Here is a 113418-nt window from a genome sequence, read left to right as displayed (position 1 = left end):
GCCGACTCACCGAACTCCTGGCGACCCTCGGCCGCCGCTACGTCCGTGACTTCCCGGGCCCCTGGGGCAAGACCCTCGCGGCCCGCGCGCTCAACCCCTACCTGCGCGACCACCCCCGGCGGCGCGTCGTGGAGACGCTCTTTGGCGACCGGTTCGCGGTCGACACCCAGGACCTCATCCAGCGCTACCTGTACCTCTTCGGGGTGTGGGAACCGCACATGACCCGCTGGCTGCGCGGCCGGCTGGCCCCGGGGGACTGCTTCGTGGACGTCGGCGCCAACATCGGCGTCTTCAGCGTCCTCGCCTCGCGGCTGGTCGGTGAGCGGGGCCGGGTGGTGGCCGTCGAGGCCTCCCCCGCCTTCCACCGCCGCCTCGAGCAGCAGAGCGCGCTCAACGGCTGCCGGAACATCCGCGCGGTCAACGCCGCCGTCTCGGACGCCCACCGCACCCTGACCTTCGTGCTCGCCAGCTCCCGCAACATGGGCGCCAACAGCATCGTCCCGTGGGACGGCCCGGCCGAGTCCAGTTTCGACATCGAGGCCGTGCCGCTGCCGGAACTGCTGCGGCCGGAGGAGATCGAGACCGCGCGGGTCGTCAAGATCGACGTGGAGGGCGCCGAGGGCGCGGTGGTGCGCGGGCTCGCCCCGCTGCTGGACAAGCTTCGCCCGGACGCCGAGATCACCGTCGAGGTCACCCCCGACCGGATGGCCCAGCTGGGCGACTCCGCGGACGACCTGCTGCGCACCATGACCGACGCCGGCTACCACGTCTACCGGCTGGCCAACAGCTACGCGGCCGACAGCTACCCCCGCGCCCTGTACGGCGAACCGGTGGTCCCGGTCCGCTGGGACCGCCCGGTGACGGAGGAGAGCGACCTGGTGTTCTCGCGCGTGGACGCGGCGACCCTGTGAGCGGTGCGGCGGGGCGGTCGCGCCGCGTACGCCGGCCGTACCGTCTCACCCGTACCGCCACCCGAGCTGCGCCAGTGCCCGGGCCCGTGCCGCCACGACCGTCATGCGGGCCTCCCGTTCCACCGGGTCGGTGTGGGCGGGACGGCCGGTGACCTGGCCCTCCCACTTGCGGTAGAGCAGCCCGACCTCCGCCGAGAACCAGCCCCGGCTGACCGCGTCCAGGGCGAGCAGCAGCCCGGTGTCCTCGGAGGCGGGCAGCGCCATCCAGCCGCCGAGGGCCAGCAGCAGCTCGCGGCGGACGAAGAGGGTGGCCGGATGGACCTGGGCGAGGAAGCCGTTCGCCGTCCAGTGGCCGAGCACCGTCCCGCGCTCGATCGGCCCCTCCTCCGGATCGCCCGGGAAACCGGCCGTGGAGCCGTCCGGCAGCAGGTCCAGAGCCCGTGAGGTGGCCCAGCCGAGGTCCGGGCGGGCCTCCAGCGCGGTCAGGTCACGGCCCAGCGCACCCGGCGGCAGCTGGTCGTCGGCGTCGAGGACCTTGACGTACGCGCCCTGTGCCCGGGCCAGCGCCATGGTGCGCGCGACCCCGGGACCGCCGGCACGGCCCTGCCGGAACGACACCCGCGCGTCGTCGGGGACGTAGCCGTGGACCTCTTCGCCGTGTCCGTCCTCCTGGATCAGCCACTCCCACTCCCAGCCGTCCGGCAGCCGCTGCTCGCACAGCGACTGGTAGGCCTCGGGCAGAAAGCGGGCCGACGGCGCGTGGACCGCGGTGACGACGGTGATGCGCCGGGGCACGGCAGCACTCACCACCTTTCCAGACGTGTGGTGAAGAGCAGCTCGGTGCGGTCGCCGGGGAGTGTGACGGCGGTGATGTCGACGATGCGGTCATGGATGTCGTACGACGTCTTGCGCAGCAGGATGACCGAGGTGCCGGCCGCCAGGTCCAGCTCCCGGGCCTCCTCGGGCGTCGGCGGCCGGGCGGTGAAGCGTTCCTCCACGCGGTCGACCTCGATGCCGACGGTGTGCAACTGGTTCCAGGTGCCGCCGGGCCAGGGTTCGTTGGTCTCGTCCAGGAGGTCCGGATTGGCCGCGATCAGATCCCGGACGAGGTAGGAGGTCACCAGGCTGAACGGGGCGGTCTCGGCGGCGTGCCTGGTCCGGTAGGTGCGCTCCAGGAGCACGGTGCCCTCCGGCACCCCGAACGCGCCGGCGAGGTCGCCGGGCGCGATCAGCTCGCGGTAGCGGGCGTAGAAGACCAGGTCGTCGATGACCAGGCCGGTCTCGCGCTCGGTTGCACCGGTCTGGGCCCGGGCGGCCTCCGGCATCAGGGCGCGGTCCTTCTCCCACTGGTGCCGTTCGTTGTCGCGGACCGCGCGGGTGCGTGGGCGGCGTACGAAGGTGCCGCTGCCGTGCCGCTTGTCGATCAGTCCCTCCGCGCTGAGCAGCCGCAGCGCGTTCTGGATCGTCGGGACGCTGCGCCGGTAGTACCGGGCCAGCTCCGCCTCGGAGGGCAGCCGGGCGCCGGGCTCGCGCTCGCCCTGCCTGATGGAGCGGCGGAGGTCGTCGGCGATCTCCTCGTACGCCTTGGGCACATGATCAGGCTACGACTCCTCAAGAGGAGTTGATGAGTCGAGTCCGGGCGTGCGGAGACCCGCGGCCGGGTCGATCCCGTCGCGGGTCTGTGTCGCAGTAGGCGCTGGTACGTACGCAAGTCGCCCTGCGCCGTTGCGTCCGAGCCGTCTGTTACTTCTGCTACTTCCAGTACTTCTGTTACTGCTGTTATTTCTGTTACGTCTGTTACTTCCGCGGCTTCTGTGCCTGCGAGATCAGCAGTCGAGCGGTGCCGCGGGGGGTTCGGCCGTGGTCTCCGACTCGGTGGTGTCCAGGGGGCGGTGCCGGCAGCTGGGGGTCTTGCCGTGGGCCTCGGCCCGGATCCGCTGCTTCATCGTGGGCGGGAGGGACCTTGCCTGGGACCAGAGCCAGTGGGTCTGTGCCGGGATCGTCACCCGGGACGTGCCGTGGTCCTCGCCGGTGCTGTTGCGCGGGGTCTCGGTCTGGGGTACCGCGGTGGCGGTGGTGGCGGAGACGAATCCGAGCGCCGTGCACAGCGCGAGGAAGGCGGTGACGATGGCGGTCCACAGCGTCATGACCTTGGAGTTCCGGGCCATGGCCCCTCACTTTCGGGTTGGGCGATTTGCGTACTTTCCTCATGATGTGTATGGGGCTTGCGAAGTGGGGGACGTCGGCCTGTGGCGCGTCGATGTTCTGATGAACACCACACGGATGGGTGCACGGCGTGGGAAAAATCGCAAGAAACGCCCCTGAAGGCAGTCGAGAGGGCGCAAAGTAACCGTCCGTGGAGGTGTGATCACCCTCCGATCGGAGTGGCCCGACCTCGTACAACGCCTTGCGGCGGACCGGAGTTGAGGGTCGGATGCCAGGTCACCGATCGATATCGGTCGGTGTGTATAGTCGGGCGCCAGAGGTCCCCTACGTCAAGGAAGAGACGAGGTCGCGCGGTGAAGAAGCTTCTCCTGGTCGCACTGGCCGCCATCGGCGGGCTCCTCGTGTACCGCCAGATCCAGGCGGATCGCGCCGAGCAGGATCTGTGGACGGAGGCGACTGACTCCGTGCCCACGGGTTCGTGAGTACCGACAACAGACGACACTGAGACCCCGGCCGCCGGTGCGGTCGGGGTTTTGCGTTTCCGGGACGGCCGGACGGGTGCGGGGGTTGCGGGCGTGCCGGTGGGGCGTTTCGAGCACGGTGTTTCGGACGGTCGCGCGGATCGCCGGGTGGCGCGGGGGCGCGCGGGGCAGTATGGGGCCCGGCCGGGCCGTGACTTCCGCGGTCGGCGGACGACGACTGGGGGCGCGCGTGATACGGCGGTGGCGTACGGCGGCACGGCGGGGCATCTGCGTGGCGGCCGCCCTCGCACTGACGGCGCTGCTCCCGGCCCTTTCCGCCGAAGCCGACGGCGGCAGCGGCAGCGGGAGCGGATACGCCTTCGCCCCCGGCGCCCGCACCGTCACCGGAGCGGCGACCACCACGGACGCCGTACCACTGGAGCCCGGCACGACCTACCGCAGCACCCTCCCCGACAAGGGCGAGCTGTACTTCCGCCTCGAACTCACCGCCGGCACCTCGGCCTACGTCCCCGTCACCGCCGTGCCGCCCGCCACCGCCACCGTCTCCGCCAGCGACGGCATCGAGGTCTCGATCGAGGACGCCAACGGCTCCGCCTGCGACTACGACAGCGCCCGCTTCGGCGCCGGGCTCAGTCCGCGGCCGGTCACCGCGGTGGGGCGGCGGGACGCGGGCAAGGCGTTGTGCCGGGACGCGGGCACCTACTACGTGGTCGTCGAGCGGGCCGTCTCCGGCTCGCGGACCACCACCCCGGGCAGCTGGGACCTGGAGATCGCCCCCGTCACCGAACCGGCCCTGGCCAAGACCGGCGCCACCACCGCCCCCGGGACCTGGAACTCCGCGTCACCCGAGCCGCTCACCTCGGACCCCCACCAGCGCACCGGGGGCGCCGGCTTCACCACGGCCCGCACCCTGGACCAAGGCGTCTGGCAGACCGGCATCACGCCCGGCCAGACCCTCTACTACGCCGTCCCGGTCGACTGGGGCCAGCAGCTCCACGTCACCGTCGACCTCGGCAGCACCGGCGGAGACGCCCACGGCTATGTCAGCGCCGCGCTCAACCTCTCCCTCTACAACCCGGTCCGCGGCTACGTCGACGACGTCTCCCTCGGCTACGACGGCACCCAGAAGTCGTCCTCCCTCGAACCCCTGCCACCGGTCGCCTACGCCAACCGGTACGCCGCCTCCGGCACGCAGAACGCCGTCCGGTTCGCCGGCGCCTACTACCTCGTCGTCCACCTCACCGGGCAGACCGCGGACACCTTCGGGAAGGGGCCGTACGGCGTCACCCTCCGGGTCCGCGTCGGCGGCACCCCGAACTCCGGACCCGCGTACGCCGGTTCGCCGGTCCCGAAGGGCGTCTTCGGCGTGTCCTGGAACCGAGGGGGCCTCCTGACCCCGGCCGACGGCGACGACGACACGGCGCTGCGGGCGCTCGCGGCCGGCGGCATCGGCACGGGCACGGCCCTGCTGCTCGTCCTGGGCCTGTGGACCCTGACCGCCCGGCGCGCTCAGAGCCGGGCCAGCGCCCAGAAACCGACGGCGTAACAGGCCAGCGCGAGCAGCAGGATGGGCACGGCCGCCCTGGCCGGCGGACCGGGCCTGGGCGCCCGCCGCCGACGCCGGCCATGGGTGCGGACCGACGGCGGCGAGGGCTGCGGATCACGCGTGGTGTACGTGGCCGTGGGGGTGGCTGTGGGGGTGGGGGTGGGAGTGTCGGCGTGCGGCTGGGCCGGGGGGAGCGGCTGGGCGGGGGACCAGGGCGTGTGGGCCTGCGGGGTCTGGTCGGCCGGTGGCCGGGCGTAGGGCGGGTACGGCGGGGTCGGCTCGGGCCGCACGGCGGCGGGGGCCGGGGTGACCGGTGTCCGGGGCGGGGGGAGCCGGAAGCTGCCGGTGTCGGACATGGCGGCGGGGACGGCAGCGGTTCCACCGCCGAGGGTGCCGTCGGCGCCGCCCGCCGGGGGTTCTGCGGCGGTCCCGGTCCCGGTCCCGGTCCCGGTCCCGGTTCCGGTCTCGGTACGGGGGTCGGCCCCGGCACCGGGCGTCGCGGGAGCCGGCCTCGCAGCCGCCGGGTCCGGGCCCGCCTGCGTCCCCGTCCACGCCGCACCGGCCGGTTCCGTGCCCTTCGCCCGGCCCGGGGCGTCCACGGTCGCCCGTTGCCCCGTCGCGGTCGCCGCGTCGGGATGCGGCCCGGCCGCTCCCGGCGCACGGGGCCCCGTCGAAGTACTGGACACCACCCGGGCCGGGTCGACCCCCGAGGCCGGCCGCACCGGCCCGGTCGGCCCGAACCCCGGCGGAAGCGGCCCCAGTTGGTCGAAGATCTCGATCGACTCCTCGTCGGCGTCCGTCTCCGGGAGGAGCTCGCGGGCGTCGGCGAGGGCCCTGCGGGCTCCGGTCGCCGTACGGAAGCGGGCCCGTGGGTCCGGCTGGAGAAGACTGGCGACGACCTGCCAGAGCGGGTCCGGGATGCCCTTGGGCGCTCCCGGGGTGCCGTGTTCGGCGAAGTACTGGACGAGCGCCTTGGCGTCGGGTTTGGCGCCCTCCAGGAGGTACAGGGCGACCAGGCCGACGGCGAACAGGTCGGCCGTGAAGTCGGGTTCGGCGCCGAGGAGTTGCTCCGGGGCGATGTAACCCGGCGTCCCGACGACGAGGTTGGTCTCGGTCAGCCGTGCCTCGCCGAACCGCATGGCGATGCCGAAGTCCGACAGACGCAGCCGGGGACGGGCGGTCCCCGTCGCTTCCAGCAGGATGTTCGCGGGCTTGACGTCCCGGTGGACCACACCCTCGGCGTGCACCGCGGCGAGGCCGGCGAGGAGCTGGTCGAGGAGGGTGCAGACGAACAGCGGGGGCAGGGGACCGTAGTCCCCGACGAGGTGGACCAGCGAGCCGCCGGCGACCAGGTCCATCGTGAACAGGACCTTGTCGTCGTCGGCGGCCCAGCTGGCCGGAGCCAGGACATGGGGGTGGTCGATGCGCAGCGCCTGCTCCCGCACGAAGCGCAGGAGCGCGTGGGCGTCGCTCTGCTGGAGCACCTTGGCCGCCACATAACGCTTGCGCCGGTGGTCCCAGGCACGCCAGACGGCGCCCACTCCGCCATGACCGATCGGGTCGGCCAGCTCGTACCGGCCCGCGAAGACCTCACCCATGACTGCCCGTACCCCTCCCCCTCGGGTTCCCCTGCCACCCCCTTGCCTGTTACCCCCCTTGCTTCCCCCGGATGAGCGATACGACCCCTCTCGCGTGCCCCCGCCGTCAGGGACTGACCCCGCCCGGTTCACCGGACCCCCTCCGGTGCGCCGGGCCGGGACTCAGCTCTGGTGCGACTGGTAGTGCGTGACCGCGTCCGACGTGCGGCCGGCCCCGTACACCCGGAGGAACTCCGCGAGCTCCGGGTGGGACGGAGCGAGAGTGTCGGCCGCGTCGATGATGTCACCGGCGGCGGCGACCGAACGCAGCAACGACTGGATCTCGCGAACCACCCGCTTGACCGTCGGCGCCCCCGAACCACTGGTCGTCTGCGTGGTGTTGCTGAGCACCGAGCCCCCCTGGGACTTCTTGATCTCGTCCATGCGCTCGGTCGCCTCGGCGGCGCTCACGCTGCCGTCCGCGACCTGAGCCGAGAGGTCCTGGAGCAGCTGCACCCGCTGGACCACGGCCGGGTTGCCGATCTTCGCCCGCTGCCCGCTCATCAGCTGCGACAGCATGGGCGCGGACAGTCCGAGGACCGCCGCGAGACGTGCCTGGTTGAGCCCCAGGTCGTCGATGAGCTTACGGAAGAGCGCCCCCAGCGGCTCTCCGTACCAGTTCCGCTGCAGCTCCCGCGCTCTGGCGGTGGCTTCCTGCTGTGCGGCGTCCATTGCGTCTCCCCATCGCTTCCCCAAAAAAACCACGGTTCGCTACAGCGAACCCCGCCGAGCATCTTACGGAGAGTGGTCATCTGCGGGGACCCCCAATCTTTTTGCGAGGTACGGGGGGTGACCCGGTACTCTGGTCTGCGGCACCGACCTCGCGGACCTTCCGCCGGCCGGTCGCTTCCCGTACGGGGCCTTAGCTCAGTTGGTAGAGCGCCGTCTTTGCATGGCGGATGTCAGGGGTTCGACTCCCCTAGGCTCCACAACAGACCCCCCTGACCTGCGCAAATGCAGTCAGGGGGTCTTTTTGCCTCCGTTCCGGTCGACGGCTCTCGGCCCGGGATCAGTCGGTGTCCGTGGCGGTGAGGACCGCGATCTCCTGCCCGCCCGCACGCAAGACGGCCACGGCGAGGTCCCAGGCCACCAGGCAGAACCAGCCCGACGACGGGTCGGCCACGAACCACTGCGCCTGTTCCACCAGCCTGGCGGTGTACCCGATCGGCGCGTCCGGAGCGGCGCCGACCAGGCCGCCGAGGGAGCGCCAGGCAGCGAGCCGCCCGTACGCACCGAACCCGCCATTGCCGTAGGCGGGACTGCGCACCGCCGCGGTGAGCAGTACCCGCAGCACCCTGCCGGAACTGGCCTGGTGCAGCCGGGCCCTCGTCTCTCCCGCGGGCCACGCGGTGAGCGGAAGCCGCTCGAAGACGGCTGCGAAGTCATCCGGTGAGACGGCGGAGGCGGACCAGAACTCCTGCGCGGCGACCCTGCCGTTGGACTCCTCCACCCAGTGCCGCACCACGGCGCTCATGGCCTCGGCCGACTCCGCAACGGTGATCTCCGCCGGATCCGCCGCGCCGCCGCGCCGCCGCATCTCCGGCGAGACACGGAGTCCTGGCTGGTCGCTCTGCTTCTCCACCGCTGCAGGGGACAAGGCCCACGTCCAGCCGGGCGGGGCGTGCGGCGGCCTGAGCAGCGCACGCTCCGCCGGCAGCAGGTGCAGCGGCAGCGGCGCGAGCGGATGCCCCTCCGTCACGAGCGCGTCACCGAAGGACCGCAGAACGGGGTACTCCGGGACTGCGACGCCCCGGAGCACCAGCTCCTGCAGCAGGCAGGCCTTGAACTCGTCCGACGCCGCGATGCCGAGCTGCTCGCCGTAGACGGCCGGGACGATGTCCGCGGGCCGGTGCCCCAGGGCCACCAGGTGCGCCAGGCACCGCTCGGCACGGGTCTGCGCCGGCCCTCCGGCCTGCACGCTGACCGGCAGGCACAACAACGCGCGCAGGCTCTGCTGTCCCTCCGTCATGGCAAGGGCTGTCTGCAACCGGTCGAGCAGGAAGACGTGTTCGGGCGCATCCTCGCCTCCACGGGCGGCCCGCCGGGCGAGCTCCGCGCCGAGCAGCGTCGTCCACTCGAAGTCCCCGGACGAAACCCGATGCCGGATCTCCTCACCGAGTGCGCTCGCGGCCGGGAAGCCGCCGTCCAGGAGTTCCTTGATCCGTCGAGTCGTGTCGCCGTACATGGTGGAGTCACTGTGCCGCACGATCGTCCCGGCGGACATCGATTTCCGGTTCGGCCCCTCCGGGATCGCTGGCAAACCCCCCTGACCTGCGTCAACGCGGTCAGGGGGGTTGCGGGTCCCGTCCGTGCGGTCAGCCGTCCGGTTTCACGTGAAACGGCGTGCGGCCCCAGCACGGCCGACCGGGCTCAGCGGTTCTTGTCGTCCCGGGACCGGGACCCGTGCTCCTCGGCCTCCTTCGCCTGGACCTCGGGGTCGAGCGGGGAACTGCCGTCCACCGAGCCGAGACGGCCCGCGTCCGGGACCTCCGTGGCGGCCGGGGGCTCGACCAGCCAGTCTGGGTTGGCCTGCTTGTCCCACCACTTCCAGGCAGCGAAGGCCGCACCGGCCAGCACGCCGAACACCGCGAACGCCTTGAACGCACGGCCGTACGACGAGCGCCGCTGGTTCCGGCGGGCCAGCTTCTCGATGTCCTCGGCCGAAACATTGCCGCGCAGCGCGGCCAGCGCGGCGGCACCCCGCGCGGTCGCCTCCTCACGGACCGGAGCGGCCGCCGCCACCGCCTGCTCGATCCTCGGGCGCGAGTAGTCGGCGGCCTGCCGGGCGGCCTTGCGTGTCAGGTCGGCGGCGTCGTGCGCCGCCTGGTCCATCTTCGGTGGCACATGGGTACGGGCCTGCTCCAGGCGCGGTACGAGATGGGCGTCGTACTGGACGCGGGCCTGCTCGGCGGCCTGCGACACCACGGGCGCGAGCCGTACGCGTGCCTCTTGTGCGTAGTACGCGGCACGCTCCTTGGCCGTGTCGGCGTAGGGCGCCACCGCTTCCGCGGCGTGCCGCACGCTGTCCTTCGCCGAACTGGTCGCGGCGCGCACGCTGTCTTTGCGGGTCACGGGTTTCCTCCTCCTCGGTGGCGTACGGTATTTCGACTTTCCACCCTTTTACGGATCATGCCTGTCCGCGCGCCGAGCGGCGCGCGAGGACGGGCATACGGGTGCAACCAGAGCTAAGAGGGGCTTGTCGACGACAATGCCACGGATCGACGCCGCGCGCCCCCGCATGACAGAAGGGGTTCCGCAAGTGATTCGTGAGGATCCACGCCCGGAAGCTCCGGGCAGGCATCGAAGGCGCCGTACCGTGCGAGGATCGGGGGCACTGAATCCGAGCACAACGGAAGGCGGACCGTGGCCGAGCAGCTCTACGCCACCCTGAAGACCAGCCTCGGCGACATCGAGGTCCGGCTCTTCCCGAACCACGCGCCCAAGACGGTCAGGAACTTCGTCGAACTGGCGCAGGGTGAGCGTGAGTGGACCCACCCGGCCACCGGCGCCGTCTCCACCGACCCGCTCTACGACGGCACCGTCTTCCACCGGGTCATCAGCGGCTTCATGATCCAGGGCGGCGACCCCCTCGGCACCGGCATCGGCGGCCCCGGCTACAAGTTCGAGGACGAGTTCCACCCCGACCTGCGCTTCGACCGCCCCTACCTGCTCGCCATGGCCAACGCCGGCCCCCGCACCAACGGCTCCCAGTTCTTCATCACGGTCAACCCCGCTCCCCACCTCAACCGCAAGCACACCATCTTCGGCGAGGTCGTGGACCCGGCCGGCCAGAAGGTCGTGGACAGCATCGCCGCCGTCCCCGTCAGCGGACCCAACAAGCGGCCGGTGAACGACGTCGTCATCGAGACGGTCGTCGTCACGAAGCGCGCCGGCTGACCGGGGACGAAAGGAAAGCACCCGAAGGGAACCAAACGCCCCGCTCGTCCGTAAGGATGGGCGGGGCGGAACACTGCCCACGACGAGCGAGGGGACCCCATGGAGGACCAGGCGGCAGGCAGCGCGCGCGACGCCCACAGCCTGCCCAAGTGCTACCGGCACCCGGACCGGGAGACCGGCGTGCGCTGCACCCGCTGCGAGCGCCCCATCTGCCCCGAGTGCATGGTCAGCGCCTCCGTGGGCTTCCAGTGCCCCGACTGCGTCCGCGGCACCACCGAGGGCCACAGCGGCCCGCCCCCCGCCGCCTCCCGGCCCCGCACCCTCGCCGGCGGCACGATGACCGCCGACCCACGGCTCCTCACCAAGATCCTGATCGGCATCAACATCGCCGTCTTCCTGGTGCAGAAGTCCGTCGGAGACAGCTTCACCCACCACTTCGAGATGATCGGCGAGGCTCAGTACTCCCAGTTCAGCCCACTGGAGGGAGTGGCACAGGGCCAGTACTACCGCATGCTGACCGCGATGTTCCTGCATGACCCGACGAACCCCATGCACATCGTGTTCAACATGCTCAGCCTCTGGTGGATCGGCGGCCCCCTGGAAGCCGCCCTCGGCCGCGCCCGCTACATCACGCTCTACTTCGTCTCCGGACTGGCCGGCAGCGCCCTCACCTATCTGCTCGCCGCCCAGAACCAGCCCTCCCTCGGCGCCTCCGGCGCGATCTTCGGCCTCTTCGGTGCCACCGCGGTGCTCATCCGCCGGCTCAACTACGACATGCGGCCGATCATCGCCCTGCTGGTGATCAACCTCATCTTCACGTTCAGCGGCGGCATCGCCTGGCAGGCCCACATAGGAGGCCTGGTCGCGGGTGTCGTCACCGGCTACGCGATGGTGCACGCCCCGCGCGAGCGGCGGAACCTCATCCAGTACGGCACATGCGCCCTGGTGCTGGTGGTGGCGGTCGTCCTGACCCTCGTCAGAACCGCTCAGCTCACCTGATCACGGCGGCTCACCGCACCGATACCGAACCGTTGTCCACAGTCGGTCGCGGATCTTGTGCACAACGTGCACGCACAACTGTGCCCCCTGCCCCTCACTTGCGTTTCCGCAGGTCAGGCAGGGGGCGAACAGTCAGGCGAAGGGTGTTGTGGTAGTCGTACCGGCGTCAACACCCGACGGGTTATCCACAGATCGTCGTCTTTTCCCCAGGAGGGTGTGGACAGCAAAGCAGGCCTGTGGATAACTCAGCGGATAGCCCTGGGCAGAGCTACCGCGGAGCTACTTCCACTGCGTGGAGACGCCGAAGCCGGCCGCGATGAAGCCGAAGCCCACGACGATGTTCCAGTTGTCGAGGCTGTCGATCGGCAGTGAACCGTCGGTCACGTAGAAGACGACGATCCAGGCCAGCCCGATGAGGAACATGGCCAGCATCACCGGCGCGACCCAGGCGCGATTGTTGAGCTTGATGGCGGTCGCCTGCTTCGCCGGGGGCGGCGTGTAGTCGGCCTTCTTGCGGATACGTGACTTCGGCACGAGGGTCTCTCCTGTCGATGCGCTGCGTGGCCGCGCAGGTAACTGGGTCGGGCTCGGGGCAGCGTACAAGGGGACAGTAAGGGCAGACTGAGCGCTCCCCCGGGCGTCCGTTAGCGTAGTGCTTCCGTGGCGCTGAAGGAGATAAGGGTACGTTGAGCAATTCTGCCGACTCCAACGCGACCGGATCAACGGGTTCCGGCCCCGCCGGCGAGGGCGGTTCCCGGCCTGGCCTCCGCCCACGCTTCCGGCCGGGCTTCCGTCCGGCGCGGATCCTCACCGTGGGCGTCTTCGCCCTGGCCGGTCTGCTCTTCTTCACCAGCTTCAACACGGCCAAGGGCACCGACATCCGCTCGGACGACAACCTGCTCAAGCTCTCCGACCTGATCCAGCAGCACAGCCGCAAGAACAAGGAGCTGGACGAGTCCAACGCGAGCACCCGCGACCAGAACGAGAAGCTCGCCAAACGCGACGACGGCTCCACCAAGGCCCAGGACGACCAGCTGGCCGGCCTGGAGAAGGACGCGGGCACCCAGAAGCTGACCGGCAAGGCGATCACCGTCACGCTGAACGACGCCCCGCCGAACGCCACCGCCAAGCTTCCGGGCTACCCCGAGCCGCAGCCCGACTACCTGGTCATCCACCAGCAGGACCTGCAGGCGGTGGTGAACGCCCTGTGGCAGGGCGGCGCCCGGGGCGTCAAGGTCATGGACCAGCGGCTGATCTCCACCAGCGCGGTGCGCTGCGTGGGCAACACGCTGATCCTCCAGGGCCGGGTCTACTCCCCGCCGTACAAGATCCAGGCGATCGGCGACCCGGCGAAGATGCAGAAGTCGCTCGCGGACTCCGAGGCGATCCAGAACTACATGGTGTACGTGAACGTGTACGGCCTCGGCTGGAAAGTGACCGAGGACGGGACGGTGACTCTTCCGGGCTACTCGGGCACAGTGGATCTGCACTACGCGAAGCCCGTGGAGTAAGCAGCTCGTCACTTTCTGGAGCCGCCGGTGCGCGTGATCGTCAGGACCGTCAGCGAGCTCTGCATCACCGTCGGCACCCTCATCGTGCTCTTCGTCGCGTACGTGCTGTTCTGGACCGGTGTGAAGGCCGACAGTGTGATGCACGACCAGATCGACCAGTTACAGCGGCAGTGGTCGGCGGAGGCGTCGGTGCACCCCACGGCGAAGGCGAGCCCCGCACCCGTGACCGCCGCCGCGTACCACTACGGCAAGCCCTTCGCGATCATGTACATCCCCCGGTTCGGTTTCACGTGGAACAAGCCGGTCCTGGAGGGCACCGGCACCGACGTGCTGAAGAAGGGCCTCGCCCACTACGCCCGGACCGCCCGGCTGGGCCAGGTGGGCAACTTCGCGGTCGCCGGACACCGGCGCACCTACGGCGACCCGTTCCTCGACTTCCCGGAGCTGCGCAAGGGCGATGCGATCGTCCTGACGGACGGGACGACCTGGTTCACGTATCGGATCGACAAAGGCCCTTACAAAACAGTTCCGACGGACGTTGAAGTGATCGACCCTGTGCCACGTAAGTCGGGGTATACGCGTCCGGGGCGCTATCTCACGCTGACCACGTGCGATCCGGAATGGGGGCACAGCCATCGGCTGATCGTCTGGGCGCATTTGGACTCCACACAGCCCGTGGAGTCAGGCAGACCCAAGGCGCTGCGCCGGTAGCCTGGTGCAGTACGGCGGGATTCTGGTGCCGTGGTGGAACGGAAGGGACGGCATGTACGGCTGGATCTGGCGGCATCTGCCGGGCAACGCGTGGGTGAAGGCGCTGATCTCACTCCTGCTGGTCCTGGCCGTGGTCTACGTCCTCTTCCAGTACGTCTTCCCCTGGGCCGAACCGCTGCTGCCCTTCAACGATGTGACGGTGGACAACCAGTGAGCGCGCGGATTCTCGTCGTCGACAACTACGACAGCTTCGTCTTCAACCTGGTCCAGTACCTGTACCAGCTGGGCGCCGAGTGCGAGGTGCTGCGCAACGACGAGGTGTCGACGGCGCACGCCCAGGACGGGTTCGACGGGGTGCTGCTCTCGCCCGGTCCTGGGACGCCGGAGGAGGCGGGCGTCTGCGTGGACATGGTCCGGCACTGCGCCGCGACCGGCGTCCCGGTCTTCGGCGTCTGCCTCGGCATGCAGTCGATGCAGGTGGCGTACGGCGGTGTGGTGGACCGGGCGCCGGAGCTGCTGCACGGCAAGACCTCGCTGGTCGAGCACGGTGGCAAGGGCGTCTTCGCGGGCCTGCCCTCACCGTTCACCGCGACCCGCTACCACTCGCTGGCCGCGGAGCCGGCGACGGTGCCGGCCGAGCTGGAGGTGACCGCCCGTACCCACGACGGGATCATCATGGGCCTCAGGCACCGTGAACTCCCGGTGGAGGGTGTGCAGTTCCATCCAGAGTCGGTACTGACCGAGCACGGGCACCGGATGCTGGCCAACTGGCTGGTGGAGTGCGGTGACCAGGGGGCCGTGGCCAGGTCGGTGGGGCTCGCCCCGGTGGTGGGCAGGGCCTCGGCGTGACCGCGCTGCGCCCCGAGCGCGAGTCCGGTGCCTCGTACGGGGGTCAGCCGTACGAGGGGTCAGACGCGCTCGGGGAGACGGCGTTTCTGCCGCCCCTTCCGCAGATCGACGAGGAGACGGTCGCGCTGCGGATCCCCGATCCGCCGCCCATATCGGCCTCTGCGGCCACAGCAGTCCCTTCAGGCACTGGAACCCCAGGAGGCGGCCGAGCGGCCCGCAGAAAGGCTGCCAAGCGGCGTGGCGGGCGCCATGGCGGCGCCCCGGAGACCGCGCTGCCGGAGGACACCGCACCGGGCATCGCGCCGGGCGCCACGCCGGGCCGGCCGCTCTCCCGGGTCGAGGCCCGTCGGCAGCAGCGGCTGCGCAAGCCCAGTCCGGCCGTCATGGCGAGCCGGGCGATAGGCGAGGTGTTCATCACCACGGGCGTGCTGATGCTGCTGTTCGTCACGTACCAGCTGTGGTGGACGAACGTCCGCGCCCACGCCCAGGCCGGCAGCGAGGCCAGCAGCCTGCAGAAGGACTGGGCGAGCGGCAAGCGCGCCCCCGGTGTCTTCGCGCCCGGGCAGGGCTTCGCCATCCTGCACATCCCCAAGCTGGACGTGGTGGCGCCGATCGCCGAGGGCGTCAGCAACAAGAAGGTCCTCGACAAGGGGATGGTCGGGCACTACGGCGAGGGCGCGCTGAAGACCGCGATGCCGCAGGACAAGACCGGCAACTTCGGTCTGGCCGCGCACCGCAACACGCACGGTGAGCCGTTCCGGTACATCAACAAGCTGGTGGCCGGGGACGCGGTCGTCGTCGAGACGCAGGACGAGTACTACGTGTACAAGGTGACGTCGATGCTGCCGGTGACGTCCCCGAGCAACGTGAGCGTGCTGGACCCGGTGCCGAAGGGTTCGGGATTCACCCAGCCGGGCCGGTACATCACACTCACCACCTGCACACCGGAGTTCACCAGCAAGTACCGGTTGATCGTCTGGGGCAAGATGGTCGAGGAACGCCCGCGCAGCAAGGGCAAGCCGGACGCGCTCGTCGAGTAAGGGCAGAGGCAGAGGAACTGTGGCAGCGACCACCGACGACACCGAAGAGCAGACCGACGCGCCCGGCGCGGCACCCGGCGCGCGCCGCCGGCCGACCGGCCGGATCGCCATGGCGGTCAGCGTCTTCGGTGAACTCCTCATCACGGCGGGCCTGGTGCTCGGCCTGTTCGTCGTCTACTCGCTGTGGTGGACGAACGTGATAGCGGACCGCAAGGCCGACCGGGCGGGTGACAAGGTCCGGCAGAGCTGGGCCCAGCCGGACCCCGGTCCCGGCGCGCTGGACACGAAGAACGGCATCGGCTTCCTGCACGTGCCGTCGATGAAGAACGGCGAGGTCCTCGTCGAGAAGGGCACGTCCACGGACGTCCTGAACAACGGTGTGGCCGGCTACTACACGGACCCGGCCAAGGCCGTGCTCCCCACCACCGGCAAGACCGGCAACTTCACCCTCGCCGCCCACCGCGACGGCCACGGCGCGAAGTTCCACAACATCGACAAGGTGAAGGTCGGCGACCCGGTCGTCTTCGAGACCCGTGACAACTGGTACGTCTACAAGGTCTACGACATCCTCCCCGAGACCTCGAAGTACAACGTCAAGGTCCTCTCCCAGATCCCCAAGGAGTCCGGCAAGACCAAGCCGGGCCACTACATCACCCTGACGACGTGCACGCCGGTGTACACGAGCCGGTACCGGTACGTGGTGTGGGGGGAGCTGGTGCGGGTGCAGAAGGTGGACAGCGAGCGGACGCTGCCGAAGGAACTGCGTTAGCGTGACGTACTGTCACGTTTGACACGAGCTGGGCCCGAAGCCGCAACTACTCCTTGCGGCTTCGGGCCCTTTCCTGTCACGTCGTGCTCACTCCAGGATCTTCAGCGGCTCCCCGGCACTCCAGTCCTCCAGTGCCCCACGATGTACGGCGGTGATCCCGGCGGCGGCGGCGATGTTCAAGGCCTCCGGTGTGAAGGGGCACGTGGCCACGTAGAGCGCCACGTCCGCGCTGTACAGCACCTTCGCCGCTCCGACGAACTTCTGGACCTCCGGGCTGGTGATGTTGAGGTAGGGCGCGAACCTCTTGCACTGGACGACGAGACGTCGCCCGTCGGCCGTGAGCCCGATGATGTCGACGCCCCGGTCGCCGTGACCGCCCTGTACGACGACGTTGGTGCACCCGTCGCGGATCAGCAGTTTGGCGATGTGGCGCTCGAAGGTACGGCCGTTCATGGCGTCCATGGCGGCCATGACTCCGACGGCGGGGCGGTCGTCCCGGATTCCTTCGAGCCGCTTCAGCCGTGTGTGGTGCTGGTGGAGCCGCCGCTCGATGCGCTGGACGCCGGTCCGTAGGGCGATCAGCTCCGCACGGTGTTCCCCCGATGTCTCGATCAGGGCGTTGAACATTGGAACGACGGTCTTGCCGAGGATGTGGGTGATGCGTTGGTCGATGCGGTCGTCGAGAGACGCGAGGTGGGTCGGGACCGGGTTTTCCACAGGCTGTGTGCGGGCCAGGTACTCCGTGTCCAGGAGATACACACGCACCTGACGTGCGACTTCGCTGTCGCGGAGCAGCATGGCGACGTTGAGGACGGCTCGGCGGGAGAAGAGCGCGAGGGATGCGGTGCGCGACTGGATCCCACTGAGCGCCTTGAAGGCGCTCAGTTCTGAACCTGTCAAAACGTGGTAGCCGTTGGCTTCCAGCTCCGCCCTGTGGTCGATCACCAGAGAGCGGATGGCTTTGACGCGCACTTGAAAGTACGTCGCCACCATCGCCGTGGTCACATGCATCCCGTCCGGCAGCAGTGACAGCGCCTTCACCCTGTCGAGGACGTCGGTGCGGTCCTGCACGCTGTTGCGCAGGCTCTGCGATTCCAGTAGAGCCGATTCGTTGATCACGCTCTGCCCCTTCGATCGTGCTGCGGCCAGACGGCCAGGGCAGAGCTGCGAGTCCCCACCCGATCTGATCAACGACTTGTCGAGTGGGAAGGCACGATCGATACCAGAGCGGATGTTCAAGGGCAGCGTGTCCTGCGCGGCTGCATGAAGCGCTCGGCCCCGCCGAGCCGAAGCTCTGCGGGGCCGAGAAGTGCCTGCCGTGGGCTGACCAGGAGCTTCGCCCCGGCAGGCTCTTTTGTCGCTTCGTGTGGAACGTCAGCCGAAGGTACCGCCGAAGAAGTTGGTACCGCCGTTGTTCCCGCCGTTGTTGCCGTTGCCGACGCTCACCGTGGTGAGGGTGATCGTCGTGCTGCCGGGGTCGTTGACGCCGGTGTTGGCCTGCGGGTCCTGGTTGGTGACGAGGGCGTTGTCGCTGGAGTCACCGTTGAACTGGATGTTGGTGAAGCCTTGCGCCTGCAGGGTCTGCTTGGCCTGCTTCACGGTCTGGCCCAGGACGCTCGGCACGGCCGTCTGCTGCTGCGTCTTGCCGATCTGGATGTTCACCGTGGAGTTCTTCTTGACCTGCGTGCCCGCCTGCGGGTCGGTGGAGATGACCTTGCCGACCTGGTTGGGGTCGGTGGTGTCCACCTCGGTGCAGTTGCCGGTCAGGTTGTTGGCCGTCATCTGTGCCTTGGCCGCGTCGCAGGTCTGCCCGGCGACGTCCGGGACCGTGGACTTCTCCTCGGCCTTGGCGACCTCCAGGGTGATGACCGAGCCCTTTTCCTTCTCGGTGCCCGGGTCGGGGTTCTGGCTCAGGACCGTGCCCTCGTCCTGGGTGGACACCGTCTTGGTGACCTTGACCTTGAAGCCCTTGTTCTCCAGTTGCGTGGTCGCGTCGTCGACGTTCTTGCCGATCACGTTGTCCACCGCGACCTTCGGCGCGCCCGTCGAGACCACCAGGTTGACCGTGGAGTCCTTCTTGACCTCGGTCTTGTAGGTCGGGTCCTGGCTGCAGATGTTGCCCTTGGGCTGGTCGGCGCAGGTCTTCTGGGTGAAGGCCAGCTTCAGCCCGGTGTTGTCGGCCATCTGCGTGGCCGTCGCCTTGGTCTGCCCGACGAAGTTCGGCGTGCTGACCGTGTCGTTCCCGCCCCCGCCCCCGCTGACCACCCATTTCCCGATCAGGATCGAGCCGACCAGCACGAGGATGCCCGCGACCACGAGCAGGATCGTGGACGTGTTGTTCTTCTTTTTCTGCTGGCGGCGGCGGTCCGGGCGTTCGTCGTAGCCGTAGCCGCCGTCGTCCGGGTTCATCGGGGGGAGCATGGTGGTGGCGCCGGCGTCGGAGCGCATGGCCGTGGTCGGCATGTCGTCCGGGTAGCCGCCGTAGCCGACGGAGCCCATGGCCGCGGTGGCCGCGACCGGCTGGCCGTCCAGGCACGCCTCGATGTCGGCGCGCATCTCGTCGGCCGACTGATACCGGTAGTTCGGGTCCTTGACCAGGGCCTTCAGGACGATGGCGTCCATCTCGGGCGTGATCTCGGGATCGAAGACCGACGGGGGCTGGGGCTCCTCGCGGACGTGCTGGTAGGCGACCGCGACCGGGCTGTCGCCGACGAAGGGCGGCCGTACCGTCAGCAGCTCGTAGAGGAGGCAACCCGTCGAGTAGAGGTCCGAGCGGGCGTCGACCTGCTCGCCCTTGGCCTGCTCCGGGGAGAGGTACTGGGCGGTGCCGATGACGGCCGCCGTCTGGGTCATGGTCATGCCGGCGTCGCCCATGGCGCGGGCGATGCCGAAGTCCATGACCTTGACCTGGCCGTTGCGCGTCAGCATGACGTTCGCCGGCTTGATGTCACGGTGGACGATGCCGCTGCGGTGCGCGTACTCCAGGCCCTGGAGGATGCCGATGGTCATCTCCATGGCGCGCTCGGGCAGCAGCTTGCGGCCCGAGTGCAGGAGCTCGCGCAGCGTCGAGCCGTCCACGTACTCCATGACGATGTACGGGATCGAGACCCCGTCGATGTAGTCCTCGCCCGTGTCGTAGACCGCGACGATCGCGGGATGGTTGAGCGAGGCGGCCGACTGGGCCTCCCGGCGGAACCGGGCCTGGAAGGACGGGTCGCGCGCGAGGTCCGCGCGCAGCGTCTTCACCGCCACCGTGCGGCCGAGCCGCGTGTCATGGGCGAGGTAGACCTCCGCCATGCCACCACGGCCGAGCACGTGGCCCAGCTCGTACCGGCCGCCGAGGCGACGCGGCTCTTCCATAGTTCCCTACCAGCCCTCTCCGTCGGTCCCGACCGGCACGGGTGTGCGGTCGGAGGCTGCCGTCCGGGCCTACCGTACCCGGCTGTGTTTGTGTGACCTGGCCAAGCCCGTAACCCGATACAGGACCGGTATGTCAACGTGCACCGATGTGAAGGGGACGTGAGCGGGGTCACTTCTTGGAGTTGATGACCGCCTCCATCACGCTCTTCGCGATCGGGGCCGCCAGGCCGCCGCCGGAGATGTCGTCACGGTTGGCCTGGTCGTCCTCGATCACCACGGCGACGGCGACCGGCTTGCTGCCGTCGGGGAGCTTGGCGTAGGAGATGAACCAGGCGTAGGGGTTCTCGCTGTTCTCGACGCCGTGCTGGGCGGTACCGGTCTTGCCGCCCACGGTGACGCCGTTGATCTGTGCGTTCTTGCCGGTGCCGTCCTTGACGACCGTCTCCATCATGGACTGCAGGATCTGGGCGTTCGAGGAGCTCAGCGGCTGGCTCATCTCCTCGGGGTCGGTCTGGGAGACGGTGTCGAGGTTCGACGACTGCAGCTTGTCGACCATGTACGGCTTCATCAGCTTGCCGTCGTTGGCGACCGCCGAGGCGACCATGGCCATCTGCAGCGGGGTCGCGGCGGTGTTGTACTGGCCGATCGAGGAGAGCGCGGTCTGCGACTGGTTCATGTTGTCGGAGAAGACCGAGGCGCTGGAGCGGACCGGGGTGAACTGCTCGGAGTCGAAGCCGAACTTCTTCGCCTCGGCGAGCATCTTGTCGTTGCCCAGGTCGGCGCCGATCTTGCCGAAGACGGTGTTGCAGGAGAACTTGAGCGCGTTGCGCATGGTCGCGTTCTTGCAGGGGATGTTGCCCTCGTTCTTCAGCTCGGTGGTGGTGCCGGGCATGACGTAGGGCAGCGGGGAGTCGGTGTTCTCGTCGGCCGACTTGTAGAGCCCGTTCTCCAGGGCGGCGGCGGCGGTGACGACCTTGAAGGTGGAGCCCGGCGGGTAGGTCTCGCGCAGCGCCCGGTTCAGCATCGGGTCGTTCGGGTCGTATTTCTTCTGCAGCTTCTTCCAGGCCTCGGCGTCGGTGTCCGAGGTGCCGGCGAAGCTGGAGGGGTCGTACGACGGGTAGGAGGCGAGGGCCAGGATCTTGCCCGTGGAGGGCTCGAGGGCGACCACCGCGCCCTTGCCGCCCTGCGCCTTCAGACCGTTGTACGCGGCCTTCTGCGCGGCCGCGCTGAGGGTGGTGACGACGTTGCCGCCCTGCTTCTGCTTGCCCGTGATCATGTCGAGGGTGTTGCGGAAGAAGAGCCGGTCGTCGTTGCCGGTGAGGATGCCGTCCTCGAGGCTCTCCAGCTGGTTGGCGCCGAAGGCCTGGGAGGCGTAGCCGGTGACCGGCGACCACATGGGGCCGTTCTTGTAGGTGCGCTTGTACTTCAGGTCGTTGAGGCCGGAGGAGCTGGACGCGGTGGAGCCGGTGATCGGGTTGCCGTCGACGATGATGTCGCCGCGCGGGGTGGAGTAGCGGGCGATCGTGACCCGGCGGTTGGCGGGGTCCTCGCGGAGGGTGTCGGCCTTGACGTACTGGAGCCAGTTGTCGCGCAGCAGCAGGGTGAGGACGAGGAGGCCGCAGAAGATCGCGATTCGGCGCAGGGGCTTGTTCATGACGGGCGGACCACCTGGGTCATCTCGGCGTCGGGGTTGCTGACGGGGGCGGGCGCCGGGCGCCGTGCGGTGTCGCTGATTCTGATGAGGATGCCGATGAGCGCCCAGTTGGCGATCACGGACGATCCGCCGTACGCCAGGAACGGCATCGTCATACCGGTCAGCGGGATCAGGCCCATCACACCGCCCGCGACGACGAAGACCTGGAGGGCCATCGCGCCGGAGAGGCCGATCGCGAGGAGCTTGCCGAACGGGTCGCGGGCGGCGAGGGCGGTGCGGACACCGCGTTCCACGATCAGGCCGTAGATGATCAGGATCGCCATGATGCCGGCCAGGCCCAGTTCCTCGCCGAAGGTGGCGAGGACGAAGTCGGAGTTGGCGGCGAACCGGATGAGGTCGGAGTGGCCCTGGCCGAGACCCGTGCCGAGGGTGCCGCCGGAGCCGAAGGCCCACAGGGCCTCCATCGACTGGGCGGAGTGGCCGGGGACGGTCTTGCTGAGCGTGTACTCCTTCATCGGGTTGAGCCAGGCCTGGACGCGCTGCTGGACGTGCGGTTCGAAGCTCGCGACACCGACGGCGCCGGCCGCGGACATCAGCAGACCGAAGACGATCCAGCTGGTCCGCTCGGTGGCGACGTACAGCATGATCACGAACATGCCGAAGAACAGCAGGGAGGTACCGAGGTCGGTCTCGAAGACCAGGATCAGGATCGAGATGAACCAGACGACCAGGATGGGGCCGAGGTCGCGGCCGCGGGGCAGGTACAGGCCCATGAAGCGGCGGCTGGCGAGGGCGAGCGCGTCGCGCTTCACCATCAGGTAGCCGGCGAAGAAGATGGCCAGGACGATCTTCGCGAATTCACCGGGCTGGATGGAGAACCCGGCGACCGAGATCCAGATCTTCGCGCCGTAGATGTTGGCGCCGAGGCCCGGCACGAGCGGCAGCAGCAGCAGGGCCAGCGCGCCGACCATGGAGATGTACGTGTAGCGCTGCAGGACGCGGTGGTCCTTGAGGAAGATCAGCACCACGATGAACAGTGCGATGCCCATCGCGGTGTACATCAGCTGGCGGGGTGCGGCCGTGCCCGCCTGCTTGATGGACTGCAGCAGCTTGGACTGGTCGAGCCGCCAGATGACGACGAGTCCGAGGCCGTTGAGGAGCGTGGCCAGCGGGAGCAGCAGCGGGTCCGCGTACGGCGCGAACCGGCGGACGGCGAGGTGGGCGACGCCGGCGAGCAGCCCGAGGCCGAGGCCGTAGCTGAGCAGGCCGGCCGGTACCTTGTCGTTGATGGCCAGGCCCACGTTGGCGTAGGCGAACACCGGGATGACGACGGCGAACACCAGGAGCGCCAGCTCGGTGTTGCGTCGGCTGGGTGCGCCGATGGCACCGATCGTGGACGTGTGATGGGTCGAGCTGTTGGTGGAACTACTCATCGTGTGACGGGGCCTCTCACGGCTTGCCTACTGCTTACCGCACAGCGAGACGACCTTCTGCTCATCCTCCGAGAGGGTGGGGCCGGGGCTGGGGGTCGCTGAGGGGGACGGGGACGGTGACGCCGTGGAGGACGCCGAGTGCGAAGGGCTTGGCGAGGCCTTGGACGTGAGAGAGGTCTTGGTGGTTCCCGTGGTGCCGCCGGCCTCGCCCTGGCCGGTCTTGGAGCTCGTCCTGGACTCGGCGGCGGTGCGCTCCGACTCCTTCTTGCAGGCGGAGGCCTGCACGGCCAGCTCCTGGACTTTCGACCGGGCGTCCTTGAGGCCGCCCTCGGCGATGGTCGCCTTGACCTGCTTCTGCTGGTAGGGCGGCAGGTACTTGAGTTCGATCTCGGGGTGGTCCGTCTCCACCTTCGACAGCGAGACCCAGGCCAGGTCCTGGCTGATGCCCTGGTAGAGCGCGACGTGCTCGCCGTTGGCGCCGACGTAGTACTGCGTCTGCGTCCAGCGGTAGCCGCCGTACAGGCCCCCGCCGATCACGGCGAGGGCGAGCACGCTGAAGAAGGATCTCTTCAGCCACTTGCGGCCCTTGCGGGGTTTCACGAAGTCGTCGTCGGTGTAGTCGCCGAAGCTGCCCGCCGGGACGTATCCGGTGGTGTCGCCGCCGGAGCCGGGCGGCCCGAACTCGCCGCCCCCGCCGTGCCCGTGGCCCTGCCGGCCGAGGTTGGCGGCGCGGCCCGCCGGGGTCTGCATGTAGCCGTTGTCGTGCAGGTGGTGCTGGTTCTCGGCGACCGCGCCGACCACGACCGGGGTGTCGGAGAGCTGGCCCGCGAGGGTGTCGCCGGTGTCCAGGTCGAGGACGTCCGCGATGATGACCGTGATGTTGTCGGGGCCGCCGCCGCGCAGCGCGAGCTGGATCAGCTCCTGCACGGTCTCCTGCGGGCCCTGGTAGCTGGCGAGGGTCTCCTCCAGGGTCTGGTGGGAGACGACCCCGGAGAGCCCGTCGGAGCAGATGAGATACCGGTCACCCGCGCGCACCTCGCGGATCGAGAGGTCCGGCTCGACGTGGTCGCCGCTGCCGAGCGCGCGCATCAGCAGCGAGCGCTGCGGGTGGGTGGTGGCCTCTTCCTCGGTGATCCGGCCCTCGTCGACGAGGCGCTGCACCCAGGTGTGGTCCTGGGTGATCTGCGTGAGCACGCCGTCACGGAGCAGGTACGCGCGGGAGTCGCCGACGTGCACGAGGCCGAGCCGCTGTCCGGTCCACAGCAGGGCGGTGAGGGTGGTCCCCATGCCCTCCAGCTGCGGGTCCTCCTCGACCATGGCGCGCAGCTGGTCGTTGGCGCGCTGCACGGCGTGGCCGAGGGAGGTGAGGATGTCGGAGCCGGGCACGTCGTCGTCGAGCGTGACCAGGGTGGAGATCACCTCGGAGGAGGCGACCTCGCCCGCGGCCTGGCCGCCCATGCCGTCGGCGATGGCGAGCAGGCGCGGACCGGCGTAACCGGAGTCCTCGTTGCCCTCCCGGATCATGCCTTTGTGCGATCCGGCGGCGAAGCGCAGTGACAGACTCATGCGCACCTCGCCCGTCGGCTCCGGGTACATCCGCACGGTGCCCACCCTCCGGTCGGGAGCGCGCCGGGGACCGGCGTCCGGTCCGCCGCTGCGTGCTCGCTCCGCTCGCGCCTATCCATGATGTAGCACTACTTCCGCAGCTCGATGACGGTTTTGCCGATGCGGATCGGCGCGCCCAGCGGGATCGGCGTGGGAGTCGTCAGCCGGGACCGGTCCAGGTAGGTGCCGTTGGTCGAGCCGAGGTCCTCGACGATCCACTGGCCGTCGCGGTCCGGGTAGATCCTGGCATGACGGCTGGAGGCGTAGTCGTCGTCCAGCACGATCGTCGAGTCGTGGGCGCGGCCGAGGGTGATGGTCTGGCCCTGGAGGGCGACCGTCGTACCGGTGAGGGTGCCCTCGGAGACGACCAGCTTGGTGGGGGCGTTGCGGCGCTGCCGGCCGCCGGCCGCGGGCTGCTGGCCACGCTGCTGCGGGGGCGCGGCCTGCTGCCGGGCGGCGGGCTGCTGCCGCCGTCCTTCTTCCCTACGCGATCCGCGCTGGGTGACGCGCGTACCGAACAGGTCGCTGCGGATGACCTGCACGGCCACGATCACGAACAGCCACAGTACGGCCAGGAAACCCAGCCGCATGACCGTGAGGGTCAGCTCTGACATTGCCCCCGCTTCACCCTTCGGCTTGCCGGTAAATGATGGTGGTGCTGCCCACGACGATCCGCGAGCCGTCGCGGAGCGTAGCGCGGGTGGTGTGCTGCCCGTCCACCACGATGCCGTTGGTGGACCCGAGATCCTGGATCGTCGAGGGCGAACCGGTCCGGATCTCGCAGTGCCGGCGGGAGACGCCGGGGTCGTCGATCCGCACGTCGGCCTCGGTGCTGCGGCCCAGCACGAGCGTCGCGCGGGAGATCTGATGGCGGGTGCCGTTGATCTCGATCCAGTAGCGAGTGCGGGCTCCGGGCGCCGGGGCGCCGACGGGACCCGAGGGCGGCCGCTGGGCGGCCGGCTGGGTCGGCTGCGGGTACCCGTAGCCGCCGGGGCGGGCGCCGGGCGGCGGGGCGCTCGGCATGGGCGGGGCGGCGGCGCTCTGCTGCGGGTAGCCGTAGCCGCCGGGGCGCTGCGGGGCGCCGCCCGCGGGGGCGCGCTCGGGGGCCTGCTGGTTGCTGGAGGAGGCCAGCGTGCGGCTGCGCACCCGGTACAGGCCGGTGTCGAGGTCGTCGGCCTTCTCCAGATTGACCTTGATCGGCCCCATGAAGGTGTAGCGCTGCTGCTTGGCGTAGTCGCGGACCATCCCGGCGAGCTCGTCGCCGAGCTGCCCGGAGTAGGGGCTGAGCCGCTCGAAGTCCGGCGCGCTCAGCTCCACGATGAAGTCATTGGGTACGACGGTCCGGTCCCGGTTCCAGATGGTCGCGTTGTTGTCGCACTCGCGCTGCAGCGCGCCGGCGATCTCCACGGGCTGGACCTCGGACTTGAACACCTTCGCGAAGGTGCCGTTGACCAGACCTTCGAGACGCTGCTCGAACTTCTTCAGGACTCCCACAGGGCACCTCCTCTGTCGCCTTGCCCGTACTGCCTGCCGTTGCCGTTACCGCTCACTGATCGTATCTACGCGCCCGGCAATCAGCCGGTTCCCCCAGCGACCCCTCTTCGAACTCCTCGGCGTGCTTCCCCTGGCTTCTCCTGCCCGGGATCGGCGCTCGTTCTGCCATGGATCGTAGAGGTGGCCCACGACCAGTGTCCCGCACCTGACTGTGGACCCGGTCCGTCTCCTGGACAGATGGGCTGGACCGGTACGAGGTTGATACGTGGCCGCAGACCGCTCGGTACGTGATCACCAGGTGAGCGCTGCCCCCCGATAAGGGATGTGAACCCACCCTGCCCCACGTGCTAGTGTTCTCGATGTCGGAAGGGGCCAGCCCGAAGGAAACAACGGGGCTGAAGCCGGAAGACACACCCAATGCGCGGGTGGCGGAATAGGCAGACGCGCTGGATTCAGGTTCCAGTGCCCGCAAGGGCGTGGGGGTTCAACTCCCCCCTCGCGCACAGAGAGAAACCGACGGAACGGGTCTCTGCTGGTGACGGAAGTCGCCGCAGGGGCCCGTTTCTCGTTGTCGGGTGATCGTCCGCCGACTGTGAGGCATCGCACGGCCTTGGCTTTGGCGGGGCATGGGGAAGGCCCCCGAGTCGTGAGCTATCTCACGGGTGGGGCCTGTCTTCGGTGTGGTGCGTCTGGTCTGCGGCGGTGGCGGGGTTTCGGGGTCTGTGGCGATGGCGAGGTCTGCGGCGGTGGCGGGGTCTGGTGGCGATAGCGGGCCTGCTGGCGGTGGCAGTGCGGCGCCGTGGGCGTGGGCCGGTGGGAAGGCGAGCAGGATCGTTCGCGCGGCGATGCCGCGGATGCGGCGGGAGCCTGCGATTCGATGCCTTCGGAGCGGGGCGCGGAACGTGGGCGGCGCGGCACCAGCGTTCATCCGACGCCCGGTGGATGAGGAACGGCGCTCTCAGAGTTCCTTGAGCGCGGCGGCCGTCTCGGCGAGGATCTCCGCGGACAGTTCCCGGTCGTCGACAGCTCGGGCCATGGCAACCGCCCCGACCAGAGCGCTGAGTACCAGACATGCCTGCCGGCGCTCGGCTGCGGGATCGTCGCCCGGCGCGAGGTCCGCCAGGATGTTCAGGTAATTCTCGACCTGCCGGCCGTACGCTCCCCGCGTTCTGTCATCGGCCCGTGAGACGTCCTGCGGCAGAGCGGCGACCGCGCACCCGTCCTCCGGTGTGTCTCGGTGGGCGGTGCTGAGGTAGCCGTCGACGATCGCCGTGAACGCCTGCTGTCCGCCACGGGCGGCGGCGGCCAGGAACCGCTTGTTTCCCTGCTCCAGCGCCTGTTCGACCGCCTCGGCGACGAGAGCGTCCCGCGAGGCGAAATGGCGGTAGAAGCCGCCGTGGGTAAGACCGGCCTCCTTCATCAGTTCGGCCACGCCGACCCCGTTCACGCCATCGCGACGGAAACGTGCGGCGGCCGTGTTGACGATCCGGGTGTGGCTCGCCGCCTTGTCCGCCTGCGAACTGACCATGATCGAACCTCCCACCCACGGGGCCGCCGTCAGCCCGCGCCACTTGAAGATTGTAGGCATCATCTTGGGGCGTCTGCCGTCGCGTGTCGCACACGCTTCTTCCCGGGCGGCACGGTGCTCCTGCACGGAACAGACGTCGGGTCGAACCGCGTCGAGCAGCGAGACCCCTTCTTCGGTCTCTACGGTCCCTCCGTGGTCACGAGCGTAGGCAGGCGTGGGCGGCTTGGATCCCACCCCGGTTGCGACCTGATCGGGCCCGCCGCAGGCTGCCCCCATGGACTACAGCGCGGAAGCAGGCGTGCGGCCGGTCCTGGTCACCGGTGCGGCGGGCAGCGTCGGAGCCGTCGGCAGAACGGTCGTCCAGGGGCTGCGGCGCCGCGGCCTTGAGGTCCGTGCTCTGGTGCACCGCGACGACGACCGCGCCCAGGCGCTGCGCGCGACGGGCGCCGAAGTCGTGGTCGGGGATCTGACGCGTCCCCGTGACGTCGCCGACGCCCTCGACGGCTGCGGGCGGATGTACTTCGGCATGGCCGTCTCGGCGGAGTATCTGCTGGCCGCGGTGACCACGGCCACGGTCGCGCGCGCCTACGGAGGGCTGGAGGTGTTCGTGAACATGTCGCAGCTGACCGTCTCCGAGATGGACGCCACCAGCGGCTCGGAATCGCATCAGCATCGTCAGCAGTGGCTGGTCGAGCAGGTTCTCGACTGGTCAGGGCTGCCCGTGGTCGAGGTCAGGCCCACCGTCTTCATGGAGAACCCGGTCTTCCGGGCGCTGTTTTCGGCGGTCGCCGCGGGCGGCACCCTTCGGTGGCCCTTCGGCAAGGCGAAGACCTCCCCGATCGCCGCCGGTGACGTCGCCGCGGTCGTCGAGGAGATCCTGGCCGATCCGGCCCGGCACATCGGCCGGACCTACGAGTTGACCGGTCCCCGGTCCCAGGGCGCCGCCGCTCTGGCCGCGGAGATCTCCGATGCCCTCCACCGCACGGTCGGCTACACCGAGGTCCCGCTGCAGGAATGGCTCGACGGCGATCTCAAAGAGCTCGGCCTGCCGGACCATGTCTTCCAGCACATCTCCGCCATGGCCCACATGCACGCGGCCGGCCGCTACGACCGCCAGGCGGACGGCATGACCGAGGTCACCGGACGGCCCGCCGCGGGAGTGGGTGATTTCGTCCGCAAGAACTCTGAGGTGTTCGGCCACAGCCACTGAAGCGGCTTGCCGTCCGGACTGCCGAGGAGGCCGAGAGGCCGAGAGGCCGAGGGCTGCCGGGGGCGGGTGGTCCGCCGGATCGACGGGGCCCGGCAGGCGTCGCGCTGAGGTCGGTCGCGGCCCGGCAGGCGTCGCGGCGGCGGGCGGCTCACTCAAGTGCCCCCGTGAGCTTCGCCGTTCCCCACCGCAGGGCGGGCCAGGCGGTGGTGACGGCGGCGGTCGCGGCGAGCGGCGCGCAGGCGCCGGGATCCGCTGGGGAGATCGCGTACGCGTGTGGGCGCTGACTTGGCAGGACGGTGACCTGTGCGGTTGTGGGGCACCCCGGCGCCGTTCCCGGTGTTTCCCCAGTGCTTCCCGATCGAAGGGGCGCGCTGGTTACGCCTCAGATCCTTGCCACCAGTTCAGTGGCTCTCCATCCGGTCCGAAGACGTTGCTGAATCCCCATTCGAGCAGCCCGCTCACACCTGCTGCCCACGCTTCCATGACAGCCTCGACCGCGGGGAACCCGGCAACGGCGGGCACCGTCACCACGATGAACCGCCGGTCGGCGGGTGCCTCCACCAGGCCGTCCAGGGGGTCGAAGGCGCCGATCAGGGACTCCAAGGACTCAGCAGCGAAGGCGGGCTCGCCGAAGGCCTGGATGCAGAGGTTCGGGCCTCGCTGCTCGACCTGGAACAGACCATCGGCATCGATCTTCAGCAAGTCCCCGGCCGCGCAGCCCTCGACCATGCCGGGGCTACCCAACAGTTCGTAGCTGCCAGGATCGACGGCTCTGGCAGGAAGCGTCTCGAACACTGGCTTGCCGGAACTGGCGAAGCCGGCCCGGAGCGCCACATGGCAGCGATGGGAGTGCGTGGGGCTCTCGGTGCTCATTCCAGCATGCTCGCAGAGGCTGTCCGGGGCCGCTGGAGGCTCATGGATCATCCCCGGGGTCGGCTCGTCCCGTAATGCGCGAACAGCCCCCGCCGGATGCCGGATATACGACGACGGTGCCCCACCCGCCCCAAACCGTCCCGAAGTTGTCCACAGGGTCTGACGGCTCTCGGCCCCCGCCTGTACCGTCTCCACGAGTTGATGTTCGTGCGTGTGCGTGCGGGGAGTACGGGGGAGGCGGTCGACGTGACCGGAGTGGAAGAGCCGACGGCGGCCGGCGGGCGCAAGCTGCCCGCGCCGAAGGGGTTTGCGCAGTGGCCTTCGCAGGGCTCCCCCAAGGAGGAGGGCAAGGCGCTGCGTTCGGCGGTGCCGCGCCGCAGCCACGACGCCCTGGACCTGGACGGCTCCCGCCCCGACGCGGTCCGCGCGGTCGAGGAGTCCAACCGGGACCGCATCCCCGAGCTGGTCCCGATAAGGGTCGGCAGGATGGCGGCGAGCCCCTTCGCGTTCCTGCGCGGCTCGGCCGGCCTGATGGCGCACGACCTGGCCCGCACCCCCATGACCAGGATCGCCACCCAGATCTGCGGCGACGCCCACGCGGCCAACTTCGGCCTGTACGGCGACCCGCGCGGCGACCTCGTCATCGACCTGAACGACTTCGACGAGACGGTGACCGGCCCCTGGGAGTGGGACCTCAAGCGGCTTGCCGCGTCCCTGGTGCTGGCCGGCCGGGAGGCGGGCGCCGACGAGGACACGTGCCGCAAGGCGGCCGGCGACGCGACCGGCGCCTACCGCCGCACCATGCGCCTGCTGGCCAAGCTCCCGGTCCTGGACGCGTGGAACGCGATCGCGGACGAGGAGCTGGTCTCCCACTCCGACGCCCACGACATGATCGGCACCCTGCGCCGGGTCTCGGAGAAGGCCCGCGCCAACACCAGCGGCCGGTTCGCGGCCCGCGCCACCGAGCCCACCGAGGACGGCGGCCGCCGCTTCGTGGACGCCGCGCCGGTGCTGCGCCGGGTCCCGGACGCGGAGGCGGAGGCGGTCACCGCCGCCCTGGAGCACTACGTGACCACGCTCTCCGAGGACCGCCACCCGCTGCTCGCCCGGCACACCCCGCACGACGTCGCCTTCCGGATCGTCGGTACCGGCAGCGTCGGCACCCGCTCCTATGTCGTCCTCCTCCTCGACCACCGCGGCGAGCCGCTGATACTCCAGGTCAAGGAGGCCCGCCCGTCCGCGCTCGTCCCCCATCTCGCCACGGCCGGCTTCGAGACGCCCGCCGTCGACCACGAGGGCCGCCGGGTGGTCCTCGGCCAGAAACGGATGCAGGTGGTCAGCGACATCCTGCTCGGCTGGACCACGGTGGACGGCCGCCCGTTCCAGGTCCGTCAGTTCCGCAACCGCAAGGGCAGCGTCGACCCCGCCGCCCTGTCCCCCGACCAGATCGACGACTACGGCAGGATGACCGGCGCCCTGCTGGCCCGCGCCCACTCGCACAGTGCCGACCCGCGCCTGATCGCCGGCTACTGCGGCAAGAACGAGGAGCTGGACGAGGCGATCGCCGCCTTCGCGGTGGCCTACGCCGACCGTACGGAGGCGGACCACGAGGAGCTGGTGACCGCGGTGCGGGCGGGCCGGATAGCGGCGGAGCCCGGGGTGTGATCGGCGTGATCCACGGCTCGCGGCCTCCGGTGTCCCGAGAGGTGCTGATGTGAAGTACGTCGACATAAGCGAGGGCGCCACGGGCGAGGGCGCTGCCGTGGTCTCCATCGACCCCGGCCCCTACCTGGCGCGGCTGCCGGAACTCGCCGACGGCCTGCCGCCCGGCGCCCGCGCCTTCGCCACCGACCCGCGCCACTACGAGTTCGGCGGCCGCCGCTGCGTGAAGGACCTGCGCCCCCTGGAGATGCGCCGCACGGCCACCGCCGGCATGGAGCTCCGCTTCCGTCACGACGGCCACAAGCACGACGAGGACCTGATCGTCCGCTACACGGGCGTCTCCCGCTTCCAGACGGACATCCTGGGCGCCTGCGACCTCACCTCGCTCGGCGAGGTGATCCTCGACGAGATCCTTCCGCACCCCGGCGGCTGCACCCACGAGCTGGCCTGCCGCCCCGGCACCCTCGTCGTGGCCTGCACCGATCTGGTCGCCGAGTGGGTCCCGGCCACCGACGGCGACGACAGGCCCTAGGCTGGTCGGGTGACGACCCCGGAAGCTGAGCAGTCCCAGGCACCGCGGCCCGAGGAACGGCTGGAGCAGGCCGTACGGGCCGCCGAGCAGGCGTTGATCGAGTACGAGATCGCGGTCGAGACCTTCCGCGTCGAGGTGGAGAATTTCTCCCGCCTGCACGAACAGAAGCTCGGCCCCCTCTACCTCCGCATCGAGGAGCTGGACGCGCGGATCGCCGAGGCCAAGGCCGCCCGCACCGGCGACCCCGAGGACATCCGCGCCGCCGAGGAGGCCCGCGCCCGGGTCCTGCCCATCCCCGGTGTCGAGGAGCTGCTGCACGGCTGGATGGACGGCGACGGCCTGTTCCCGGAGGCCGTCGCGATGCTCACCGAGCAGGAGGTCCGGCCGCCGCAGCGGGTCCGCCCCAGCGAGGAGGCCCGCCGGCTCTACCGCGAGCTGGCCCGCAAGGCCCACCCCGACCTGGTACAGGACGAGGCCGAGCAGGAGCGGCGCGAGGAGTTCCTCAGCCGGGTCAACGCGGCCTACGCCCGCGGCGACGAGGCCCTGCTGCGCGAGCTGGCCGAGGAGTGGGAGGCCGGCCCGGTCCCGCCGGAGCGCAGGCCGAGCCGGGCCGAGGAGCTGTACGCCCGCCTGGAATGGCTCTCCCAGCGCAAGGAACTGCTCGGCCTGGTCGCCAAGGAGCTGGAGAACGGCCCCATCGCCGGCCTGCTCCGGCTGGCCCCCGACGACCCCGACGCCCTCCTCGACGAGATCGCCGAGCGGCTCCGCAAGGACGTGACCGAACGCGAGGCGGAACTGGCGGCCCTGCTGACCCAGGAGTAGCCCTCCGCTCCGGTCGGGTAGCGTCGGAGACATGAACTTCGCAGCGCGTGTGCCCACGGTCGAGGTCGCGGACCTCAAGGACGGCGACTTCCTGCTGGACGTCCGCGAGGACGACGAGTGGCAGGCGGGCCATGCCGCCGGTGCCCTGCACATCCCGATCAGCGAGTTCGTGGCCCGCTACGGCGAGCTCACCGAGGCCGCCCCCCAGGACGCCCGCGTGCACGTCATCTGCCGCTCCGGCGGTCGCTCGGCCCAGGTCACGATGTACCTGGTCCAGCAGGGCATCGACGCCGTGAACGTCGACGGCGGCATGCAGGTGTGGCAGGCGGCGGGCCGCGAGGTCGTCACGGACGGGGGAGAACCGGGCTTCGTCGTCTGAGACACCGGGCGGGAAGCCCCGTCTGGGGCGCCCCGCACCGGAGCGCCCCGAAAGGGGCGCGGGGAACTGCGCGACCAGCCCCCACCGACCCGCAGATCACCCACGACCGAGCGCCCCCCTCTCTTTCTCTCCACTACCCCAGTGGATGCGCGGCCAGCAGATCCCCCAGCGCCTCCTCGTGAACCCCGGCCCCCCCGAGCGCCAGCTCGATCTGCTTCGCCCACGCGTGGTACCGGTGCAGCACGTACTCCGTGTCGGCCCCGAACCCCCCGTGCAGATGCTGCGCGGTCTGCACCACCCGCCGCACCCCGTCGGCCGCCCAGATCTTCGCCACCGCCACGTCCCCGGCCGCCGGCAGCGCCCCGGACGCCCCCGAGGCGATCCGCCACGCCGCCTGCCACAGCGTCGCCTCCATGGCCCGCAGGTCGATGTACCGGTCCGCGGCCTGCACGGCCACCGCCTGGAACGTGGCGATGGGATGCCCGAACTGCTCCCGCTTGCCGGCGTACTCACCGGTCATCCTCAGCACCCGCTCACCCACCCCGAGCGCCAGCGCGCACGTCCCGGTCACCAGCAGCTCTCGCAGCCACTCCCAGGCCCCGTCCGCCGCCACCACGTCCCGCGCCGCGACCCGCGCCGACTCCAGCCGCAGTTCCCCGAGCCGTTCCCCACTGGTCGACACCTGCTCGGCGACCGTCACCCCGGCCGAGCCCGAGCCCGAGCCCGAACTCTCGGCCCTGGCCCCCTCGCCACCCGGCGCCACCAGCGCCAGCACGCTCCGGTCCGCCTCGGTGCGCGCCGGTACGACGACGAGGGCGGCGTCGTACGCCCACGGCACCGCCGTCTGCACGCCGTCCAGCACCCACGCGTCGCCGTCCCGCCGCGCGGTCACCGCCAGCTCGGCCGGGTCGTGCCCGGTGCGTCCGCTCGCGGCGACCGTCAGCACCGGCTCGCCCCGCCCCGCCCGCGCCGCCAGCCGGTCCCGCAACTCCGCCGACCCGTACCTCTGCACGGTCGCCAGGGCCGCGCTGTGCTCCAGCAACGGCACCCTGGCCAGCACCTTCGCCGACTCCCGCAGTACCAGGCACAGCGCGATGGCGTCCAGGCCGGCGCCGCCGTACTCCTCGGCCAGCAGCAGACTCAGCAGATCCGCTTGCGCCAGCCGGTCCCACAGTTCCCGGTCGAAGTGCTCGGAGACGGCGCCGGTGGTCAGCGCCGGGCTCGGCACCGCGTCCGGCGCCACCCCGGCGAACACCCCGCGTGCCGTCTCGGCCGCCGCCAACTGCTCCTCGGTGAAGGTGAAGTCCACGGTCCTGTCCTCCCGGCGGGTCCCCGCTGATCTGACGGTCCGTCAAGATAGAACAGGTTCTAGAAGAAGGGAACCCAAAATCCCTGCGATCACCAGCTGCTCCCGTCGTAGGCTGACGGCCGCTCTCCGCCGACGGGGGACGGACACACGAGGGAGGACACATGGGGATCCGAAGCCTGACCCGCACCGAGGCCGAGCACCGGGCCGCACTGGTCACGGTCGAGCGGTACGACATCGACATCGACCTCACCGCCCTGCCCGACGGGCCGGAGGTCCGCTGCGTCTCCACGGTCACCTTCAGCTGCTCCGAGCCGGGCGCGGAGACCTTCGTCGACTGTGCGGCCGAGGTGCGCGCCGCCACCCTCAACGGCAGCCCCCTCACCCCCTCCGGCGACGGGCGGATCCCGCTGCCCGGGCTGGCCGCGCACAACGTGCTGCGCGTCGAGAGCGTCCAGGCCGACACCGCCACCGGCGCGGGCGTGCACAAGGCCACCGACCCCGCCGACGGCGAGGTGTACGTGTGGACGAGCTTCGAGCCCGACGAGGCCCGGTTCGTCTGGGCCTGCTTCGACCAGCCCGACCTCAAGGCCCCGCACGCCTTCACCGTCACGGCTCCGGCCGCCTGGACCGTTCTCAGCAACTCCGGGGACCCGCGGATCGAAGAGCAGGGTGCGGCCCGCCGCTGGAGCTTCCCGGACACCCCGCCGCTGTCCGTGTACAACACCGTCGTCAACGCCGGCCCCTTCCACGGGATCCGCCGTGAGGCCGACGGACACGACCTCGGCATCTACGCGCGCCGCTCGCTCGCCGAGGTCCTGGAACGCGACGCCGACGACATCCTCACCCTCACCCGGCAGGGCCTCGCCTTCTACGCGGAGGCCTTCGCCATGCCGTTCCCGCAGCGCAAGTACGACCAGGTGTTCATGCCCGAGTTCGGCGGTGCGATGGAGAACTACGGTTGCGTGACCTGGTCGGACGCCTTCCTGCGGCGGGCCGAGCCGACACCCGCCGAGCGCGAGGTGCTCGCGGTGGTGCTGCTGCACGAGATGGCGCACATGTGGTTCGGCAACATCGTCACCATGCGCTGGTGGGACGACCTCTGGCTGAACGAGGCCTTCGCCGAGTTCGCCTGCCACTGGGCCGCCGAGGGCGCCACCCGCCACACCGACGCCTGGGCGGGCCACCTCCTCAACGGCAAGGTCAGGGCGTACCTCTCCGACCAGGGCCCGGTCTCGCACCCGATCCACCAGCCCATCCACGACGTCGCCCAGGCCGCGTCGATCTTCGACAACATCACCTATCCCAAGGGCGCCTCCGTCCTCCTCCAGCTGATGACCTACGTCGGTGAGGACCGCTTCCGCACCGGCATGGCCGCCTACTTCGCCCGTCACGCCTGGGGCACCACCACCCTCCAGGACCTGATCGACGCCCTCGCCGAGGCCAGCGGCCGCGACCTGACCGGCTGGCGCAAGGCCTGGCTGGAGACCGCGGGCACCGACCGCTTCACCCTGGAGCGCGACGGCGGCACCGTCACCCTGCTCGCCGACGGCAGCCCCCGCCCCCAGGTCCTCGCGGTCGGCGCGTACGACCGCGCCGGCGACGCCCTGGAACGCACCGCGCTGGTCCGCGTCGAGGTCACCGAGGCCCGCACCCCGGTCACCGGCCTTCCCGCCACGTCCGACCTCCTCCTGGTCAACGACGACGACCTCACCTTCGCCACCACCCGCCCGGACCCCACCGCCCGGGACACCCTCTTCCGCGCGGCGGGCCTGCTGCCCACCGCCATCTCGCGGGGCGTCGCCGCCGCCACCGTCTGGGACATGCTCACGGCAGGCGAGGCCACGGCGGCCGAGGCCGGCCGCTGCCTCACCGCGGTCCTCGCGGCCGAGACGTCCGACGCGGTGATCGAGCCCTACCTCACGCTCGTCACCAACATCGCCGAACTCTGGGCAACGCCCGCCGAACGCCCCGCGCTGACCGAGGCCGTGGCCGCGGCCTGCCGACGGCTCGCCGCCGACCCGGGCCGCCGCCAGGTCGCCCTGCGCGGCCTCGCCCGCACCGCGACCGGCGCCGATGACCTGACGTGGCTCCGCGAGCAGGCCGGCGACGACGTCGACCTGCGCTGGCGCGCCCTCGTCCGCGAGGCCGAGCTCGGCGGCGACGTCACCGCCGAGTCCGCCGCCCTGCTCGAACGCGACACCGACCCCGACGCCTGGATCCGCGCCCTCACCGTCCGGGCGGCCCTCCCCGATCCGGCCGCGAAGGCCGAGGTCTGGCAGCGGCTGGCCGTGGACCGCGAGGTCCCGGTCGCAGCGATCTCCGCGGTGGCGGCCGCCTTCTGGCGTCCCGGCCAGGACACCTGGCTCGCCCCCTACGCCGAGCGCTACCTGGCGGTGATCCCCGACCTGCAGCAGGGCGGCATGATCCCGGCGATGACCTACACCTCCCATCTCTTCCCGCCGCATGCCATCGACGCCGTGTACATCGAGAGGGTCCGTCAGGCGGCCCGGGACGCCTCCCCTGTCGTCCGCAACACCCTTCTGGAACGCGCGGACGCCGTCCGCCGCATGCTCCGTGCCCGGGCCGCGAACGCCTGACCCCGGGCTGGGCACTCCTGCCGGGTCCCGTCCGATCGCTCGGCTCCGGCCGATCCCATGGTCGCGGGGCCCGTGCCGACGATCAACCGCTGTGGACAACCTCGGCGGCGGCCTGTGGACAACTCGTGGCAGCGCGATCGACGGACGCGAGCGGACGGCGTATGACCTGCGCCGATCCCGGGCCGGGGGCTCCGGTGCCTGGACCGGAAGGGCCGACGGCCGTGCCCGGAGTGGTGATGGCCACGCCGTCGGCCTCCTCCCCGGGGCTGCGCCCGGTGGCCGGTGCTGAGTACCGTTCCGTGCGAGTGCCGGGCAGCGGCACACCGCGCGGCGCCGGATCGGTGCCGCCCGGACGGCGCGGCGGAATCGGGGAACGGGGCGGTATGGACGACGCGTACGACGAGGGCGTGGACGCCCGGCACGGGCCGGACGCCCCGAGCGGGACGCGTGCCGAGCCCGAGGCCGCCCCACCGGACCGTCCGGCCCCTCCGGAGCAGCCGTCCTCCGGCCCACCCCTTGCGCCGGAGTCCGCGGCCGTCCCCCGTACCGGCGTCGCCGCCCTGTCCCCCCGCTACCAGATCGGCGCGGCCCTCGCCCTCGCCCTGGTCGCGGTCACCGCCTGCGTGCACCTCGGAATGGTGTTCCTGAGCGTGGCACCGGCGAACACGGTGACCAAGCAGCACGGCAAGGCGATCGAGGACTGGGTGTACCCGGAGTTCGAGCAGAACTGGAAACTCTTCGCGCCGAACCCGTTGCAGCAGAACATCTCCGTGCAGGTGCGCGCCGACGTGCTGATGCCGGACGGCACCAGGACCACCACCGGCTGGAACGACCTGTCCGCGCAGGACGGCCGGGCCATCGACGGCAGCCTGGTGCCCAGCCACACCGTGCAGAACGAACTGCGCCGGGCCTGGGACTTCTTCACCTCCACGCACGGCAACGACAACCGCCCGATCGGCCTGCGCGGCTCCCTGTCCGAGCAGTACCTGCGCCGGATCGTCGTGATGCGCATGTACAAGGGGGACGCCACGAGCGAGAAGGGCACCATCCAGCGCGTGCAGGTACGGTCGAGCACCACCAACGTGACCCCGCCGGACTGGAGCGGTGAGAAGGTCTCCGACACACCCGTCTACCGGATACTGCCCTGGTGGACGGTCACGGCGGACGAAGCGAACGGCGGTGTGCGGTGAACCGTCTCGCCCTGTGCCTGTCCCGTGCCATCGCCCGGGTCACCGAGGCTGCGCTCGGCCCGTACCAGACGGCCGTCGTCCGCATCGGCTTCGCCGCCACCTGGCTGCTGTTCCTGCTGCGCGAGTACCCGCACCGCCAGGAGCTGTACGGCCCGCACGCCACCTGGAGCTTCGACCTCGCCCAGCAGCTGACCGCCGACAACCACGCCTTCACGGCGCTGCTGGCCTCCGACGGCAACGCCTACTTCGAGGTCTGCTACTTCCTCGCCGTCCTCGCCGGCGCGCTGCTGCTGGTGGGCTGGCGGACCCGGGCCACGTCCCTGTTCTTCATGATCGGCGTGCTCTCCCTGCAGAACCGCAGCGTGTTCGTGGGCGACGGCGGCGACAACGTGCTGCACCTGATGTCCTTCTACCTGGTGTTCACGCGCTGCGGACAGGTGTGGTCCCTGGACGCGCGCCGGGCGGCCCGCGCGGGCGCCGCACGCGCGCGTGGCGAGCGCGTGGCCCCCGACCTGGCGGGCCCCACCCTGTGGGCGGTCTCGGGACTCGTCCTGCTCGTGGCGGCCCTCACCGGCCGTACCGGAGGCGGCTGGCTGGTCCCGGCCGTGCTGTGGGCGACCTGGGCCGGCACCGCCCTGTGGTGGGCTGCCGACCGCTGGGGGCGCACGTCCGAGCCCCGCATCCTGCTCGACGTCATCGCCAACATCCTGCACAACGGCGCCCTGTTCGTGATCATGGCCGAGGCCTGCCTGATCTACGCCACCGCCGGCTGGTACAAGATCCAGGGCTCCCGCTGGCAGGACGGCACCGCCGTCTACTACCCGCTCCACCTGGACTACTTCTCGCCCTGGCCGGCCCTCGCCGACCTGCTGTCCGGCAACGGCACGATGGTGATGCTGGTGACCTACGGGACGGTCATCGTGCAGGTCGCCTTCCCGTTCACGCTGTTCAACCGGCGGGTCAAGAACGTACTGCTGGCCGCGATGATGACCGAGCACGCGGTGATCGCGGTCGTGCTCGGCCTGCCCTTCTTCTCACTGGCCATGATCACGGCGGACTCCGTCTTCCTGCCGACGTCCTTCCTGCACCGGGTCGGCGGCTGGGCGGCACGCGCGCGTGAACGCGTCCTGAGCCGGACCGTCCCGGAGCTGCCCGTGCAGCGCTCGCCGGAGCCCGACGAACAGCCCCGCGTAGGCTTCGGGGCATGACCGACCCCCTGGACCACTGGGCGCGGCTGGCCGGCTCGGCCGTCCTGCTCGACGGCTTCCACGCCCTCAAGCACGCGCTGCGCTTCGGTGCGGAGGTGCCGGTGGCGGTCACGGCGGACCGGGCGGCGACGCTGGCCCTGGCGGGCGAGTTGGCGCCGGACGTACGGGAGGCGATGGCCGCGCTGCTGACGGAGGTGCCCGCGCAGACGTACGCGTCCCTCGTGCCGCGCCCGCACCCCACGGCCGTGGCCGCGCTGGCGGTACGGCCGTCCCGCGCGGCCAACCTGCGCGAGCTGGCCCGCGTCCCGCGCACGGCCCCCGTCGTGGTCCTCGACGAGCCGCGCAACCTCGGCAACGCGGGCGCGGTGATCCGCCTCGCGGCGGGTTTCGGGGCGACCGGCGTCATCATGACCGGCACCCTCGACCCCTGGCATCCGACGGTGGTCCGCGGCGGCGCGGGCCTGCACTTCGCCACGGCGGTGGAACGGCTGACGGTGCCCGAGCTGCCGGAGGGCCCGCTGTACGCGCTCGATCCGGAGGGCGAGGACATCAGGGGGCTGAAACTCCCTGACGACGCGATCCTCGCTTTCGGCTCCGAGCGGACGGGACTCTCAGCCGGCCTCCGCGCGCGGGCCGACCACTTGCTGCGGCTGCCGATGCGCCCACAGGTGAGCAGCTACAACCTGGCGACGAGCGTGGCGATGACCTTGTACCACTGGAGCGCCCTGTAAAGGGCCTGGCCGAGACGCCCCGTCAGGGGCGCGGGGAACTGCGCGACCAGCCCCGACGGCGCTGCACCGGCCACGCAACCGCACCACAACGGCGGCACCGCCCGGCTCGGCACCGCCGGTCACCGCCGTCGTGGCCGAGCACGTTGCGGCGGCCGAAGGGACGGCGGCGACCGACGAATCGGCGACGGCCAGGACAGGAACCGATACCGCACGGAGGCGTAGCCCGGTCGCACGCCCTGTGCCCGTAGCTGAGGTCGGACGGTGGCGCGCCTTGTGCCTGTCGCCGGCGTCGGCTGGTGGCGCGCTCCGTGCCTGTCGCCGGCGTCGGCTGGTGGCGCGTTCTGTGCCTGCTGGTGAGGTCGGCTGCCCGCGCGCCCCGTGCGCTACGCCTCCCTGCGCACCTCGATCACCCGGAACCGGTTCGCCACGAACGCCCCGTCGCACAGCGCGGCGTTCGCCGCCGGGTTGCCGCCCGAGCCGTGGAGGTCGGAGAAGGCGGCGGTCTGGTTGACGTACACCCCGCCCACCAGGTTCAGCGACAGCTGGGCCGCCTCCTCAAGGCAGACCTCCTCCACCGCGCGCTCCACGTCGGCGTCGACCGTGTACGCACCGACGGTCATCGCGCCCTTGTCCCGGATCGTCCGCCGCAGCAGCTCGACCCCGTCGGCGGTCGAGTCGACGGCGACGGCGAAGGACACCGGGCCGAAGCACTCGCTCATGTAGGCGGCCTCGTCGTCCGGCTTGGCACCGTCCAGCTTCACGATCACCGGCGTGCGCACGACTGCGCCCGGGAACTCGGGGTTGGCGATCTCGCGGGAGGCGAGGGCGACCTCGCCGAGCCCGGCGGCGGCCTCCAGGCGGGCCTTCACGTCGGGGTTGACGATGGCGCCGAGCAGTGCGTTGGCCCGGGCGTCGTCACCGAGCAGGCCGTCGACCGCGCGGGCGATGTCGGCGACCACCTCGTCGTACGTCCGTGGGCCCTCGTCGGTGCGGATGCCGTCGCGGGGGATCAGCAGGTTCTGCGGGGTGGTGCACATCTGGCCGCTGTAGAGGGAGAGCGAGAAGGCCAGGTTGGAGAGCATGCCCTTGTAGTTGCCGGTGGACTCGACCAGGACCGTGTTGACGCCGGCCTTCTCGGTGTACACCTGCGCCTGCCGGGCGTTGGCCTCCAGCCAGTCGCCGAAGGCGGTCGAGCCGGTGTAGTCGATGATCTTGATTTCGGGGCGGGTCGCGAGCGTCTTGGCGATGCCCTCGCCGGGGTGCTCCGTCGTGAGCGCCACCAGGTTCGGGTCGAAGCCGGCCTCGGCGAGGACCTGGCGGGCGACCTGGACGGTGAGGGCGAGCGGCAGCACCGCGCGCGGGTGCGGCTTCACGAGGACCGCGTTGCCGGTGGCGAGGGAGGCGAACAGGCCCGGGTAGCCGTTCCATGTCGGGAACGTGTTGCAGCCGATGACCAGCGCGATGCCGCGCGGGACCGGCTTGAAGGTCTTCGTGAGCGCGAGCGGGTCGCGCTTGCCCTGCGGCTTGGCCCACTCGGCCGTGTCGGGGGTGCGGATCTGCTCGGCGTAGGCGTAGGCCACCGCCTCCAGGCCGCGGTCCTGGGCGTGCGGGCCGCCCGCCTGGAACGCCATCATGAAGGCCTGGCCGCTGGTGTGCATGACCGCGTGCGCGAACTCGTGCGTCCGGTCGCTGATCCGCTTGAGGATCTCCAGGCACACCACCGCGCGCGCCTCCGCGCCCGCGTCGCGCCACGCGCGCTGCCCTGCCCGCATCGCCGGCAGCAGTGTGTCGACGTCGGCATGCGGGTAGGTCACGCCCAGCTCGATGCCGTACGGGGAGACCTCGCCGCCGGTCCAGTCGTCGGTGCCGGGCTGGCCGAGGTCGATACGGGTGCCGAGGAGGGTGTCGAAGGCGGCCTTGCCCGCCGCCGCGTCCAGGCTGCCGTGCTCGCCGTAGGCCTTGGGGTGCTCGGGGTGGGGGGACCAGTACGCGCGCGTGCGGATCGCCTCCAGCGCCTGGTCAAGCGTGGGCCGGTGCTTGGCGATGAGCTCGTGCACGGTGAGTTCGGCGGTCATGCGGGACCAACTCCTCGTCTGATGAGCTTCCCCTTGAAGCTCATGACCTGGGCGGAAACGGCCGGACAGAGTTAGAGTAACCGAACGATCGGTCGGGACAAGGGGGCCTGCCGCATCTGTGGAAAACCCCGTGCGGGAGGATCGCGCACATGACAGCACTCGACCTCAGCAGCACCGTGGGAGTCGTCGGCACCGGCACCATGGGCCAGGGCATTGCCCAGGTCGCACTCGTCGCGGGCCATCCCGTCCGGCTGTACGACGCGGTCCCCGGGCGGGCCGAGGAGGCGGCCGCGGCGATCGTCGCCCGCCTCGACCGGCTCGTCGAGAAGGACCGGATGACGGCCGCCGCCCGGGACGCCGCCCGCGCCCGGCTGCTGCCCGCCGGCGAGCTGACCGGGTTCGCCGACTGCACGCTGGTCGTGGAGGCCGTCCTGGAGCGGCTGGAGGCCAAGCAGGAGCTGTTCCGGTCCCTGGAGGACATCGTCGGCGAGGACTGTCTGCTCGCCACCAACACCTCCTCCCTGTCGGTGACGGCCATCGGCGGCGCCCTGCGCAACGCCTCCCGCCTGGTCGGCCTGCACTTCTTCAACCCGGCCCCGCTGCTGCCGCTGGTCGAGGTCGTCTCCGGGTTCGCCACCGACGTCACGTCGGCCACGCGCGCGTACGAGACCGCCCGCTCCTGGGGCAAGACGCCGGTGGCCTGCGCGGACACCCCCGGCTTCATCGTGAACCGCATCGCCCGGCCCTTCTACGCCGAGGCCTTCGCGGTCTACGAGGCGCAGGCGGCGGACCCGGCCACCATCGACGCGGTGCTGCGCGAGAGCGGCGGCTTCCGGATGGGCGCCTTCGAACTGACCGACCTGATCGGCCAGGACGTCAACGAATCCGTCACGCACTCCGTGTGGCAGGCGTTCTTCCAGGACGTCCGCTTCGCGCCCTCGCTGGCCCAGCGCCGGCTGGTCGAGTCCGGCAGGCTCGGCCGCAAGACCGGCCACGGCTGGTACGACTACGCGGACGGCGCCGAGCCCGCCGAGCCGCACACCGCCGAGCCCGCCGACCGGCCCGCCTACGTCGTCACCGAGGGCAGCCTGGGCCCGGCGGCCGAACTGCTCGCGATGATCCGCGAGGCCGGCATCCAGGTCCGCGAGGAGGACGAGGACCACGGCACCCGCCTGGTCCTGCCCAGCGGCGGCCAGCTGGTCCTCGCCGACGGCCAGACCTCGGTGGAGTTCCGGGACGTCGTCTACTTCGACCTCGCCCTCGACTACCGCCGTGCCACCCGCATCGCCCTGTCCGCCGGCCACGACACCCTGCCCCAGACGCTCCGTGAGGCGATCGGCCTCTTCCAGGCGCTCGGCAAGCAGGTCAGCGTCATCGGCGACGTGCCCGGCATGATCGTCGCCCGCACGGTCGCCAGGATCGTCGACCTCGCGCACGACGCCGTCGCCAAGGGCGTCGCCACCGAGGAGGACATCGACACCGCGATGCGCCTGGGCGTCAACTACCCGCTCGGCCCCTTCGAGTGGAGCCGCCGGCTCGGCCGCGACTTCGCCTACGACCTCCTCGACGACCTCCACCTGCGCGATCCGAGCGGCCGTTACGCGCCCTCCCTCGCGCTCTACCGGCACGCCTACGCCACCGAGAAGCGGGAGGGCGCCTCATGACCACCGCCAAGCGCGACACCTACACCCCCGAGAGCCTGCTCTCGGTGGCCGTCCAGGTCTTCAACGAGCGCGGCTACGACGGCACCTCCATGGAGCACCTCTCCAAGGCGGCCGGCATCTCCAAGTCGTCGATCTACCACCATGTCGCCGGCAAGGAGGAGCTGCTGCGCCGCGCGGTCAGCCGGGCCCTGGACGGCCTGTTCGCGATCCTCGACGAGGAGCACGCGCGCGTGGGCCCCGCCGCCGACCGCCTGGAGCACGTCGTACGGCGCATGGTCGAGGTGCTGATCACCGAACTGCCGTACGTGACGCTGCTGCTGCGGGTGCGCGGCAACACCGGCACCGAGCGGTGGGCGCTGGAGCGGCGGCGGGACTTCGACCACCGGGTGGCCGACCTGCTGAAGGCGGCCGCCGCCGAGGGCGACATACGCGGTGACGTCGAGGTGCGCCTGGCGACCCGGCTGGTGTTCGGCATGGTCAACTCGATCGTGGAGTGGTACCGCCCTGACAGCCGCGGCGCGAGCGAGCGGGAGGTCTCCGAGGCGGTCGTCCGGCTGGTCTTCTCCGGCCTGCGCGCGCACTGACGTCAGCCGTCCTCAGCCGTCCTCAGCCGTCCTCGGGCTCCAGGTCCTCCTCCTCGAACACCAGCAGGGTGCGGGTGCTGAGCACCTCGGGGATGGCCTGGAGACGGGTCAGCACCAGCTCGCGCAGCGCCCGGTTGTCGGGCGTGTGCACCAGGAGCAGGACGTCGAAGTCACCGCCCACCAGGGCGATGTGGGAGGCGCCGGGCAGCTGCCGCAGCTGCTCGCGCACGGTCCGCCAGCTGTTCTGGACGATCTTCAGCGTGATGTACGCCGAGGTGCCCTGGCCGGCCCGTTCATGGTCCACCCGGGCGCCGAAACCGCGGATCACCCCGTCCTCGACGAGCCGGTTGATACGCGCGTAGGCGTTGGCGCGCGAGACATGGACGCGTTCGGCGACCGACCGTATCGACGCCCGGCCGTCCGCCTGCAGGATCTGCAGGATGTCCTGATCGATGGCGTCCAGCGGGCGCGCGGGCGGCGGCGCCGCCTGGTCCTGCGGGCCCTCGGCCATTTGTTCAGGTGCCATGTCCCCCCACCTCCCTACCATGGACGTACTGCGTTCATTCCAGGCTGTGGAGAACCGTTTGTCCACAGCCTGGCGCCGCCTGTAGCCAAAATGTGCCGACGACCGAACAATCGGTAGGTGGGACGGGTCACAGGCGATCCGTCTCCCGTAGCCACCCCCACAAGGAGGTGCCGTCATGACGGTCATGGAGCAGCGCGGCGCGTACCGCCCGTCGCCGCCGCCCGCCTGGCAGCCCCGGACGGACCCCGCGCCGCTGCTGCCCGACGAGCGCCCGTACCGCGTCCTCGGAACGGAGGCGGCCGCCAAGGCCGACCCGGAGCTGCTGCGCCGGCTGTACACCCAGCTCGTCCGCGGCCGCAGGTACAACGCCCAGGCGACCGCCCTCACCAAGCAGGGCCGCCTCGCCGTCTACCCCTCCAGCACCGGCCAGGAGGCCTGCGAGGTCGCCGCCGCCCTCGCCCTCGAAGACCGCGACTGGCTCTTCCCCAGCTACCGCGACACCCTCGCGGTGGTCGCCCGCGGCGTTGACCCCGTCGAGGCGCTCACCCTGCTGCGCGGCGACTGGCACACCGGTTACGACCCCTACGCCCACCGCGTCGCCCCCCTCTCCACCCCCCTCGCCACCCAGCTCCCGCACGCCGTCGGCCTCGCCCACGCGGCCCGCCTCAAGGGCGACGACGTGGTCGCGCTCGCCATGGTCGGCGACGGCGGCACCAGCGAGGGCGACTTCCACGAGGCGCTGAACTTCGCCGCCGTCTGGCAGGCCCCGGTCGTCTTCCTGGTCCAGAACAACGGCTTCGCCATCTCCGTCCCGCTCGCCAAGCAGACCGCCGCGCCCTCCCTGGCCCACAAGGCCGTCGGATACGGCATGCCGGGCCGCCTGGTCGACGGCAACGACGCGGCCGCCGTGCACGAGGTCCTCGCCGACGCCGTACGGCACGCGCGCGAGGGCGGCGGCCCGACCCTGGTCGAGGCGATCACCTACCGGATCGACGCCCACACCAACGCCGACGACGCCACCCGCTACCGCGGCGCCACCGAGGTCGACACCTGGCGCGACCACGACCCGATCCTGCTCCTGGAGCGCGAGCTGACCGAGCGCGGACTGCTCGACGACGACTTCGCCGGCCGCACCCGCGAGGACGCCGAGACCATGGCCGCCGACCTGCGCGAGCGCATGAACCGCGACCCCGAGCTCGACCCCATGCACCTCTTCGACCAGGTCTACGCGGAGACCACCGCCCAACTGCGCGAACAGCGCGCCCTGCTCCGCGCCGAGCTGGACGCCGAGCAGCAGGACCAGGAAGGCGGGCCGCGATGACGACCGTCGCCGTCAAGCCCGCCACCATGGCGCAGGCGCTCACCCGCGCACTGCGGGACGCCATGGCCGCCGACCCCGCCGTGCACGTCATGGGCGAGGACGTCGGCACCCTCGGCGGGGTCTTCCGGGTCACCGACGGCCTCGCCAAGGAGTTCGGCGAGACCCGCTGCACCGACACACCCCTCGCGGAGGCCGGCATCCTCGGCACCGCCGTCGGCATGGCCATGTACGGACTGCGCCCGGTCGTCGAGATGCAGTTCGACGCCTTCGCCTACCCCGCCTTCGAACAGCTCATCAGCCACGTCTCCCGGATGCGCAACCGCACCCGCGGCCGGATGCCCCTCCCGATCACCGTCCGCATCCCCTACGGCGGCGGCATCGGCGGCGTCGAGCACCACAGCGACTCCTCCGAGGCCTACTACATGGCCACCCCCGGCCTGCACGTCGTCACCCCGGCCACCGTCGCCGACGCCTACGGCCTGCTGCGCCGGTCCATCGCCTCCGACGACCCCGTCGTCTTCCTCGAACCCAAGCGCCTGTACTGGTCCAAGGACACCTGGAACCCGGAGCACCCGACGGACGTTGAACCCATCGGCCGCGCGGTGGTGCGCCGAACCGGGCGCAGCGCCACGCTCATCACCTACGGCCCGTCCGTACCGGTCTGCCTCGAAGCCGCCGAGGCCGCCCAGGCGGAGGGCTGGGACCTGGAAGTCGTCGACCTGCGCTCCCTGGTGCCGTTCGACGACGAGACGGTCTGCGCCTCCGTACGGCGCACCGGGCGAGCGGTCGTCGTACACGAGTCGGGCGGGTTCGGCGGCCCGGGAGGGGAGATCGCGGCACGCGTGACCGAGCGCTGCTTCCACCACCTGGAGGCGCCGGTGCTGCGCGTGGCCGGGTTCGACATCCCCTACCCGCCGCCGATGCTGGAGCGCCACCACCTGCCCGGCGTGGACCGCATCCTGGACGCGGTGGCGCGTCTGCAGTGGGAGGCCGAGGGCTGATGGCACAGGTGCTGGAGTTCAAACTGCCCGACCTCGGGGAGGGGCTCACCGAGGCGGTGATCGTGACCTGGCTGGTCCAGGTCGGCGACGTCGTCGCGATCGACCAGCCGGTCGTCGAGGTCGAGACGGCCAAGGCGATGGTCGAGGTCCCCTGCCCCTACGGCGGTGTGGTCACCGCCCGCTTCGGCGAGGAGGGCACCGAACTGCCCGTCGGCGCCCCGCTCCTGACGGTCGCCGTCGGCGAGGCGACCACCGTCCCCGAGTCGGAGGGCTCGGGCAACGTGCTGGTGGGATACGGCACGGGAACGCCTCCGGCGCGCCGCCGAAGGGTCCGCAACACGGCCCCGGAGCGGGCGAACGGCACGGCCGACCCGGGCGGTTCCCGGGAGCCGGCGCCCCACACCGCCCTCGCCGAAGCGGAGACGGCCCCCCGCGCCCAGGTTCCCGCGCCGCCCGCCCAGCTTCCCGAGGGCCCCGTCCCGGTGATCTCCCCCCTGGTCCGCCGCCTCGCCCGGGACAACGACCTGGACCTGCGCAGGCTGTCCGGCTCGGGCCCCGACGGCCTGATCCTGCGCGCCGACGTCGAGGACGCCCTGCGGGTCAGCGCGGCCCGCGCCGCCGCCCCCGCCCCCAGGACCCCGGCCACCACCTCGAGCGCCCCCTCCGGCATCCGTATCCCCCTCAAGGGCATCCGGGGCGCGGTCGCCGACAAGCTCTCCCGCAGCCGCCGGGAGATCCCCGACGCGACCTGCTGGGTGGACGCCGACGCGACCGAGCTGATGCGCGCCCGCACCGCGATGAACGCGGCGGCGGGCCCGAGGATCTCCCTCCTCGCGCTCCTCGCCCGGATCTGCACCGCCGCGCTGGCCCGCCACCCCGAACTGAACTCCTACGTCGACGTCGAGGCCCGTGAGATCGTCCAACTCGACCACGTTCACCTGGGCTTCGCCGCCCAGACCGACCGCGGCCTCGTCGTCCCCGTCGTCCGCGACGCCCACGCCCGCGACGCCGAGTCCCTGACCGCGGAGTTCGCCCGCCTGACCGAGTCGGCCCACGCCGGCACGCTCACCCCCTCGGACCTCACCGGCGGCACCTTCACCCTCAACAACTACGGAGTCTTCGGCGTCGACGGCTCCACCCCGATCCTCAACCACCCCGAGGCAGCCATGCTCGGCGTGGGCCGCATCACCCCGAAGCCCTGGGTCCACGAAGGCGAACTGGCGGTCCGCCAGGTCGTCCAGCTCTCCCTCACCTTCGACCACCGGGTCTGCGACGGCGGCACGGCAGGAGGGTTCCTGCGCTACGTGGCCGACTGCATAGAACAGCCGGCGGTCCTTCTCAGGACACTTTGAGCGCCCCTGCCCGAAGGGGCGCTGGGGCCTGAAGGGGCGCTGGGGTTACCCCCGGCCGAAGGCTGGCGGAGGAACTGCGCGACCAGCCACACACGACCCGCACTCGCGCACGGCCGTCACACCCTCGTCCCTCGGGCGCACGACCACACCCTGCAGATCCCACGTCTCCCATCGGTTCCCCGTGATCAGAACGCCCCCCATACTCGAAAGGTGACCGCCACCGACCCCCCGCCCTACGACGCGATCGTGCTGGCCGGCGGCGCCGCAAGGCGCCTCGGCGGAACCGACAAACCCTCCGTCCGGGTGGGCGGCCGCCCCCTCCTCGACCGTGTCCTCGCCGCCTGCGCCGGCGCGCGACAGACCGTCGTCGTGGCGGCCCCCCGCCCCACCTCCCGCCCGGTTGGCTGGACCCGCGAGGACCCCCCGGGCGGCGGCCCGGTCGCCGCCCTCGACGCCGGCCTGCGTCACATCACCGCCGACCGCGCGGTCGTACTCTCCGCAGACCTCCCGTTCCTCGAAGAGGCGACCGTGGAACGCCTGCTGGCGGCGCTGCACACGACCGACGCGGACGGCGCCCTGCTCACCGACGCCGACGGCCGGGACCAGCCGCTCGTCGCGGCCTACCGCACCACCGCGCTCCGCCACACCCTCGCGGCCCTGGCCGGAGACGGCGGCAACGGCCTCACCGGCCTCCCCCTGCGGCGCCTGACCGCCGCGCTGAACCTCACCCGTGTCCCGGACCCGCTCGCGTCCTTCGACTGCGACACCTGGGACGACATCGCCGACGCCAGGGCACGCATCAGGGAGCATGGGCACGTGTTGGATGAATGGATCTCCGCAGTCAAGGACGAACTGGGCATCGACCTGGACGTCGACATCCGCCTTCTGCTCGATCTGGCCAGGGACGCCGCGCACGGCGTGGACCGCCCTGCCGCCCCGCTGACCACCTTCCTCGTCGGCTACGCGGCCGCACAGGCCAAGGGGGGCCCCGAGGCGGTCGCCGAGGCGGCTCACAAGGCCGCCGCGCTGGCCCTGCGCTGGGCGGAAGAGGCCGATGCCGCCACCGACGGGCCGGGCCCCGGCGGCAACCCGGCCCCCGGGCCCGGCCGGTGACCGCCCCCGGCACCCGGTCCGGCACCCCCGCCGCCGCGGACACCGACGACGATCTCGACGTCGAGGAGGCACTCGCCCTCGTGAGAGAGCCCCGAGACCCCAGGGAGCCCGGCGCGGACGCGACCGCGGCGCCCACCGCGCACGGCGAGCACGGGCACGGCGGTCACTCGGCCCACCGGCACCGCGCCACCCCCTGGCCCCAGGCCCGCGAGACCGCCGCGCGCGCCGCCCGGGCCGCCGTCCGGGCCGGAGCCCGGCGCGCCCCCGCCTCGGTACCGCTGGCCGATGCCCTCGGCCTGACCCTCGCCGCCCCGCTGGACGCGCTCACCGACCTGCCCTCCTTCGACACCTCCGCGATGGACGGCTGGGCGGTCGCCGGCCCCGGACCCTGGGACGTCCGCGAGGAAGGCGTGCTGGCCGGGCACGCGCAGCCCGAGCCGCTCACCGACGGCGAGGCGGTCCGCATCGCCACCGGCGCCCGGATCCCGGCGGACACCACCGCGGTGCTGCGCAGCGAGCACGGCCGTCTCGACGCCCAGGGCCGGCTGCACCCCACCCGCGAGGTGGTGCACGGCCAGGACATCCGCCCGCGCGGCCAGGAATGCCGCAGTGGCGACCAGTTGCTGCCCGTCGGCACCCTGGTCACCCCGGCCGTCCTCGGCCTGGCCGCGGCCGCCGGATACGACACCGTCACCGTCGTCCCCCGCCCCCGCGCCGAAGTCCTGATCCTGGGCGACGAGTTGCTCACCGAAGGACTCCCGCACGACGGGCTCATCCGCGATGCGCTCGGCCCGATGCTTCCGCCCTGGCTGCGCGCGCTCGGCGCCGAGGTCACCGCCGTCCGCCGGCTCGGCGACGACGCCAAGGCCCTGTACAAGGCGATCACCTCGTCGACGGCCGATCTCGTGGTCACCACGGGCGGCACCGCATCCGGCCCGGTCGACCACATCCACCCCACCCTGGAACGCATCGGCGCCGAACTCCTCGTCGACGGCGTCAAGGTGCGCCCGGGCCACCCCATGCTGCTGGCCCGCACCAAGGAGAACCAGCACCTCGTCGGACTCCCCGGCAACCCCCTGGCGGCCGTCTCCGGCCTGCTCACCCTCGCCGAACCCCTGCTGCGCACCCTCGCCGCCCACCCGGCCCCGGAGCCGTACACCGTGCCGCTGGCGGAGGCGGCGCACGGGCACCCGTACGACACCCGGCTCATCCCGGTCGTCCTGCGGGGCGACACCGCGGTCCCGCTGCACTACAACGGCCCGGCCATGCTCCGTGGCATCGCCGCCGCCGACGCGCTCGCGGTCGTGGCACCGGGCGGAGCACAGCAGGGCGCGGAGACGGAACTCCTCGACCTGCCGTGGGCGGCCGCGGGCATCGGGGTCTGTTTCACGTGAAACTTCCCGGCCATGACGTCATCGCCCGCCAGGCGGACGAACACCTGGTGACCCATCGGGTGAAACTCCCGACGAAGGTGGTGGAGCGCCCGATCCGCCAGGTCGCCAAGCGGGTCTTTATGGCCCTGCTGGTGCTGGTCGCCACCGCGTTGATCGTCTATGCCGACCGCGACGGCTACACCGACAACTCCGACCGCTCGGTCGATCTCCTCGACGCCTTCTACTACGCGACCGTCACCCTCTCCACGACGGGCTACGGCGACATCACCCCGGTCAGCGACAGTGCGCGGCTCACCAACATCTTCGTCATCACGCCCCTGCGTGTGCTGTTCCTGATCATCCTGGTCGGCACCACGCTCGAAGTCCTCACCGAACGCACCCGGGAGGAATGGCGCCTCAACCGCTGGAGGTCGGCCTTGCGGGACCACACCGTCGTCGTCGGGTTCGGGACGAAGGGACGGTCGGCGATCCAGACCGTCTGTGCGACCGGGCTGAACAAGGAGCAGGTGGTGGTGGTCGACCCGAGTTCCAAGGTGATCGAGGCGGCCACCGCCGACGGATACGCGGGGGTCATGGGCGACGCGACCCGCAGCGAGGTGCTGAAGCGGGCCGAGGTGCAGCGGGCACGGCAGATCATCATCGCGACCCAGCGTGACGACACTGCTGTACTGGTGACCCTGACGGCCCGCCAGCTCAACAAGTCCGCGAAGATCGTGGCCGCGGTCCGCGAGGAGGAGAACGCGCCGCTGCTCAAACAGTCCGGCGCCGACGCCGTGATCACCAGCGCCAGCGCGGCCGGCAGGCTGCTCGGACTGTCCGTGCTCAGTCCGGCCGCCGGCATGGTCATGGAGGACCTCATCCAGCAGGGCAGCGGCCTCGACCTCGTGGAACGACCCGCGGTCAAGGCCGAGGTCGGCAGAAGGCCACGGGAGACGGCCGACCTGGTGGTGAGCGTCGTACGCGGCCACCGGGTGCTCGGGTACGACGATCCGGCCGTCGGCACCATCGAGGCGACGGACCGGCTGATCACGATCGTGCGGGCCTCGCCGGGCAGCCGCGTCGCCCCGGACGTACGGCCGCTGCCCCGCGCCTGACCGGAGGAGCCGCCGGTGACGTCACCCGCGGGGGCCGGACGGGCGGGGAGTAGCGTCGGCCGCATGTATGCGATCACGATTCCCGAACCTGGTGGGCCCGAGGCGCTGGTGTGGAACGAGGTCCCCGATCCGGTGCCCGGCGAGGGCGAGGTGCTGGTCGAGGTGGTGGCGAGCGCCGTCAACCGCGCCGACATCATGCAGCGACAGGGCTACTACGACCCGCCGCCGGGCGCATCCCCGTACCCCGGTCTCGAGTGCTCCGGGCGGATCGCCGCGCTCGGCCCCGGGGTCTCCGGCTGGTCGGTCGGCGACGAGGTGTGCGCACTGCTCGCGGGCGGCGGCTACGCCGAGAAGGTCGCCGTGCCGGCCGGACAGCTCATGCCGGTGCCCGAGGGCGTGGACCTGAAGCAGGCCGCGGCGCTGCCCGAGGTGGCCTGCACCGTCTGGTCGAACGTCTTCATGATCGCCCACCTGCGCCCCGGCGAGACGCTGCTCGTGCACGGCGGCTCCAGCGGTATCGGCACCATGGCGATCCAGCTGGGCAAGGCGGTCGGCGCCAGGGTCGCGGTCACCGCGGGCACGAAGGAGAAGCTGGACTTCTGCGCCGAGCTCGGCGCGGACATCCTCGTCAACTACCGCGAGCAGGACTTCGTCGCCGAGGTGAAGCAGGCCACCGACGGGGCGGGGGCCGACGTCATCCTGGACAACATGGGCGCCAAGTACCTGGACCGCAACGTCCAGGCGCTCGCGGTCAACGGGCGGCTCGCGATCATCGGCATGCAGGGCGGTGTGAAGGGCGAGCTGAACATCGGCGCGCTGCTCGGCAAGCGGGCCGCGATCAGCGCGACCTCGCTGCGCGCCCGCCCGCTCGCCGAGAAGGCGGCCATCGCCGCGGCGGTGCGGGAGCACGTGTGGCCGTTGATCACCCAGGGCCATGTCCGCCCGGTCGTCGACCGGGAGCTGCCGATGGCGGAGGCGGCGCAGGCCCATCGGGTGGTCGAGGCCAGCGAGCACATCGGCAAGGTCCTGCTGGTCGCCCCGTAGCGCCGTAGCGCCTCAGCCCCGCCGTACCCGCAGGCCCACGAAGGCGAGTCCGAGCCCGAGGCCGATCAGGACCAGGCCGCTGCCGAGCGGAAGGATCTGCAGCACGGGCTCGGTGTCGTCCTCCTGACCCGGGCCCATCGCCTGGCCCGACGTCGGGTGCGGCTGGGGCGAGGAGGCGGGCGCCAGGACGGCCTCCCGGGGCGGCTGGGCAGCGGTGGCCGCCGGGCTTCCGACGCCGCTCCCCGCGGACTCCGTCGCCGTCCCTTCGCCGGGACGATCCTGGTCGTCCATACCGCCCTGGTCGTCCGGCCTGCCGGAGTCCTCCGGGTCGTCGGGGCTGTCGGGGTCGTCCGGGTCCTGGTCCTCGACCTTCGTCCCCGGTCCCTCGGGCCGCCCCGGTCGCATCCGGCCCGCGCCCGCCACGGTGCCGGCCAGCGACGGCTCGGGGCTGGCCGAGGCGTGGGCGGAGTCCGAGGGCACCGGCCGGGGGCCGTACCCGACCGCCGTACCGCACGGCAGCAGGACCGCCGCGAGGGCGAGCAGCAGCCGGACGAGCGCGGGCCGTACCTGACCGAGCGGCCGGTCGCCGGCGCGGCGGAGTCGCAGCCTTGGAGTCACGTCGGTGACCTCCCGGAGCACAGTCGTCGTCAGGGCCGACGGTCATCAGACTCACATGTGATGACAACTCCGGCATTTCTGATGCGGCCGAAGGGACTACGGGCGGTCCGGGGCCGTTCCGAGGGGTGGATCAGTCCTCATGGGGGGCACCACGGTGGTGAGGTGCAGGGGTGCGAGAGAATGGCGGCATGGAGATGCCGAGGAACGAACGGTCGCCCGAGAATCCGCAGATCCTGGTCGTGGGCCAGGACGGGATGGCACTCGGCGGCGGCAACGGGGACGAGGACTCCCGCGAGGTCCCGGTGACGGAGATGGTGGAGCAGCCCGCCAAGGTCATGCGGATCGGCAGCATGATCAAGCAGCTCCTCGAGGAGGTGCGCGCCGCTCCCCTCGACGAGGCCAGCCGGGCCCGGCTCAAGGAGATCCACGCCAGCTCGGTGAAGGAGCTGGAGGACGGCCTGGCGCCGGAGCTGGTGGAGGAGCTGGAACGCCTCTCGCTGCCGTTCAACGAGAACGCGACCCCTTCGGACGCCGAACTGCGCATCGCGCAGGCCCAGCTGGTGGGCTGGCTGGAGGGGCTGTTCCACGGGATCCAGACCACCCTGTTCGCCCAGCAGATGGCCGCCCGCGCCCAGCTGGAGTCGATGCGGCGCGCGCTGCCCCCGGGCGTCGGCCACGAGGGCGAGGAGCACGGGCCGGCCGGCCGCTCCGGCGGGCCGTACCTCTAGAGCCCCCGGACACCCCCGAGACGACGGCGAAGGGCCCGGCGGACAGCCGCCGGGCCCTTTCTCTTGCGCCTTGCGTCAGCACGCCCCGCGTCAGCACGCCCCGCGTCAGCACGCCCGCGTCGATGCGCCCGGCACCAGAGCGCCCCGCATCGGCGCGCCCGGCATCAGCCCGTCGCCGGGTTGCCCGTCGACACCCTGAGTTCGATGGTCGGCATGTCCTCCGGGGAGACGTCGGTGCCGGCGGACGGGAACTGCTCCATGACCGCGCCGTCGCCGTAGGTGTTCTCGTCCACGGACACGATCTTCATCCGCCAGCCGGCGGCCTGGAAGCACTCCTTGACCGACTTGATGTACTTGAACTTGAAGTCCGGGACCTGGATCTTGTCCGGGTCGTCGTAGGACTCCTGCGGTTCGGTGCACTCGGTCGACTCGACGGTCTTGGAGGTGTCGGGCCCGCGGTAGCCCGAGGCGTGCGAGGCCGCGGCACTCGCGCTGCTGCCCCCACCGCCACCGCTGCCGCCGGACTTGTCATCGCCGCCGGTGTTCAGCGCCAGCGCGACGACCAGGCCGATCACCGCGACGAGCGACACCGCGATCGACCCGATGACCACCGGCCGGTTGCTTTTCCCGCCGCCCGTGCCACTCCCACCCCCGCCGGACGGCCCCTGGGGCGTGATGCTGTACGGCGGCGGGGTGGACGGCGCCGGGTGGGCGTATCCGGCCGGGGTCTGGTAGCCCGCCTGCTGCGGATGGCCGTAGGCGGGTGCGGGACCCCCGGTCCCATAGGGATGCGGGGCCGGAGCCGGCTGGTACGGCGTCTGCACCGGACCGGGAGGTGCCGGCGTCGCCTGGCCGACCGGCGGGAACACCGCGGAGCCGACCCCGGCGCCGCTCTGCGTCGGCGGGATGCCCGGGACGATGCTGGGCGCGGCCGGCTGCAGCGAGGCGGCGACCCGCAGGCACTCGTCGCGCATGGACTCGGCGGTCGGGAAGCGCTCGTTCGGGTTCTTCTTCAGCGCGCGGGCGACCAGCGCGTCCACGGCCGGCGGCAGGGCGCGGTTGACCGAGGAGGGAGCGACCGGCTCCTCCTGGACGTGCGCGTAGGCGATCGCCAGCGGCGAGTCCGCGTCGAACGGCAGCCGCCCCGTGACCAGCTGGAACAGCATGATGCCGACCGAGTAGAGATCGGAGCGCGCGTCAACGCCCCGGCCGAGCGCCTGCTCCGGGGAGAGGTACTGCGGGGTGCCGACGACCATGCCGGTCTGCGTCATCGAGGTGACGCCGGACTGCATGGCCCGGGCGATGCCGAAGTCCATCACCTTGACGACGCCGCGCTTGGTCATCATCACGTTGCCGGGTTTGATGTCGCGGTGGACCAGCCCCATCTCGTGGCTGATCTCCAGCGCGGCCAGCACGTCGGCGGTGATCTTCAGTGCCTTGTCGGCGGGCATCGCGCCGTGCTGCCGTACGTCCTCCTCCAGCACCGAGCCGAGCGGGCGGCCCTCGACGTACTCCATGACGATGTAGGGCATCGTCGAGCCGTCGAGCGCGTCCTCGCCGGTGTCGAAGACGGAGACGATGTTGGTGTGCGTGAGCTTGGCCACTGCCTGGGCCTCGCGGCGGAAGCGCTCGCGAAAGGCCTGTTCCCGGCCGAGTTCGGTGTGCAGGGTCTTGATCGCGACCTGCCGGTCCAGCACCGAGTCGTAGGCCAGGTGCACGGAGGCCATGCCGCCCTCGCCGAGCAGGTCGCGCAGCTGGTATCGGCCACCGGCCAGAGCCCGCCCCGCGTAACGGCCGTACGCGCCGTCCTGGCTCATCTTCCCCGTCCCCCGCCCGGCACTCGGGCACCCTTGTTGATCGAATGTCCCGTTCCCGGCCAAGTCTGCCGGAGGGCACCGGCACGTCAAGCGCGGTGCCCGTTCCGTGACCGTACGCGAAAGAACGGCCGCGGAAGCGTTACAGGGGGCCTACGTCCGGTACACAGAATTTGCACGACGACGAGTGGTACGGGTTTGATGGCCGGTCCGTCCACGGGCCGGATCCCGGACCGACGGGTTGCGCGGAGGCTGTAGCGTGGCCGACGGAGACCGTGACAACACCGCGCGCACCGCGGGCAGAAACGACGGCGAGGACCGATGGCACAGACGCACAGCGCCCAGGGCCCGTCCGACCCCGAGGCGACTGGCGGCGGCATGTCAGACGCGCCGGAGATGTGGGGCAACCAGGGCCTGGTCGGCGACGGCCGGTACCGGCTGACCCACCGGCTCGGGCGGGGCGGCATGGCCGAGGTGTTCGCGGCCGAGGACGTACGGCTCGGCCGTACCGTGGCCGTGAAGCTGCTCCGGGCCGACCTCGCCGAGGACCCGGTCTCCAAGGCCCGCTTCACGCGCGAGGCACAGTCGGTCGCGGGGCTCAACCACCACGCGATCGTGGCGGTGTACGACTCCGGCGAGGACGTGGTCGGCGGCCAGTCCGTGCCGTACATCGTGATGGAGCTGGTCGAGGGCCGCACCATCCGCGACCTGCTGATCAACGCCGAGGCCCCGGGCCCCGAGCAGGCCCTGATCATCGTCTCCGGTGTCCTCGACGCGCTGGCCTACTCGCACCAGCACGGCATCGTGCACCGTGACATCAAGCCCGCCAACGTGATCATCACGCACAACGGCGCCGTCAAGGTGATGGACTTCGGCATCGCCCGCGCGCTGCACGGCGCGTCCACGACGATGACGCAGACCGGCATGGTCATGGGCACGCCCCAGTACCTCTCCCCGGAGCAGGCGCTCGGCAAGGCCGTCGACCACCGCTCCGACCTGTACGCCACCGGCTGCCTGCTCTACGAACTCCTCGCCCTGCGGCCCCCGTTCATCGGCGAGACCCCGCTGGCGGTGGTCTACCAGCACGTCCAGGACATCCCGGTGCCGCCCTCCCAGGCCTCCGAGGGGGCGGCCCCTCCGGAGCTGGACGGCCTGGTCATGCGCTCGCTCGCCAAGGAGCCCGACGACCGCTTCCAGACCGCAGAGGAGATGCGCGGCCTGGTCCAGTACGGCCTGCAGATGCTGTACGACCAGGGCGGCCACACCGGCACCTGGAACACCGGCCCGGTCACGGTGCACGACGGCCGGCAGACCCCGGCAGCCGGTTTCGCCGGTACGACCGCGATGCCGCACCCGGCGGCCGGCGCGGGGACCACGCAGATCCCGCAGCCGATCCTGCCGGGCGGCTACGGGGCCGGGGACGACGGCGGTTTCGAGGGGCACGGCAACAGGGGCAGCGGCCGCGGCAAGCTGTGGATCCTGGCCGTCCTCGCGGTGATCGCCATCGCGGCGGGCGTCGCCCTGGCACTCAACAAGGGCGGTGGCGGCGACGGCGGCGGCAGCGGTGCGTCGCAGTCCCCGACCGTCTCGCAGACCACCAAGGACGCGACGCCCAGCTCCAGCCCGTCGGACGAGGCCAGCGACACGGCCACGGACACGGCGACCGACGACAGCGGCTCGGGCAACAACGACAACTCCGGCTACACGCCCTCGCAGACCCCGTCGTACACCCAGTCCCAGACCCAGAGCAGCGAGCCGAGCGACGAGCCGAGCGACACGGCGAGCGCCTCGCAGCCGACCGACACCGAGAGCTCGCCGGACACGCAGCCTTCCGACACGACAGGCGCGGGCAGCGACGGCGGCACCGACGCCGGCTCGATCGCCGGCACCGGTGTCGGCGGCGGTTGAAGGACACCGACACCCTTCGGCTGACCGGCGGCCATCGGCCCCCGGCGACGGCTACCGCACGAACGCGTCGCACACCGCGTCGTACTCCCCGGTCCACCACACGGCGAGCGCCGAGGCGGCCGGGAACTGGGGGTCCGCGCGGGTGTCGCCGCGCTCGTAGTGCCAGCGCAGCATCCAGAAGTCGTTGAGCCGCTCCCACCACACGCGGTGCACGGCCGCCGCGAGCTCCGAGGGCGTGGCTCCGGCCGCGCGCCGGTACGCCCGCGCGTACGCCCGCACCTTCCGCAGGTCGAGCGCCCCCGCCGGGCGCACGAAGAAGATCGCGGCGGCGCGGACGGCCTCCTCCGCGCGGGGCTGGACGCCCAGCCGGTCCCAGTCGACGATCGCGGCGGGCGCGTCGTCCTTGTAGAGCAGGTTGAACGGGTGGAAGTCGCCGTGCACCCAGCCCACCGAGGCGCCGCGCGGGGGCCGGCGGGCGGCGTGCTGCTCCAGGAGGGCGCGGCGTTCGAGCAGCCGGTGGCGGGCGAGTTCGTCGAAGGCGTCGGCGGGGCGGTGCCGACTGACGTGGGCGAGCAGGTGGTCGATGAGCGCGAAGGTGTCGGCGGGGTCGGCGCTCTCGACGGGATGCGGGCTGGTGGCCGGGCGGGTGCGCCCCTTGGGCGGCATCACGCGCTCCAGACAGGCGTGCACGGCGCCGAGGAGCGCGCCGAGCCGCACGCACTCCCCGCGCGTGAGCTGTCCGCCGTGCCGGTGCCGGCCGTCGATCCAGGGGTGCAGCGCGTAGGCGTGGCCGCCGACGACGGCGACCGTGCGCCCGTCGCGGTCGGCGAGGGGCGGGGCGACCGGGACGCCGAGGGCGGCCAGCCGCAGGGTGGCCAGGTGGCGCCGCTCGATGGCGGCCGGGTCGGCGGTGTCGGGGTCGAAGTGGTGCTTCAGGAAGTAGCGGCCGCGGGTGGTGCAGAGGCGGTAGCCGCGGTTGAGCAGCCCCTGTTCGACCGGTTCGCAGGCGAGCGCGGAACCGGCGGCGTACCGCCGGAGCAGGGCGCCCAAAGGGGGCGCGTGAGGCACGAGGGGTGGTACACATGAGCGCGGCACGCGCCAGATGCTAGGGCAAGCGTCACTGCGGTGAGCTGGGCGTTGTCGCAGGCAGTCGCCGATGGTCACTTTCGGTCATGTGAGGGACCGCAGCGAATACAAGTGCGAAAGACGGCCTCCGGCGGCGTGGCGTGGGGCGTAGGGTCGCGGCGCCGCACTCGGCGCGCGCCCGGCCATTGGTGAGCGGACCGGACACCTCGATGTCTTCCCGTGGCCCCGGCCGGCGGGATAACGTGCCGTAGCTCCGGCCTCCTGCAAGGCTCTGACCAGCGTCCTTCCGGCCCTCGACGATTTACTAGGAATCCCAAGCAAAAAGTACTTGGATTTCCAAGCAAAATCGCAGGTCAGGAGGGGTTTCACAGAAATGTGGAGCACTGGGTAACGTGCATGCTGCAGGGCGCTCGCCGGGGCACCTGTCACGCCTGTTCCCGGCCGAGTGGCACACACCCCGTGCCACGGGTGTCGGAAGCAGGTGAGCCGCACTGGTTCACCCGGCAACCCCGGGGGCCGGACCGACGGAGGAGCACACGTGAGCGTGGACAGCAGTGCCGCGGGCACACCGCGACGCAGCGCCGCAGGCAAGGCCGGTACCACCGGCAGCAAGACCGGCACCAAGCGCACCACCAGCCGCACCACCACGAAGAAGAGCACCGAACCCGAGCTCGTGCAGCTGCTGACCCCCGAGGGCAAGCGGGTCGAGAACGCCGAGTACGACGCGTACGTCGCCGGGATCACCCCCGAGGAGCTGCGCGGTCTGTACCGCGACATGGTGCTCACCCGCCGCTTCGACGCCGAGGCCACCGCCCTGCAGCGGCAGGGCGAACTGGGCCTGTGGGCGTCCCTGCTCGGCCAGGAGGCCGCCCAGATCGGCTCCGGGCGGGCCACCCGCGAGGACGACTACGTCTTCCCGACCTACCGCGAGCACGGTGTCGCCTGGTGCCGCGGGGTCGATCCGACCAACCTGCTGGGCATGTTCCGCGGCGTCAACCACGGCGGCTGGGACCCCAACAGCAACAACTTCCACCTCTACACGATCGTCATCGGCTCCCAGACGCTGCACGCCACCGGCTACGCGATGGGCGTCGCCAAGGACGGCGCGGACTCGGCGGTCATCGCCTACTTCGGCGACGGCGCCTCCAGCCAGGGCGACGTCGCCGAATCGTTCACCTTCGCCGCGGTCTACAACGCCCCGGTGGTGTTCTTCTGCCAGAACAACCAGTGGGCGATCTCCGAACCCACCGAGAAGCAGACCCGCGTCCCGCTCTACCAGCGCGCCCAGGGCTTCGGCTTCCCCGGCGTCCGGGTCGACGGCAACGACGTGCTGGCCTGCCTCGCGGTCACCAAGTGGGCACTGGAGCGCGCCCGCAGCGGCGAGGGCCCGACGCTCGTCGAGGCCTTCACCTACCGGATGGGCGCCCACACCACCTCCGACGACCCGACCAAGTACCGGGCCGACGAGGAGCGCGAGGCCTGGGAGGCCAAGGACCCGATCCTGCGTCTTCGCCGCTACCTGGAGACCGCAAACCACGCGGACGAGGGATTCTTCGCGGAACTCGAGGCCGAGTCCGAGGCGTTGGGCAGGCGAGTGCGCGAAGCGGTACGGGCCATGCCGGACCCGGACAACTTCGCCATCTTCGAGAACGTGTACGCCGACGGGCATGCGCTCGTCGACGAGGAGCGAGCCCAGTTCGCCGCCTACCAGGCGTCGTTCGCGGACGTAGAGGGGGTCTGACCATGGCAGCGGAAAAGATGGCTCTGGCCAAGGCGATCAACGAGTCGCTGCGCCGCGCCCTGGAGTCGGACCCCAAGGTCCTCGTCATGGGTGAGGACGTCGGCAAGCTCGGCGGCGTCTTCCGGGTCACCGACGGCCTGCAGAAGGACTTCGGCGACAGCCGCGTCATCGACACCCCCCTCGCCGAGTCCGGCATCGTCGGCACGGCGATCGGCCTCGCCCTGCGCGGCTACCGCCCGGTGGTGGAGATCCAGTTCGACGGCTTCGTCTTCCCGGCGTACGACCAGATCGTCACCCAGCTCGCCAAGATGCACGCCCGCTCGCTGGGCAAGGTCAGGATGCCGGTCGTCGTCCGCATCCCCTACGGCGGCGGCATCGGCGCGGTCGAGCACCACTCCGAGTCCCCCGAGGCGCTCTTCGCACACGTGGCCGGACTCAAGATCGTCTCCCCGTCCAACTCCTCGGACGCCTACTGGATGATGCAGCAGGCCATCCAGAGCGACGACCCGGTGATCTTCTTCGAGCCCAAGCGCCGCTACTGGGACAAGGGCGAGGTCAACACCGAGGCCATCCCGGGCCCGCTGCACAAGGCCCGCGTGGTCCGCGAGGGCACCGACCTCACCCTCGCCGCCTACGGCCCGATGGTGAAGCTCTGCCAGGAGGCCGCCGACGCGGCCGCCGAGGAGGGCAAGTCCCTGGAGGTCCTGGACCTGCGGTCCGTCTCCCCGCTGGACTTCGACTCGGTCCAGGCCTCGGTCGAGAAGACCCGCCGGCTGGTCGTGGTCCACGAGGCACCGGTGTTCTTCGGTTCGGGCGCGGAGATCGCCGCCCGCATCACCGAGCGCTGCTTCTACCACCTGGAGGCCCCGGTCCTCAGGGTCGGCGGCTACCACGCCCCCTACCCGCCGGCCCGCCTGGAGGAGGAGTACCTTCCGGGCCTTGACCGGGTGCTCGACGCCGTCGACCGTGCCCTGGCGTACTGAGGAGAGGGTCGTGACGACGATGACGGAAGCGTCCGTACGCGAGTTCAGGATGCCGGACGTGGGCGAGGGGCTCACCGAGGCCGAGATCCTCAAGTGGTACGTCCAGCCCGGCGACACGGTCAGCGACGGCCAGGTGGTGTGCGAGGTCGAGACGGCGAAGGCGGCCGTCGAACTCCCCATCCCCTACGACGGCGTGGTCCGCGAACTGCGCTTCGCCGAGGGCACCACGGTGGACGTGGGCACCGCGATCATCGCGGTGGACGTGTCGGGCGGAGCGCCGGCCGAGGAGCCCGCCGCGGCTCCGGCCCCGGCCACGGCCACGGCGCCGGAGCCCGAGAAGAAGCCGGAGGGCCGCCAGCCGGTCCTCGTCGGCTACGGCGTGGCGGCCTCCTCCACCAAGCGCCGCCCGCGCAAGGGCCCGGAGACCACCGTCGCCGAGGCGGCGGTCCAGGCGGCGGTCCAGCAGGAGCTGAACGGCCACGGCCCGGCGCCGGTCGCCACCCCCGTGCCCGCCCCCGGCCCTGCCGCGGTGGAGGAGCGCCCCCGCCCGCTGGCGAAGCCGCCGGTGCGCAAGCTGGCGAAGGACCTGGGCGTCGACCTTGCCACGGTGACGCCGTCCGGCCCGGACGGGATCATCACGCGCGACGACGTGCACGCGGCGGTGGCGGGGGTGGCGGCGCCGACGGCCGTACCGGCGGCCGTGCCGCAGCCGACGGCCCCTGAGACCGCTGTGACCCCGGCGGCCGCCTCTCCCGGCGACGCCCGCGAGACCCGCATCCCCATCAAGGGGGTCCGCAAGGCGACGGCGGCGGCGATGGTGGGCTCGGCGTTCACGGCCCCGCACGTCACGGAGTTCGTGACGGTGGACGTGACCCGCACGATGAGGCTGGTGGAGGAGCTGAAGCAGGACAAGGACCTGCAGGGCCTCCGGGTCAACCCCCTCCTCCTCATCGCGAAGGCGTTGCTGGTCGCCATCAAGCGCAACCCGGACATCAACGCGTCCTGGGACGAGGCGAACCAGGAGATCGTGCTCAAGCACTACGTCAACCTGGGCATCGCCGCGGCCACCCCGCGCGGCCTGATCGTGCCGAACATCAAGGACGCCCACGCGAAGACGCTCCCGCAACTGGCGGAGGCGCTCGGTGAGCTGGTCGGGACGGCCAGGGACGGCAAGACGTCACCCGCCGCGATGCAGGGCGGCACGGTGACCATCACCAACGTCGGCGTCTTCGGCATCGACACGGGCACGCCGATCCTCAACCCGGGCGAGGCTGCGATCCTCGCCGTCGGCGCGATCAAGCTCCAGCCGTGGGTCCACAAGGGCAAGGTGAAGCCGCGCCAGGTCACCACACTGGCGCTGAGCTTCGACCACCGCCTGGTCGACGGCGAACTGGGTTCCAAGGTCCTGGCGGACATCGCGGCGATCCTGGAACAGCCGAAGCGGTTGATCACCTGGGGGTGAACCCCGGGGAGAAGTGAGAGAAGGGCGAGACCGTGACGTCCAGTCACGGTCTCGCCCTTCTTCGAGCTGCGGGAACGCCGAGAGTCTCACTTCTGGTTACGGTCTCGGGACACTCTCAACTCCGAGGGCCTAAGCTGCGGTGCCCCCTCCTCCGTCCCACCCCGCGAGTGAATGCAGGCGTGCTAGCGCAGCAGCCGGAGACACTCGTTGACGCGGTGCACCGTCAGGCCGGTGCGCGCGGCGATCGATTCGAGCGGCTCGCGCAGCTCACCCTTCTCGACAAGGACGGGGGCGATCACGACCGCCACCGTCCACACGTCCTCGGTCACCGACAACCGGCGCCGCCAGTCGGGCATCCGGGTATGGCGAAAGGCCCGCCGCGCGGGTTGCGGCGGGCCTTTGTCGGCTTGGTTCCAGGCGGGTCAGATCTTCGTGAAGCCGTAGTTCAGGAGCTTCGTGGCGTCCGTCGCGCGCTGGGTGATCGAGGAGGAGGCGAGGACGGTGCCGATGACCGTCTTGCCGTTGCGGGTCGCGGCGAAGACCAGGCAGTACTTGGCCTCGGGGCCGGAGCCGGTCTTGATGCCGATGGCGCCGCTGTAGCTGCTGAGCAGCGTGTTGGTGTTGGTCCAGGTACCCATGGTGCGGGTGGAACCGGTCTTGGTGATCGTCTTCGCGGTGTACGACTTGGTCTTGACGACCGTGCGGAACGTGGAGTTCTTCATCGCGCTGCTGGCGATTTTCGTCAGGTCGCGCGGCGTCGAGTAGTTGTTGCCGTTGCCGATGCCGTCGAACGAGTCGAAGTGGGTGTGGGTCAGACCCAGGTTCTTCGCGGCGGTGTTCATCTTGGAGATGAAGTTGGCGACGCGCTTGGCGCGGGTGGTGCCCGAGCCGTACGTGTCCGCGAGCGCGTAGGCGGCGTCGCAGCCGGAGGGCAGCATCAGCCCGTAGAGCAGCTGGCGGACGGTGACCTTGTCGCCGACGATCAGGTGCGCCTGGGAGGCGTTGTTGGCGACGACGTAGTCGCTGTACGCCTTCTGGATCGTGACCTTCTTGTCGAGGTTCAGGTTCGACTGTGCGAGCACGACCTTGGCGGTCATGACCTTCGTGGTCGAACCGGTCGACAGCTTGGTGTCCGCTGCCTTGGTGTACAGCGTCTTGGCGTTCGCGTTGTTCATGACGAAGCCGCCCTTGGCCACGATCGTGGGCGCGGTGACGGCCTGCGCGGGCGCCGCGGTGAGGGCCCCGGTCGCCAGCATCGCGCCGGACGTGACGGCGACGGCGGCGGCCTTGCGGAGGCGAGTGCCCTTAATACCGGTAATCAACTGAAATACCCCGAGTCGAGTCGAGTCGTAATGCCCCTGGCGTGCGGCCGAGTTGGGGGTGCCGAAGCGAATGGGGCCGCACGTGTGTGACACGTAAGTAGCACAGATGGTTGTGCGGCTGCTGAGAGCGATTTACATCACGTCCGGATGGTGGACGACCGTGCCGCTTGCGTACGTGTTGTATCTAAGCTGTGGGCATGAGCCTGGCCGTCAAGCAGCCCCCCGCCGCCGACCGCGTCTACTCCCATGTCAAGCAAGGCGTCCTGGACCGCCACTACGAAGGTGGCACGCTCCTCACCGAGGGCGAGCTCGCCGAGGCCGTCGGAGTCTCCCGCACCCCGGTACGGGAAGCGCTGCTGCGTCTCGAGGTCGAGGGTCTCATCAAGCTCTACCCGAAGAAGGGCGCCATGGTGCTCCCGGTCTCCGCGCAGGAGATCGCGGACGTGGTGGAGACCCGGATGCTGGTCGAGGAGCACGCGGTGCGCAAGGCCGTACCGGCGTCGGCGGGGCTGGTGGCCCGGCTCCAGGAACTGCTCGACCGGCAGAAGGCCGAGGCAGCCGCGGGCGACCTGGCCGCCGCGGCCGTCACCGACCGCTGCTTCCACGCCGCGATCGTCCGCGACGGCGGCAACGAGATCCTCTCCCGCCTCTACGACCAGCTGCGCGACCGACAGCTGCGGATGGGCGTCGCGATCATGCATGCCCACCCCGACCGCATCGCCAAGTCGCTGACCGAGCACGAGGAGATCCTGGACGCGCTGCGCGCCGGGGACGCCGAGCGTGCGGTCGGCCTCGTGCACCGGCACGTCGACTGGTTCGCGCACCTGGCGCGGGGTGAGGTCCGATGAGCCGCGACAGCGTGTCGCTGCCCGGTGATCCGCCGGGCGGCCGCCGGGCCGTCGTGGTCTGGAGCACAGGCGTCTCGGTCTACTTCGTCGCCGTCATCTTCCGTACGTCCCTCGGGGTCGCCGGTCTCGACGCGGCCGACCGCTTCCATGTGGGTGCCTCGGCGCTGTCCACGTTCTCGATACTCCAGCTGCTGGTCTACGCCGGCATGCAGATACCCGTCGGCCTGCTGGTCGACCGTCTCGGCACGAAGAAGGTCCTGTCCATCGGCGCCGTGCTGTTCACCGCCGGGCAGCTGGGCTTCGCCTTCTCCCCGTCGTACGGCACCGCGCTCGCCTCGCGCGCGCTGCTCGGCTGTGGTGACGCGATGACCTTCATCAGCGTGCTGCGGCTCGGCACCCGCTGGTTCCCGGCCAGGCGCGGGCCGCTCGTCGCCCAGCTCGCCGGTCTCGTCGGCATGGCGGGCAACCTCGTCTCCACGCTGGTCCTGGCCCGGCTGCTGCACGGCATCGGCTGGACCCCCGCGTTCGCGGGTAGCGCGCTCGCCGGTGCGGTCGTGCTGGTCCTCGTCCTGTGCCTCCTGAAGGACCACCCCGAGGGGTACGAGCCGGAGCCGTTCCCGCACCAGGGGGCGGGGTACGTACGGAAGCAGATTGCCGCGTCCTGGCGGGAGCCGGGGACCCGGCTGGGGCTGTGGGTGCACTTCACCACCCAGTTCCCGGCGATGGTGTTCCTGCTGCTGTGGGGGCTGCCGTTCCTCGTCCAGGCACAGGGGCTGTCCCGCGCCACCGCCGGCGAACTGCTGACCCTGGTGGTCCTCTCCAACATGGTGATCGGCCTCGTCTACGGCCAGATCATCGCCCGTCACCACGCGGCGCGGCTGCCGCTGGTGCTGGGCACGGTCGGGGCGACGGCCGTGGTGTGGGCGGCGACGCTGGTGTATCCGGCCGACCGTGCGCCGATGTGGCTGCTGGTGGTGCTGTGCGCGGTGCTGGGCGCGTGCGGACCGGCGTCGATGATCGGCTTCGACTTCGCGCGGCCCGCCAACCCGCCCGAACGACAGGGGACCGCGTCCGGGATCACCAACATGGGTGGTTTCACGGCCTCGATGACGACGCTGTTCGCGGTGGGGGTGCTGCTGGATGCCACCGGTGACGACTACACGGTGGCCTTCTCCTGCGTGTTCGTGCTGCAGGCGCTGGGGGTGAGCCAGATCCTGCGGTTGCGGGGGCGGGCGGTCCGGCGGGAGCGGGAGCGGCTGGTGGCGAGCCGGGTGGAGACGGTGCACGTGCCTGCGTGATTCCTTCTCCCACCCGCGCACCCCCCGTTTGCGGTGGGCCGAGAGGCTGGGTGACCTGTGGGGGTCCTCGCCGGCGGCGGCTTTCCGTGCGTAGTCGCCTTCTATCCCACCCGCGCACCCCCCGTTTGCGGTGGGCCGAGAGGCTGGGCGACCTGGGGTGGCCCTCGCCGGCGGCGGCTTTCCGCGGGCCGGGTCAAGTCGTCGTCGGTACGAGGGTCAGGTAGGTCAGGCCCAGTACGCCGCGGTACGTCAGCCAGGCCGCGCGGTGGGTGTCCAGGCGGGACCGGGTCTCCGTCGCGAGGGGGTGGCTGGGGTTGGCTGCCAGCCATACCTCCGTGTCCGCCTGGTAGGCCGACTCGAACTCCTCCCACTCCTCAAGGCTCGCCGTCTCGATCCACTCCGGACGGAAGCCGGCGGCCACCGCGAGGTCGGTCAGGGTGGCCAGGTCGTGGTGGTCGGTGGCCGAGGCGCCCGGCCACATTCCGGCCAGCTCCGCCTCGGTCGGCGTGCGCTGCCAGAAGCCCTCGCCGAGCAGGACGCGCCCGCCGTCGGCCACCAGCCGCCGCAGCTCCCGCAGGGCCGGCCCGAGACCGTCGCCCAGCGCCTGGCTCGCCCCGAGGCACAGCACCACGTCGGCCGGGCCGCGCCGGGTGTCCACGGCGGACTCGCGGAGGAAGCTCACCCGTTCCGTGAGTCCCCGCGCCCTGGCGTTGCGCCGCCCGCGCCGTAGATCCTCCTCCCGCAGATCCACCCCGATCCCCTGTGCCTGGGGCAGGGAGTCCAGCAGGCGGAGCATCAACTCGCCCCAGCCGCAGCCGATGTCCAGCACGGTGGACGGCCGGGTCGCGGCGAGGCGCCGGACCATCCCGGTCGCGCGAGCCTCGGAGAGCGGGCCGTGGAAGGTGAGCCGGGTGAGCCGGGGCGGGAGGTCGTCATGCGGTGTGGAGGCGACTGTCATGGCGGGCACGGTAGATCCCGGGGGCCGGCCCGGAACACCGATTTACCGCGGCCCCCGCTACTGCGTGACCGCGAAGTGGCGCAGGATCGCCGCCGTCAGTTCCGGTTCGCCCTCCGCCTTCACCCGGTCCGCGACCGCGTCCGGGGTGGTGCGGCCGCAGGCCAGGCGGACGTAGGTCTCCCAGTCGAGGGTGAAGGTGGCGGCGGGACCGAGGGCGGGGGCGGTTTCGAGGGTGCCGCGGCCCTGGATGTCGACGCGGATGGTGCGCATGAACTCGACGGGGCCGTGCACGTCCAGGACGACCGCCGAACTGCGCGGGGCGTTCGCCTTCTCGGCGACGACGGCGGGCAGCTCGGCGAGCAGCACGTCACGGGCGATGTGGGCACCCGGGGAGTCGAGGTTGCCGGGGCGTCCGAGGGCGGCCCGCAGATCCTGCTCGTGCACCCACACGTTGAACGCGTGGCCGCGCATCGACTCCTCGAGGGTGAGCTCGCTGCCGAGCGGGCCGCGGACCTTGGCGCCCGGGTCCCGCGACTCGTTCCGCAGCTGGCGGTTGCGGCGGATGATCACGTACTCCAGCTCGGAGGTCATCTCCGGCGCGGTGTGGTGGCGGCGGACGTCGACCTGCATCTCCATGTAGCGCTGCTGGTCGTTGGTGACGTGGAAGAGGTCGCGCGGCAGGGTGTGGATGGGGCGCGGGTCGCCGAGCATCTCGCAGTCCAGGCCGATGACGTGGGAGACCACGTCCCGGACCGACCAGCCCGGGCACGGGGTCCGCCGGTTCCACTCGCCCTCGACGAGCGGCGTCACCAGCTCGGATATCGCTTCGATGGAGTGGGTCCAGGCGTCGGCGTAGGGCTGGAGGGTGGGATGCAGACTCACGGAACGGGACCCCTCGGCGGTCGGTACTCGGGCAGGTGATGGCGGCGCTGCCAGCGGGAGGTGGCTGCTGTCGGCGGGTGTCTTGAAACGCTAAGTTACGCTGCTGTGAGGCACCCCGGCAGTGCTTTCGTGTGACGATCGTAGGCCCGTGTGGACGGCTCGAATGCCAGGACGGTGGTAGTGTGCGCGCCTCGCTCATCCAGATCGACGTAAACGAGGGCGAATCGGTCGAATCTCGTCGGCAGCGCGTGACCGCACTGGTGCGCGAGCAGGCGGACGCCGATCTCGTCGTCCTGCCCGAGCTGTGGACGACGGGTGCGTTCGCCTACGAGGAGTTCGCCGCGCAGGCCGAGCCGCTCGAAGGCCCGACGTACGAGGCGATGGCGAAGGCGGCCAGCGAGGCGGGCGTCTGGCTGCACGCCGGCTCGATCCCCGAGCGGGCTCCAGCCGACAGCGGCTCCGCCGCGGAGGACGGCCCCCTCTACAACACGGCGCTCGTCTTCTCCCCCTCCGGTGAGCTGGCCGCGGCCTACCGCAAGATCCACCGCTTCGGCTTCGACAAGGGCGAGGCGGTGCTGATGGGCGCGGGACAGGAGCTGGTGACGGTCCGGCTGCCCGGGACCACACTCGGCCTGGCCACCTGCTACGACCTCCGTTTCCCCGAACTCTTCCGCGGACTCGTCGACGCCGGCGCCGAGACGCTGGTGGTCCCGGCGGGCTGGCCCGAGCGGCGACGCGCGCACTGGACGCTGCTGGCCCAGGCGCGGGCGGTCGAGAACCAGGCGTTCGTGCTCGCGTGTGGAACGGCCGGGACGCACGCCGGAGTTCCGCAGGCCGGTCACTCGATCGTGGTCGATCCGTGGGGCGAGGTGCTGGCCGAGGCGGGCACCGGCGAGGAGATCCTCACCGTCGATCTCGACCCGGCCAGGGTCGCCGCGACCCGCGAACAGTTCCCGGCCCTCAAGGACCGCCTCCTCGGCCTGGCCCCACCGCGCCACCGCTAGCCCTCTGGCCCCCTACTCCCCGTCCCGTTCCTTGTCGGCGAGGTGGATCACGCACACCGCCACCGCGATCAGCAGCGCCGGGTCCGCGTCGTCCCGTACGACGTCGACGCCGTAGGTCTCCCGCACGTGCAGCCAGCGCCGGGAGATCACGGCCAGCAGTTCGCCGTCGTACTCGACGGCGAACTCCCGGTCGAGGATCTTGCCGCTGACGTCGAGTTCGGTGCCGTCGACCAGGCGGACCCGGTAGTGGTTGCGCAGCAGCGACAGCCGCTTGCGCCTGATGGTCGCCAGGGGCTCGCCCTCGCGCTCGATCACCATCGTGTCGCGCAGGGCGAACATCTTCTGGTGGAAGTCGACGAGCACGCGCCCGTGCCGGTCCTTCAGCTCGAACGTGTCGCGCACCCGCATGGCCTTGCCGTCGACGAGGAAGACCTTGTCGCCGCGCTCGTCCTCGATCCAGTAGTCCTCACCGAAGCCGAGGAGCCGGTCGCGTACCAGGAATCTCATACCCGTACCCCTTCCCGCCCCGCCGGCCCGAAACGCCGCCGGTAGTCCGACGGGCTGAGTCCCGTCCCGCGCCGCAGGCGCGCCCGCAGGTTGGCCGCGGTGCCGAGCCCGCTGCGCGCCGCCACCACGTCCAGCCGTTCCTCCCCACGCTCGATCAGCCGGCAGGCGAGGGCCACCCGCTCCGCCGTCAGCCAGGCCAGCGGGGTGGTGCCCAGCTGCGCGCGGAACCGGCGGTACAGGGTGGCGGGGGAGACGGCGGCCCGCGCGGCGAGGTCCGTCACGGTCAGCGGCTGTCCGAGCCGCTCCTGCGCCCAGGCCAGCAGCGGGCCGAGCGATGCGTCCGGTACCTCGGGCACCGGCCGTTCCACGAACTGCCGCTGTCCGCCGTCCCGGTGCGAGGCGAACACCAGCCGTCGGGACACCGCGTTGGCGATCTCGGCGCCGTGGTCCTGCCGCCAGACGTGCAGCCCGAGGTCGAGCGCGGCCGCGCTGCCCGAGGCGGTGAGCAGGTCGCCGTCGTCGACGAAGAGCACGTCCGGCCGGAGCAGCACCCGGGGATGCAGTTCCCGGAAGGCGTCCGCCCAGCGCCAGTGCGTGGTGGCCGGCCGTCCGTCCAGCAGCCCGGCCTCGGCGAGCGCGAAGGTCCCGGTGCAGAAACTCACGATCCGTGCCCCACGCGCGTGTGCGCGCCGGACGGCGTCGAGAACGTCGGCACCGCGCGGTACGACGTTGTCGGGCCGTCCCGGTACGACGAGCGTGTCCGCCCCGTCCACGGCCTCCAGCCCCGCTACCCCACTGAGCGTGAAGAAGCCGTGGTTCATGCGCACCTCGGGCGTGGGCGCGCAGAGCGTCACCTCGTACGGCGGGACGGACATCCCCAGCTCGGGCCGCGGCAGCCCGAACAACTCGGTGGCGACCCCGACCTCGAACGGATTGGTGCCCGCGTCGACGATCACGGCCACCCGGTGAGTCGACCGTGTCGACTGAGAGGATCCTTGCGCCATATGCCATTTCTAGCACTCACGCAGACGTCGGCCGAAGCCTCAGGGTGGTTGCATGACCAGCGAACCCGTCTCCCTCGGCCACGCCCTCGCCTCCTTCGACGAGCTGTGGAGCCCCCGCATCGTCACCGCCGTCAACGACTACGACGTCCGCGTCGCCAAGGTCGAGGGCGAGCACCTCTGGCACGTGCACGACCACACCGACGAGTTCTTCCTGGTCCTGGAGGGCGAACTGCGCATCGCCCTGCGGGAGCCGGCCGGCGAGCGCACGGTCGTCCTCCCGAAGGGCGCGGTCTTCACCGTCCCCAGGGGCACCGAGCACAAGCCGCACGCGCGTGTGCCCACCGAGATCCTGCTCTTCGAGCCCACCGGAACCCTCACGGTGGGCGATCGGCACGACGAGGTTCCCGGGCACGTGGACGCGACGACCGGACACGTCCTCACCTGACCGGGCCGCGGACTCCGGCCGTGGAGCATCGGTGAGGAACAGCGCCGCGCGCGCTGTGGTTGGCTTGGACCATGGCGAAACGCGTACGTGTCCGGGCCCCCGAGCTGGTCGGCAAGGGCGGCTGGCTGAACACAGGTGACAAGCAGTACAACCTCGCTGACCTGCGAGGACGCATCGTCGTCCTGGACTTCTGGACCTTCTGCTGCATCAACTGCCTGCACGTCCTCGACGAGCTGCGTGAGCTGGAGGAGCGGCACCGGGACACCGTGGTGATCGTCGGGGTGCACTCGCCCAAGTTCGTCCACGAGGCCGAGCACCAGGCGGTCGTGGACGCCGTGGAGCGGTACGGCGTGGAGCACCCGGTCCTGGACGACCCGGAGCTCGCGACCTGGAAGCAGTACGCGGTCCGGGCCTGGCCGACGCTGGTCGTGATCGACCCGGAGGGGTACGTCGTCGCCCAGCACGCCGGCGAGGGGCACGCGCACGCCATCGCGCGGCTGGTCGAGGAGCTGGAGGCGGAGCACGAGGCGAAGGGCACCCTGCGCCGCGGCGACGGCCCGTACGTGGCGCCGGAGCCCGAGCCGACGGCCCTGCGTTTCCCCGGCAAGGCCCTGCTGCTGCCCTCGGGGAACTTCCTGGTCAGCGACACCACCCGGCACCAGTTGGTGGAGCTGGCCGAGGACGCGGAGACGGTCGTAAGGCGGATCGGCTCCGGCACGCGCGGTCTCACCGACGGCACGGGGGACACCGCCGCCTTCAACGAGCCGCAGGGCCTCGCGCTGCTCGACGACGGCTCGGTGGTCGTCGCGGACACGGTCAACCACGCGCTGCGCCGCCTCGACCCGGCCACGGGTGCGGTGAGCACGCTCGCCGGCACCGGCCGGCAGTGGTGGCAGGGCTCCCCGACCGCCGGCCCGGCCCGCGAGATCGACCTGTCCTCTCCCTGGGACGTGGCGGTCTTCGGCGGCAAGGTGTGGATCGCCATGGCCGGCGTTCACCAGCTGTGGACGTACGATCCCGAGACCAGGACGGTCGCGGTCGCCGCCGGTACCACCAACGAGGGGCTGGTCGACGGCCCGGCCGCCGAGGCGTGGTTCGCGCAGCCGTCCGGCCTCGCGGCCACCGCCGACCGGCTCTGGCTCGCCGACTCCGAGACCAGCGCCCTGCGCTGGGTCGATCCGGACGGACACGTCCACACGGCCGTCGGCACCGGCCTCTTCGACTTCGGTCACCGGGACGGCGCCGCCGGGCAGGCCCTCCTCCAGCACCCGCTGGGCGTCACGGCCCTGCCCGACGGCTCGGTCGCCGTGTCCGACACCTACAACCACGCGCTGCGCCGCTACGACCCGGCGACCGGCCAGGTCACCACCCTGGCGACGGACCTGCGGGAGCCCAGCGACGCGGTGCTGGCAGGCGACGAGATCGTGGTCGTCGAGTCGGCCCGGCACCGGCTGACCCGGCTGCGGCTGCCCGAGGAGGCGGTCCGGGTGGAGTCGGTCGCCCACCGCACCCAGCGCGCGGCGACCGAGGTCGCTCCGGGCAGGCTCCGGCTGGACGTCGTCTTCCAGGCCCCGGCCGGCCAGAAGCTGGACACCCGGTACGGTCCGTCGACCCGGCTCCTGGTCTCCTCGACCCCGCCGGAGCTGCTGCTCAAGGGCGACGGCGCCGACACCGACCTGTCGAGGGAGCTGGACCTGAACCCGGCCGTGCCGGAAGGCGTCCTGCACGTCTCGGCGATGGCCGCGTCCTGCGACGACGACCCGGCGAACCAGTACCCGGCCTGCCACGTGCACCAGCAGGACTGGGGGGTGCCGGTGCGGATCACGGAGGGTGGGGCGAGTCGTCTTCCGCTTGTCCTGGCCGGGATGGATCAGGACACCTAGGAACAGCGCCCCGAAAGGGGCGCTGGGGGTACCCCCGGCCGAAGGCTGGGGGAGGAACTGCGCGACCAGCCCCCACGCGCCCGCAGTCACCACACGAACGGACCGGCTACCGCCTCCGCGGGACCAGCTTGAACACCGCAACCCCGGCCGCCACCAGCGTCGTGGCCGCCACCACCCGGTCGTCCAGGTGCGGCAGCACCCAGGCGGTGGCCTGGTTGAGGGCACCGGCCTTCTTGTGGGTGTTGCCTCGGGTGGGCGGGTCTGTTCCCAGAGGCCGTCGATCGCGGCGGAGATACGTTCCTGCTCGTTGTGTGCCGGGATCAGGACGGCGAGCCCGGGCCTGTCGCCCGGTTCCTCGGGCGCGGCGTGGGCACGGCGCGTGGCGTGACGGCGCACGGCTCGGTACCCCCTGTCGTGAAGGCCTCGATGGGACCGGAAGGTGATCTTCCGGGCCAGCCCGTCAGTGATCAGAAGTCTTCACGAAATCCGTACAACTCCGGTAGCTGAAAGCCGTAACGGATTGCTCGCGTCTGTCTGTGATGACCCTGTGGGTGCCGCGATGTCCGTTACACGCCGTACCCGTCGCCATATCCGTCACGGTGGTGATGGTGCCGTTCCTCCTCGACCACTGTCGTCGGCGGCACCATGACGCGCCGTCGGCTCGCGATGCTGCTGAACGTGGCGACGCCGATGATGCCGACGGCCATCAGGATCAGTCCGACGACGTCGAGGTTGACGCCGTTCATGTGCCAGTCGGTCGCGAACGTGAGGATGGCCCCCACGGCTATGAGGATGATGCACCCGCCGAGCCCCATGAGCGTTGCCTCCCCTTCAGGTTCGGTGGTGGTTCCGGTCCACTCCGGGTACCCAGGGGCGGGCGGGACATGTGCACCTAGCCTTCCAGGAACGCCACCAGCGCGTTCGCCAGCAGGAACGGGTCGTCGGCGCCGCACAGTTCGCGTGCGCTGTGCATGGAGAGGATCGCCGCGCCGATGTCGACGGTCCGGATGCCGTGCCGGGCCGCGGTGATCGGGCCGATCGTGGTGCCGCAGGGCATCGAGTTGTTGGAGACGAAGGTCTGGAACGGGACCCCGGCCTTCTCGCAGGCGGCGGCGAACACCGACCGGCCCGAACCGTCCGTGGCGTAGCGGTTGTTGACGTTGACCTTGAGGATCGGGCCGCCGTTGAGGCGGGGGTGGTGGGTCGGGTCGTGCCGCTCCGCGTAGTTGGGGTGGACGGCGTGACCGGTGTCGGAGGAGAGGCAGACGGTGCCCGCGAAGGCTCTCGCCCGGTCCTCGTACGACCCGCCGCGCGCCAGCACCGAGCGCTCCAGCACGCTGCCGAGCAGCGGGCCGTCCGCGCCCGTGTCGGACTGGGAGCCGGTCTCCTCGTGGTCGAAGGCGGCGAGGACGGGGATGCAGGGCAGTTCGGCGCCGCCCGTCGCCACGGCCGCCAGCGCCGCCGTACCGGCGTGCACGGAGAGCAGGTTGTCCATCCGGGGACCGGCCAGCATGTCGTGGTCGCGGCCCAGGTAGGCGGGCGGTTCGACGGTGTAGGTCATCAGGTCCCAGCCGGTGACCGAGCCGGCCGGCAGGCCCGACTCCTGCTCCAGGAAGGCGATCAGGTCGCCGTCGCGGACGTCGTCGCCGAGGCCCCAGACGGGCTGGAGGTGGCGCTGCTTGTCGAGCTTGAGACCCTCGCCGCTGACCGAACGGTCGAGGTGGATGGCGAGTTGGGGCACCCGCAGCAGCGGCCGGTCCACGTCGACGAGGCGGGTGGAGCCGTCGCGCAGGCTGAGCCGGCCGGCCAGGCCCAGGTCCCGGTCGAGCCAGGAGTTCATGAGCGGTCCGCCGTAGATCTCCACGGCGACCTGGCGGAAGCCGTGCGCCCCGCTGTCCGGGCGGGGCTTGACCCGCAGGTTGGGGGAGTCGGTGTGGGCGCCGACGATCCGGAACGGCGTGTGGGGCGCGGCGCCCTCCGGGACGTACCAGGCGATGATCGCGCCGCCGCGCAGCACGAACTTGCCACCGGCGGTGCCGTCCCAGGCGTCCGTCTCGGCGACCTGCCGGAAACCGGCCTTCTCCAGCCGTGCGCCGGCGCTCGCCACGGCGTGGTACGGCGTGGGGCCGGCCGCGAGGAAGGACATCAGGTCGTCGGTGTGGCCGCGATCGAAGCGGGAGGGTTCGCTCATGTGCTTCACCTTAACGACGTACGGTGGCCCGCTCCCCCGGAGAGGGAGCGGGCCACCGCGGCGGACCGGGTCGGCCGGGAGGGTCAGAAGGCGGCCTCGTCCAGCTCCATCAGGTCGAGGTCGACGTCGGCCGCGACCTTGCGGGCCAGGGTGACGCCCGGGAGCACGTTGGCCGCGAAGAACTTCGCCGCCGCGATCTTGCCGGTGTAGAAGGCCTTGTCCTTGCTGGACGCCGTCTCCAGCTTCTCGGCGGCGATCGCGGCGCCCTTGAGCAGCAGGTAGCCGACGATCACGTCACCGGAGGCGAGCAGCAGGCGGGTGGTGTTGAGGCCCACCTTGTAGATGTTCTTGACGTCCTGCTCGGTGGCCGCGAGGTCGGTCAGCATGAGGCCGACGATCGCCTCCAGCTCGACGGCGGCCTTCGCGAGGTGCTCGCGGGCGCCTGCCAGCTCCTCGCCGCCGGTGCCCAGCGCGAGGAACTTCTTGATGTCCTCGGCGAGGGAGTTCAGCGCCGCGCCCTGGTTGCGGACGATCTTCCGGAAGAAGAAGTCCTGGCCCTGGATGGCGGTGGTGCCCTCGTACAGGGTGTCGATCTTGGCGTCGCGGATGTACTGCTCGATCGGGTACTCCTGGAGGAACCCGGAGCCGCCGAAGGTCTGCAGCGACTGCGCGAGCTGCTCGTAGCCCTTCTCGGAGCCGTAGCCCTTGACGATCGGCAGGAGCAGGTCGTTGAGCGCGTGCTCGGCCTTCGGGTCCTCGCCGTTCGCCTCCTTGACGGCGATGGCGTCCTGGATCGAGGCGGTGTAGAGGACCAGGGCGCGCATGCCCTCGGCGTACGCCTTCTGCGTCATCAGCGAGCGGCGGACGTCGGGGTGGTGGGTGATGGTGACCTTGGGCGCGGTCTTGTCCATGAAGTTCGCCAGGTCCGGACCCTGGACGCGCTCCTTGGCGTACTCCAGCGCGTTCAGGTAGCCGGTGGACAGCGTGGAGATGGCCTTCGTGCCGACCATCATGCGGGCGAACTCGATGATCCGGAACATCTGGCGGATGCCGTCGTGCTTGTCGCCGATCAGCCAGCCCTTCGCCGGGTGGCGGTCGCCGAAGGTCATCTCGCAGGTGTTGGAGGCCTTCAGGCCCATCTTGTGCTCGACGTTCGTCGCGTAGACGCCGTTGCGCTCGCCCAGCTCGCCGGTCTCGAAGTCGAACAGGTACTTCGGGACGAGGAAGAGGGACAGGCCCTTGGTGCCGGGGCCGGCGCCCTCGGGACGGGCGAGGACGTAGTGGAGGATGTTCTCCTCCATGTCGTGCTCACCCGAGGTGATGAAGCGCTTCACGCCCTCGATGTGCCAGGAGCCGTCCTCCTGCTGGACCGCCTTGGTACGGCCGGCGCCGACGTCCGAACCCGCGTCGGGCTCGGTGAGCACCATGGTCGAACCCCAGGTGCGGTCCACGGCGATCTGCGCCCACTTCTTCTGCTCCTCGGTGCCCTCCTCGAAGAGGATGCGCGCGAACGCCGGACCGGAGGAGTACATCCACACGGCCGGGTTGGCGCCGAGGATCAGCTCCGCGTACGACCAGATCAGCGACGGGGGAGCGGTCGTGCCGCCGATCTCCTCCGGCAGGCCGAGGCGCCAGTACTCGGAGTCCATGAAGGCCTTGTAGCTCTTCTTGAAGGAGGCCGGGACCGGGGCGGTGTTGGTCTCCGGGTCGAAGACCGGGGGGTTGCGGTCGGCGTCGGCGAAGGACTCCGCGAGCTCGTTCTCGGCGAGCCGGGTCAGCTCCTCCAGGACGCTCTTCGCGGTGTCCGTGTCCATCTCGGCGAACGGGCCGGTGCCGTACAGCTTGTCGCGCCCGAGCACTTCGAACAGGTTGAATTCGATGTCGCGGAGATTGGACTTGTAGTGCCCCATGGTGACGGCTCCGTATCCGGATCGGCGAGGCACTGAATCCTCGCGCAAGCTTTCACATACCAACGAGTAGCTCCGATGATGCTACCCGTCGGTAATAAGACGCAACCCCCATCGGGTGAAGTGTGAGAAGGGTCTACCTTCTCGCGGACGCCGCGTGTCTCGGTAGGCTTGCGCGCATGTATGGATACGGCCAGCCCATGGACGGTGGGGCCGCGCAGCAGCAGTACGCCCAGCCGCAGCAGCAGATGCCGGGCGGCCTCGGCGGCTACGGCCAGCAGGCGCCGCTCTATCCCGAGCCGTCCCCGCCGTCCCTCGCGGACGCGGTCCGTGCCTTCACCACGGGTCAGGTGACCGCGGAGGACTTCCAGCAGGTCTTCGCCACGTCCAAGGTGTACTGCCCGCGCGGCGACAACCCCGGGTTCCTGGCCCTGCACAACACCCAGCAGCCGGTGATCCCGATGTTCACCTCGCTGAAGGAACTGCGCCGGTATGCGGGCAAGGAGTCCAAGTACTTCGTGATCACCGGCGCGGAGGTGATCGACCTCCTCCCGACCGGCTACGGCTTCGTCCTGGACATGGAGGGCGAGCACCGGATGGTCTTCGACGCCAAGGCGGTCGAGCAGATGGTGGAGTTCGCGATGCGGCGGATGTACGGCTAGCGCTTCGCCGACAGGGCCGCGATGGGCGGTCGGTTGTCTGCGGCGCCGTCGTGGCTGGTCGCGCAGTTCCTCGCGCCCCTGACGGGGCGCTGTCCTTCTGTCCTCTGGAAACTCACCCCCTGTTTGTCACAGCCATGCCATAGGCTGCCCCTGGCAGCCGCGCCCCGTGTGCAACCGCTCTTGTGCGGTCGTGTCCGGGCGCCGCGCGGCGCTCTCATCCGCCCGGCGAACCCGGGTTCTCACTGGGGGTTTCATCACTGTGCGCATGCGCAGCACTTCGGTCGCGACGGCGCTCGCGGTCGTCTTCAGCTCGGCGGCGCTGAGCGTCGTGGCGGCCGGGACCGCCTCGGCCGCCGGCACCACCGTCACCAACATCGGCGGGTTCGTCGTGGACGGCCCGCTCCAGCGGGTGTTCGTCGGCGACGCGGCCAACGGCCGGATCCTCGCCTCCGACTACAACGGCACCCTCGTCGACTCGAACGCCGGCCTGGGCAGCGTCAGCGACCTGGCCCTGTCGGACGACGGCAGCACCCTGTACGCGGCCCTGCCCAACACTCACCAGATCCTCGCCCTGGACCCGGCCACGCTGGACGTGAAGGCGACGTACAGCATCCCGACCGACACCGGCCCCCGCCACCTCGCCTTCACCGGCGGCAAGGCGTGGTTCTCGTACGGCGACCAGTGGGACGGCGACATCGGCTCCATCGACCCGTCGGTGGACCCGGCGGGCGGGACCGACCCGGTGGCGATGGCGCAGTTCCCGACCGAGGGCACCTCGGTCGGCCTCTGGGGCCAGGCGCTGCTGGACACCGACCCCAACCGGCCGGGCGTGCTGGCCGTCGGCCAGACCGGCATCTCCACCGACTCCATGGCCGTCCTCGACGTGTCGGGCGCGGCCCCCAAGGCCACCGCCTGGTACTTCGGCGACTACACCCTGAACAACGGCATCGCGGACATCGACCTCGTCCCCGGCGCCGACCAGGTGCTGGTCAACGGCACCGACCGGGACGCGTGGGCGGACGGCAAGTTCAGCAAGGCCGGCTCCTACCCCGGAGCGTGGGGCGCCGACATCGCGCCGAACGGACTGGTCGCCCAGTTCAACGCCGGCAAGGTCGCGGTCTACCGGCCCGACGCCACCACGCCGCTGCGCACCTACTCCGCCGGCTCCGCCGACTACGCCGCCGGAAACCTGCGCTGGGCACCGGACTCCTCGCGGATCTTCGCGCTGGTCCCGAACGGCGGCAGCAGCTTTACGCTCAAGGCCCTGACCCAGCCCACGCTCAACGTGCCGACGCTCACGGTCAACGCCCCGAGCTCGGCGCCTCGCGCCAAGAAGCTCACCGTCACCGGAAAGCTCTCGGCGACGGTCCCGCTGCCCGCCGGCGCCAAGCTCTCCGTGACCCGTACCGACATCGAGAGCCCCAGCGGGAAGGCGCTCGCCGCCGTCACCGTCAAGGCGGACGGCACGTACTCCTTCGCCGACACCCCGCCGGCCGGCGGCACGGTCACCTACAAGGTGACCTACGCGGGCGACGCCGGCCACACCACGGCCACCGCCTCCGACAAGGTCGCGGTCTCGCGCGCGGGCACGAGCCTGAGCCTGAACAACAACGGCAAGCTGTACAACTACGGCACCGACGTGAAGTTCACCGCGCACCTGGGGACGACGTACAAGAACCGCACGGTCAAGATCTACGCGGACCCCTTCGGCGGTGACAAGGGCAAGAAGCTGATCAAGAGCGGCAAGGTGGACTCCCACGGGAACATCGCCGCCTGGGTGGACATGACCCGGGACACGGCCGTCTCCGCGGTCTTCGACGGCGACGCGCGCTACGCGCCCAAGACCGTCAAGGCCACGGCCTACGCGCGGGTCAAGATCTCCACCTCGCTCTCCAAGTACTACAAGACGGCGAAGATCGGTTCGACGTCGTACCGCTGGTTCCACAAGAACACCGGCCCGGTGTTCAACACGACCATGACCTACTACCCGGGCCGTGAGCACCGCCTGGACCTGGAGATCTACTACCAGGGGAAGTGGTACCAGACGGACTCCGAGTACTTCAGGCTCGGCACGAACGGCAAGACGGCCGTGCAGTTCGACGCCCCCGGCGAGTCCGGCATCCGGGCGCGGATGCGGTCGGTGTACGTCAACGGCTCGTCCGGCGACACCGTGAACTCCACGACCTACGGTGCGTGGAACTACCTCTACTTCAGCAACTGATCCACTGATCGGGGAACGACCGGGCCCGGAGGGAATGTCCTCCGGGCCTTCTCCGTTAGGGGTGGCAGAAAGTTCAACGCTCAACTAAACTGGGCGCACAAGGAGGAGCCAACATGCCTGCAGTGACCGTCGAGAACCCGCTCACCCTGCCTCGGGTGGCCGCACCGGCCGACGCCGTGGCCCGTCCCGTGCTCGCCGTCACGACCGCGCCGAGCGGTTTCGAGGGCGAGGGTTTCCCGGTGCGCCGGGCGTTCGCGGGGATCAACTACCGCCACCTCGACCCGTTCATCATGATGGACCAGATGGGTGAGGTGGAGTACGCGCCGGGCGAGCCCAAGGGCACCCCCTGGCACCCGCACCGCGGTTTCGAGACCGTCACCTACATCATCGACGGCGTCTTCGACCACCAGGACAGCCAGGGTGGCGGCGGCACCATCACCAACGGCGACACCCAGTGGATGACGGCCGGCTCCGGCCTCCTCCACATCGAGGCTCCGCCGGAGTCCCTCGTCGTGTCCGGCGGCCTCTTCCACGGCCTCCAGCTGTGGGTGAACCTCCCCGCCAAGGACAAGATGATGGCGCCGAGGTACCAGGACATCCGCGGCGGCCAGGTGCAGCTGCTGACCACCCCCGACGGCGGTGCGCTGCTGCGCGTCATCGCGGGCGAGCTGGACGGCCACGCCGGTCCCGGCATCACCCACACCCCGATCACGATGATCCACGCGACCGTCGCCCCCGGCGCCGAGGTCACCCTGCCCTGGCGCGAGGACTTCAACGGCCTCGCCTACGTGCTGGCCGGCAAGGGCTCGGTGGGCGCCGAGCGCCGCCCGATCCACCTGGGTCAGACGGCCGTCTTCGGCGCGGGCTCCTCCCTCACCGTCCGCGCGGACGAGAAGCAGGACTCGCACACGCCGGACCTGGAGGTCGTGCTGCTCGGCGGCGAGCCGATCCGTGAGCCGATGGCCCACTACGGCCCGTTCGTCATGAACACCAAGGACGAGCTCATGCAGGCCTTCGAGGACTTCCAGAAGGGCCGCCTGGGCACGATCCCGGCGGTACACGGGATGACGGAGACGGGCCCGCAGGCGTAGGCAGGCAAGCCGACCGGGAGACCTGCCGCGACCAAGCGCCAGGCCTCCCGCCCTCGCCCGCACCGTCCCACCCCCGGGTCCCCTCTGCCCCTCCTTCCGCCCAGGCCTCTTCGTCGCCGGAGTCACCCCGGTCCTTTTCCTACGGTGGCGCCCGCCTCTTCATCGACCGAGTCACCTCCGCCCCTTTCCTTTCGACCTCGCCTCTTCATCGACCGAGTCGGGTGGTGGGTGGGCGCAGGTTTCGGGGGTTCAGGGGGCGGAGCCCCCTGGTACGGCGGCCAAAGGTGCGTTCACCCGGCAGGAGGTGTACGGCGGGGCATGCACCGGCCTCGCATGGTCCGCTAGGACTCGTGCAGCTGTTGCCCGAGCCCGTGCGCCGTTTCGCCGCGTGGTGTGCCGTGCTGCTGCTGGCCGCCGGGGTCGGCTACGTCGGCATCCGGCTCTGCTCGGAGTTCCGCACCGCGGTGACCCCGGTCCTGCTCGCCCTGCTCGGCACCGCCCTGCTCGGCCCGCTGTACCGGCGGCTCGTACAGATCGGCGTGCACCGCTCCCTCGCCGCCGGACTCACCTGCGTCGCGGTCGTCGCCGTCGCGGGCGGTGCCGTCTACATCGTGGTCGCGGCCCTCGTCGACACCGGCGACCAGATCGTCGCCTCCCTCAAGCAGGCCGCGACATCCCTCGCCCAGCACTTCGGCGCCGCCGGGACCTCGGTCGGCGACCTGGCCGGCAGCGCCAGAAACCTGCTCGCCAAGTTCGGCGGCACCGCCGCCTCCAACGTCATCAGCGGTGTCAGCGTGGTCGGCGAGGGCATCGCCATGGCCGTCCTCGCGCTGCTCCTCGTCTTCTTCTTCCTGCGCGACTCGGACCGGTTCGTCGGCACGATCAGGGCCGTCGCACCCGGCGCCAGCGCCGACATGGTCGAGGCCATGGCCCGCAGGGCCTTCGAGGGCATCGAGGGGTTCATGCGCGGCACCACCGTCATCGCCTTCATCGACGCCGTCTGCATCACCGTCGGCCTGCTGGTCCTGCGCGTACCGGGAGCCGTCGGGCTCGGCGCCCTCGTCCTCGTCGGCGCCTACATCCCCTACCTCGGCGCCTTCATCTCCGGCGCGGTCGCCGTCCTGGTCGCCCTCGCCGACCGCGGCTTCGTCATCGCGCTGTGGGCGCTGGGCGTCGTACTCGCCGTGCAGGTACTGGAGGGGCACGTGCTGCAGCCCATGATCCAGAGCCGGACCGTGCAGATGCATCCGGCGGTGGTGATGGTGACGATCACGGCCGGAGCCTCCGTCGCCGGGATCCTGGGCATGCTGCTGGCCGTACCGCTCACCGCGGCCGCCTTCGGGGTCGTCCACGAACTGCACGCCCGCTACGCCGCGGGCTGAGCCGCGGCCGGCCAGGGCACGCCCCCCGCTAGGACGCGCCGCCCTCGTACAGCTCGAACCAGGTGCTCTTGCCCTGCCCGCGCGGGTCGACGCCCCAGGCGTCCGCCAGGATCTCGATCAGGACCAGGCCGCGGCCGGAGGAGGCCAGTTCGCCGGGCCGGCGCTTGTGCGGGAGGTCGTCGCCGGCGTCCGTCACCTCGACCCGCAGCCGCCGTTCGGGGGCCTGGCCGGCGACCTCGGCGAGCAGCAGAGCGTCCGCGTCGGTGTGGACGAGGACGTTCGTGAGCATCTCGGAGACCAGCAGCACCGCCGAGTCCACCTGGTCGGGCGAGCTCCAGTCGTGCAGCAGTTCGCGCACGTGCTGGCGGGCCTCCGCGACCCGCTCGGGCTCGTCCTGGGCCACCGACATCAGGGTGCGGCGGACCCGCGGCCGTACGGCCAGCGGCTCGTCACCGCGGCCGCCGCCCGGCCGGGACAGCAGCAGCACCGCTATGTCGTCCTCGCGGCGGTCGGCCAGCGGCCCTGTGGTGTGGTGCGAGGAGGGCCCGTGCACGGCCTGGACCAGGCTGTCGGCCAGTTTCTCCAGTTCGCCGTCGCCGTGCTCCTCCATGATCGCCCGGATCCGCTGCCAGCCGCTCTCCATGTCGTGGCCGCCGGTCTCGATCAGCCCGTCGGTGCAGATCATCATGGTCTCGCCGGGTTCGAGGGTGAACCGCGTGGTCGGGTAGTCGGCGTCCGGGTCGATGCCGAGCGGCAGCCCGCCCGCCGTCGGCCGCCCCAGCACCGTGCCGTCGGCCATCCGGATCGCCGGGTCGAGATGGCCCGCACGGGCGATCTCCAGCATCCCGGTCGCCGGATCCGCCTCGACGTACAGGCAGGTCGCGAAGCGCAGGTCGGCGTCGTCCTCGGCGTCGGTGATCCCGTGCAGGAAGCGGGAGGCCCGGGAGAGCACCGCGTCGGGGCGGTGGCCCTCGGAGGCGTAGGCGCGCAGCGCGATCCGCAACTGGCCCATCAGGCCCGCGGCCCGTACGTCATGGCCCTGGACGTCGCCGATGACCAGGGCGTGCCGGCCGGACGGCAGCGGGATCATGTCGTACCAGTCGCCGCCGACCTGGAGCCCGCCGCCGGTCGGTATGTAGCGGGCGGCCGTGTCCATGCCGGGTATCTCGGGACCCAGCGTCGGCAGCATGGAGCGCTGCAGGCCGTCCGTCAGCTCCCGCTCCGAGTCGGCGATGCCGGCCCGGGACAGCGCCTGCGCCAGCATCCGGGCCACCGTGGTGAGCACGGACCGCTCGTCGGGGGTGAAGGACACCTGGTAGGTGAAGCCCGCCATCCAGGCGCCCATGGTCCGCCCGGCCACCGTCAGCGGCAGGAAGGCCCAGGACTGCCGGCCGAAGCGCTCGGCCAGCGGCCAGGTCACCGGGTAGCGGGACCTGTACTGCTCGGCGGAGGAGAGGTAGACGGCCCGGCCGGTCCGGACCACCTCGGCCGCCGGGTAGTCCGTGTCCAGCGGCATGCTGCTGAAGGGGCTGTCCTCGTCGATCTGCTGGCCGTGGTGGCCGATCATCATCAGCCGGTCGCCCTTGACCCCGAAGACGACCAGCCCGTCCGGGGAGAACCCGGGCATCGACAGGCCCGCGGCGACCCGCAGCACCTCCTCCGTGGACCGCGCCTCCGCCAGCGCCCGGCCCGCGTCCAGCAGGAACGCCTCCCGGGAGCGCCGCCAGTCGCCGGTGACCGGATGCTGCACGGCGGTGCCGGGGGACGGTTCGGAGACCTCCTGGATGGTGCCGGTCACCCGGTACACGCGCTCCTCGGAGTCGTACACCGGTCGAAAACGGCTGCGTACGGTCCGGATCAGCCGGCCCTGCTCGTCCATGACCCGCAGCCGGACCTCCCCGAGGGTGCCCTCGACGGCGGCCAGCCGGGTGATGCTGGTGTTCTCGTTCCAGTCCACGGGGTGGAAACGGGACCGGACCAGGGCCTCCGACAGGACGGACGGTTCTGCAGGCAGCCCGATCAGCCGGGCCGCCTCCGCGTCCGCGGTGACCAGCCCGGTGGCGGTGTCCCAGTGCCACAGCCCGGTCGCGAGGGCGGCGAGGACGTCCTCCACGGCGGGCAGGGGCTCGCCAGTTCGCATTGCCCCACTTTAAGAAGATGAGATCGCGGAGTGCCACTGTTTCAGGGCCGCATTAATGGTGGGGAGCCGATCTTTGGGTGCCCGGTACCCTTGATGGGTCCGGGCCCCGTGCCCGTCCCGGTCGAGGAGAGCACCTCGGCAGACCACGAAGACGAAGAAGAGGAACACCCGACGATGCATCGGTACAGGTCCCACACCTGCGGCCAGCTCCGCGCCTCTGACGTCGGCACCGACGTCCGGCTGAGTGGCTGGCTGCACAATCGGCGCGACCTGGGCGGCATCCTCTTCATCGATCTGCGCGACCACTACGGCATCACGCAGCTCGTCGCCCGCCCCGGCACCGCCGCGTACGAGGCCCTGGACAAGCTCTCCAAGGAGTCCACGGTCCGCGTCGACGGCCGCGTTGTTTCACGTGGAACCGAGAACATCAACGCCGACCTGCCCACCGGCGAGGTCGAGGTCGAGGTCGGCGAGGTCGAGCTGCTCGGCGCGGCTGCCCCGCTGCCGTTCACGATCAACACCGAGGACGGGGTCAACGAGGAGCGGCGCCTGGAGTACCGCTTCCTGGACCTGCGCCGTGAGCGCATGCACCGCAACATCATGCTGCGCACGGCCGTGATCTCCGCCATGCGCCACAAGATGGTCGCCCTCGGCTTCAACGAGATGGCCACCCCGATCCTCACCGCGACCTCCCCCGAGGGCGCGCGTGACTTCGTGGTCCCCTCCCGCCTGCACCCGGGTAAGTTCTACGCCCTGCCGCAGGCCCCGCAGCAGTTCAAGCAGCTGCTGATGATCTCCGGCTTCGACCGCTACTTCCAGATCGCGCCCTGCTTCCGCGACGAGGACGCCCGCGCCGACCGCTCGCCGGGCGAGTTCTACCAGCTCGACGTCGAGATGAGCTTCGTCGAGCAGGAGGACGTCTTCCGACCCATCGAGCAGCTCATGACCGAGCTGTTCGAGGAGTTCGGCAACGGCCGCCACGTCACCTCGCCCTTCCCGCGGATCCCGTTCCGCGAGGCGATGCTGAAGTACGGCTCCGACAAGCCGGACCTCCGGGCCCAGCTGGAGCTCGTCGACATCACCGACATCTTCGAGGGCTCGGAGTTCAAGGCCTTCGCCGGCAAGCACGTGCGCGCGCTGCCGGTCCCGGCGGTCCAGGACCAGCCCCGCAAGTTCTTCGACCAGCTCGGCGACTACGCGGTCTCGCAGGGCGCCAAGGGCCTGGCCTGGGTCCGCGTCGGCGAGGACGGCTCGCTGACCGGCCCGATCGCCAAGTTCCTCACCGAGGACAACGTCGCCGAGCTCACCAAGCGGCTTCAGCTGGCCGCCGGGCACGCCGTCTTCTTCGGCGCGGGCGAGTTCGACGAGGTCTCCAAGATCATGGGCGCGGTCCGGGTCGAGGCGGCCAAGCGCTCCGGGCACTTCGAGGAGAACGTCTTCCGGTTCTGCTGGATCGTCGACTTCCCGATGTTCGAGAAGGACGAGGACACCGGGAAGATCGACTTCTCGCACAACCCGTTCTCCATGCCCCAGGGCGGCATGGAGGCCCTGGAGACCCAGGACCCGCTGGACATCCTCGCCTGGCAGTACGACATCGTCTGCAACGGCGTCGAGCTGTCCTCCGGCGCCATCCGGAACCACGAGCCCGACATCATGCTCAAGGCCTTCGGTATCGCGGGCTACGACGAGGAGACCGTCGAGCGCGAGTTCGCCGGCATGCTCCGCGCGTTCCGCTTCGGCGCCCCCCCGCACGGCGGCATCGCCCCGGGCGTCGACCGCATCGTGATGCTCCTCGCCGACGAGCCCAACATCCGCGAGACCATCGCCTTCCCGCTCAACGGCAACGCCCAGGACCTGATGATGGGCGCCCCGACCGAGCTGGAGGAGAGCCGCCTGCGCGAGCTGCACCTCTCCATCCGGAAGCCGCAGCCGAAGTAAGCAGGCACGCAGGCAGGCAGAACCAGCACAGCTGAGGGAAAGGCTCGAAACCGGCGTCGGTTTCGAGCCTTTCGCCTGTGCGGAGCGCATTCACAGCTCTCTCCGATGTTCGCACCGCGCCGGTCGTGTCTACGGTCCCTGACCATGACAGACACCCGCATCCCCACAGATGCCCAATCTCCGGACGAGAGAAGGAAGGTGGCCCGCCGTACGGTCCTGGCGGGGGGGAGCGTGGCCGTCACCGCGGTGGGCGTCGGCAGCGCCTTCGCGGCGACCGACGGCACCACCGCCGCGGCGACCGGTTCCGGAACCGAGGCCTCGCCCTCAGCCTCGGAAGGCGCCTGCTACAGGCTCACCTCCGAGCTTGTCGAGGGCCCGTACTACATCGACGCCGACAAGCTCCGCCAGGACGTCACCGAGGACCAGGAGGGCATCCCCCTGCACCTCACCCTCACGGTGATCGACGCGGAGACCTGCAGGCACGCTCAGGAACGCGGCCGTGGACATCTGGCACTGCAACGCGTCCGGCGTCTACTCCGGGTACCAGGCCGTGGGCAGCGGCGGCGGTGGCGGCGGCACCCCGCCGACCGGCACCCCCACCGACGCACCGACCGGCACCCCCACCGGGCCCCCGCCCGGCGGTGGCGGCGGCCACCAGGAGCCGACCGACGACACGCGCTACCTGCGCGGCACCTGGCACACGGACCGGCACGGGCAGGTCGCCTTCAGGACCGTCTTCCCCGGCTGGTACCAGGGCCGGTGCGTCCACATCCACGTCAAGGTGCACGTGGACGGCGAGTGGACGGACGCCGGCTACGAAGGCGGCCACACCTGCCACACCGGCCAGCTCTTCTTCGACGAGAAGTCGGTCCTGCTGTCGGCCGCCGTGGAGCCGTACGCGAGCAACACCACCACCCGCACCACCCTCGACGAGGACACCATCTACCCGGGCAACGGCCACGCCGGCGGCCTGCTCCACCTCGGCTACGACCGCCACCACATCGCTCGCGGTGTCCGCGCCCACCTGACCCTGGGCGTCGAACCGGACGAGACGAACAACGGCTGACACCGGCGGGGCACGAGTGAGACCGCCCTCGCCGGGTACGTCGGAGCGGGGCGGTCCGAGGGGCGGCCGGCAGCAGGACCTGCCCGCACGGTGTCAGGTGTCGTACCGGCCGTCCCAGGGATCGCCGAAGCCCAGGTGGTCCGGGTAGAGCTCGGCCCATCCGCCGTCCTCGTCGTCCTTCGCCACCAGGCCGAAGAACACGCCGTCCACCCTGAGCTGGAACGGGCGTATCGCGATGTCCGTGTACGTCCGCCTCGGCAGGCTGCGCAGCATGCCCGCCAGGTGGGCGCGGGCCCGTGCCAGCACGGAGTCGGTGCCGTCCGGGTCGAGCTGCTGCTCGGCCCAGCTGCCCGCGCACCAGATCTGCGAGTCGCGGTAGGTGCCCTCGGCGTCGAAGAGATGCAGCACCGAGTAGAGCCGTTTGCGCTCCTCCCAGCCCTCGTCGAGCCGGAACCCCTCGGGGAACGCGTAGGTGACCGACGCCAGGAACTGGCCGCCGGTGTAGTGACCGATGGCCTCGGTACGGCCATGGGGCTCGTAGGCGATCGGGATGAGATCTGGGATTGCCATGGCGAAACCATACGGATGTGTGGTGGACATGCGGTTGTCGGGGCGTCGGTGAACGGCTGCCCGGGTCAACTTTCGCCGCCCTCTTCCGGGATGGGCACCACACCGCCGAAAAATTCACGGCAACCTTTCCGATCTCCACAACCACAGGGGAGTGAAGCCCGCCCCCGCGGGCCCCATCCCGCACTTCGGAAGTAGACGCCAACACCGACGACAGCGGGAAGAAGCTGACCTGCGCGGACTACGCGGCCGGCACGGGGTACTCACTGTCCGCCCACCTGAAGGCGTTCGACCCGTCGGTGTACGGCCGTTCCAGGCTGCCCTCCGGCTGGACGCCGACCCTGGCGGCGGGGCTGGAGAGCAGCGCGAAGAACCTGCCGGCGGAGCTGGCGAGGAGGGCAGGGGCGGGGGTGCTGACCGCGAGCTGAGAGAGGGAGACCGCGACGGGGCGGCCCCGGGCCGGCGGGAGGGGCGCTCCTGCCGGCCCTTCGGGCGGGGTGGGCCTGGGGTTATGCGGCGGGCTCGCCGCCGAAGCGGGTCTTGTACGTCTCCAGGTCCTCGTCCGTGAGCTTCGCGAACAGGACCGGGGGAACGGTGAAGGGCGTGCCGGCCGGGACGGCGGTCAGTGCCTTCGCCTCGTCGGCGGTGACCCAGGTGGCGGTGTCGTCGGCGAGGGCGAACGCCTCGCGCATCGTCTTCGCCGTCGCCGGGATGAAGGGCTCCGAGACCACCGCGTAGAGGTGGATCAGGTTCATCGCCGTGCGCAGGGTGAGGGCCGCGCCGTCCTTGTCCGTCTTGATCTCCAGCCAGGGGGCCTTCTCCTCCAGGTAGGAGTTGCCGGCCGACCACAGGGCGCGCAGGGCCGCGGCGGCCTTGCGGAACTGGAGGGACTCCATGTGGGACTCGTACTCGGCGAGCAGCGCGGCGATCTCCTCGCCGAGCTTCGCCTCCGCCTCGCCGGGGGTGCCGCCGGCCGGGACGTCGTCGCCGAAGCGCTTCCTCGAGAACGACAGGACGCGGTTGACGAAGTTGCCGAGGGTGTCGGCCAGGTCCTTGTTCACCGTCGCCGTGAAGTGCTCCCAGGTGAAGGACGAGTCGTCCGACTCGGGGGCGTTGGCGATGAGGAAGTAGCGCCAGTAGTCGGCGGGGAGGATGTCGAGGGCCTGGTCGGTGAAGACGCCGCGCTTCTGCGAGGTGGAGAACTTGCCGCCGTAGTAGGTCAGCCAGTTGAAGGCCTTGACGTAGTCGACCTTCTTCCACGGCTCGCGGACGCCGAGTTCGGTGGCCGGGAACATCACCGTGTGGAAGGGGACGTTGTCCTTCGCCATGAACTCCGTGTACCGGACGTCGGTGTCGACGTCGTACCACCAGGACTTCCAGTCGCGGTTCTCCGGGTCCTGGTCGGCCCACTCCTTCGTCGCGCCGATGTACTCGATCGGGGCGTCGAACCAGACGTAGAAGACCTTGCCCTCGGCCGCCAGCTCCGGCCAGGTGTCGGCCGGGACGGGCACGCCCCAGTCCAGGTCGCGGGTGATCGCACGGTCGTGCAGGCCCTCGGTCAGCCACTTGTGGGCGATCGAGGAGGCCAGCTGCGGCCAGTCCTTGTCGTGCTTCGAGACCCACTCGCGGACCTCGTTCTCCAGCTTGGACTGGAGCAGGAAGAGGTGCTTGGTCTCGCGGATCTCCAGGTCGGTGGAGCCGGAGATCGCCGAGCGCGGGTTGATCAGGTCGGTCGGGTCCAGGACGCGGGTGCAGTTCTCGCACTGGTCGCCGCGGGCCTTGTCGTAGCCGCAGTGCGGGCAGGTGCCCTCGACGTAGCGGTCCGGCAGGAAACGGCCGTCGACCGGGGAGTACACCTGGCGGATCGACCGCTCCTCGATGAAGCCGTTCTCGTTCAGGCGGCGGGCGAAGTGCTGGGTGATGTCGCGGTTCTCGGGGGAGGAGCTCCGGCCGAAGTAGTCGAACGCGAGTGCGAAGCCGTCGTAGACCGCCTTCTGCGCGTCGTGCGCCTGGGCGCAGAACTCGTCCACCGGGAGGCCCTGCTCCTTCGCGGCGAGCTCGGCGGGGGTGCCGTGCTCGTCCGTGGCGCAGATGTACAGGACGTCGTGGCCGCGCTGGCGGAGGTACCGGGAGTACACGTCCGCCGGGAGCATGGACCCCACCATGTTGCCCAGGTGCTTGATCCCGTTGATGTACGGAAGGGCGCTGGTGATGAGGTGTCGAGCCATCGGGGGCTGCTCCCAGGTCGGTCTGTTGCTGTTATTGCGAACCTTGAAATCGTAGCCGACATGTGTATGCCGCCCGCTTCCCGTTTTATTGGGTGAGAAGCGGGCGGCACGGGGTGTGCGGGTGGGGCTTACGGACGCCAGTCGATCAGGATGCCGTCGTACAGCTCCGCGTCCGTGAGCTCCAGCGGGGTCGGGCCCGCGTGGAAGAAGGCCGTGTTGTCGGTCTTCAGCTTGCGGAGGTAGTCGAAGGCCTTGTTCTCGTGCTCGCCGAACGCGACGAAGGAGAAGAAGACCGAGGGGTGGGACTTCGCGGCGTCCGTGAGGGCCTGGGTGGCGGGGGTCTTCGCGTCCGGGGCGCCGTCGGTCTGGAAGACGACGAGGGCGGGGGTGCCGTCCTTGCCGCTGTCCTTGCCGCTGTCCTTGCCGTGGTGCTTGTCGTAGTGCGCGAGTACGGCTTCGACGGCTGCGTGGTAGCTGGTGCGGCCCATGCGGCCGAGGCCGGCGTGTGCCTCGTCGATCGCGTTCTCGGGGGAGGCGGGGGTGAGGTCGGTGGTGCCGTCGACCTCGGTGGAGAAGAAGACGACGTGGACGGAGGGGGTCTCGCCGTCGGGGGTGAGGCGGGTGGCGAGGGCGAGGGTCTGGTCGGCGAGGGCTGCGGCGGAGCCGTCCTTGTAGTAGCCGCGCATGCTCGCGGAGCGGTCGAGGACGAGGTAGGTGGCGGCGTGGGTGCCGGTGAGGTCGGCCTTGGCGAGCGCGGACGTTGCGGCGTCGCCGGGGGCCGTGGCCTCGGCTTCGCCTTCGGCCGACGTGTTCCCGCCCGCACCACCCGTGACGGTCTCGTCGTCCGGTGCGGGTGGCCCCTGCGGGGCAGGCTCGCCGGCGGCGGCTGCGGCGTCGTGGGGGGCCGTGGCCTCGGCTTCGCCTTCGGCCGACGTGTTCCCGCCCGCACCACCCGTGACGGTCTCGTCGTCCGGTGCGGGTGGCCCCTGCGGAGCGGGCTCGCCGTCGGCGGCTGCGGGTTCGGGGGTGGCTTCGGGCGCCGGCTCGGTGATCGGTTCCGCGATGGTCTCGGCGGCCTGCTCCGGCTCGGTCTCGGCCACCGGCTCCGGCGTGGGCTCGGGGGTGGCCTCGGTGGTGGGCTCGGTGATCGGTTCCGGGGCTGCTTCGGCCGTGGGCTCCGGCTCCGGGGTCGCTTCGGGCGACGGCTCGGCCGTGGGTTCCGGCTTCGGGGCCGTCTCCTCGGTCGCCTCCGCTGCCGGATCCGGCTCCGGCTCGGCTTTGGCCTCGGCCTCGGGCTCTGTCGCCGGCTCCGCCGGCTCCGTCGGGTCCGTCGGGTCCAGTTGTTCCGCCTGTTCCGCCGGTGCCGGAGGTTCCGCCACGACCTCGGCCTCGATCTTGAGCACCGGGTCCGCTTCGGTCGGGGCGTCCGGCTCGGGCTTGAGGTCCACCTCTGGTTCGATCAGGCGGGTCGCCTGCTTCGGAACCGTGACGTTGTCGAAGGCGGCCGAGACCAGATCGTGTTCCTCTGCCGTCGCCGGGCGGGGCTCCGGGACCGCTGCCGGTGCCTCCGGCGCCTGTGCCGCCGCTTGCTGTTTCGACTGCGAAGGGAGCTGGTCCGCACCCTCTGCCTCGGCAGGACGCGGCTTTCGCGACCTGCCGAATGCGTTCCGCAGGAGAGTGAGAATGCCCATGTGCGCAACCCTTCGCGTGAGTTGATACCCGTCAATCGCTGGCCAGGACGGACACGTAAGGTTAGCGGCCCCAGGTTGCGATCTTGGGGAGGGTCGATGACTCCTGTCGGGCGTCAGTGGGGGGAGGCGATGGCTCTGGCCGCCGCCACCTCCTGGCGCAGGGGCTCCAGGACGCTGTCCGGCGGGCCCGTGAGGTCCGTGCGGACCGCGACCAGGGTCTCCGACCGGCGGACGCCCTCCGCCAGCTCGCGCAGTTGCCGGGTCACCTGGTCGACCTCGGCCGGGTCCGGGGGCGGTGCCCCGTGCCGTACCCGGACCCGGGCCGCCGTCGTCGCGTCGACGATGCGTTCCACGGCGACGACCAGGGGCCACCAGGCCGCAGCCCGGCGGCCGGTGGGCGGCGGCTCGGTCAGGGCGCGCTGGAACTCGGTGCGGACCACGGACAGGTCGCGGTAGAGGCGGCGCCGCAGCCGGGCGCGAGCGGCGGGTTCCGCTTCTGCCCTGAAGGCCAGCTCGACGTAGGCCGCCGTGTCCGCGACGGCGTCGGCCAGCCGGTCGCCGACCCGGGTCCGCCAGCTCTCCGGCCACAGCAGGTACCCGGCGACCAGCGCGATCGCGCAGCCCATCAGGGAGTCGAGGAGGCGGGGCACGAGCAGGCCGGTGCCCTGGTGGTTCAGGTTGTCGGAGAGGAGCAGGATGACCGGGGTGACGGCGGCGGTCTGGAAGCCGTAGCCCCGTGGGGTCAGGGCCGGGACCAGGGGCGCCAGGACCATCATCACCGGTACGTCCCACCAGCCGCGCGGTACGACGGCGAGGACCGTCGCCGCCACCACCAGGCCCACCACCGTGCCGAGCGCGCGCAGCAGCGCCCGGGAGAAGACCGAGCCGAAGTCGGGCTTGAGGACGAAGGTGATGGTGAGGGCCACCCAGTAGGAGCGCGGGACGGGCACGAGGGAGACCAGGGCCTGCGCGATGCCGATGCACAGGGCGAGGCGGATGCCGTAGCGCCAGGAGTTGGCGGAGAGGACGACGTTGCGGGCGGCCCGTGCGGTGCGGATGCCGAGGGCGGCGGGGCGGCCGAGGCGGTCGTCGATGCCGCGCGGGTCGACGTCGGGGGCGGTGGCGACCTCGGCGACGTGCCGCAGGGCGTGGTCGACGGCGCGGCCGGTCTCGTTGCGGGGCTCGGGCAGCGCCAGCCCTATCGGGCCCGTGTAGCCGGTCTCGACGGCGTCGGCGATGTGCAGGACCGCCGCGGGGACCTCGGGCGGCAGCGGCTTCCCGGCGCGGCGGGCGAGGCGGACGGCGGGGGCGGCCTCGACCACCGGGGTGATCGCGTTCAACTGGGCGAGCATGCGGGTGAGTTCGCGGCTGCGGCCGCGGTACCGGGTGCGCCGGGCCAGGATCAGGTCGTACGCCTGGTTCAGGGACTGGGTGACGGTGTGCCGGGCGCGGTCGTACGCCTCGCCGTCCTCGCCGTCGCTGATGGACAGCAGGCCGGCGACCGTGCGGTAGGCGGCGGCGACCGCCGCGCGCTCGGGTACGCCCGAGCGCAGCGGCCAGGCGAGCAGGGCGAGCAGCAGGACGAGCAGGCCGCCGCCGGTCATCAGCACCGGGGTGAGCCACCAGGCGCCGGGCAGCGGCAGGCCCGCGCCGATCACGGAGTTGAGCAGGAGAAGGAGACCGGAGACGGAGGACACCGCGCCGATCGTCGAGATCATCCCGGAGAGCAGGGCGATGCCGGTGACGACGGCGACGGTGAGCCAGCCCTGGCCGTAGACCAGCGAGCCGGCGGTGACGCCCACGGCGCCGAAGAGCTGCGGGACCGCGATGTTGAGGATGCGCATCCGGTAGGCGTCGGCGGTGTCGCCGATGACCCCGGACAGGGCGCCCATCGAGGCCAGCGCCCCGTACGCGGGCTGTCCGGCCGCGAGCCCGACGGCGAGCGGGAGGCTCATGGCGAACGCGGCGCGGGCGAGGGCGGCCCAGTTGAGGGGGGCCGCCTGCTGGGGCCGGAGGTTCCTTACCAGCCAGTCGGGAGGGGTGAGGCCGATCGGGAACTCGCGGGACATGCGGCCATTATCGGTGCTCGTGCCGGTGGAGGGTGATGTCCACGATGAGGGCCCGGTGGCCGGTGCGGGCCGGGGCGGGAACGGGGTGAGGGGGGTCTCGTGCGGTCTTCGGACCGGCCGCAGGGGGGCGTTGTGCGGTGCCCGGGCTCACGACGCCCCGTCCACCCGGGCCAGGAACTCCTCCAGCGCCCGGTTGAACTCAGCCGGCCGTTCCAGGTTGGGCATGTGGGACGCCCCGTCGATGATCCGGAGGGTGGAGTCGGCCAGGAGGGCGTGCATCGCCTCGGCGTCGGAGACGGGGGTGTACTCGTCGTCCGCGCCGACCACGACCAGGGCGGGGACCGTCGCCTTCGCGAGCAGGGGGCGGTAGTCGGGGCGTTCGGCGCGGCCGCGCAGGGCTGCCGCGGCGCCCTCGGGGTGGGTGGCCGTCATCATGCGGTGGACGTGGGCCTTCACGTCGGGGCGGGCGTCCGGGGCGACCATCTTCGCCAGGACCTCGTCGGCGTAGCCGCGCATGCCCTCGCGCAGGAGCCGGTCGGCCATGGCGTTCCTCGCCCGTCTGCCCTCCTCGGTCTCCGGGTCGGCGAAGGTGTCGGCCAGGACCAGGCCCCGGACGCGTTCGGGGCCGAGGCGGTCGTAGCACTCCATCGCGATCTGGCCGCCCATCGACAGGCCGGCGACCACGCAGGTCCGTACGCCCAGCGTGTCGAGGAGTTCCGCGAGGTCCGCCGCGAACCGGGAGAGCGGGGTGCGGCCGGGGGTGACCGGGGAGGTGCCGTAGCCGCGCAGGTCGGGGGCGACGACCCGGCGGGTGGCGGCGAAGGCGGTCTGCTGGGGGTGCCACATCGTGCGGTCGAAGGGGTGGCCGTGGACGAGGAGGAGAGGGGTTCGCGAGGTATGCGGGTCATTGTCGTCGTATGCGAGGAAGGGGGGCATGTGGACGACCCTAGGGACCCGCAACTCCTCGGTGCAATAAAATCTTTGCCCTCGGTGCAAAGAGAGCAGGGGGGACCGTGGACGACTTCCGGGGGATCGCCGACCGGATCGCGCTGGACATAGCGCGGGGGCGGCTGCGGGCCGGGCAACGGCTGCCTCCGCAGCGGGCGTTCGCGCGGCGGCACGGGATCGCCGCCTCGACCGCCGGGCGGGTGTACGCCGAACTCGTGCGGCGCGGCCTGGTGGTGGGCGAGGTCGGGCGGGGCACGTTCGTGCGGTCCGCGCAGGAAGGGCCGCAGGGGCGGGCGCTGGTCGAGGACGGCGCCGCCCGCGTCAACCTGGAGCTCAACTATCCGTCCGTGCCCGGCCAGTCGGAGCTGCTGGCCCCGGCTCTCGCGCCGCTGCTGCGGCCCGACGCGCTCACCGACGCCCTCCGGCCGGCCGCCGCCGACGGCACCCCGCACGCCAGGGAGGCCGCCGCCGCGCTGCTCGCCACCGGCGACTGGCGGCCCGACCCCGGCCGCGTCCTGTTCACCGGCAACGCCCGGCAGGCGATCGCCGCCACCCTGGGGTCCCTGGTGCGGCCGGGCGGCCGGGTCGGGGTGGAACCGTTGACGTATCCGCTGGTCAAGGAGGTCGCCGGGCGGCTCGGCATCACGCTCGTCCCGGTGCGGGCGGACGGCGACGGGCCCGTCCCCGAGTCCGTGCTCGCCGCGCACCGGTCCGCGCCGCTCTCCGCGCTCTATCTCCAGCCGACCCTGCACAACCCGACGTCGGTGACCGTCCCGGCCGAGCGCAGACTCCAACTGGCCCGGCTGGTCGCGGACGTGGGGCTGCCGGTCGTGGAGGACCGGATCTGGTCGTTCCTGCGCCGCGAGCCCGAGCCGCCACCGCTCGCCGCCCTCGCGCCACGGCTCGTCCATGTCGTCGACGGGCTCTCCAAGCGGGTCGCGCCCGGTCTCACCGTGGGGTTCGCCGTCGTGCCCGAGGACCGGGTGGCCGCCGTGGCGGCGGCCGTGCGGTCCGGGGGATGGAGCGCGGGGGCGTTCGCGCTGGAGGCGGCCGTGCGCTGGATCGGGGACGGGACCGTGGCGCGGCTCGTGGCGGCCAAGCGGGAGCAGGCCGCACGTCGGCAGCGGCTCCTTCGCGAGGCGCTGGCCGGGTTCGCCGTACGGGCCGATCCGCAGGGGTACTTCGCCTGGTGGGAGCTGCCCGAGCCGTGGCGGGCCGACGGTTTCACGGCGGCCGCGGCCGCCCACGGGATCGCGGTCACGCCGGGTACCGCTTTCCGCGTCGACCCGAAGCGGACGCCGGACGCGGTGCGGCTCGGGCTGGCGTCGGCCGCGGAGCCGGAGCTGGCGGGGGCGCTGCGGACGCTGGCCGCCCTCGCGGCGCGCGGCCCGCGGCAGCCCCCGGCGGACGGTCAGTCCAGCAGGCCGTCGTAGTCCGGCAGCTTGTAGGTGGTGTCGGCGTAACCGCCGCTCAGGTCCGTGGTGTTGTTGCCGATGTTGGCGATGATGTCGTAGCCGTCCGCCTCGATCGCCTTGCGCTGCGAGGTCTTGAAGTCCGCGACGGACTCGGTGAGCAGCTGGGCGACGGTCCGCGCGGAGAGGCCGTCGACGGTGTAGCCGACCGACTTCAGGTTGGCCTTGGTCACCACGTTGTACAGGTCGCTGCGGGCGCTGACGAAGAACACGCTGATGCCCTTGGCGTGCGCGTCCTGGGCGAGGGCGAGCACCGGCGGGGTGGCGGGGATGGTGATGCCGCCCTCGAAGTGGGTCTCCAGCGAGGTGTTGTCGATGTCGAGGACGATCGCCTGCCTCGCGCCCGAGGTGTTGGCGGCGGCGCGGCCGTCGATGTAGGCCTGCGCGGGGCCGGTGACGGCGGAGACGTCGGACAGCCACTGGGTCTCGGTGACGGTCGAGTCGGTGGCCTGGGCGGGCAGGGCGGCGGCGAACGACAGGGCGAGGCCGGCCGTGAGGGTGACTGCGGCACGGCGCGCGGTGCGACGGTTCATCGGGTGGGGGCTCCTCGGGTGACGTCGGCGTCGGCCGCCGGTGTTCCGTACCGGTGGCCGTCGCCTCGCCACGGTGGTCGGCCGGGGCGCCCGCCGGGTGACTGCCGGAGGAGCAGCCGGTTACATGACTGGCATGTTCTGGTCAGGAGACTGTGAATCGGCCCTGAGGGACGCGGAATCGGCTGTGCCGGGGGCCTGCTGCCGCGTCTCCCCGGACCCGGACCGGCGCAGGCGACCGCCGATCCGGGCCAGCGCGGCCACGGCCAGGCCGAGGGCCAGGAGCAGCCAGGAGACCGTGCGCAGGGTGGACGTCAGGGCGTCGTAGACGGCGGCCGCGGCCGGGTGCGAGACGTCCGGCGGCAGGTCGGCCAGGGTGAGACGGCGCCCGATGACGAGGGCGACGCCGAGCAGGGCGCCGCCCAGGGCCGTGCCCAGCGCGGCCGCCGTCACGGCACGGCGGCGGCGGACGGCGAGCGCGATGCCGCCGACCGCGAAGACGACGGCCGCCACGGGCAGCCAGAAGCCGGCGACCTCGAGCACGTGAAACCCCTTCCGGAGCCGGTCAAGTTCCGCCGCCGGGAGTACCGCGACGGCCGTGTGCTGGACCGGGATACGGGCCGCGAGCGGCACATGGTCCTGGGTGAGCCGGTCCTTGACCTGGGCGGTGACCGGCGCGAGGTCGACGGTGACGGGCTCCTCGCGCTCGCCCTGGAGCGCGCGCAGCACGGCGTCGTGGGTGGCCCGGTTGCCTGCGTCCCAGGCCAGCCGGAACGCCTCCGTCTGGGTGAAGGACCGGACCGCCTCGCGCACGAACGGCGCCACCGTGCCCCGCATCGGCCGGCCGACGTCCACCTCGCGCATGATGCCGTCGCCGACGGTGTCCGCGACCGCGTCCCGGACATCCGGGTCGTCGGCCAGCGGTGCCATCGTGCTGACGTACTGTCCGGTGTCCGCCAGCCCGTACGCCGCCCAGGCCGCGAGCGCGCCGAACGGCAGCAGCAGGCAGCCCAGCACGATCAGCAGGGCCGACAGGGCGCGCCGGAGACCTGAGGGCGGCGCGGTCCGTAGGGACCCCGGGGGCACTGAGGTCGCGGAGGGCACGCTTCCAGGCAAGCCCCTGAGGACCGGTCAGGCGAGCGGGGCGACTGCATTCGGGGGCGTCGGGGGGCGCAGGTGGAGCCGAACGGGGGTACGGCGGTGCCGGCCGGGCCGGAAACCCCTGGGGCGCCGCGCTCCGGTGGAGGGTTGACCCGAACGGGTGTTTCCTGGTGGGGGAACGTCGCCGGGCGCCCGCAGCGCCTCGGCGACCGGTGAGGGGAAACAGGGGAAACACGTGGGCCCCGGCCGTGGGGGCCGGGGCCCACGGCCGGGGTCGGCGGCGGGATTGTCCACGCGCGCAGCTCGCGGCGCCGCCCGGCGCCGGCCTCAGCCGGGCGCGCGGCTAACGGATGCGGTGTCCGACCGCGTCCTCGTGCGTGTAGAACCGGTAGAACATCACGATGAACGTCACCGCCGCGACCGCGAGCGACATCGCGACGCACCGGAGAATCGATTCGCTGCTCTGGCTGTACAGGAAGCCGAAGGCGGTGCCCATGAACGCCGTCCACACCACCGCGTGCAGCTCCCGCCGCAGCCGTGGGGCGACGGTCAGCACGCCGAACAGCACCACCGCGAAGACGAGCGCGGTCAGGAAGCCGAACAGCAGGTTCCAGCCGGTGATGGGCCCGCCCATGCGCCGGTTGGCCGCGGCCCAGTAGCCGTAGATCAGCCCGGTCACCACCGGTATGGCCACCCGGGCCCTGGCGTGCATCTGCGTACTGAACACGTCGGGCGTCCGGCCGCTCCGGGGCATACCACCGGACGTGGGTGCCGCTTGAGCCATGAGCGTGCTCCTCTCTCCTCGCCCCCGTCTTCCAGAGCACACCTGCGGGTACCCCCTGGCAAGTCGGTCAGTGCATCCCGTACGACGCTTCGTAGGGGATCACGTACGACGTGCGAGGCGTGCCCGCCCGTGTTTCCCTGACTCTCGTGACCGACCACCAGGCCGTGCGGCGGTGCAGGGAGCTGCTGTGGGTCAGGGGCCGGAGCGTCGCCTGGGTGGCGCCGCTCCTGCTGCTCGCCGGGATCACGGCGGTCGACCTCAACACCACCGAGCGGTTCCGGATCGTCTCCTGGATCGTCCTGGTCCCCGGTATCGCGGCCGCGCTCTGCGGGGTCTGGACGACGGCGGTCTTCGCGGTGCTGTCGGTCCTCGACTACGTCGCCGTGGACAGCGCCTGGCCGAAGGAGTACCAGGCCGGGCTGCCCGACTTCATCCTGGTCGCCTTCGCGGGGCTGCTGGCCATCCTCGCCTGCGTGGTCCGCAGGAACGGCGAGCGGCGGATGCTGCACATGCGGGACATCGCCGAGACCACCGTGCGTACCGTGCTGCGCCCGCTGCCGCAGGGGTGGGCCGGGCTGGAGCACGCGGCGGTGTACCTCGCCGCGGACAGCCAGGTGCGGGTGGGCGGCGACTTCTACGACATCCAGCCGGGGCTGTACGGCACGCGGGTGCTGGTCGGGGACGTCCAGGGCAAGGGGCTGGGGGCGGTGGAGACGGCGGCGGCGCTGCTGGGGACGTTCCGTGAGGCGGGGTACCACGAACGGGACCTGGCGACGGTGGCCGACCGGCTGGAGACCCGGTTGATCCGGCACCGGGGCCACACGGTGGCGCTGGGCAGGGACGACGGCGACCGCTTCGCCACGGCGGTCCTGCTCGGCTTCCCGCCGGGTGACCCGGACGTGGTGGAAGTCGTCAACTTCGGCCACGAGCCGCCGCTGGCGGTGGGGCCGGCGGGGGTACGCCCCCTGCCCCCGGGCGACGGGCTCCCCCTCGGCATGGCCGACCTCGCGGCGGCGAGCGGCCCGCCCCCCACCCGCACCGTCACCCTCGCCCCCGACGAGACCCTCCTCATCACCACGGACGGCGTCACCGAGGCCAGAAACGGCAACGGCGCCTTCTACTCCCTCCCCGACGCCGCCGCCCGTGCCCCCGCCCCCGACCCCACCCGCCTCGTCGCCTACATCCGCGAGGGCGTCCTCCACCACAGCCACGGCCACCTCTCCGACGACACCACCATCTTCGCGGTACGCCGCACCCCACCCCCTTAGAGCCACGAAGGCGGGGGCCGACAGCGGCCCCTCAGGGGCGCGGGGAACTGCGCGATCAGCCACGACGGCGCATTGCTCCGCAACGGGCAGGCGCCCCGACGGCGGCTTGCGGCTGCCCGGCACCGCCGAGCCGCACCGTCGTGGCTGAGCGCCGTCACGGCGGAAAAGAAGGGGGCGGCGGAGAAGCGCAGGGAAGGCACAGGCAGAGGGGTGGGAAAAGGGGCAGGGAGGGCGAAAAGTGAGGAGGAGGGGACCGGTGGGGTGGGGGCGATAGAGAGGTGGGGGTGGGGGCGGCGAGGGAGTAGAGGGCGCCGTTTCCGGTTCCGGCCCCGGTGACGCCGTCCGGGATCGGAAGGGTGGAGGGGGGTGGGGCGGGAGTGGGGGCTGCGGTCAAGGGGAGCGGGGGCAGGGGGCGGGCTCGGGGGACGCTCAGGGGGCGTACCGGGCGTTACCCGGGTCAAAGGGCTTCCGTGGGCCCCGCTTTGCAAGCGCAGCGGTTACCGTGCTGGCGTAAGTGAAACAGGGGAACAAAGGGGGAGGGCCCGATGCCCGGAACCGTGCTGCTGATCGCGGCCTCGCCGACAGGCAAAGCACGCATGGTGGACGCCGCCTCCGTGCTCCCCGTGCTCGCGGCCGTGCCCCCGGCGATACTCTCCGGCACGGAGACCGCGAACGTCGTCGAGCTCGCCGACCCCCTGGAGCCGCAGGCCGTGCTGACCCGGCTGCGTGCCGCCGCGGCCGCGCCAGGCCCGCTCACCGTGTTCGTCACGGGCCAGCTCCACCTGGACCGCAAACAGCGGCTGCCGCATCTCGCGCTGGCCCGGACCACGCCCGCCACCGTCCGCTACACCGGCCTGCCCTGGCACTGGGTCCGGGAGGAGCTGCGGCTGCGGCCGCCCGGGGCGACGACGCTGGTGCTCGATCTGCACGCGGAGCACGAGGTGTGGGAGCAGTTGCGTACCGTTCCGCTCGACTGCGGGCGGAACAACGCCGTGCACGGGCGGATCGCGCCGCCGCCCGCCCGGCGGGAGGTCGCCGCACCGTCGTACATGAAGGCCGTGGCGACCGTGCTGAGGAGCGGGTACCGGCCGGCGATGGCGGAGCTGCACCGGCAGGTGCTCGCACGGCTCGGGGCGGAGCTCGCCGCCGACATCCTGTTCAGCACCCACACCCCGGACAGCGGCGATCCGCACGACGCCATCAGCGCGGCCGTACGGGACGGGCGGTACGCGGAGGCGGACGAGCTCGCCGCCCGCTGGGAGCAGGCGGCCGCGCGGGCGCACGGGCCGGCCTCCGAGGACGCCCTGCACTGGTCCGAGGTCCGTGCCGACCTCGCGATGTTCGCGGGGGACGCGGTGCGGAGCTGCCGTACCTGGCTGACCGTCGCCGGTGCCCGCCTGGGCGCCGGGCAGCCGGCCGACGCACCGGCCGTCGAGGCGGCGGTGGACCGGGCCCACCACCAGTGGGGCGCCATCAAGGACACGGCGCGGGCCCGTGAACTCGGGCCCGCGCTCGCGGAGTTGAGACTCAGGGTGCCGGGCCGCCGGGAAGGTGCCCTGGACCACGTCCAGCAGCACCTGCGGCAGTTGCAGACCCAGTGACAGGGTTCAGCTCGTGAACGTGAAGTACTTCCAGGCGCCGTACGTCGTGGCGTTGACCGTGTCGCCGGACGCCCCGTCGATGTAGTCGGAGCGGACGCGGAAGCGCCAGCCCACGTCCCCCTTGTGGTTGCCGGTGAACTCGACCTGCGAGACCCCGCTGGTGGCCAGGGCGAAGTACTTCGAGGTGTCCGCGTACCACGTGCCCTGGTAGTAGACCTGGAAGTCGAACCGCTGGGCACGGCCGCGGTAGTACGGCATCTTGGTCGTGAACAGCGGGTTCTTGGTCTTGTGGAAGTAGTAGTAGGTCTGGCCCCAGGCCTTCTTCGACTTGTACTGGCGGCTGACCGCCATGGAGACGCTGACCTTCGCGCCCACCGTGCTGGACACCGACCGCGGCTGCCAGCGGGCGTCGCCCGCGAACTTGGCGGTGACCTTGGTGTCCCGCTTCAGGTCGAGGACCACGGAGAGGTTGCCGTGCGAGTCGACCTTCCCGGACTTCACCAGCTTGTCGGGCTTGTCCGAGCCGGCCGGGTCGGCCCAGAGCTCCACCGTGCGGTTCTTGTACGTCGTGCCGAGGTGGGCCGTGAACTTCACGTCCTTCCCGTACGCGTACACCTTGCCGTTGTTGTTCAGCGTCAGCGTCGGCTTGGCACGGGAGACGTCCACGGTGTCCCTGGCGGAGGCGGCCGTGTGCTCGCCGTCTCCCGCGTAGGAGACCGTGTACGTCACCTTGCCGCCGGCCGGCGGGGTGTCGGTGAAGGAGTAGGTGCCGTCGGCCTTGACCGTGACGGCGGGCAGCGCCTTCCCGGCCGGGGAGTCCAGGTCGGTGCGGACGACGGTGACCTGGGCGCCGGCGGGCAGCGCGGTCGTCGAGGAGAGCGTGCCGGTGACGGTGAGCAGCTTGCCGCGGGTCGCCGACGCCGGGGCGTTCACCGTGAGGGTGGTGGCCGCCCGGCCCGGGCTGTCGTACTCGCGCAGGGAGTACACGTCCTCGCTGTTGTACGTCACCGCGAACAGCCGGGAGCCGTCCGGGGCCCAGGCCAGCCCGGCGTCGGCGAGGGTGTCCGCCCCGCTGGTGCTGCCCGTGTTGGGGAAGTCGTACGTGCGCACGGCCTCGCTGCTGCCCGGGTGGAAGATGTAGACGTCCGGGTCGTACCAGGCGAAGCTGCCGCCCGCGACCGTGCCGTCGGGCGCGATGGCCACGGAGTTCGGGTAGGCGGTGCTGGTGTACTTGCCGTCCTCGTTGAGGTCGGAGGTCTTGAACACCTGGTGGTAGTAGGGCGCTCCGCTGGCCACCACGACGTCCTTGCCGTCGGGGGTGACCTGGAGGTCGCCGAGGTTGCTGCCGGCGTCGCGGGTGCCGGCCAGCTTGGTCGCGGTGCCCGACGAGACGTCGTAGGAGGCCAGCTCGACCGGGCTCTGGCCGGGGGCGCCCGCGACCAGGGTGCCGGAGCCGGGTGCCGCGTCCAGGACCGGCGCCTGGTACCAGCTGTTGTCCTGGTTGAGGGCGACCGTGTGGTCGCCGGTCAGGTCGACCGAGCCGATGTTGCCGGCCGCGGCGCCTCCGTAGCCGAACCAGAGCTTGCCGCCCGCGAGGGCGACGCTCCGCGGCTTGTCGCCGACCGTGTAGCGGGTGGTCTCGGTGTCGGTCGCGGTGTCGATGACGGCGATGGCGTCCAGGTCCTGCACGGCCGCGTAGAGCGTGCCCGAGTCGGCGGACAGTTCGAGGCCGCTGACCCCCGACAGGTTGGTCGTCAGCTGCTTGAGCACGGTGCCCGAGTAGTCGGTGACGACGATCTTGCCGTTGACCGGGTCGCTGATGAAGACCTGCTGGTGGGTGCCGTCGACGACGATGTCACCGAGCGACTTGACGGGCAGGAGCGCGCTGGTGTCGGCGTAGGCCGGCGCGGCGGCCAGGGCTGCGGAGCTGAAGAGGACCGCCAGGGTGGTGGCGGCCGTGACGGTGCGGATACGCACGCTGATTCGAACCCCCCGGATCGAATGAAATGGACGCCACGGAACGCGGCCCACGTGTGTGCGCTTGCTGTGGGCCGCGTGTGGCGGATGTGGGGAAGACTAGGTCATGCCACTGACAACCGGCATCCGGGATTCGGGGGCGGGGGCGGGGGCCGGATCTCGTCAGGCGTACGCGTCGAACGTGATCGTGCTCGGCTTGGCCTTGTTCAGGTGGTCGTCGAACTTGGCGTCCTGGAGCGGGAAGTTCGCGTCGCCCCAGTCGGAGGCGTTCAGGATGCCGCGGAGGTTGGACGCCATGGTGTCCCAGGCGAGCAGGTTCTCCTGGTGCCAGGCGGCGTCGTCGTTCTCCGGGGCCTCGCCCCACTTGGCGAACCGGAAGTCGTGGGTGCTCAGGCCGTCCTTGTGGTAGACGACCTGCACGCGCTGGCTGCTCATCGGCACGTCGGCGACCGCCTCGGTCTCGAAGTCGCCGTGCTGGGAGGCGGACAGGTACGACGGGTGGTCGGCGCCCTGTCTGACCCAGACGACGATGCACTCCCAGTCGTGGCGGTGCCCGATGCCCGGGGAGGCCTCGTCCTTCTCGAAGTAGCTGGCGTAGATGATCCCGCACCAGCCGTTGTCGCACTTGGCCCGCGAGTAGGTGTTGGCGTGGTCGAGGTGGCCGGTACGGCAGCTGCCGGTGACGGAACCGGTCGGCTTCAGGCCGCCGTTGAGGTTGCCGTCGGGGTCGATGGCGGCGGCCGGGTAGCAGCTGTCGGTGTCGTAGTCGTACAGCGGCTCGAAGAACTTCTGGAACGTGGTCGCGTTCTCCGGGAGGTTCTGGAGCACGCCCGCCGAGGCGGTGAAGGGGAGGGCGAGGGTGAGCGCGGCGGCGCTGCCCGCGACGGCGGTGGCTCGGCCGAGACGACGGGTTCTGGTGCGGGGCATCGGGGGGCTCCAGTCGGGGGTCCGGGGGGCCGTTGGTACGGTCTTTTCGTCCCGGACATGACATCCGGGCGCAGGCCCGAGAGTGCCAGGCGGAGGGTCCCGTGGAAGGGCTTTCTACCAAACGAGGGGCGGCATTTCGCGGAACTGGTCACCGTGCGGACGCGGCCGGAACCCCCGGCGGGACAGGGGGAGGGTCCCGCCGGGGGCGATGGTGGGGTGGGGGCACGGGGTGGCGCCCCGAACGGCGGCGCGGCCGGCGGAACGCTCAGTGCCGGGCGGTCGCCGCGGTCGGGGCGGCGGGGGCGTCGTCCGTCGCCCGGGCCGGGCCGGCGTTGGCCGCGGTGATGAGCGCGGCCACGGCGATCACGGCGGCGACGAGACCACGGGCGTAGCGTGCGCTGGGACGTGTGGTAGCGCTTGCGGTGGGGCGTGCGGATGTGCGTCCGAGCACGGCGACCTCGCAACAACAGGGGCGGGTTAAGCACGTTTAATCCGCGGTTTAACCTAGGGGTAGTCGGAGCTCAACGGCAAGAGGTCCAGGGGGAGTTGGGGGGAACGGCCAGATGCGTGAACGGGACGATCCGGAGACCATAGGGCGGCGGGTGCAGCAACTGCGCACCGAACAGGGGCTCACCCAGCGGCAACTGGCCGAACCGGCCTACACGCCCGCCTACATCTCCACGCTGGAGGCCGGGCGGGTTCGGGCCTCCGACGAGGCGCTGCGGCACATCGCGGGCCGGCTCGGCATCGGCTTCGAGGAGCTGGCCAGCGGGCGCCCCGCCCACCTCGCCACCGACCTGAGGCTGCGGCTCACCGAGGCCCAGCGCACCCTGGCCACCGGCGCGGCCGAGGCGGCCGCCGCCCAGTACGCCGGCCTCTTCGCGGAGGCCGAGGCGCACGGGCTGGCGGTCGAACAGGCCACCGCGCTGCTCGGGATGGGCGAATGCGCCCTGGACACCGGTGACCTGGAGCAGGCCAGGGAGTTCTTCGAACGGGCCGAGCTGTGGACCGCCGACGAACCCCTCCCGGTGCGCGTCCCGGCGATCCGCGGCCGGGCGGTCAGCCACTACCTCGCGGGTGAGCTGCGGTACGCCGTCTACCTCCTCGAGTCCACGCTCGACGAACTCAACCGCGGCGGCCTGCACGACCCGGACGCGCTCCTGCTCCTCTACGCCTCCGCCATCGGCCCCTACATGGACATGGGCGCCCACGCCCGCGCCGCCCAGGCCGCCGAACTCGCCCTCGCCCTCGCCCCGCAGGCCGGCGACCCCGCGCTGATCGCCCGGATGCACCGCTCCGTCGCCCGCACCCTGCTCGCCGAGGGCCGGGTCGCCGACGCCGACGCCTCCCTGGCCAAGGCCGCCGAGCTGTACCGCCAGCTCCAGCTCCGTACCGAACTCGCCAACTGCCACTGGATGCGCGGCTACGTCTACGCCCAGAACGGCGAACTGGAGCGCGCGGAGAACGAGTTGCGCGAGGCCCTCGCCATGCTGTCGGAGACCCGCGCGGCCCTGTACCGCAGCCAGGCGGCGGTGGAACTGGCCGACGTCCTGCACCGCCGGGGCAAGTCGGACGAGGCCGCCGGACTCCTCCACGACGTGCTCGGCGACTTCTCCTCCGAGCGCGGCGCGGTCCACTCGGCCGCCGCGCACCGGCTGCTCGGCATCATCGCCGAGGACGCCCGGGACACGGAGGCGGCGGAGGAGCACTACGTACGGGCGCTGAGCCTGCTGGAGCGGGCGGGCGCGGCCGGCGACCTGGCGGACCTGTGCCGCCTCCTCGGCGACCTGCTGCGCCGCACCGGCCGGGTGGAGGCGGCCCTCGACGCCTACCGCACCGGCCTCGGCCACCGTACGGCCCCGGGCACCACGACCCTGGGACCGGCACCGGCACAGCCGCCGCTGTAGGACCACCGTTCCGGCGCGCGCGGCGTAGCGGTCACGTCCGGCCGCCGGACGGTGGCGGCTGGTCGCGCAGTGCCGCGCGCCCCCACGGGCGGCTTCCAGGTCTGTCGCATGATCCGCGGGTGAGGTGGCGGATATGGCGTACATCCTCCATCCGCGCCCTCGATATGGCGGCGAACCGCCGAACGGCTTCTACAACAGTCCCGTCAGCGAAACCTTCGCGACGCCGCGAGCTGGAGGAGAAGACGATGACCGACCACGGAGCAGACCTGCTGATCCGCGCCGGTGCGGTGCACACGCTGGTGCCCGGCCAGGCCCCCCGGCGGGCCCTGGCGGTGCGCGGCGACCGGATCGCCGCCGTGTCCGCCGACCCGCACGGCCTCGACCACCTGGTGACCGCGCGGACCGAGGTCCGTGACCTGCCCGGCGCCACCGTGCTGCCCGCCTTCGACGACACCCACACCCACCTGGTCTTCGCCGCGCTCGGCGCCCAGGACGTCCCCGTCCACCAGGCCCGCACCATCCCCGAGTTCCTCGACCTGATCCGGCAGCGGGCCGCGGTCACCCCCGAGGGCGAGTGGATCCGCACCACCACCAACTGGCAGGAACTCAACCTGGCCGAGCGCCGCATGCCCACCGCGGCCGAACTCGACACGGCCACCGGACGGCACCCGGTCCTGGTCAAGCGCGGCGGTCACAACGACGTCGTCAACAGCTACGCACTGCGCCTCGCCGGCATCACCGAGGACACCCCCGTGCCGCCCGGCGGCACCATCGGCCGCGACGCCGGCGGCCGTCTGGACGGCCGGCTCATCGACAACGCCCTGCACCTGGTGGAACGCCTGGTCCCGGCCCCCGACCGGGCCCAGCGCATCGAGGGACTCCGCATCGCCTCCCGCGACTACGCCGCCACCGGCATCGGCACCGTGCGGGACTGCGCGGTGACCCCCGAGGACTACCGGGTGCTCCGGGCCGCCCGCGAGGCCGGCGCCCTGCACACCAGGGTGCGCGCGCTGATCTCGGCGCTCGGCATGACGAGCGCCGCCCAGGTGGAGGATCTGCTGGACACCATGGAGCGGTGGCGCGACACCTCCGACCCGTACCTGTCGGTGTGGGGCGTGAAGTTCGGTCTCGACGGCGGCCTGGAGGCCGGTGCCACCGAGGAGCCGTACGCCTGCGACCACTCCTTCTCGGGGATGCTGATCTGGGAGCCGGACGCGCTGGCCGAAGCGGTCGAGGCGGTGGTCAGGCGCGGCTGGCGGGTCGGCACCCACGCCTACGGCGACCGCGCGGTCCGCACCCTCCTCGACGTCTACGAACGCGTCCTGGACCGCAGTCCCGGCCTGCCCGCCGGCACCCTGGTGATGGAGCACGGCGGGCTGGCCGGCCCGGAACAGCGCGCCCGCGCCGTCGCGTTGGGCATCCCGGTCACCATCCAGCAGCCGCTGCTGCACGACACCGCCCAGGTCGAGGAGGGCTTCTGGGGCCCGGAGCGGGTCGCCCGCCTCTTCCCGGCGCGCGGCTGGATCGACCTCGGCGCCCAGGTCAGCGCGGGCTCCGACTTCCCGGTCGGCCAGTTCGGCGCGATGCGCTCGGTGTGGGGCATGACGACCCGGCAGACGGTCATCGGTGTGAAGGGCCCCGAGCACGCGATCACCTACCCGGAGGCCCTGATCCTGCACACCACCCAGGCGGCCCGCCTCACCGGCGAGGACCGGGTCCGCGGCACCCTGACCCCGGGCCGCTGGGCCGACCTCACGGTGTGGGACCGCGACCCGGCGACCACGACGGGCGCCGAACTGCGTGACCTGAAGCCCGTCCACACATTCGTGGGCGGGGTGGCAGTGCCCCTCCAGGGGCGTGGGGAACTGTGCGACCGGCCCTCACCGGCCCGCACGTGACGCGTCCGGAGCCGGCTAGGCCTGGGCGCGTCCCTTCTCGCGTACCTGGGAGAGGCGCTGGACGCCGATGTCGAGGGCCTGCTGGGTGGTGTCGTCGGGGAGGGTGCCCAGGGCCCCGGCGGTGAGGACGATCGCGTCGTCGCCGACGCGGACGAGGGCGACGTCGAGGGTGAGGGTGGTGGGCTCGTCGGCGGGGTCGGGCTGCGAGGTGAGGGTCATCCGGAGCCCCTGGCGCGCGTCGCCGAGGTCGTGCGGCAGCCCGGCGTCGGTGATCCGGACGGCCTCGGTCCCGGCCGCGGTGGTCTGCGCGGTGAACTGCCCGCAGGTGTCGGGCAGGGTCCGCAGCCAGGCCAGGGTCCGCTCGACGTCGGCGATGCGGCTCGCGTCGACCTGGTAGCGGAGCTGGGCCGCGTCGTCGCCGTCGTCGAGGGCGGTGGCGGCCCGCGGGCCGGCTGGGGTGCCGAGCAGTTCGTCGGTGTACAGGGCCTCCAGGAGGCGCTGGCAGTCGGCCTGGCCGGTGGCCGCCTTGAGCAGCCCGTCGTGCCAGGTGGCGGTGCCGTCGGTCGCGGTCCACGGCACGCCGAGGTCGGCCTCGTCGATCAGCGCGGCCTGCGCCTGCTCGACGGTGAGCGGCGGGACGGCGGACGTGCCGGACGTACCGGGCGAGGCGGCGGGGGCGGCCGGGGCGGCCCGTTCGGCGGTGGTCGCACTGGCGGCCGGGGCGGACGCCTCCGGCGGTTCGGCGGCGGTGCAGGCGGAGGCGGCCAGGAGGCCGACCACGGCGAGACCGGAGGCGATGGCTTTCATGCGGGGGCCTCTCCAGGACCAGGACTCGGGAGCAGCGGAACGCGTGCTCCCACGCCACCACCTCCCGCCCCCGCCCGCCACCGCTCCGGTCCGTCCGGGTGAGCCCTCCTGCGCCGACCCGGGGTGAGGTGACCCGGGACCGGTGTCGGGCGGGCTGCCGGGAATGGTCCGCTCCTCCCCACCCCACGCCCCCGTCTCCCACGATCGGGAGCCATGACGAGCCACGCATTCGTGCGTGTGCAGGGGCGGGACACCGCCTACCGTCGCAGTCCCGGGCAGGGGTGCCGAGCCCCAGCTCGCGCACCTCATCGACTTCCTGATCACCGGCTACGCGGCGCGCTCGCCGCGGCTCGACGGCACCACGCGCTGACACCGGCCCCGGCCGGAGCGGGCGGCCGCGTGCGGGCCGCTACGTGAGGGCCGCGGTCGCCTCGCGGAGTTCGGTCAGGGTGGTGCGGGCCAGGTCGGGGAGGGAGCGGTCGTTCGCCGGGGTGATCCAGCGGGCGAAGGCGGCGGAGAAGGCCTGGGCGCCCAGGTGGGCGGCGAGGGACGCGGTGGGGTCGGGCACGCCGCGCTCGTGGAGGGCCGTGGCCAGGGTCGTGGCGAGGTTGAGGTTCTTGAACGCGGCGCGTTCGCGCAGCTCGCTGTGGCTGCCGATGACCTGCATCAGCCGCGGGCCGAACGCGCGCTGCTCCGGGGTGAAGGAGCCGGCCAGGGCGTCCAGGGCGGCGGCCACCACCTCCAGCGGGGTCGCCGTGTCCGGCGCCGCCGCGGCTCCCTCGGCGAGCAGGCGGCCGTGCTCCTCCTGCCCCGCGAACAGCACCTCGCGCTTGTCCGGGAAGTGCCGGAAGAACGTCGTCTTGGTCAGCCCGGCCCGCTCGGCGATCTGGGCGACGGTGGTGCTGTCGTACCCCTGCTCGCCGAACAGGTCGATCGCGGCGTGCACGAGGCGCAGTCGTGCGTTCGGTTCCCATCGGGCCATGGGGACAGCCTAAGTGATGTGACTCGGTACCGTCACAGGCGTATGGTGAGTGACGGTACCGAGTCACATCACCTGTCCTTCCATCCTGGGGAGAGTGCTGTCATGCGTGTCTTCGTCACCGGCGCGAGCGGTCATATCGCCTCCGCCGTCATTCCCGAACTGCTGAACGCCGGGCACGAGGTCGTCGGCCTCGCCCGGTCCGAGAACTCCGCGGCGGCCGTGAAGGCCCTGGGAGCCGAGGTGCGCCGCGGTGACCTGGCGGATCCGGACGGCCTGCGGGCGGCCGCGGCCGATGCCGACGCCGTCGTCCATCTCGCCTTCGACCACACGGCGATGGCCGCCGGCGACATGGCCGGGGCGGCGGCCACCGACCTGGCCGTGGTGCAGGCCCTCGGCGAGGCGCTCGCCGGGACCGGCAAGGCCCTCCTGGGGGTCGGCATGGGGCACGGCGACGGCAACGAGCACCTCGGCGCTGCCTACAGCACCAATCCGCGGGTCGCCACGGGGCGGCTGTTCGGCGAGCTCGCCGACCAGGGGGTGCGTGCGGTGCTCGTCGGGATACCGCCGGTGGTGCACAGTGCGCGGGACCGGAGCGGGTTCCTGCCGATGCTGATCCGGATCGCGCGGGCCACCGGCGTCTCCGGCTATGCGGGGGACGGCTCCAACCAGTGGTCCGCCGTGCACACGCTGGACCTCGCCCGGCTCTACCGGCTCGCGCTGGAGAAGGCACCGGCGGGCGCCGAGTTGCACGCGGCGGCCGAGGAGGGGGTCGCGGTGCGCGAGATCGCCGAGGTGATCGGGCGGCGACTGGGGATTCCGGTGGAGAGCGTGCCGGAGGACCGGCGCGCCGAGCACTTCGGGTTCTTCGGGGCGTTCGTGTCGCTGGACGTGCCGGTGCGGAGCGGCCGGACCCGGGAGTTGCTGGGGTGGGAACCGGTGGAGGCGGGGGTTCTCGCCGATCTCGAGGAGGGGCACTACCTCAGGGGTGAGTGACCAGGGGCGGCTGCAAGCGGGTCCGCGCCTCGGGGCGACCGACGTGCCGCCCGCTGCGTAGAGTCAGGGCCGACGGAAGGAGCCCCCGTGACCGGTCAGCCCATCCCCGTGATCATCGACTGTGACACCGGTGTCGACGACGCCCTCGCCCTGCTGTTCGCCGTCCGGCACCCGGGGCTGGAGCTGCGGGCGGTGTCCTGTGTCGCCGGGAACACGGACGTGGACGGGGTGGTCCGGAACACCCTGACCGTGCTGGAGCGGGCCGGGGCCGGGGACGTGCCCGTCGCCCGGGGCGCCGAGCGGCCGTTGATCGAGGCGGCGCGGTCGGCGCGGCACGTGCACGGGACGGACGGGATGGGCGATCTCGGGCTGCCCGCGCCCACCCGCCGCCCCGCCGACGTCGACGCCGTCACCCTGCTGCGCCGCGAGATCCTCGGCTCGCCCCGCCCGGTCACCCTCGTCCCCACCGCGCCACTGACCAACATCGCCCTGCTGCTGCGCACCCACCCGGAGGTGACCCGGAACATCGAGCGGATCGTGTTCATGGGCGGCGCGGTCGCGACCGGGAACGCCACCCCGGTCGCCGAGTTCAACGTCTGGCACGACCCCGAGGCGGCCGCCGTCCTGCTCACCGCCGGTGTGCCGATCACCATGTACGGCCTGGACGTCTTCCAGCGGGTCGTGGTGCCGGGGGACGAGGTACGACGGCTGCGCGCGAGCGCGGAACCGGGGGCCCGGCTCGCCGGGGAGCTGCTCGCGCACCGGCCCGCGGCCCCCGATCAGGACGGGGACGACGATGCCGCCGGCGGCCTCGGGGACGCGGGCGCGGTCTGTGCCGTCGCCGACCCGGCCGGCCTCACCACCCGGCTCCTCCCGGTCGAGGTCTCCCTCGCCCCCGGCCCGGCCCGGGGCCAGACCGTCGTGGACCGCCGCCCCCGCCCCGGCGAGGCCGAGATCCACGGCAGTGCCCGCGAACAGGCCCTGGTGGATGTGGCGTTGGATGTGGACGTGGACCGGTACGTGAAGCTGTACCTGGAGACCGTCGCCGGCGGCCGGGACCTGCCCCACTGAACACACCCTCGTTCTGGTCCTCTGGTCCTCTGGTCCTCTGGTCCAGTGGGACGGGTGATGCCCATGGAGCGGCCTCGGGGGCGTCGTCCCGCCGACTCCGTGGCCGGCGCCGGCACCACCCCGACGACCGACCACGCGCAGGTGGGGGGGGGGGGGGGGGGGGGGGGGGGGGGGGGGGGGGGGGGGGGGGGGGGGGGGGGGGGGGGGGGGGGGGGGGGGGGGGGGGGGGGGGGGG

At 71.6% G+C, this 113418-nt stretch carries 96 protein-coding genes, 2 tRNA genes and 2 pseudogenes (1 of these 100 only partly in view); 55 read left to right on the top strand and 45 right to left on the bottom strand.

Going from position 1 to position 113418, the window contains the following annotated elements:
- Positions 1-911, top strand: partial view of an FkbM family methyltransferase gene (locus tag ACZ63F_RS27915; protein WP_469714779.1) — the 3' portion only. The gene continues 79 nt to the left of window position 1, outside the view; the window shows 911 of its 990 coding nt (coding positions 80-990); its start codon lies off the left edge, out of view; it ends in the stop codon at positions 909-911.
- A gap of 45 nt (positions 912-956) precedes the next feature.
- On the opposite strand, the gene ACZ63F_RS27910 is transcribed toward ACZ63F_RS27915, so the two are convergent.
- From ACZ63F_RS27910 to ACZ63F_RS27900, 3 genes are all read right to left on the bottom strand, one after another.
- On the bottom strand, positions 957-1706 hold the full coding sequence (locus tag ACZ63F_RS27910; RefSeq protein ID WP_469714777.1) for a glycosyltransferase family 2 protein: 750 nt from the start codon (positions 1704-1706) through the stop codon (positions 957-959).
- Positions 1707-1714: 8 nt separating this feature from the next.
- On the bottom strand, positions 1715-2503 hold the full coding sequence (locus ACZ63F_RS27905) for a GntR family transcriptional regulator (protein WP_352355748.1): 789 nt from the start codon (positions 2501-2503) through the stop codon (positions 1715-1717).
- A 234-nt stretch (positions 2504-2737) separates the two neighbouring features.
- Positions 2738-3079 (bottom strand): DUF6344 domain-containing protein, encoded by a 342-nt coding sequence (locus ACZ63F_RS27900; protein ID WP_469714774.1) that lies wholly within the window; start codon positions 3077-3079, stop codon positions 2738-2740.
- A gap of 351 nt (positions 3080-3430) precedes the next feature.
- Here ACZ63F_RS27900 and ACZ63F_RS27895 point away from each other — a divergent pair, with 351 nt between their 5' ends.
- Positions 3431-3559: a DLW-39 family protein gene (locus ACZ63F_RS27895; RefSeq protein WP_003999697.1), complete on the top strand. Its 129-nt coding sequence runs from the start codon at positions 3431-3433 to the stop codon at positions 3557-3559.
- 190 nt (positions 3560-3749) lie between these two features.
- Positions 3750-5105, top strand: coding sequence for a hypothetical protein (locus ACZ63F_RS27890; protein WP_469714771.1), 1356 nt, complete (start codon positions 3750-3752; stop codon positions 5103-5105).
- Here the strand turns inward: ACZ63F_RS27890 and ACZ63F_RS27885 are convergent.
- Both ACZ63F_RS27885 and ACZ63F_RS27880 read right to left on the bottom strand, forming a co-directional pair.
- Positions 5069-6703, bottom strand: a complete 1635-nt coding sequence (locus ACZ63F_RS27885) for a serine/threonine-protein kinase (RefSeq protein ID WP_469714769.1) — start codon at positions 6701-6703, stop codon at positions 5069-5071. The genes ACZ63F_RS27890 and ACZ63F_RS27885 overlap by 37 nt on opposite strands.
- 162 nt (positions 6704-6865) lie before the next feature.
- Positions 6866-7414, bottom strand: coding sequence for a helix-turn-helix domain-containing protein (locus ACZ63F_RS27880; protein ID WP_093500792.1), 549 nt, complete (start codon positions 7412-7414; stop codon positions 6866-6868).
- A gap of 184 nt (positions 7415-7598) precedes the next feature.
- On the opposite strand from ACZ63F_RS27880, the gene ACZ63F_RS27875 reads away from it, so the two are divergent.
- A tRNA-Ala gene (locus ACZ63F_RS27875) sits at positions 7599-7671 on the top strand.
- 80 nt (positions 7672-7751) lie between these two features.
- Here ACZ63F_RS27875 and ACZ63F_RS27870 read toward each other — a convergent pair.
- Both ACZ63F_RS27870 and ACZ63F_RS27865 read right to left on the bottom strand, forming a co-directional pair.
- Positions 7752-8966, bottom strand: coding sequence for a DUF6183 family protein (locus tag ACZ63F_RS27870; RefSeq protein WP_469714766.1), 1215 nt, complete (start codon positions 8964-8966; stop codon positions 7752-7754).
- Positions 8967-9112: 146 nt separating this feature from the next.
- Complete coding sequence (locus ACZ63F_RS27865) at positions 9113-9814, bottom strand: DUF5324 family protein (RefSeq protein ID WP_469714764.1); 702 nt, start codon at positions 9812-9814, stop codon at positions 9113-9115.
- Between the two features lie 291 nt (positions 9815-10105).
- Between ACZ63F_RS27865 and ACZ63F_RS27860 the strand changes: the two genes are divergently transcribed.
- Together ACZ63F_RS27860 and ACZ63F_RS27855 are read left to right on the top strand one after the other, a co-directional pair.
- Positions 10106-10639 carry a peptidylprolyl isomerase gene (locus ACZ63F_RS27860; protein ID WP_293989980.1) on the top strand — a complete coding sequence of 178 codons (534 nt, stop codon included), beginning with the start codon at positions 10106-10108 and terminating at the stop codon, positions 10637-10639.
- A gap of 99 nt (positions 10640-10738) precedes the next feature.
- Positions 10739-11638: a rhomboid family intramembrane serine protease gene (locus tag ACZ63F_RS27855; protein WP_469714759.1), complete on the top strand. Its 900-nt coding sequence runs from the start codon at positions 10739-10741 to the stop codon at positions 11636-11638.
- 279 nt (positions 11639-11917) lie between these two features.
- On the opposite strand, the gene crgA is transcribed toward ACZ63F_RS27855, so the two are convergent.
- The gene (crgA, locus tag ACZ63F_RS27850) at positions 11918-12172 is read right to left on the bottom strand and encodes a cell division protein CrgA (protein ID WP_351956796.1); all 255 of its coding nucleotides are present in this window, start codon (positions 12170-12172) and stop codon (positions 11918-11920) included.
- A 152-nt stretch (positions 12173-12324) separates the two neighbouring features.
- Between crgA and ACZ63F_RS27845 the strand changes: the two genes are divergently transcribed.
- Genes ACZ63F_RS27845 through ACZ63F_RS27820 form a run of 6 tightly spaced genes read left to right on the top strand, consistent with a single transcriptional unit; the run spans position 12325 to position 16518 of the window.
- Positions 12325-13149, top strand: a complete 825-nt coding sequence (locus ACZ63F_RS27845; protein ID WP_469714756.1) for a DUF881 domain-containing protein — start codon at positions 12325-12327, stop codon at positions 13147-13149.
- Between the two features lie 27 nt (positions 13150-13176).
- Positions 13177-13860, top strand: a complete 684-nt coding sequence (locus ACZ63F_RS27840; RefSeq protein ID WP_469714754.1) for a class E sortase — start codon at positions 13177-13179, stop codon at positions 13858-13860.
- A 52-nt stretch (positions 13861-13912) separates the two neighbouring features.
- On the top strand, positions 13913-14074 hold the full coding sequence (locus ACZ63F_RS27835) for a hypothetical protein (protein ID WP_099930115.1): 162 nt from the start codon (positions 13913-13915) through the stop codon (positions 14072-14074).
- Positions 14071-14709, top strand: a complete 639-nt coding sequence (locus ACZ63F_RS27830; RefSeq protein ID WP_469714751.1) for an aminodeoxychorismate/anthranilate synthase component II — start codon at positions 14071-14073, stop codon at positions 14707-14709. The genes ACZ63F_RS27835 and ACZ63F_RS27830 overlap by 4 nt, the downstream gene beginning before the upstream one ends.
- On the top strand, positions 14706-15749 hold the full coding sequence (locus ACZ63F_RS27825; RefSeq protein ID WP_469714748.1) for a class E sortase: 1044 nt from the start codon (positions 14706-14708) through the stop codon (positions 15747-15749). Before ACZ63F_RS27830 ends, ACZ63F_RS27825 begins: the two co-directional genes overlap by 4 nt.
- Before the next feature lie 19 nt (positions 15750-15768).
- A complete protein-coding gene (locus ACZ63F_RS27820) occupies positions 15769-16518 on the top strand; it encodes a class E sortase (RefSeq protein WP_469714744.1) in 750 nt (249 codons plus the stop codon).
- Positions 16519-16605: 87 nt separating this feature from the next.
- Here the strand turns inward: ACZ63F_RS27820 and ACZ63F_RS27815 are convergent, their stop codons facing one another.
- From ACZ63F_RS27815 to ACZ63F_RS27785, 7 genes are all read right to left on the bottom strand, one after another.
- Positions 16606-17757, bottom strand: coding sequence for a restriction endonuclease (locus ACZ63F_RS27815; protein WP_469714742.1), 1152 nt, complete (start codon positions 17755-17757; stop codon positions 16606-16608).
- 135 nt (positions 17758-17892) lie between these two features.
- A complete protein-coding gene (pknB, locus tag ACZ63F_RS27810) occupies positions 17893-19878 on the bottom strand; it encodes a Stk1 family PASTA domain-containing Ser/Thr kinase (RefSeq protein ID WP_469714740.1) in 1986 nt (661 codons plus the stop codon).
- A gap of 169 nt (positions 19879-20047) precedes the next feature.
- Positions 20048-21532 carry a peptidoglycan D,D-transpeptidase FtsI family protein gene (locus ACZ63F_RS27805; protein WP_469714737.1) on the bottom strand — a complete coding sequence of 495 codons (1485 nt, stop codon included), beginning with the start codon at positions 21530-21532 and terminating at the stop codon, positions 20048-20050.
- The gene (locus ACZ63F_RS27800; RefSeq protein WP_352355719.1) at positions 21529-22965 is read right to left on the bottom strand and encodes an FtsW/RodA/SpoVE family cell cycle protein; all 1437 of its coding nucleotides are present in this window, start codon (positions 22963-22965) and stop codon (positions 21529-21531) included. The genes ACZ63F_RS27805 and ACZ63F_RS27800 overlap by 4 nt, the downstream gene beginning before the upstream one ends.
- A 27-nt stretch (positions 22966-22992) precedes the next feature.
- Entirely contained in the window at positions 22993-24561 is a 1569-nt protein-coding gene (locus ACZ63F_RS27795) for a Stp1/IreP family PP2C-type Ser/Thr phosphatase (protein ID WP_352355877.1), read from the bottom strand.
- Positions 24562-24659: 98 nt separating this feature from the next.
- Positions 24660-25184: an FHA domain-containing protein FhaB/FipA gene (locus ACZ63F_RS27790; protein WP_093500760.1), complete on the bottom strand. Its 525-nt coding sequence runs from the start codon at positions 25182-25184 to the stop codon at positions 24660-24662.
- A gap of 10 nt (positions 25185-25194) precedes the next feature.
- On the bottom strand, positions 25195-26064 hold the full coding sequence (locus ACZ63F_RS27785) for an FhaA domain-containing protein (RefSeq protein ID WP_093500759.1): 870 nt from the start codon (positions 26062-26064) through the stop codon (positions 25195-25197).
- A gap of 419 nt (positions 26065-26483) precedes the next feature.
- On the opposite strand from ACZ63F_RS27785, the gene ACZ63F_RS27780 reads away from it, so the two are divergent.
- Positions 26484-26567, top strand: a tRNA-Leu gene (locus ACZ63F_RS27780).
- A 455-nt stretch (positions 26568-27022) separates the two neighbouring features.
- On the opposite strand, the gene ACZ63F_RS27775 is transcribed toward ACZ63F_RS27780, so the two are convergent.
- Positions 27023-27592 carry a TetR/AcrR family transcriptional regulator gene (locus ACZ63F_RS27775; RefSeq protein WP_469714729.1) on the bottom strand — a complete coding sequence of 190 codons (570 nt, stop codon included), beginning with the start codon at positions 27590-27592 and terminating at the stop codon, positions 27023-27025.
- Between the two features lie 274 nt (positions 27593-27866).
- On the opposite strand from ACZ63F_RS27775, the gene ACZ63F_RS27770 reads away from it, so the two are divergent.
- Complete coding sequence (locus ACZ63F_RS27770) at positions 27867-28802, top strand: NmrA family NAD(P)-binding protein (RefSeq protein ID WP_469714726.1); 936 nt, start codon at positions 27867-27869, stop codon at positions 28800-28802.
- A gap of 375 nt (positions 28803-29177) precedes the next feature.
- On the opposite strand, the gene ACZ63F_RS27765 is transcribed toward ACZ63F_RS27770, so the two are convergent.
- On the bottom strand, positions 29178-29675 hold the full coding sequence (locus ACZ63F_RS27765; protein ID WP_469714722.1) for a DUF4265 domain-containing protein: 498 nt from the start codon (positions 29673-29675) through the stop codon (positions 29178-29180).
- Positions 29676-29876: 201 nt separating this feature from the next.
- Here ACZ63F_RS27765 and ACZ63F_RS27760 point away from each other — a divergent pair, with 201 nt between their 5' ends.
- The 4 genes from ACZ63F_RS27760 to ACZ63F_RS27745 are packed head-to-tail and all read left to right on the top strand — an operon-like array spanning position 29877 to position 33070.
- Entirely contained in the window at positions 29877-31340 is a 1464-nt protein-coding gene (locus ACZ63F_RS27760) for a DUF2252 domain-containing protein (RefSeq protein WP_469714718.1), read from the top strand.
- A 49-nt stretch (positions 31341-31389) separates the two neighbouring features.
- On the top strand, positions 31390-31869 hold the full coding sequence (locus ACZ63F_RS27755) for a hypothetical protein (protein WP_469714714.1): 480 nt from the start codon (positions 31390-31392) through the stop codon (positions 31867-31869).
- A 9-nt stretch (positions 31870-31878) separates the two neighbouring features.
- On the top strand, positions 31879-32691 hold the full coding sequence (locus ACZ63F_RS27750) for a hypothetical protein (RefSeq protein WP_469714710.1): 813 nt from the start codon (positions 31879-31881) through the stop codon (positions 32689-32691).
- Positions 32692-32740: 49 nt separating this feature from the next.
- A complete protein-coding gene (locus tag ACZ63F_RS27745) occupies positions 32741-33070 on the top strand; it encodes a rhodanese-like domain-containing protein (RefSeq protein WP_351486505.1) in 330 nt (109 codons plus the stop codon).
- 133 nt (positions 33071-33203) lie between these two features.
- Here the strand turns inward: ACZ63F_RS27745 and ACZ63F_RS27740 are convergent, their stop codons facing one another.
- A complete protein-coding gene (locus ACZ63F_RS27740; protein WP_469714706.1) occupies positions 33204-34379 on the bottom strand; it encodes an acyl-CoA dehydrogenase family protein in 1176 nt (391 codons plus the stop codon).
- Positions 34380-34540: 161 nt separating this feature from the next.
- Here ACZ63F_RS27740 and pepN point away from each other — a divergent pair, with 161 nt between their 5' ends.
- The 4 genes from pepN to ACZ63F_RS27720 all read left to right on the top strand — a co-directional run bounded on the left by pepN (position 34541) and on the right by ACZ63F_RS27720 (position 40105).
- The gene (gene pepN / locus ACZ63F_RS27735) at positions 34541-36976 is read left to right on the top strand and encodes an aminopeptidase N (RefSeq protein WP_469714702.1); all 2436 of its coding nucleotides are present in this window, start codon (positions 34541-34543) and stop codon (positions 36974-36976) included.
- A gap of 383 nt (positions 36977-37359) precedes the next feature.
- A complete protein-coding gene (locus ACZ63F_RS27730; RefSeq protein ID WP_469715174.1) occupies positions 37360-38166 on the top strand; it encodes a DUF5819 family protein in 807 nt (268 codons plus the stop codon).
- The gene (locus ACZ63F_RS27725) at positions 38163-39374 is read left to right on the top strand and encodes an HTTM domain-containing protein (protein ID WP_469714699.1); all 1212 of its coding nucleotides are present in this window, start codon (positions 38163-38165) and stop codon (positions 39372-39374) included. Before ACZ63F_RS27730 ends, ACZ63F_RS27725 begins: the two co-directional genes overlap by 4 nt.
- Complete coding sequence (locus tag ACZ63F_RS27720; protein WP_469714696.1) at positions 39371-40105, top strand: TrmH family RNA methyltransferase; 735 nt, start codon at positions 39371-39373, stop codon at positions 40103-40105. The genes ACZ63F_RS27725 and ACZ63F_RS27720 overlap by 4 nt, the downstream gene beginning before the upstream one ends.
- Before the next feature lie 383 nt (positions 40106-40488).
- Here the strand turns inward: ACZ63F_RS27720 and paaN are convergent, their stop codons facing one another.
- Complete coding sequence (gene paaN / locus ACZ63F_RS27715) at positions 40489-42180, bottom strand: phenylacetic acid degradation protein PaaN (RefSeq protein WP_469714692.1); 1692 nt, start codon at positions 42178-42180, stop codon at positions 40489-40491.
- Between the two features lie 149 nt (positions 42181-42329).
- Between paaN and ACZ63F_RS27710 the strand changes: the two genes are divergently transcribed.
- Entirely contained in the window at positions 42330-43844 is a 1515-nt protein-coding gene (locus ACZ63F_RS27710; RefSeq protein ID WP_469714690.1) for a 3-hydroxyacyl-CoA dehydrogenase, read from the top strand.
- Entirely contained in the window at positions 43841-44428 is a 588-nt protein-coding gene (locus ACZ63F_RS27705) for a TetR/AcrR family transcriptional regulator (protein WP_457696102.1), read from the top strand. The genes ACZ63F_RS27710 and ACZ63F_RS27705 overlap by 4 nt, the downstream gene beginning before the upstream one ends.
- A gap of 22 nt (positions 44429-44450) precedes the next feature.
- On the opposite strand, the gene ACZ63F_RS27700 is transcribed toward ACZ63F_RS27705, so the two are convergent.
- On the bottom strand, positions 44451-44954 hold the full coding sequence (locus ACZ63F_RS27700) for an Lrp/AsnC family transcriptional regulator (protein ID WP_469714685.1): 504 nt from the start codon (positions 44952-44954) through the stop codon (positions 44451-44453).
- A gap of 175 nt (positions 44955-45129) precedes the next feature.
- Between ACZ63F_RS27700 and pdhA (ACZ63F_RS27695) the strand changes: the two genes are divergently transcribed.
- The 7 genes from pdhA (ACZ63F_RS27695) (at position 45130) to ACZ63F_RS27665 (ending at position 53273) form a co-directional block, all read left to right on the top strand.
- A complete protein-coding gene (gene pdhA / locus ACZ63F_RS27695; RefSeq protein WP_469714682.1) occupies positions 45130-46275 on the top strand; it encodes a pyruvate dehydrogenase (acetyl-transferring) E1 component subunit alpha in 1146 nt (381 codons plus the stop codon).
- On the top strand, positions 46272-47276 hold the full coding sequence (locus tag ACZ63F_RS27690) for an alpha-ketoacid dehydrogenase subunit beta (protein WP_294004403.1): 1005 nt from the start codon (positions 46272-46274) through the stop codon (positions 47274-47276). Before pdhA (ACZ63F_RS27695) ends, ACZ63F_RS27690 begins: the two co-directional genes overlap by 4 nt.
- The gene (locus ACZ63F_RS27685) at positions 47276-48628 is read left to right on the top strand and encodes a dihydrolipoamide acetyltransferase family protein (RefSeq protein WP_469714677.1); all 1353 of its coding nucleotides are present in this window, start codon (positions 47276-47278) and stop codon (positions 48626-48628) included. The genes ACZ63F_RS27690 and ACZ63F_RS27685 overlap by 1 nt, the downstream gene beginning before the upstream one ends.
- 210 nt (positions 48629-48838) lie before the next feature.
- Positions 48839-49741 (top strand): NTP transferase domain-containing protein, encoded by a 903-nt coding sequence (locus ACZ63F_RS27680; protein WP_469714675.1) that lies wholly within the window; start codon positions 48839-48841, stop codon positions 49739-49741.
- A complete protein-coding gene (locus tag ACZ63F_RS27675) occupies positions 49738-51135 on the top strand; it encodes a molybdopterin molybdotransferase MoeA (RefSeq protein ID WP_469714673.1) in 1398 nt (465 codons plus the stop codon). Before ACZ63F_RS27680 ends, ACZ63F_RS27675 begins: the two co-directional genes overlap by 4 nt.
- Positions 51123-52229 (top strand): potassium channel family protein, encoded by a 1107-nt coding sequence (locus tag ACZ63F_RS27670; protein WP_469715173.1) that lies wholly within the window; start codon positions 51123-51125, stop codon positions 52227-52229. Before ACZ63F_RS27675 ends, ACZ63F_RS27670 begins: the two co-directional genes overlap by 13 nt.
- Before the next feature lie 63 nt (positions 52230-52292).
- Positions 52293-53273, top strand: a complete 981-nt coding sequence (locus tag ACZ63F_RS27665) for an NAD(P)H-quinone oxidoreductase (protein ID WP_469714670.1) — start codon at positions 52293-52295, stop codon at positions 53271-53273.
- 12 nt (positions 53274-53285) lie between these two features.
- On the opposite strand, the gene ACZ63F_RS27660 is transcribed toward ACZ63F_RS27665, so the two are convergent.
- Positions 53286-53891 carry a hypothetical protein gene (locus tag ACZ63F_RS27660; RefSeq protein ID WP_469714668.1) on the bottom strand — a complete coding sequence of 202 codons (606 nt, stop codon included), beginning with the start codon at positions 53889-53891 and terminating at the stop codon, positions 53286-53288.
- A gap of 188 nt (positions 53892-54079) precedes the next feature.
- Here ACZ63F_RS27660 and ACZ63F_RS27655 point away from each other — a divergent pair, with 188 nt between their 5' ends.
- A complete protein-coding gene (locus tag ACZ63F_RS27655; RefSeq protein ID WP_093500720.1) occupies positions 54080-54619 on the top strand; it encodes a bacterial proteasome activator family protein in 540 nt (179 codons plus the stop codon).
- A 164-nt stretch (positions 54620-54783) separates the two neighbouring features.
- Here the strand turns inward: ACZ63F_RS27655 and ACZ63F_RS27650 are convergent, their stop codons facing one another.
- Positions 54784-56436 (bottom strand): protein kinase domain-containing protein, encoded by a 1653-nt coding sequence (locus tag ACZ63F_RS27650; RefSeq protein ID WP_469714666.1) that lies wholly within the window; start codon positions 56434-56436, stop codon positions 54784-54786.
- A 318-nt stretch (positions 56437-56754) separates the two neighbouring features.
- Here ACZ63F_RS27650 and ACZ63F_RS27645 point away from each other — a divergent pair, with 318 nt between their 5' ends.
- Positions 56755-58341 carry a protein kinase domain-containing protein gene (locus ACZ63F_RS27645; RefSeq protein ID WP_469714664.1) on the top strand — a complete coding sequence of 529 codons (1587 nt, stop codon included), beginning with the start codon at positions 56755-56757 and terminating at the stop codon, positions 58339-58341.
- A gap of 51 nt (positions 58342-58392) precedes the next feature.
- On the opposite strand, the gene ACZ63F_RS27640 is transcribed toward ACZ63F_RS27645, so the two are convergent.
- Positions 58393-59409: a phosphotransferase gene (locus ACZ63F_RS27640; RefSeq protein ID WP_469714662.1), complete on the bottom strand. Its 1017-nt coding sequence runs from the start codon at positions 59407-59409 to the stop codon at positions 58393-58395.
- A 556-nt stretch (positions 59410-59965) separates the two neighbouring features.
- Between ACZ63F_RS27640 and pdhA (ACZ63F_RS27635) the strand changes: the two genes are divergently transcribed.
- The 3 genes from pdhA (ACZ63F_RS27635) to ACZ63F_RS27625 are packed head-to-tail and all read left to right on the top strand — an operon-like array spanning position 59966 to position 63613.
- The gene (gene pdhA / locus ACZ63F_RS27635) at positions 59966-61168 is read left to right on the top strand and encodes a pyruvate dehydrogenase (acetyl-transferring) E1 component subunit alpha (protein WP_469714660.1); all 1203 of its coding nucleotides are present in this window, start codon (positions 59966-59968) and stop codon (positions 61166-61168) included.
- A 2-nt stretch (positions 61169-61170) separates the two neighbouring features.
- Positions 61171-62151, top strand: coding sequence for an alpha-ketoacid dehydrogenase subunit beta (locus ACZ63F_RS27630; protein WP_469714658.1), 981 nt, complete (start codon positions 61171-61173; stop codon positions 62149-62151).
- A 10-nt stretch (positions 62152-62161) separates the two neighbouring features.
- Complete coding sequence (locus ACZ63F_RS27625) at positions 62162-63613, top strand: dihydrolipoamide acetyltransferase family protein (protein WP_469714656.1); 1452 nt, start codon at positions 62162-62164, stop codon at positions 63611-63613.
- 185 nt (positions 63614-63798) lie between these two features.
- Here the strand turns inward: ACZ63F_RS27625 and ACZ63F_RS27620 are convergent.
- Together ACZ63F_RS27620 and ACZ63F_RS27615 are read right to left on the bottom strand one after the other, a co-directional pair.
- Positions 63799-63969 (bottom strand): annotated as a pseudogene (locus ACZ63F_RS27620) (DNA-binding protein); the annotation flags it as partial.
- A 66-nt stretch (positions 63970-64035) separates the two neighbouring features.
- Entirely contained in the window at positions 64036-64935 is a 900-nt protein-coding gene (locus ACZ63F_RS27615; protein WP_469714654.1) for a D-alanyl-D-alanine carboxypeptidase family protein, read from the bottom strand.
- A gap of 197 nt (positions 64936-65132) precedes the next feature.
- Here ACZ63F_RS27615 and ACZ63F_RS27610 point away from each other — a divergent pair, with 197 nt between their 5' ends.
- Together ACZ63F_RS27610 and ACZ63F_RS27605 are read left to right on the top strand one after the other, a co-directional pair.
- Entirely contained in the window at positions 65133-65783 is a 651-nt protein-coding gene (locus tag ACZ63F_RS27610; protein WP_382725302.1) for a GntR family transcriptional regulator, read from the top strand.
- The gene (locus ACZ63F_RS27605; RefSeq protein WP_469714648.1) at positions 65780-67081 is read left to right on the top strand and encodes an MFS transporter; all 1302 of its coding nucleotides are present in this window, start codon (positions 65780-65782) and stop codon (positions 67079-67081) included. Before ACZ63F_RS27610 ends, ACZ63F_RS27605 begins: the two co-directional genes overlap by 4 nt.
- 193 nt (positions 67082-67274) lie before the next feature.
- Here ACZ63F_RS27605 and ACZ63F_RS27600 read toward each other — a convergent pair whose 3' ends face one another.
- Together ACZ63F_RS27600 and ACZ63F_RS27595 are read right to left on the bottom strand one after the other, a co-directional pair.
- Positions 67275-68039 carry an SAM-dependent methyltransferase gene (locus ACZ63F_RS27600; RefSeq protein WP_469714644.1) on the bottom strand — a complete coding sequence of 255 codons (765 nt, stop codon included), beginning with the start codon at positions 68037-68039 and terminating at the stop codon, positions 67275-67277.
- Between the two features lie 57 nt (positions 68040-68096).
- Positions 68097-68921 (bottom strand): maleylpyruvate isomerase family mycothiol-dependent enzyme, encoded by an 825-nt coding sequence (locus tag ACZ63F_RS27595; RefSeq protein WP_469714642.1) that lies wholly within the window; start codon positions 68919-68921, stop codon positions 68097-68099.
- 182 nt (positions 68922-69103) lie between these two features.
- Between ACZ63F_RS27595 and ACZ63F_RS27590 the strand changes: the two genes are divergently transcribed.
- Entirely contained in the window at positions 69104-69925 is an 822-nt protein-coding gene (locus ACZ63F_RS27590; protein ID WP_469714640.1) for a carbon-nitrogen family hydrolase, read from the top strand.
- 12 nt (positions 69926-69937) lie between these two features.
- Here ACZ63F_RS27590 and ACZ63F_RS27585 read toward each other — a convergent pair whose 3' ends face one another.
- Both ACZ63F_RS27585 and ACZ63F_RS27580 read right to left on the bottom strand, forming a co-directional pair.
- On the bottom strand, positions 69938-70432 hold the full coding sequence (locus tag ACZ63F_RS27585) for an LURP-one-related/scramblase family protein (RefSeq protein WP_469714638.1): 495 nt from the start codon (positions 70430-70432) through the stop codon (positions 69938-69940).
- Positions 70429-71436, bottom strand: a complete 1008-nt coding sequence (locus tag ACZ63F_RS27580; RefSeq protein WP_469714636.1) for a GlxA family transcriptional regulator — start codon at positions 71434-71436, stop codon at positions 70429-70431. The genes ACZ63F_RS27585 and ACZ63F_RS27580 overlap by 4 nt, the downstream gene beginning before the upstream one ends.
- A 52-nt stretch (positions 71437-71488) precedes the next feature.
- On the opposite strand from ACZ63F_RS27580, the gene ACZ63F_RS27575 reads away from it, so the two are divergent.
- Both ACZ63F_RS27575 and ACZ63F_RS27570 read left to right on the top strand, forming a co-directional pair.
- On the top strand, positions 71489-71881 hold the full coding sequence (locus ACZ63F_RS27575; RefSeq protein ID WP_469714634.1) for a cupin domain-containing protein: 393 nt from the start codon (positions 71489-71491) through the stop codon (positions 71879-71881).
- 71 nt (positions 71882-71952) lie between these two features.
- On the top strand, positions 71953-73764 hold the full coding sequence (locus ACZ63F_RS27570; RefSeq protein ID WP_469714632.1) for an NHL domain-containing thioredoxin family protein: 1812 nt from the start codon (positions 71953-71955) through the stop codon (positions 73762-73764).
- A gap of 566 nt (positions 73765-74330) precedes the next feature.
- On the opposite strand, the gene ACZ63F_RS27565 is transcribed toward ACZ63F_RS27570, so the two are convergent.
- The 3 genes from ACZ63F_RS27565 to ACZ63F_RS27555 all read right to left on the bottom strand — a co-directional run bounded on the left by ACZ63F_RS27565 (position 74331) and on the right by ACZ63F_RS27555 (position 77865).
- The gene (locus ACZ63F_RS27565) at positions 74331-74579 is read right to left on the bottom strand and encodes a DUF6458 family protein (RefSeq protein WP_352355642.1); all 249 of its coding nucleotides are present in this window, start codon (positions 74577-74579) and stop codon (positions 74331-74333) included.
- Between the two features lie 77 nt (positions 74580-74656).
- Entirely contained in the window at positions 74657-75955 is a 1299-nt protein-coding gene (locus tag ACZ63F_RS27560) for a M18 family aminopeptidase (protein ID WP_469714630.1), read from the bottom strand.
- 83 nt (positions 75956-76038) lie between these two features.
- The gene (locus ACZ63F_RS27555; RefSeq protein ID WP_469714628.1) at positions 76039-77865 is read right to left on the bottom strand and encodes an acyl-CoA dehydrogenase; all 1827 of its coding nucleotides are present in this window, start codon (positions 77863-77865) and stop codon (positions 76039-76041) included.
- A 176-nt stretch (positions 77866-78041) separates the two neighbouring features.
- On the opposite strand from ACZ63F_RS27555, the gene ACZ63F_RS27550 reads away from it, so the two are divergent.
- The 4 genes from ACZ63F_RS27550 to ACZ63F_RS27535 all read left to right on the top strand — a co-directional run bounded on the left by ACZ63F_RS27550 (position 78042) and on the right by ACZ63F_RS27535 (position 83218).
- Positions 78042-78524 (top strand): SseB family protein, encoded by a 483-nt coding sequence (locus tag ACZ63F_RS27550; protein WP_093500683.1) that lies wholly within the window; start codon positions 78042-78044, stop codon positions 78522-78524.
- Positions 78525-78789: 265 nt separating this feature from the next.
- On the top strand, positions 78790-80745 hold the full coding sequence (locus ACZ63F_RS27545) for a YncE family protein (protein WP_469714626.1): 1956 nt from the start codon (positions 78790-78792) through the stop codon (positions 80743-80745).
- 113 nt (positions 80746-80858) lie between these two features.
- A complete protein-coding gene (locus tag ACZ63F_RS27540; RefSeq protein WP_351956720.1) occupies positions 80859-81836 on the top strand; it encodes a pirin family protein in 978 nt (325 codons plus the stop codon).
- 350 nt (positions 81837-82186) lie between these two features.
- Positions 82187-83218: an AI-2E family transporter gene (locus ACZ63F_RS27535; RefSeq protein ID WP_469714622.1), complete on the top strand. Its 1032-nt coding sequence runs from the start codon at positions 82187-82189 to the stop codon at positions 83216-83218.
- Positions 83219-83246: 28 nt separating this feature from the next.
- Here ACZ63F_RS27535 and ACZ63F_RS27530 read toward each other — a convergent pair whose 3' ends face one another.
- Positions 83247-85358 carry a SpoIIE family protein phosphatase gene (locus ACZ63F_RS27530; protein WP_469714619.1) on the bottom strand — a complete coding sequence of 704 codons (2112 nt, stop codon included), beginning with the start codon at positions 85356-85358 and terminating at the stop codon, positions 83247-83249.
- A 174-nt stretch (positions 85359-85532) separates the two neighbouring features.
- Between ACZ63F_RS27530 and aspS the strand changes: the two genes are divergently transcribed.
- Entirely contained in the window at positions 85533-87296 is a 1764-nt protein-coding gene (gene aspS, locus ACZ63F_RS27525; RefSeq protein WP_469714617.1) for an aspartate--tRNA ligase, read from the top strand.
- 144 nt (positions 87297-87440) lie between these two features.
- Positions 87441-88362: pseudogene (locus tag ACZ63F_RS27520) on the top strand (intradiol ring-cleavage dioxygenase).
- Between the two features lie 93 nt (positions 88363-88455).
- Here the strand turns inward: ACZ63F_RS27520 and ACZ63F_RS27515 are convergent.
- Positions 88456-88932 (bottom strand): hypothetical protein, encoded by a 477-nt coding sequence (locus ACZ63F_RS27515; RefSeq protein ID WP_469714615.1) that lies wholly within the window; start codon positions 88930-88932, stop codon positions 88456-88458.
- A 296-nt stretch (positions 88933-89228) separates the two neighbouring features.
- Between ACZ63F_RS27515 and ACZ63F_RS27510 the strand changes: the two genes are divergently transcribed.
- A complete protein-coding gene (locus ACZ63F_RS27510) occupies positions 89229-89357 on the top strand; it encodes a hypothetical protein (protein WP_469714613.1) in 129 nt (42 codons plus the stop codon).
- Positions 89358-89438: 81 nt separating this feature from the next.
- Here the strand turns inward: ACZ63F_RS27510 and metG are convergent, their stop codons facing one another.
- The 4 genes from metG to ACZ63F_RS27490 all read right to left on the bottom strand — a co-directional run bounded on the left by metG (position 89439) and on the right by ACZ63F_RS27490 (position 95853).
- A complete protein-coding gene (gene metG, locus ACZ63F_RS27505; RefSeq protein WP_469714610.1) occupies positions 89439-91157 on the bottom strand; it encodes a methionine--tRNA ligase in 1719 nt (572 codons plus the stop codon).
- A 128-nt stretch (positions 91158-91285) separates the two neighbouring features.
- Positions 91286-92848, bottom strand: a complete 1563-nt coding sequence (locus ACZ63F_RS27500) for a VWA domain-containing protein (protein WP_469714607.1) — start codon at positions 92846-92848, stop codon at positions 91286-91288.
- 113 nt (positions 92849-92961) lie between these two features.
- On the bottom strand, positions 92962-94917 hold the full coding sequence (locus ACZ63F_RS27495; protein ID WP_469714605.1) for an FUSC family protein: 1956 nt from the start codon (positions 94915-94917) through the stop codon (positions 92962-92964).
- 147 nt (positions 94918-95064) lie between these two features.
- Positions 95065-95853, bottom strand: coding sequence for an alpha/beta fold hydrolase (locus ACZ63F_RS27490; protein ID WP_469714603.1), 789 nt, complete (start codon positions 95851-95853; stop codon positions 95065-95067).
- 77 nt (positions 95854-95930) lie between these two features.
- On the opposite strand from ACZ63F_RS27490, the gene ACZ63F_RS27485 reads away from it, so the two are divergent.
- Positions 95931-97298: an aminotransferase-like domain-containing protein gene (locus tag ACZ63F_RS27485; protein WP_469714601.1), complete on the top strand. Its 1368-nt coding sequence runs from the start codon at positions 95931-95933 to the stop codon at positions 97296-97298.
- Here the strand turns inward: ACZ63F_RS27485 and ACZ63F_RS27480 are convergent.
- From ACZ63F_RS27480 to ACZ63F_RS27470, 3 genes are all read right to left on the bottom strand, one after another.
- The gene (locus ACZ63F_RS27480; protein WP_469714598.1) at positions 97277-97870 is read right to left on the bottom strand and encodes an HAD family acid phosphatase; all 594 of its coding nucleotides are present in this window, start codon (positions 97868-97870) and stop codon (positions 97277-97279) included. The genes ACZ63F_RS27485 and ACZ63F_RS27480 overlap by 22 nt on opposite strands.
- Positions 97871-97990: 120 nt before the next feature.
- Entirely contained in the window at positions 97991-98971 is a 981-nt protein-coding gene (locus ACZ63F_RS27475) for a hypothetical protein (RefSeq protein ID WP_469714596.1), read from the bottom strand.
- Between the two features lie 340 nt (positions 98972-99311).
- Positions 99312-99752, bottom strand: coding sequence for a hypothetical protein (locus ACZ63F_RS27470; protein WP_469714595.1), 441 nt, complete (start codon positions 99750-99752; stop codon positions 99312-99314).
- Between the two features lie 146 nt (positions 99753-99898).
- On the opposite strand from ACZ63F_RS27470, the gene ACZ63F_RS27465 reads away from it, so the two are divergent.
- Together ACZ63F_RS27465 and ACZ63F_RS27460 are read left to right on the top strand one after the other, a co-directional pair.
- A complete protein-coding gene (locus ACZ63F_RS27465) occupies positions 99899-101020 on the top strand; it encodes a PP2C family protein-serine/threonine phosphatase (RefSeq protein ID WP_469714592.1) in 1122 nt (373 codons plus the stop codon).
- A 545-nt stretch (positions 101021-101565) separates the two neighbouring features.
- Positions 101566-102621 carry a hypothetical protein gene (locus tag ACZ63F_RS27460; protein WP_469714589.1) on the top strand — a complete coding sequence of 352 codons (1056 nt, stop codon included), beginning with the start codon at positions 101566-101568 and terminating at the stop codon, positions 102619-102621.
- 6 nt (positions 102622-102627) lie between these two features.
- On the opposite strand, the gene ACZ63F_RS27455 is transcribed toward ACZ63F_RS27460, so the two are convergent.
- On the bottom strand, positions 102628-104598 hold the full coding sequence (locus tag ACZ63F_RS27455) for an Ig-like domain repeat protein (RefSeq protein WP_469714587.1): 1971 nt from the start codon (positions 104596-104598) through the stop codon (positions 102628-102630).
- A 162-nt stretch (positions 104599-104760) separates the two neighbouring features.
- Positions 104761-105525, bottom strand: a complete 765-nt coding sequence (locus ACZ63F_RS27450) for an NPP1 family protein (protein ID WP_469714585.1) — start codon at positions 105523-105525, stop codon at positions 104761-104763.
- Between the two features lie 563 nt (positions 105526-106088).
- On the opposite strand from ACZ63F_RS27450, the gene ACZ63F_RS27445 reads away from it, so the two are divergent.
- Together ACZ63F_RS27445 and ACZ63F_RS27440 are read left to right on the top strand one after the other, a co-directional pair.
- Entirely contained in the window at positions 106089-107432 is a 1344-nt protein-coding gene (locus tag ACZ63F_RS27445; protein ID WP_469714583.1) for a helix-turn-helix domain-containing protein, read from the top strand.
- 245 nt (positions 107433-107677) lie between these two features.
- Positions 107678-109330 carry an amidohydrolase gene (locus ACZ63F_RS27440; protein ID WP_469714581.1) on the top strand — a complete coding sequence of 551 codons (1653 nt, stop codon included), beginning with the start codon at positions 107678-107680 and terminating at the stop codon, positions 109328-109330.
- Between the two features lie 15 nt (positions 109331-109345).
- Here the strand turns inward: ACZ63F_RS27440 and ACZ63F_RS27435 are convergent, their stop codons facing one another.
- Together ACZ63F_RS27435 and ACZ63F_RS27430 are read right to left on the bottom strand one after the other, a co-directional pair.
- Positions 109346-110137, bottom strand: a complete 792-nt coding sequence (locus tag ACZ63F_RS27435; protein WP_469714579.1) for a hypothetical protein — start codon at positions 110135-110137, stop codon at positions 109346-109348.
- Between the two features lie 409 nt (positions 110138-110546).
- Complete coding sequence (locus ACZ63F_RS27430; RefSeq protein WP_469714576.1) at positions 110547-111119, bottom strand: TetR/AcrR family transcriptional regulator; 573 nt, start codon at positions 111117-111119, stop codon at positions 110547-110549.
- Positions 111120-111221: 102 nt separating this feature from the next.
- On the opposite strand from ACZ63F_RS27430, the gene ACZ63F_RS27425 reads away from it, so the two are divergent.
- Both ACZ63F_RS27425 and ACZ63F_RS27420 read left to right on the top strand, forming a co-directional pair.
- The gene (locus ACZ63F_RS27425; protein WP_469714574.1) at positions 111222-112112 is read left to right on the top strand and encodes an SDR family oxidoreductase; all 891 of its coding nucleotides are present in this window, start codon (positions 111222-111224) and stop codon (positions 112110-112112) included.
- An 87-nt stretch (positions 112113-112199) separates the two neighbouring features.
- Entirely contained in the window at positions 112200-113183 is a 984-nt protein-coding gene (locus ACZ63F_RS27420) for a nucleoside hydrolase (RefSeq protein WP_469714572.1), read from the top strand.
- Positions 113184-113418 lie beyond the last annotated feature (235 nt).

The sequence above is a fragment of the Streptomyces sp. NPDC104761 genome, assembly GCF_055583445.1.
The sequence above is the reverse complement of the archived record's forward strand: the minus strand, read 5'-3'. Positions and strand labels throughout refer to the sequence as shown.

What these genes read in the sequence shown, in the direction of transcription:
- ACZ63F_RS27690 (WP_294004403.1), top strand. Translation starts at nt 46,272, where the DNA reads ATGACGACCGTCGCCGTCAAGCCCGCCACCATGGCGCAGGCGCTCACC.
- pknB (WP_469714740.1), bottom strand. Translation starts at nt 19,878, where the DNA reads ATGGAAGAGCCGCGTCGCCTCGGCGGCCGGTACGAGCTGGGCCACGTG.
- ACZ63F_RS27530 (WP_469714619.1), bottom strand. Translation starts at nt 85,358, where the DNA reads ATGCGAACTGGCGAGCCCCTGCCCGCCGTGGAGGACGTCCTCGCCGCC.
- metG (WP_469714610.1), bottom strand. Translation starts at nt 91,157, where the DNA reads ATGGCTCGACACCTCATCACCAGCGCCCTTCCGTACATCAACGGGATC.
- ACZ63F_RS27450 (WP_469714585.1), bottom strand. Translation starts at nt 105,525, where the DNA reads ATGCCCCGCACCAGAACCCGTCGTCTCGGCCGAGCCACCGCCGTCGCG.
- ACZ63F_RS27480 (WP_469714598.1), bottom strand. Translation starts at nt 97,870, where the DNA reads ATGAACCGTCGCACCGCGCGCCGTGCCGCAGTCACCCTCACGGCCGGC.
- ACZ63F_RS27790 (WP_093500760.1), bottom strand. Translation starts at nt 25,184, where the DNA reads ATGTCAGAGCTGACCCTCACGGTCATGCGGCTGGGTTTCCTGGCCGTA.
- ACZ63F_RS27495 (WP_469714605.1), bottom strand. Translation starts at nt 94,917, where the DNA reads ATGTCCCGCGAGTTCCCGATCGGCCTCACCCCTCCCGACTGGCTGGTA.
- ACZ63F_RS27630 (WP_469714658.1), top strand. Translation starts at nt 61,171, where the DNA reads ATGGCAGCGGAAAAGATGGCTCTGGCCAAGGCGATCAACGAGTCGCTG.
- ACZ63F_RS27710 (WP_469714690.1), top strand. Translation starts at nt 42,330, where the DNA reads ATGACAGCACTCGACCTCAGCAGCACCGTGGGAGTCGTCGGCACCGGC.
- ACZ63F_RS27425 (WP_469714574.1), top strand. Translation starts at nt 111,222, where the DNA reads ATGCGTGTCTTCGTCACCGGCGCGAGCGGTCATATCGCCTCCGCCGTC.
- ACZ63F_RS27610 (WP_382725302.1), top strand. Translation starts at nt 65,133, where the DNA reads ATGAGCCTGGCCGTCAAGCAGCCCCCCGCCGCCGACCGCGTCTACTCC.
- pdhA (WP_469714682.1), top strand. Translation starts at nt 45,130, where the DNA reads ATGACGGTCATGGAGCAGCGCGGCGCGTACCGCCCGTCGCCGCCGCCC.
- ACZ63F_RS27560 (WP_469714630.1), bottom strand. Translation starts at nt 75,955, where the DNA reads ATGAGCGAACCCTCCCGCTTCGATCGCGGCCACACCGACGACCTGATG.
- ACZ63F_RS27445 (WP_469714583.1), top strand. Translation starts at nt 106,089, where the DNA reads ATGCGTGAACGGGACGATCCGGAGACCATAGGGCGGCGGGTGCAGCAA.
- ACZ63F_RS27600 (WP_469714644.1), bottom strand. Translation starts at nt 68,039, where the DNA reads ATGACAGTCGCCTCCACACCGCATGACGACCTCCCGCCCCGGCTCACC.
- ACZ63F_RS27490 (WP_469714603.1), bottom strand. Translation starts at nt 95,853, where the DNA reads ATGCCCCCCTTCCTCGCATACGACGACAATGACCCGCATACCTCGCGA.
- pepN (WP_469714702.1), top strand. Translation starts at nt 34,541, where the DNA reads ATGGGGATCCGAAGCCTGACCCGCACCGAGGCCGAGCACCGGGCCGCA.
- ACZ63F_RS27540 (WP_351956720.1), top strand. Translation starts at nt 80,859, where the DNA reads ATGCCTGCAGTGACCGTCGAGAACCCGCTCACCCTGCCTCGGGTGGCC.
- ACZ63F_RS27550 (WP_093500683.1), top strand. Translation starts at nt 78,042, where the DNA reads ATGTATGGATACGGCCAGCCCATGGACGGTGGGGCCGCGCAGCAGCAG.
- ACZ63F_RS27720 (WP_469714696.1), top strand. Translation starts at nt 39,371, where the DNA reads ATGACCGACCCCCTGGACCACTGGGCGCGGCTGGCCGGCTCGGCCGTC.
- ACZ63F_RS27645 (WP_469714664.1), top strand. Translation starts at nt 56,755, where the DNA reads ATGGCACAGACGCACAGCGCCCAGGGCCCGTCCGACCCCGAGGCGACT.
- ACZ63F_RS27885 (WP_469714769.1), bottom strand. Translation starts at nt 6,703, where the DNA reads ATGGGTGAGGTCTTCGCGGGCCGGTACGAGCTGGCCGACCCGATCGGT.
- ACZ63F_RS27730 (WP_469715174.1), top strand. Translation starts at nt 37,360, where the DNA reads ATGGACGACGCGTACGACGAGGGCGTGGACGCCCGGCACGGGCCGGAC.
- ACZ63F_RS27430 (WP_469714576.1), bottom strand. Translation starts at nt 111,119, where the DNA reads ATGGCCCGATGGGAACCGAACGCACGACTGCGCCTCGTGCACGCCGCG.
- ACZ63F_RS27770 (WP_469714726.1), top strand. Translation starts at nt 27,867, where the DNA reads ATGGACTACAGCGCGGAAGCAGGCGTGCGGCCGGTCCTGGTCACCGGT.
- ACZ63F_RS27545 (WP_469714626.1), top strand. Translation starts at nt 78,790, where the DNA reads ATGCGCAGCACTTCGGTCGCGACGGCGCTCGCGGTCGTCTTCAGCTCG.
- ACZ63F_RS27585 (WP_469714638.1), bottom strand. Translation starts at nt 70,432, where the DNA reads ATGAGATTCCTGGTACGCGACCGGCTCCTCGGCTTCGGTGAGGACTAC.
- ACZ63F_RS27805 (WP_469714737.1), bottom strand. Translation starts at nt 21,532, where the DNA reads ATGAACAAGCCCCTGCGCCGAATCGCGATCTTCTGCGGCCTCCTCGTC.
- ACZ63F_RS27685 (WP_469714677.1), top strand. Translation starts at nt 47,276, where the DNA reads ATGGCACAGGTGCTGGAGTTCAAACTGCCCGACCTCGGGGAGGGGCTC.
- ACZ63F_RS27580 (WP_469714636.1), bottom strand. Translation starts at nt 71,436, where the DNA reads ATGGCGCAAGGATCCTCTCAGTCGACACGGTCGACTCACCGGGTGGCC.
- ACZ63F_RS27515 (WP_469714615.1), bottom strand. Translation starts at nt 88,932, where the DNA reads ATGGCAATCCCAGATCTCATCCCGATCGCCTACGAGCCCCATGGCCGT.
- ACZ63F_RS27460 (WP_469714589.1), top strand. Translation starts at nt 101,566, where the DNA reads ATGCCCGGAACCGTGCTGCTGATCGCGGCCTCGCCGACAGGCAAAGCA.
- ACZ63F_RS27655 (WP_093500720.1), top strand. Translation starts at nt 54,080, where the DNA reads ATGGAGATGCCGAGGAACGAACGGTCGCCCGAGAATCCGCAGATCCTG.
- ACZ63F_RS27440 (WP_469714581.1), top strand. Translation starts at nt 107,678, where the DNA reads ATGACCGACCACGGAGCAGACCTGCTGATCCGCGCCGGTGCGGTGCAC.
- ACZ63F_RS27800 (WP_352355719.1), bottom strand. Translation starts at nt 22,965, where the DNA reads ATGAGTAGTTCCACCAACAGCTCGACCCATCACACGTCCACGATCGGT.
- ACZ63F_RS27565 (WP_352355642.1), bottom strand. Translation starts at nt 74,579, where the DNA reads ATGGGGCTCGGCGGGTGCATCATCCTCATAGCCGTGGGGGCCATCCTC.
- ACZ63F_RS27870 (WP_469714766.1), bottom strand. Translation starts at nt 8,966, where the DNA reads ATGTCCGCCGGGACGATCGTGCGGCACAGTGACTCCACCATGTACGGC.
- ACZ63F_RS27760 (WP_469714718.1), top strand. Translation starts at nt 29,877, where the DNA reads ATGTTCGTGCGTGTGCGTGCGGGGAGTACGGGGGAGGCGGTCGACGTG.
- ACZ63F_RS27855 (WP_469714759.1), top strand. Translation starts at nt 10,739, where the DNA reads ATGGAGGACCAGGCGGCAGGCAGCGCGCGCGACGCCCACAGCCTGCCC.
- ACZ63F_RS27775 (WP_469714729.1), bottom strand. Translation starts at nt 27,592, where the DNA reads ATGGTCAGTTCGCAGGCGGACAAGGCGGCGAGCCACACCCGGATCGTC.
- ACZ63F_RS27500 (WP_469714607.1), bottom strand. Translation starts at nt 92,848, where the DNA reads ATGGGCATTCTCACTCTCCTGCGGAACGCATTCGGCAGGTCGCGAAAG.
- ACZ63F_RS27575 (WP_469714634.1), top strand. Translation starts at nt 71,489, where the DNA reads ATGACCAGCGAACCCGTCTCCCTCGGCCACGCCCTCGCCTCCTTCGAC.
- ACZ63F_RS27470 (WP_469714595.1), bottom strand. Translation starts at nt 99,752, where the DNA reads ATGGCTCAAGCGGCACCCACGTCCGGTGGTATGCCCCGGAGCGGCCGG.
- ACZ63F_RS27795 (WP_352355877.1), bottom strand. Translation starts at nt 24,561, where the DNA reads ATGTACCCGGAGCCGACGGGCGAGGTGCGCATGAGTCTGTCACTGCGC.
- paaN (WP_469714692.1), bottom strand. Translation starts at nt 42,180, where the DNA reads ATGACCGCCGAACTCACCGTGCACGAGCTCATCGCCAAGCACCGGCCC.
- ACZ63F_RS27880 (WP_093500792.1), bottom strand. Translation starts at nt 7,414, where the DNA reads ATGGACGCCGCACAGCAGGAAGCCACCGCCAGAGCGCGGGAGCTGCAG.
- ACZ63F_RS27700 (WP_469714685.1), bottom strand. Translation starts at nt 44,954, where the DNA reads ATGGCACCTGAACAAATGGCCGAGGGCCCGCAGGACCAGGCGGCGCCG.
- ACZ63F_RS27705 (WP_457696102.1), top strand. Translation starts at nt 43,841, where the DNA reads ATGACCACCGCCAAGCGCGACACCTACACCCCCGAGAGCCTGCTCTCG.
- ACZ63F_RS27435 (WP_469714579.1), bottom strand. Translation starts at nt 110,137, where the DNA reads ATGAAAGCCATCGCCTCCGGTCTCGCCGTGGTCGGCCTCCTGGCCGCC.
- ACZ63F_RS27900 (WP_469714774.1), bottom strand. Translation starts at nt 3,079, where the DNA reads ATGGCCCGGAACTCCAAGGTCATGACGCTGTGGACCGCCATCGTCACC.
- ACZ63F_RS27555 (WP_469714628.1), bottom strand. Translation starts at nt 77,865, where the DNA reads ATGGGGCACTACAAGTCCAATCTCCGCGACATCGAATTCAACCTGTTC.
- ACZ63F_RS27605 (WP_469714648.1), top strand. Translation starts at nt 65,780, where the DNA reads ATGAGCCGCGACAGCGTGTCGCTGCCCGGTGATCCGCCGGGCGGCCGC.
- ACZ63F_RS27650 (WP_469714666.1), bottom strand. Translation starts at nt 56,436, where the DNA reads ATGAGCCAGGACGGCGCGTACGGCCGTTACGCGGGGCGGGCTCTGGCC.
- ACZ63F_RS27570 (WP_469714632.1), top strand. Translation starts at nt 71,953, where the DNA reads ATGGCGAAACGCGTACGTGTCCGGGCCCCCGAGCTGGTCGGCAAGGGC.
- ACZ63F_RS27765 (WP_469714722.1), bottom strand. Translation starts at nt 29,675, where the DNA reads ATGAGCACCGAGAGCCCCACGCACTCCCATCGCTGCCATGTGGCGCTC.
- aspS (WP_469714617.1), top strand. Translation starts at nt 85,533, where the DNA reads ATGCATCGGTACAGGTCCCACACCTGCGGCCAGCTCCGCGCCTCTGAC.
- ACZ63F_RS27665 (WP_469714670.1), top strand. Translation starts at nt 52,293, where the DNA reads ATGTATGCGATCACGATTCCCGAACCTGGTGGGCCCGAGGCGCTGGTG.
- ACZ63F_RS27835 (WP_099930115.1), top strand. Translation starts at nt 13,913, where the DNA reads ATGTACGGCTGGATCTGGCGGCATCTGCCGGGCAACGCGTGGGTGAAG.